This window comes from Ruegeria sp. C8 (assembly GCF_056537565.1).
Window position 1 is genome coordinate 1 of the sequence record NZ_JBQFRV010000008.1, and the last position, 114,882, is coordinate 114,882.

Sequence of the window (114,882 nt, forward strand, 5' to 3'; positions counted from 1 at the left end):
TCACCTCGTTAGGCTCATAACCTGAAGGTCGCAGGTTCAAATCCTGCTCCCGCAAACATCACAGTCGAACAAAGTACCGAACAAGCCGCCCTGAACCGTTTTTTGTGTCCGGTCCATGCCCGGTTCGTGATCCATCTTGACAACACCTTTCATTCGGTGATCTGAGGATAGTCAGAACCCACACCACCCTTTTCGACGGTGTTAGCCGAATACTGCGACCGCCGCGTGATCTAAAGTCTTTAAACTAGTGCAACATGCAACGGCCACTCGCGCAAGCTTCGATCCCTTTTTGTTTGATCATGATTGTGAACAGTAATGCGCAGCTTGAACAGGTGAATGCCCCCAGTCAAAAATCGCTATTTCGCGCTATTTCAACAGCTTCGCGCGGGTCTGTAAAAAAATCCAATCCCTGAAGAAATGCCCTTGTACTTCCGCTGCTTGCACGGATATACCCGTCCGTGGAGACGTGGCCGAGTGGTCGAAGGCGCTCCCCTGCTAAGGGAGTAGGCGGGAAACCGTCTCGAGGGTTCGAATCCCTTCGTCTCCGCCATAAACCTATTTCGGATAACTGGCGCGTCCTTTCTAACTTGCCGTTTAGCTATAAATTATCAGCGTTTACTATCTCATCGTATCATCTTGAGCGTTACTAAGTTAACCTTAGTACATCTCATTGAGTGGTATATTTTGTGGTATTTTAATGGCTGCGCTCTGCGGGAAGCTGGTAGATAATCTTGGCCTGGGTCGGCATGGCGACGGTTCTGGACTGTATCTTTTTGTTGATCCCTCTTATGCGCTGCGCTGGATCGTGCGCGTAACGGTCAAAAGACACGAGAACCACAAGGGTGTTCCGCTGCGCACGGATTTCGGCTTATCCGCATCGGACGGAGGATCGCTTGTTACAACGCGGATCTGAACGCCTGGCTGGCGGCGCGGCGCACCGATCCCGACAACCAGGCTACATAGTGAAAAACCCCAACTCCAAGCGCGGACATGGGGCTTTTCCAGTGACATCAACTGCCAACCTAGCAAGTCCAGTTGATGCCACAGGATGCCCCGCGCCGACAAGACAAAACAAGCGCCGGTACTACTGGTCGCCGCTGAGCCACCCGGTCGAACGGGTGATCGTAGGGAAAGGAAGGATCGAGCATGGCTGATATCTCCCTTTCCAAGTCGATCAATACCTCACACGACAGGGGGCTAGACACATGCTCGCTTCCCCGAACTGATCATCGAGAAACCGCTGAGAACTACAGCGGCGAGCTCTTGCGCCATGGTGTCTACCGCATCGCCGTATGTCGGGACGGCGTCCAATGGCTGTTTCAGCGCCAGAGCCCCCAATTTCCCGCTGGGGGAGCAGCATGGGACACGCTAGGGTACTGTGTGTCCAAATCCGGTCTGACCCGGCTCGTCCGGGCGCATATCGGCTGCGACGTTCCGAAGTCAGATGCCATTCCCGAGCATTTCCAGAGGAGGTGCCGCGATGAGTAGGCGTCGATCTCCGAAGGGCAAACGGTCAGATGAGGGCCAATAAGTCCCTCTGCCCTACGCCATGATCAAATCTCCGGCATGGCGGGCTCAGTCCGGACCTGCAGTGAAGCTCTGGCTGGAGCTTCACTCCCGCTCTAACGGCAGCAACAACGGCAAGGTGTTTCTGTCGATGAACGAGGCGGCAGAAATCTTGGGGTTGGCGATGCATTAGCTTGGCACAGCAGACTACCCGTTCTTCGAAGGCGTTATGGATCAAGTCGCGACTCCCGGACAGCAGGACAGTTCTGTCTCGGAGACAACATCGAACTTCGTGATGTCGGTTGTTGCCGGGGTTAAACCGCAAGACGAGATCGAAGAAATGCTGGCGATCCAGATGGGAGCGATCCGATTTGTTCCATTCTTCTGCCTTCATACGTTTAGAATGAATGACCGGATAGCGCGCAGAGCAGACTTAAAGTTGAATTCGAGGAACGACTGTTTCGAGCACAATGCAGACACTTGGTTCAAGCGCAGCATCTGTCGAAAAGGACTAGAAACGTTCATTCGCTGCGTCCTGCGCCTTGGTTCACGAAGCAAAGTTAAGCCACCATTGCTTTTTCATTCTGTACTAGTCCACACTGACTCTCCGTGAATGGTAAAGGGAGACCTCGATGAGCGAAGAAACGATAGGATTTGTTGGTGTTGGCTTGATGGGTCAGGGTATGGCCGCAAATCTGCTAAAAGCCGGCTTCAAAGTTAATGTGGTTGCTCATCGAAACCGTGGCCCTGTCGGTGACTTGGTCGCTCAGGGTGCGATGGAGGCGGAAAACCTCGCGGAGCTCGCTGCAGGTTCCTCAGTTATCCATATTTGTGCACCCGGTTCACCTCAGGTCGAGGCAATTGTCGCGGCGATGATGCCAGCCATGCAGGCCGGTAGCGTCGTTGTGGATTGTTCCACGTCAGACCCGAATTCCACTATGGCACTCGCGAATAAGTTAGCGCAGGCCGGTCACCATATGGCGGACGCGCCGTTGGGCGGGACACCCGTGCAGGCACAAAACGGAGAGCTGGCGACCATGGTCGGCGCTGACCCTGTTGTTTTTGAGCGGTTGAAGCCGGTTATCGCAGCTTGGGCAAAAACCATCGTTCACATTGGCCCATGTGCTGCAGGGCACAAAATGAAGCTTCTGAATAACTTTCTTTCACTAGGATATGCGGCGCTCTATTCGGAAGCGTTGGCACTGTCCGAAAAAGTCGGAATTTCCACCAAGGAATTCGACTCGGTCATTCGTGGCAGCAGGATGGATTGCGGGTTTTATCAAACCTTCATGGGGTACGCCGTTGAAGGCAATCGAGAGTCCCACAAATTCACTCTGTCCAATGCTCTAAAAGATTTGCGTTACCTCGAAGCCATGGCAGATGAAGTGGGGCTGTCCAATCCAATCGGAAACGCCGCAAAAAACAGTTTTGCAATGGCGCTGGCCGCTGGAGGTGATGGGCCGAACGACTATGTTCCCCACCTTGTCGATTTCGTGGCTGCGAGAAACGGCGTATCCAAGGCGTAGTTCTGGTCGCGTTGTGCGCGCAGGTAAGAGCGAAATCTTTAAGATGCAGGAACTTTGATTTCAGGTAGTCCCGACAATCATGCTGAGGATCAAAACCGAGAAGTTTCTTTGCCTTGGCGTTTGAATGGAAGGTTTGATCCTGCGTCATTTCCTTCTTAACATCAAAGCCTTCGTAAAACCGCGCTACTAACTCTGACGTCGTTAAATTTACAGAGTGGTTGTCTTTTGTTGCTTTGAAATCCGGATACCTCAAATCACGGATGCTCACGAACTGTTGGCGCTCGGAGCAAAAACCTATCAATTGACCTCCTCCGAACCGCTTCCAAATGCGGCCTGCTGCCGGTTAGTTGAGCTCAACTGACGGGCTGAATGAAAAGGCGCGGGACTTCTTTGCCAAGTCACTCACGCAACAATAAAAAAGAATAATGAAATACTTACTCCAAACCCCAAGTGCCAGAGCAATCCTGATGGCACTCTTCATAACCATTGTTGTGAGGGTATGCAGCCATGAAGGAGCTGGATATCAAGAGCCTGATAAAGCGTTTTTGGACAGTAGAGGCAGGCCCTAACTCGCACTGCCACACCCTTGTGTGTCTTCTTTCCGTTCATAAGCTGTCATCTGAGAAAAATGTTCAGATGGCCAAGTTGATCCCAAACCTGACCTTCGGCATACTTAAAAATCTTAGTTCAATGGTCGGTTTAAACGTGCCCGTTCTTTGGTCAAGGAGTTACGCTTGATGATCGGAGGCGCTAAGACTGCATTTGAGGAAACAGGCAGGTTAACGTTATGCGAAGTGCAATCTTCTTGCCCTTAGTGGCTTATTTCTTAGGCACCAATGTTATAGCTCAATCCGCAACGGCAGCTTCACTTGGGCAATACGAGGTTTTTGGCGTTGAAGACGGAGGCATGCTGAAATTGCGTGCAGGACCCGGAATAGGGTTCAATGTTATAGTGGGCCTTCCAAATGGAACCGCTTTAAGAGTTCACAGTTGCGAGCAGACCGGCAGCACCCGTTGGTGCCGTGTGTCCTTGCAACGTGCGCGTGGTCTAAAGGGATATGTCTCTTGGGCATATTTGCGAAAGTTGTAAGTATAACTTTGTAAGTATAACTTTGTTGCGGTGCCATCTTAGATGCCCAGATTTTGTCAGAAGAACCAAAATTGAGTCGGTTAAGGTGTTGTCCTAAATTCGGCCAATATTGCAATCATAGTAGCTATTCAACCGAATGGCAGCGAGCGACTGCTCCGAACCCTTAGTGAACGTTGCGGCGCGCTCAACCGACGAAAGCTATGCGAAGGAAGCGGACTTTGCAAAGCGCGGTGATCGAAATATTCCAGCGGTTCACTTACAGAGCTAGTGTCAAAGAGCGGCCTACCATTGCAAACATAACTTACAACTGCGCAATCTGGATGTTTTTGAGCCAACACGTTGATCCCACAAAGCCGATCCTGTTGAAGGGGCGAATTCCCTTAATTCGAGTTCTCAGGTAATACGTAGTAATGGATATTGTCGTCATTACGACCATCATCACTTCATTTTTTGTTGTAATCGGCGTGGCAGAACCGTTGGCTGCACGTATGCGCCTGCCTTACAGCGTTATCCTAGCGGTCCTGGGGATAGTGATCGGACTTGGCGCAACGTTCTTTCTCAACACTGACTTGACGGATGCACTGAACCCGGGAGCGCAGGCGATTATTGATTTGCCGATCCGGTCAGACGTCTTCCTCTATGTTTTCCTGCCAACGTTGCTCTTCCAAGCGACACTTGGCATGAACCTGCGCAGGATGCTGGATGACTGGATGCCCATCCTGATGATGGCCGTTGTCGCGGTGATTGTGGCTACCCTCTCTATTGGCTATGCGCTCAGTTGGGTAAGTGCTTTACCGCTGGTCGCCTGCCTGTTGATTGGTGCTATCGTATCGACAACTGATCCCTCGGCGGTTGTAAGCATTTTTAGGTCAATCTCCGCACCACGCAGGTTGTCGCGAATAATCGAGGGCGAAAGCCTCCTGAACGATGCTGCCGCGATTGCTCTTTTCGGGCTATTCATGAGCTTTGTGATGCTCGGGAGACCTGATCCATCATTAAATGAAGCCGTGGGGCAGTTTCCGCTGTTGATCGCCGGCGGAGCACTCACCGGTTGGCTTATGGCGCGTATAGCGGTTTGGATGATGGCCTTCGTAGACCGTTGGGACAAGGCACAAATTTCAATTTCTGTCGCGCTGCCGTACCTCGCCTATATCGTTGCGGAACAAAGCGCCGGGGCTTCGGGTGTTATCGCAGTGGTGATCACAGGACTAACGCTCAACCTCACCGGCCCCGGTCGTTTGTCACCGATCGCATGGACAAATCTGCAAGAAGTATGGGATCTTCTTGCACACTGGGCCGGAGCGCTAATTTTTATTCTTGCAGCATTGTTGATACCTCGGCTTTTGGAAGGGGTGCAGCCGTCTGACTTTGGCCTGCTGGCAGTGGTGGTTCTTGCTGCAACACTGGCGCGGGCGGCGGTTCTGTTCGGCTTGTTGCCCTTGCTCACGACAATCGGTCTGTCGCCAGTTGTGGAACGCCCCTATCGCACCGCAATGCTTTGGGGTGGGCTGCGGGGCGCTGTGACTTTGGCATTGGCACTAGCAGTCACCGAAAGCACTCAAGTACCGCTCGAAACAAAGCGTCTGGTCGGCATTTTGGCCACTGGCTTTACGCTGTTTACACTGATTATCCAAGGGACAACCTTGCGAACGGTGATCACAAAGCTAGGGCTCGACGAACTCACTCCGCTTGATACGGCATTGTCGCGCCAGGTGGTCGCGGTCGCCTTGCAATCGGTCCGCGAGGATGTATCCCGCACCGCAGAAAACTACGACCTGACCCACCAAATTGTAAGAAACGAAGCCAAACAGTTTAGCGAACGCCTCGACGAGGCTGTAAAGGCCGCCGAGGACAGCGCGGAGATCCTTGATCGCGACCGGGTCACGCTTGGCCTTATTGCGTTGGCCGGTGCGGAGCGTGATTCAGTTTTGGCCCGAATGCGAGAGCGCACCATGTCATCCGTTCTCAGCGAAAAAATTCTGTCAGACGCGGATCGGCTCATTGAAGGCGCAAGGACCGGTGGGCGGATCGGCTATCAGCGCGCGTCCAATCGATCCGTCGTCTATGGCAAGTCTTTTCGGATCGCCGTGTTCCTGCACAACCGCCTACGAATCTCGTTTCCGCTCACTCGTATAACAGCGGACAGGTTCGAAAGACTGCTTATGCAACGTCTGATCCTTCAGGATCTCGATGGGTTTGTCCGTGGTCGCATACGCCGGATCCACGGTCGCCGGGTTGCGGAGTTGCTAGACGACCTTTTGGAGCGCCGATCCGAGGCGGTTGAAACAGCGCTTGAAGGATTGCGGCTCCAATATCCAGGCTATGCGGAAAAGCTGGAGCGGCGGTTCATCCGAAGGACGGCATTGCGACTGGAGGAGCGAGAATACTTGGTCATGCGCGAGGATGGCCTGGTAGGCGAAGAGCTCTATTCAGTGTTGATGCAGGAAGTGGCGGCACGACGTGCTTTGTCCGAAGGGCGTCCTGTACTTGACATCGCCCTGAAGGGGCGGGATCTGGTCAGGCAGTTTCCACTATTCTCTGATCTCGACAAAGCTTCATTGCGAAAACTCAGTAGAGCGCTTCGTACCCGTTACGCCAACGCGGGTGACACGATCCTTTCCAAAGATGAATTGACCCGGAGTGTGTTTTTTATCGCTTCTGGGGCAGTCGAAGTGGAGTTCGGCAGACACATCACGCGGTTAGGCCGTGGCGAAATGTTTGGGCAATTGGCCATGCTAATGAAACGACCCCGTCGCGTGAACGTGCGGGTGTTGGCACCTTCGACATTGCTTGTGCTCGACGAAGCGCGTTTTCGGAGATTGCTCCGGCGGAGTAAAGCCATGCGGAACTCAGTCAGGATGAGCGCGAGCAAACGCATGATCGACCCTGCGGTTTTGGACCTGGACGAGCATGAAGATTCTCCTGATTAAGGATAGCTGTAAAGAAAGCTCATCAATTAGAATGGAACCGCTACAACTGTTTTTTCATTTCGCGATAGCGCGATGTCCATTTTTTGGTCGAAGCGAATGCTTTAACTGAGGTGATGCACTTCTTGAAGGCCGTAGACCGGCGTCGGGATACCCTCCATTCGGGCCTTTATCTGCAGCGACAGGAATTGTGAATAATGCCGAGACTGATGCAGGTTTCCACCATGCATCCAAAGGTTTGAAACCTGTGTCGGCTTCCACATATTGCGTTGCTCGCCTTCCCAAGGCCCTGGGTCCTTGGTTGTGTCAGAGCCCAGACCCCAGCATTTCCCAAGCCGATCTGCCGTATCCTGACCCATCAGGTCCGCGACCCAGCCGTTCATCGAGTTATACCCGGTCGCGTAGACCACCAGATCGGCATCCAGATGCGTGCCGTCATCAAGGATAACTCCGGTTTCATCAAGCGCGGTGACCTGACCGCGTTTCAGCTTGATCTCACCATCAATGATCAACTGACTGGCCCCGATATCGATGTAGTAGCCTGATCCGCGACGCAGGTATTTCATGAACAACCCGCTATCGTCATCGCCCCAATCCAGCCAGAACCCGGCCTTTTCCAGCCCGTCATAGAACTCTTTGTCCTGCTCTTTCATCGCGGCATAGGCCGGAATCTGGAATTCGTGCAGAATGCGATAGGGCAGCGATGCAAAGATCAGATCGGCCTTTTCGGTCGTCATGCCAGACCGCACCGCACGTTCAGAATAAAGATCGCCCAGACCGATTTCCATGAGGGTGTCAGAGCGGACAATATGGGTTGAGGACCGCTGCACCATTGTCACATCGGCATCGTTTTCCCAAAGCGCCGCGCAGATGTCATGGGCCGAGTTATTGGACCCCACCACGACAACTTCCTTGCCCGCCCATTTGTCGGGACCTTCATGTTCCGACGAATGCACCTGTTCGCCCTTGAAAACATCCATACCCGGAAAATCGGGCATGCGTTTCTTGCCGGACATCCCCGTCGCCATGATCAGTTGCTTGGGCCGCAGTACAACCTCTTCGCCGTCCCGGTCCACCGTGATGGTCCATTCGCCCTTACTTTCATCGAACGTTGCGGATTTGGCCGCCGTGCGGGTCCAATAGTTCAGCTCCATCACCTTGGTGTACATCTCAAGCCAGTCACCGATCTTGTCCTTGGGCGAGAAGACGGGCCAGTTTTCCGGGAACTTGATATAGGGCAGATGGTCGTACCAGACCGGGTCGTGCAGGCAGAGGGATTTGTAGCGATTGCGCCAACTGTCGCCGGGCCGATCATTCCGTTCGACGATGATCGTCGGTACACCCAGCTGACGCAGCCGCGCGCCCATAGCGATCCCGCCCTGACCACCGCCGATGATGACGCAGTAGGGCTGTGTTTCGAAACCCAGTTCAGCCTCTTCCTTCGCCCGTTCTTCTGCCCATGTGGTCCTGTGTTTGCCCGCACCGTGCTTGGCCCCAAGTGGACGGTTGAACCCTTTGGGCTCTTCATGACCTTTCAGCTCGAGCATCGTGGTCAGCAATGTCCAAATCTTGCCATCCTTGAGGCGGATCAACCCGTAGCCGCGTGCCACTTCGGTTTCGAACTCGATCCAAGCGGTGGTTATTCCGCCGTCTTCAGTTGGAACTTCACCTTCGGCTATTTTCCAACCACTCGGCTTGGTTGTGGCCAACTGATGCGCGAGCATATCTGCTACCTGCGCCTTGCCCTCGACCGTCTTAATATTCCAGGTAAAGCTTACCAGATCGCGCCAATAGCAATCGTCCTGGAACATATCACAGGCGGCATCGATATCGCCTTGGGACAAAGCCGCGCCGAAGTCATCCAGAAACCCCTGCACCTGATCCGAGAGTGTTGTGTCGAGCATATCATCCTCCCTATCTCCACAGAGCAGAAGGCTGGCAAATCCGCGACCCTTCGGGCAAGCGGATTTGGCGCATAAACACTTGGTGCGGTCCAAAAACGCCATTGCTTGTTGCGCGCGCAACAAGGGCGCAACACGGGTACATATTCGTTTAAGCGGGCGGTCTAAGCCCGGCTTTTCGCATACGGCGCAGGATCGTCGATCGGTTCACACCAAGGCGCCTTGCCAGTTGGGACATGTTCCAATCGCAAGCACGCAGAAGTGCTTCCAGATCATCTGAGTCCTGCTTTTGCGTAGGGGCTAGTGCCGTGGCGGGCAAATCCGTTAAGTCGATGATGTTGTCCTGACACAGGGCGACCGAACTTTGTAGCAGGTGTTCCAGTTCACGAATATTGCCGCGCCACAATCGCGATTTCAGGTCGGCGCGGGCAGCGGTCGAGAGGCGAATATCATGGCTGGCAAACCGTCGGAGCAGACGATCAATCAGCCAATCCAGATCCGCACGGTGGCGCAAAGGCGGCAGAGACACTGTGGCCCCCGCAATCCGGTGCAGCAGATCTTCGCGCAGACTGCCCTGCAATCCCGCCGGGGGCTGCCCGCATGACGCGATGATCCTCAGATCAGCCCGCCGCTCAAGCACTGCTAAAAGAGAGGCCTGAGCAGGCTCACTCAGGTCTTCAACGCCACGCAGGAACAGTGTGCCGGGTTCGATACCATGGCAGAAATTGAATGTTGGCGTATCGCAACAGATCACGGTGTGGAAATCCTGTGTCGCAGGATCAGCCATATGGATCGCGCGCGCCAGCTTGGTCTTGCCCGTCCCGCTTTCACCGGTCAGCAAAAGCGGCAGATTGGTCGGCGCAAGACGGGCCGCTTTGTTCAAAAGTTGCTGAAGGCCCGGATCCGGCCCTGCAAAACTACCAAGGGCACCAGGCAGAACCTGTTCCCGTTTGCGCAGAGCTGCCGTCATCTGCGGCGTCTGTGGAGCAACGGCATGACCATAGAGCGCGCGCCCGTCCTTTAGGTGTAGAACGCGGTCTTCGGACGGTCTGCCACGCATGAACTCGGGCATGTCATCAACACTGATTTCAAGCCAGTCCTGCAATTGCGACCCGATCAGGTGGCCCGAACCGTCCGGGTCCAGCGCACGTCGGGCCCCCGAGGTCATACCGATGATCTTGCCACCTCCGTCCACTGCAACCGCCGCTTCGGGATCGACCTCAAGAAACTCGGGGCTGGCTGAAAAGCGCAGGACCCAATCTCGCCGGGTCGATGCCATCAGGTTTGCCATTTCGACGCGACGGGCGGAGTTCGTCACCAATGTCATGGCCAGATTCTGCGACGCCTTTGGTGAGGGTCCACGCAACAATGACACATCCAGAACAGCCGCAAGAGCTCCTTTGGTGTCAAAAATAGGCGCTGCCGTGCAAGACAGCGGCGTATGCGTGATCGAAAAATGATCGCCCTGATGGATAGTCACTGGCTGACCTGTAACAATGCACGACCCCACTCCGTTCGTTCCTGCCAACTCTTCCGTCCACTTGAAACCCAGATGAAGACCCGCAGTTCTGAGCTCGTCCTCGAAGTTCCGGTCGCCAAAGAAATCGACGCAGACGCCATCTGCATCCGCAAGCAGCAGGACGTAGTTCTGCCCTGCCACCTGCGCAAACAGCGATTGCAGCCCCGAACGCGCGGTCGCGATCAGACGTTCGGATTGCTCCAGATGTTCTCGGAATTTGGTGTCAGGCAGGATGTGCGCAGGTTCTTGTCGTGAGGGATCCATACCGTAGGTTTCAACACAGCGCTGCCAGCTATCCGCGACAAGTCGGTCTCGCCCTGTATCGAAACCGCTTAAGACGCGGTCAATCTCTTTTGAATGCTGGCGATCCAACAGCTTCCCGCCCTACAAACCCATCTTAAAAATAGCATGAGTATGGCTTCGCGCCTATGTTCAAATTTCGTCTGGCAGACGTTTGGCGCTTTGCCTTGTCAAGCTGACCTGCGTCGAACGCGCAGCGTTGGGCCCTTTAGGCTCAGAGTTGTCATTCTCTGAAATTTGTATGAGTGGCAGCGATGTGTTTCGAAACGAGAATTCTAGCATTCTAACCTTGGGCTTTGCTCCGCTAGACACCAAGTTCAGTTCAGTACTTTAATAGTTTAACCCACTGTTTTTCAAATTCAATATATACCTTTCAGTAACTTGCAGGCATAGTTCCGCACTTCCACTCCGCCGCAACCTTAAATATTGGCAAATTTCGGATAAACTTCTAGGCCAACTCGGCCAGAGCCGTGTCGATCCGGGACAGCATCGGGGATTGGCCCGCGGTTTCAACGATGACGCGGGCTTTGCTCAGGTGTTGCACGGCCAATTGCTTCTTCTTGCGCGCTTTGTAGAGCAACCCAAGGATCATGTCGCAGCGGGCGATATAATGCCCTTTGTCGTCGAATTGGGGGTTGCTGCGCACCTCGTCCAGCATCGCAACCAGTTTCTTTTCGCCAAAGAACAGCACCCAAAGGATTGAGCGGAAGTTCCGAAGAAAGACACCAGCCGACGCTCCGCCCTCACCCGTCAGGATGGCAAGATACATTTCGCACAGGAATAAACGCGCCCAATCGGCCGAGACTTTGGTGCCTTCGTCCGTGCGCTTTTGAACGGCTCGCTCGATCTGCCGTAGCCCGTCGGCGATGCGTCCCTTCAGAGCGTAGGCTACCCCGAGCATCGTTGCCGGGCCCATGGTGAACAGGGTCCAGCCGTGTTCATTGCAATTGTCTATATGGGCCTCAATGATCTCGATCGCGCCGGGTGTTTCCGTGGGCACCATGGCTGATACGCGGGCGGCCTCGGCGATGGCGCGTTCGAACTCGACTTTTGAAGCCTTGTGCGCCTCTTCCGCGATGGCCAGCGCCTTTTCGTGGTCATCGGCGACCATGGCGATCAGGGCTTTCATCGCTGTGCCATAGCCCAAAGCCCTTGGGTCGTTGGTCTTTTTGCCCAGTGCTATCATCTTGTCTGCGGTGGCGTGTGCGCGGGCGACCCGTCCGCGCGTCAGTTCGTTCCAACCGATGGTGGCGAGGTAGAAGTTCTGGATATAGGCGTCGTCGATCTTTTCCAGTTCGGCCTCGATCATGCGCGCCTTTGCTTCGAACTCGGCGTTAGAAATCGGGGAGAAATAGATCGACACCGAAAGCTCATTCACCATGGCATAGGCCCGTGAGGCCGGATCGCCAAGGCGCTCAGCCATGGCGGTCAGATCCTGTTGCACCCAGTGCGCCTCACGGTATTTGCCATTACAGACAAGACAGGACACGTAGTGGTGCAGGAACAGCGCGTGATGAGAGCTGTCGCCCACCTGTTCAAGGATGGGGCGCACGGACCCGGCAAGGTCAATGATCGTTTTGACCCTGAGCGAGATGTTCGAACACAGCGCAAAGCTGGCCAGAAACGCGGCGAACTCGGACTTTGAGGCGCAGTCTGGGTCGCTTTCATAGAGGGCATAGGCTGCCGTGTAGTAGTTGTTGGCCTCATCCAGCGAATAGACACCCAGAGACTTGTCCCCGGCCATCGCCGTATACCGGAACGCTTTGTCGGTCTGGTCCGTCTGGCTGTAGTGATAAGCCAACATTTCGGCCACTTCCTGCAGGCGGTTTGCGTTGCGCAGAACCAGACACTCGGCCACTTCAAGATGCAGGCCCGCGCGGCGGGTGGCCACAAGGCTTTGATACACGGCATCGCGCAGTAGGACATGCTTGAACACGTAGTCCGAGGAGTTTTCGTCGCGATACAGCACGTCCTGAGCCTGAAGTCGCTGCAGGGCGTCACCGGTTTCGCCGGGGTCTTTGGCCAGTTGCGAGAGCAGACCGGGATCAAACCGTCGCCCAATTACGGCGGCGGCTTGCAGCAGGTCTCGATCTTCGGTCGACAGACGATCAACGCGGGTGGTCAGCAGGTTAAGCATGCTGGCCGGCAGATCGGCCTGCGCCATGTCGATATCCAGATGCGCTTCGGCAGCGTCGACCCGCAGACTGCCTTGTTCCAGCAGATAGGTTAGGATTTCTTCGCCAAACAGCGGATTGCCACCGGCACGTTCGGCCAGTTGCCGGTCCAGTCCAGCGGGCAAAGTGGTCACGCCCAGCCGATTGCGCGCCAGGTTGGCGAAATCTTCGGTCACCAGCGGTTTCAGCGCGATGGTCCGAACCTTGTCGTCATCGCGCCAAGCAGGCGTGTATTCCGGGCGGTGCGTCTGGATCAGCAACAAGTTGGTCAGGTCCGACCGGTTGACGATGCCCTGCAACAGCTCTTCCGAGGCGCTGTCGATCCAGTGGCTGTCTTCGATGAACAGGATCACGGGCTGCTTGGCGCATCGCGCTTTCAGCAGCTCGGGCAGCAATTCACGGGTGCGCAGGCCAATGAGAACGCCGTCAAGCCCGTCCAATGCGTCCGGCGGTGGTGTCAGGCCAAGCAGGTTCATCAGCAGGCCCAAATTCTGTTGAGAAAAGCACTCCCAAGCTTTCAGGCCGGTTTCGATCTTGTAGGCGATGCGGGTTGGGTTGTCCTGATCCTTGATGCGGAACCCGGTTCGGACAATCTCGATGATCGGGAGGAAGGGAACCTGCTGCCGATCCGCAAAACAATAGCCAGTCAGGACGTCAATCTGATCGCGGGGCAGGCGGTTGAGGAACTCGAACACAAGCCGGGTTTTGCCCAAGCCTGGTTCCGCCACCAGATCCACCACCGAAACGCCGTTGCGCGCCCGAGCCAATGAATCAGCCAATTGAGTCAGTTCGCTTTCGCGCCCCACATAGGTGCTGAGACCACGCGCGACCGAGGCATCAAATCGCGAGGCATCGGCCCGTACGGATTGCAGTTGCCACAATTTCTGAGGGGCAGCGAGACCTTTGAGTTGATGTTCCCCATCAAAGCGCAGCTCAGTCACCCATTCGACAAGGCTGCGGGTCTTGTCGCAGATCAGCGTACCCCCCGATGGGGCCAGGTTTTCGATGCGCGACGCCATGTTGACCGTGCTGCCCACCGCTGTTGCCGGGCCGTCTGCGCCCTGTACGGCAGCCATCAGAACGGTGCCGGAACTGATGCCGACCCGCATCTGAGGGCGCACACCAAAGCGGGCCTCGATCTTTTGGGCGGATGCGCGGAAAGCGTGATGAATGGCGTCGGCGGCGCGGCAGGCCCGTTCGGCCGGGTCCTCTAGCGCGTCAGGGATGCCGAACAGCGCCATGATGCTGTCCCCGGCAAAATCGCGGACCGTGCCGCCATGCTGTGATACCGCACCCGAGAGGGTGTCGTAGACCAGACGCACAAACTCCAACGCTTGTTCTTCGTCCAGTTTCGAGACGATCGATGTATAGCCAACCATATCCGCAAACAGGACCGAGACCTAGCGCCGCTGCCCCAGATCGCCCTGTTGTTGTGAAGATATGACCCCGCCGTCCTGCATTACCACCGGAGTGATACAGCAGCAAAGCACGCGCCGCCAGCCGTTGCGGACATGTTGGTGTTATTGGCCTGTGAAATGTACGCGAAAATGTCACGCAGAGACGCGCAGATGCCCGCAGCCCTGTGATCGGGCTGCGGGGCGTGGACTTACTTGAACACGTCCACCAGATCTGAGACGCTGACACCTTCCTTGATCTCCTTCAGGCGAGCAAAGATCAGCGCGATGGTGATGCTGAGCCAACCGTAGGCAATCGCGTTGAGCGCGGCCTCAAAAAAGACCCAGGGACCCAAAGATGCCGTTGGATCAGCAATTCCGGAAAACCCGAACGCAGCTGCGAAAACAAATGTGACTACCATGACGACCAGCACAATACATAGACCCATCAGGATCAGCGCGCCGATGATGGGCCATCGGTAGTTCTTGGTCAGAGTCGCGCTGCGTCCCATCGCGCCGAACCCGGCCTTGTCGATCACGATGGCCGGTACGATGACGGAGAATACGGCGTAGATCCAGATACCCGGCACGACCAGAAAAACAAGTCCGATAAAATACAAGATCGTGGTTACGATCGACAGAACTGCAATGGCAGGCAGGTTGACGACAGCCGCCGAGAAATAACTGCCAATACGCGCCGCGCGCCCCAGTTTTGCGTCATAGGCGAACTGTATTATCACGGCCGTGGTGACGGCATATGCGAGCAATGTGATCAGAGCCGACACGATCACACCAGAATAGAAGGCGGTATTGTCGAAACTGGCGGTGCCAATATCGTCGAAAGACTGCGCCACCGTGTAATTGTTCACAATGACTTCGATCAGGGCCGGAATGAACCCCAACAGAAGCACAAGGTGGAGCTTTTTGAAAAAGATCGAAAACGTCTCGCCGACAATGGCTCCGACGCCTAGGGGCATGTGAGCCTCGGGGTATTCGGGATTGGCTGTATCTGTCATTTTTTGTTCCAAACCATTCTAATGTTCTGTCTCTGATAGAGCCTTTAGAACGGGTTCATCCTCAAGACGAGTTTCGTTTTTCTGCTTCTCGCTTGGGTAAATCTGCAACAGGCGTGGTTAGCCTTGTTTGTCTGCCTCGCCGTGGAATTTATCGGCGCGTTTGTCGCCGAACAACTGGCGCTGTTCCAAGAAGGCGCGTTGTGCTTTGTAGAAGGCCTCGAGAAAGGCAAGCTGGTCTTCGGGGCGGACCGCATCGGCGTAGTCGATCTTGCGCCGGACCTGTTCGAAAATTGCGGCCATGGTTTCCTTTTTCCGTTTGTGTGCCTCGGGCCCGGTCGAGCGTGCCGCGCCGCGCAAAAACCCTTCGAGGGTCTGCAACTCGAACGCGCCGTAATGTTCAAGCTGATGGGTCAGAAATTGGAATCGGGGCTGGGTGGCGGTGGCGGGCTTGATTGCTTTGGACATATCGGGCAGCAGGATCGGCTTGGGCAGGTGGATCACATAGGTGCCTGCGATAATGTCCCCCAGCCGTTGGCTGCGCTTGTTGAACACCGGCACCGCAACCACGCCCAGTATCCAGGCCAGCGAGATCAGCGAAGGGATCAGGGCCTCGGCATTCAGGGTCAGAACCAGCGTGCCAGGCAGAAAAATCTCGGCCTCTTTCATCAGGTTGCGAACGACGAGGGATTGCGTTGTCAGCGCCTGACCATCGGCCGAGACCACCTTGATCTTCATCATGCGCTTACCGATGGTCTGGCCATTCCACACCAACTCGGACGCGGCGTAGTAGGGGATGCGGATGATGAAGAACAGCATCGCGGCAACGGCCACAAGCGCCTCGGGCGGGACAACGTCGATGGCCAGCAAAAGCAGGAAGAAGGCGACGGCGCCGACCCCAGTAATCAGGATGTCGGCGAATTGGGCGGCCATGCGCACGCCCACACCCGCAACCCGGAAGTACAGCGGCACACCTTCGGGGGGCAGTAGACGGTCGAGTTTGGGTTGGGTCATGACCGTTTCCTTCCGCCCATGCAGAACCACAGCAGCCACAGCGCACCGATCCCCCAGCCGATGGCGATGCGCGTGGTGCGGTCCTGTACCAACTGCCTACCGAAACCTTCCAGCAGGGCGGCGGCGACCAGCATCATGGCGGCAATCAGCGCCAGTTTCACCGCATCATGCCCGGCGGCCCGCAATGCCGCGCGGCGTGTGAGCTGGCCGGGGAACAATACGGCGAGGCCCAGTTTCAACCCGCCCGCGCCCGCGATGCAGATCGCCGAAAGCTCGGTCACGCCGTGGATCGACAACCAGCCGAAAAGGTCCCAGCCCAAGCCCCGATCAATGTGCAGCGCATAAAACACGCCCAAAATCAGCCCGTTATAGAATAGCAAGAGAACCGTTGGCGCGCAGAGGAATGCCCCAAGCCCAAACACAAAGATCGCGATACGTGTGTTGTGCGAGAACAGGTAAGTAGCAAAAGCCCCCAGCCCGGATCCGTCCTCCTCGCCATAGATGGCCGAGCGCAGATAGTCCGTACTGGCATCTGGCCCGCGCCCCCCGGCCAGTTCGGTGGGCATGAAGACGAAGAACCATTCGGGATTGTCGAAGTAGAAGAAATACCCGGCGATAGCGCCAGCCGCCATGCACAGAAACCCCAAAAGGGTGACGCGCCAGGAGGACCGCATCGCTTGTGGCCCACCGCTGGTCAGGAACTTGCGGATGATCCCGCCCAGCCGTTGTTGCGGGGCGTAGACACTCAGATAGGCGCGGCTTGTCAGCGCCTCGAGATACTCCAGCAACCCGCGATCCAATGAGATTTCGCGCGCGATGGATAGTGATGTTGTGGCCTGCCGGTAGAGGTCGGCCAGATCGCGCGCCTCTTGAAAGCTCATGCGGTGCAGGCCCTGACCTTCGGCCTTGTCGACCAGATCGGACAAGCGTCGCCAGTCGCCTTCGCGTTCCTGCCGGAACCGGGCCGAGCGGATCAGGTCAGCGTTGGACATCAGATCATCTCTCGCGCTTTGATTTCCAGATAGGTGGAGATCAGCCGCGCCGAGATCTCGCTCGGTTCGGCGTCAATCACGGTCACGCCGATCTGTTGCAGCCGTTCCAGCACAAGGCGGCGTTCGCGCAGAAGCTGCCCGGTCGAAACGGTCTCGGCCACGTCGTTCATGTCCTGCGGAGCCGTGTTGACCTGCGCATCGAGGACTGGATCACGCAGGGTGACGAAAACGATCAGGTGCCGCTTGGCCAGCGCGTTGATGTTCTCGACCATCAGCTCTGCCGAGGTGGTATCGACGAAATCCGAAAACACGATGATCAGGCTGCGTTTCGGGGTGCGCCCGTTCAGCTCGGTCATGGCGAGGGTGTGGTTGGTCTCGACGCTTTCATATTGCAGCTCGGCTGTGCGGCTGCGCAGTCGGGTGAACGCTGCGCGCCCCGGTTCGGGGGGCAGGAACATGCGCGGCTTGGCGTCATAGGCGTAAAGTCCGACCAGATCCCCCCCGATGGCTGCGGCCCAGGCGGTGGCAAGTGCCGCGGTGATGGCATGGTCGATCTTGGGCAGGCCCGCAATCTCCTCGCGCATCTGATAGCCGTTGTCCAAGGCGATGATGACATGGTGGTTGCGCTCGGCCCGAACCTCTTTGGCGACCAAAGACCGATGCCGCGCTGACCGCTTCCAGTCGATCGAGTTCGCATCCATGCCGGGTACGAAATCCCTCAACTGGTGAAACTCGGTGCCCTCACCGATGGCGCTGTTTTCCTTTACGCCGAACAGACGGGATTGGACCGTTGTCGAAATTTCACCCGATTGTACACGGCGGATGTTGGGCACGATCGCCAGTTCAAGCCCAAAGGCGATTTTCGGGACGAATTCGAACAGTTTGAACCGGGAAGACCAGCTGAGCCATAGATGCGAGAGGCGCCATTTTCCCCGGCGAATGGCGCGAAATGGAATGCGCATCTGACCGCTGGACAGATCGAACCGGGCCGGTCCTTCTATGCCTTCGGGCCAGTGTACCTGTCCGGTCATGCCTGAGGTCGCTGGGGTGACGATCAAGGCGATCTCGTCCTGTTCGCCCACGAATATATCGCCCAGCGGCTCGACCGAGACAGAACGGCGGCGTGGCCAGGACAGTAGCAGGTCACCTACGGCCAGCACGCACAGAACCACCCACGGCACCCCGGCTACGGTGCGGGTTGCTTCGCCCATGACAACGGCGACCAGTGACAGGCCAAGCGCCACGCAGGCCGCCACCAGCAATATGCGCGAGGGACGGATCAGCGGGGGGCCTCGATCTGGTTGAGGATGTTCTCCAATACCTGCTGAGGCCCGCGGCCTTCGATTTCGGCGGCGGGGGACAGAACGATGCGGTGTTGCAGCGCGTGGATGATCAGTGTTTTGACGTCATCAGGAATGGCAAAATCGCGCCCGTTCAGCGCAGCCGTTGCACGGGTCGCCCCGGCAATGGCATCCGCCGCGCGGGTCGAGGCGCCAAAGGCGATATCCGCGCTTTCACGTGTCGCGCGCACGAGACGCAGGATATAGGCCAGAATGTCGTCATCCAGCACGATCTCATCAATCAACTGCCGGGCCGCTGCCATTGTCTGGGCATCCAGCAGAGGGCGCACTGTTTGCGTCGCACTCAAGGGGTCCAGAGGTGCATTGGCGTGTTTGCGCAGGATCGATAGTTCGACGTCTTCGGGCGGGAAGCTGAGGTTCACTTTGAACAGGAAACGGTCCAACTGTGCCTCGGGCAGCGGGTAGGTGCCTTGTTGTTCGATCGGGTTTTGGGTGGCAACAACGATGAACTCGGACCCCAGCGAATGGTCGGTGCCGTCGATGGTCACCATGCGTTCGTTCATCGCCTGCAGCAAGGCGGCTTGGGTCTTGGGCGGCGCGCGGTTGATCTCATCCGCCAGCAGAATCTGGCTGAAGACGGGGCCCTTGGTAAGAACAAACTCACTGGTCTGGAAATTGTAGATCGAGGTACCCAGAACGTCGCCCGGCATCAAGTCAGGTGTGAACTGAATACGCCCGAACTCAAGGTTCAACGCCCCAGCAAAGCTGCGCGCCAGAAGCGTCTTGGCGGTGCCCGGAGGCCCCTCAAGCAGCACGTGACCTCGCGCAAACAACGCCGTTAGCAGCAGGTCAACCGCCTCTTGCTGGCCTTGCACAACTTTACCGATTTCAGCCCTGAGGCTTTCGGCATGGGAAAACAATTCATCAAGCGTCATCGGCAAGTTGCTCCAGTATCAACTCAAATTGGTCCACATAGGGAATGGCATGTTCCGGTCCAAGATGCGGGGGCAGGGCGCGGATGGATGCGACCAGATCTTCCAATTTTGCAGTCAGGTCCGGCTTTCGGGCGCGAATGTAGGTGAGGTACGCCTCCTCAGGCGCGCCGCGCAGGGCGTGCGAGGTACCGAACACCGATGCCGCGCGGGCGCGCAGGCGGGTGTCGACGAAGTCCGACAGCAGCGCACCGTCCTGATCCGTCATGCGCATCAATCGGGCCCGGACCCGGTTGGCGGTGCGTTTGCCCGAACCGAGGCCAAGCGATAGATCAGCGACCGGCCCGCTGCGCACCCCACCGCGCCAGACCGCAAGGGCCAGCAGAAGCCCCGCACCGATCCAAAGGGTCAGGAAGGGTGGTTCGAACAGGCGCTTCAGGTCGTCCCAGGTGCGTTCGCGCGCGACATGCTGTTGCGGGTCGGTCAGCCAGTTGCGGTCGCTATAGTCGATGATGATCCGCTTCTCGCCCGCGATCCCGGCCAACACTTGCGCCGCGATCCGGGCGTTGTCCCCCAAAACCAGCCCATGGTTGTTCATCAGATCCGGGTCGGACAGAACATAGATCTTCTGTTGTTCACGGTCGCGCGGCAGTGGGCAAAGGCCTAAAACCATAGCGCCCCGACGCCCCACCAGCGGCTCGCAGCCTTGCCCGTCAAAGACCTGCGCCGCATAAAGGCGGGCGGTCAGCGCATCGTCAGAGGCCACGTCAAAGTCGGTGAATGGAACGCGGGCCGAGCGGATTGTGCCGACATCCGAACCAACAATCCCATGTAGAACGCCCTCGATCCCTTCTTCGGGGGACAACAGAATAGGGTGCCCCAACCCGGTCAGCCTCAGGCCCGAGCGCCATTTGGGCAAGATCACAAGGCTGGGGGTGGACTGCGCCTTGTCGCGGATCACGTCCAGAGTCTGATCGAACTCATCCGGTTGCAGTAGCAGTTCGTCTTTGGTCTGCGCGCGCGCGCGATCTTTGCCCGGCTGAGTGTCATAGATGGGCTGGATCAACAGGCCAATAGTGCTGCGGTCCAGCGGCCAGCCGCCGGTAAAGGTTTGTGCGATGTGGCCTTGATCACGCAGCCATAGCTCTAGCCCGTCGAACCCGGTCGAGGAGTCGCGCAGCGCATATTGCCGGCCGGCCATCACATAGAGGAAAATGCCGATGCACAGCGCGCCGATGATGCCAAAGATGATCCAGTCGACCCGGACCCGCTCGGGTGCTGCAATATTGGCCGTATCGCTCATGCGCGGACCTCGCGCAGAATTGGGCGGATGCGCGCCAGCAGCGCGTTGAAGTCGGGATCGCTGATGGAGCGGTGGCCGAAATGCACCCGTTCACTTTCCAGCACCAGCGCGCGCAAGTCGGAGATGTACCAGAGGCTCTGCGGCAGTCTGCGCAGCGCCTCGCGGTGGGTCCAGCTGCGCTTGAAAAGAACCTCATTGGCGCTGAGGCAACGGGTCAGGACCAGTTGCGCCAGCCCGACGACGGCCTGGTTGCGATCCTCCTGCCTCAGAATGGCGTCCAGATCGGGCAATTCCTCGTCTGTCTCGGGCGCGTCCACTGACGGCTTTCCGGCGCGCTTTGCGTTGCTTGCCCCCGACCCGAAAGAAACCGACGTTCGACCCACGCTGAGGTACAGGATCCATGCCAACACGGCCAGAACCAGTGCCGCGATGATCCCCACCGTCCAGTTGGTATCAAGAGAGACGGTCTGAGATTCCGCCTCGGGTTTGGGTGAGAATTTGGTGTCCAGCGGAGGGGCCGGTTGGGTGGGGTCGAAATACACCACATCCGTGTCGATCCCGCGATAGCGAACGGTCTTTAGATAGTCCTGTCCCGAAGGGCTAAGTTCAGTCGGCGAAAGCGCTTTGTCTTGCGCTGTCGCCAGTGTGGGAGCGCAGAAAAGAAACGATAGAAATAGGGCCGTCAAAAAACGCATTGGGCTATCGTTAGTTCACTCTCGTCATGCATGCAATCGGCAGAATGCGCCTCGCGCATGGATTGACCACGGCGGGTACTCGACCGGTGTTTGTCGCGCCCATGTGGCGATTTCATGACAGGTTTGCAGAGCGAGGTCGGGTGTGACTATTCGGGCTCTTCCGCGTAGAGGCCAAGCTCATGCCTGCGCTGGTGGAACCGCGCGACGCGATCAACGATTTCATCACTGGAAACGGCGATCACGAAGGACAAAAGCGTCTCAAGCAAAGCAATGGTCGAGACCGACGAGGGGAAGAACTGCGGCGTGTCCGCAGACAGAACAAACCCGTGCTGTGCGTTCAGGATCACAGGGCTGGCCGGGCTGTCCGAGATGCCAACGACCGTCATACCTTGCTGGCGCGCCAGCTTGATCGCCTCGATCACTTCGGTCCGATAGGGGTGGCAGGTAATCGCAATGAGCACGTCCTGTTCATCCGCCCAAGCCAGATCGTCCACCGGGGTCGAGCCGGAACGGGGGATGGCGTGAAACTGCTTCATGCCGGTCGAGGCGAGATAGGTGAAGTTGCGGGCGTTCGAGTTGTTCACCCCAACGCCTAGCGTAAAGATCTGGCGGCAATTCCAGATATCCTCGGCAGCGGCCTGCAGTTGTTTGGCGTCGATCCTGGCAAAGGTCTCTTCGATATTGCGGATCGCCGCGCCGATCATATCGGCATAGAGCCCGCCCAGCTCACCGGACTTACCGATATCCTGAAGCCACCGGGCGCGGTCAGGAAATGAGACCGATCCCTGCCGGATCGCCTGTCGGAACGGGGCGCGAAAATCCTCATAGCCTTCAAAGCCGACTTGTCGGGCCATGCGGACAAAGGTGTTGGGTTTGACATTGGCGGCTTCGGCAATTTCACGCACGGTTGAGACACCGACATCGGTGGGGTTCTCCAACACATAGCGCGCGGCCTTTTGGGCCTCGGGTGTCAGGGCCTCCCACTCCTCGGCCAGACGGTCGAGAACGATTGATGATACATTTGTGTCATTCATTGTTGACCGTGGTACACTTGTGAAATTAGCCTGTCGAGCAGATTCGCACACCGGGCGCACCAAGATGGTCGAAAACGCCGGTATGTGGCCCCCGAAACACCTCTGCCGACCTGCGGCGCATTTGAGGAGACTACTGGATGAGTTTGCCTGACACAATGAAGGCGATGGTGACCATGGGTCATGGCGGGTTGGAGCAGATGGTGCTGCACGAAAACTGGCCCCGCCCCGAGCCCGCTGCTGGTGAGGTGTTGATCAAGGTTGCCGCTTGCGGGCTGAACAACACGGATGTGAACACACGCTCGGGCTGGTACTCCAAGACCGTCACAGATGCGACCACGGGCGGTGCGTTTGAAGAGGTGGGCGAGGATGACCCAACCTGGGGCGGCGCTCCAATTACCTTTCCTCGCATTCAGGGTGCCGATATCTGCGGTGAAATCGTTGCCGTCGGTGCAGGCGTGGATGCAGCGCGGATTGGCCAAAGGGTGATCACCGATGGCTGGCTGCGCGATCCGGATGATCCCGAAAACATGGACAAAACGGGCTACTATGGGTCCGAACGGGATGGCGGTTTTGCTGAATACGCAACGACGCTGGCCGTCAACGCGGTGCCGATCACATCAAACCTGTCGGATGCCGAGCTTGCGACCTTCTCCTGTTCCTATTCCACGGCCGAGGGCATGCTGACCCGGGCAAATGTCACGGAAAAAGACACGGTTCTGGTTCCGGGGGCCTCAGGTGGCGTCGGAGGGGCGCTTGTGCAACTGGCCAAGCGGCGTGGCGCTCGGGTGATCGCGTTGGCGTCTGAAGCCAAACATGCCGATGTCGCAGCTCTGGGGCCAGACATGATCCTGCCGCGCGCGCCGGAAAACCTGCGTGCTGCGCTGGGCGATGAGAAGATCACTGTGGTGGCCGACGTGGTCGGTGGTCCCTACTGGGCGAAGCTGATCGACATTCTGGAACGGGGCGGGCGTTATACCTGTTCAGGTGCCATCGCTGGCCCCATGGTCGAGTTTGACCTGCGAACCTTCTACCTGCGCGATCTGACCTTCACAGGCTCGACTGTGATTGACCCGCAGGTCATGCAGAACCTCGTGAAGTACATTGAAGCGGGTGAGATCAAACCTGCACTTGCAGCCACCTATCCGCTTGAGGAACTTCGGGACGCGCAAGCCGCGTTCATTGCCAAGCAACACACTGGCAATATCGTGGTGATCCCATGACCTTGGATGATGTGCTGCAGGCCGCGCAGTTGGTGCATCAAACGCACCCCAATCTGTCCGCCTTTGGAGAATGGCCATCGGACCTTTCGGCGGTAGAACTTGAACCGAACCATATCCCTGCTGCGGATCAGGTTCGCGAGCTGACCCTCTCGGGCAGTGCTGAGACGCAGGCTTTGGTTGAGGCGATAAAGGCGACCACCCATTTGGCCCAGTGGAAACACACCTACACGGTGGAGGAGGTCGGTGCCGAGTTTCTCAGCCGCTATGGCTACTACGAATTGTTCGGCCCGACCGGTCATTTTCATTCAACCCAGCTGCGCGGCTATGTCGGCTATTGGGGGCCGGGTCTGGCCTATGGCTGGCACAGCCATCAGGCGGAGGAGCTTTACTTGACGCTGGCCGGGGGTGCTCTGTTCAAGGTCGATGGGGAAGAGGTGTTTGTCGGCCAGGGTCAGACCCGCAGTCATGAAAGCTGGCAAAGCCACGCGATGATTACAACGGATCAGCCGATCCTGACCTTCGTGCTTTGGCGTGGCGAAGGGATGGGGGATTTGCCCAGAATGGACGCAGCATGAAGATCACCCGAATCCGCGTGTTTCAAACCGGGCTGCCCTATGTCGGCGGCGCGTATGTCTGGGGTGCGGGGAACGCCATTGAGACGGCCACGGCCTCGGTCGTGGTCATCGACACGGATGCAGGTGTGCAGGGTTGTGGCGAGTTCACGCCCTGCGGCGAGAACTACATGGTCGCGCATTCCGAAGGCGTTGTGGCGCTGGCGCGGCTGGTCGCGCCGCACTTGCTGGGAGAAGATCCGCGTCAGGTTGGCCGGATCGAGCAGTTGATGGACCATCTGGTGCAGGGGCATGGCTACGCGAAGGCTCCGTTCGATGCGGCGTGCTGGGATATCCTCGGGCAGGCCTGTGATCAGCCAGTCTGGATGCTACTGGGTGGGAAGCTGACGGATGGCGCGCCTATGTACCGGGTCGCGCCGCAAAAGGCGGTAGATGAGACGGTGGCCGAGATGAATGCCTATCGCGATCAAGGCTACCGGCAATTCCAGATCAAGGTCGGGGGTGACTGGGCCGCCGATATTGACCGTATCCGGAGCACGGTTCCTTTGTTGCAACCGGGTGAAAAGGCGATGGCGGATGCCAATCAGGGCTGGCGGGTCGACAATGCCATCCGGGTGGCGCGCGCGACTCGGGATCTGGACTTCATTCTCGAACAGCCCTGCCGCACCTATGAAGAATGTCAACAGGTCCGCCGTGTCGCCGAACAACCGTTGAAGCTGGACGAATGCGTGACCGGTATCCACATGGCGCAACGCATTGTCGCAGATCGTGGGGCCGAGATCTGCTGTCTGAAAATCTCGAACCTCGGTGGGCTCAGCAAGGCGCGGCGCGTGCGGGACTATCTGGTCGAAAACCGCATTCCTGTGGTCAGTGAAGACACCTGGGGAGGTGAAATCACAAGCGCGGTCGTGGCGCATTTTGCGGCCTCGACTCCACCCGAGTATCTTCAGAACACGACTGACCTGATGAACTACAACACCCGGTCGACCGGAATTGGCGGCCCGGTGTCGCGGAATGGCAAGCTTTATGCCTCGGATACGCCTGGCTTGGGGGTCGTGCCGGATTTCGAAAGCCTCGGCGCGCCGGTAGAGGAGTTCCGCCTGTGAGAGACCAAGCCAAAGCAACCCAGATGATTGACGACGCGCGCGTACGGGTCACGCGGTTTGACTTTGCCCCCGGCGCCGAAACCGGCTGGCACCGCCACGCGATGGACTATGTGATCACCGCCGTCACCGATTGCCACATGCGTTTGGAATTGCCCGATGGAACAGTCAATGAGGTGACAGTGCCTGCCGGAACATCCTACCGCCGGGACCAAGGGGTCGAACACAATGTGATCAACGCGGGGGACCACCGCATGTCCTTTGTGGAAGTGGAACTGAAATGAAGATCACTCGACTAACGGTTTTTCAGGTCGATCTGCCGCTGGAGCATCCCTATTGGCTGTCTGGTGGGCGGCTGAAGTTCGAAAACCTCGACGCAACGATTGTGAAGGTTGAAACGGATGCGGGTCTGACGGGATGGGGTGAAGGCACGCCCTGGGGCCACACCTATGTGCCGGCACATGGGCCGGGTATCCGGGCCGGGATCGAAACCATGGCTTCTTTCATTCTGGGTCTTGATCCTCGTAAGGTGCTGGAGGTCGAGCGCGCGATGGACCTCGCACTGCCCGGTCACCTCTATGCCAAAAGCCCGATTGATATGGCCTGCTGGGACATCGCTGGTCAGGCCGCGGGTCTGCCGATTGCCGATCTGATGGGCGGAGGCTCGCGCACGCCGCGCCCGATTGCCTCGTCCGTCGGGGCGAAGACCGTTGTGGAAACCCGCGAAGTCATCGAACGCTATCGTAGCCGGGGTTACATCGCGCATTCGGTCAAGATCGGTGGTGATGTGGAGAGAGACATCGCCCGCGTTCGGGATGTGGAAAGCCTCCGCCGACCGGGTGAAATTGTCCTCTACGACGTCAATCGAGGCTGGACTCGGCAACAGGCTCTGCGCGTGATGAGCGCCTGTGAGGACCTGAACGTGATGTTCGAACAGCCGGGCGAGACGCTGGACGACATCGCAGCGATATCGGCGAAACATGCCTCGCCCGTCTCGGTGGATGAGTCGCTTGTCACCTTGCAGGACGCCGCCCGGATCGCGCGGGATGGTCTGGCCGAGATATTCGGGATCAAGCTGAACCGGGTTGGTGGGCTGACCAAGGCTGCGCGGATGCGGGACATTGCGTTGGCTCATGGGATCGACATGTTCGTCATGGCCACTGGAGGCTCCGTGCTGGCCGATACTGAAGCGCTGCATCTGGCCGCCACCATCCCCGATGACAATTGCCACGCCGTCTGGGCCTGTCAGGACATGATCACCGTCGACATCGCAGGTGGGCGCGGCCCGCGCAACGTGGACGGCCATCTGCATCTGCCCGACACGCCCGGCCTTGGTGTGCATCCCGACGAAGACGCTCTGGGCGCCCCGGCGGCCGTTTATAGCCTCTGATTTTCTTGACGATGGAGATCGCGTGATATGCTCAAGATAAACACTCAATCCGAATGGATCGACCGCGCCAAGGCGGCTCTGCCGGCGGGTGGGTTCGGCAATTTCGACCCTGGCATCATGGTCTCACGCGGCGAAGGCAGCCGCGTCTGGGATGAGGATGGGAACGAATACATCGACTACCTGATTGGCTCGGGCCCGATGCTTTTGGGTCATGGCCACCCCGAAGTGCTTGAGGCCGTTCTGGAGCAACTGCCCAAGGGCATGACCTTCTTTGCAAATAACAGCAAAGGTGTCGAACTGGCCGAGGCGATCATTGACGCCGTGCCTTGCTGTGAACAGGTGCGCTTTGTCGCCTCGGGCGGTGAGGCGGATATGTACGCGATCCGTCTGGCGCGCGCCTATACCGGTCGGGACAAGATCCTGAAATTCGAAGGCGGCTATCACGGCATGAGCGCCGAAGCGCAGATGAGTCTCGCCCCCAGCCGCGAGGTGAATTTCCCGCAAGCCGTGCCTGACAGTGCTGGTATTCCTTCAGGCGTCGCCGAACAGATGCTGATCGCGCCCTTCAACGACCTTGAGGCGGTCGAGACCTTACTAAACGAACATGACGATATCGCCGCGATCATGGCAGAGCCTTTGCAGCGCATCATTCCCCCACTGCCGGGATATCTGCAGGGCCTGCGCGCGCTGTGTGACAAATACAATGTGCTGCTGATCTTTGATGAGATCGTCACCGGTTTCCGTCTGGCCTATGGCGGGGCGCAGGAACGGTACGGTGTGACACCCGATATCTGCACGCTGGGTAAAATCACCGGCGGTGGCTTCCCTCTGGCCGCGCTGGGCGCAAGCGCTGAGATCATGAAGCATTTCGACAAATCGCAGGTGGGTGAGGCCGGATGGCTGATGCAGTTGGGCACTCTGTCAGGTAACCCTGTGGCCTCGGTCGCCGGGTTGAAAACGATGGAGATTTTGCGGCGCGAGGGGACATATGAGCAGCTGCGCGCAACAGGCGCGGCCTTGCAGCAGATGCAGGTGGATGAGCTAACGAAAGCGGGTATTCCCCATCAGATCTGCGGCGACGAAACGCTGTTTGACGTCTATTTCACCGAAACCCCCTGCCGCGACTACCGCAGCGCTAGACACGACGACCCCAAACGGAACGCGCTCTACAATGATGTTCTACGGGAGAACGGGATTTTCAAATCTCCGGGCAAACTCTACCCGTCTCTGGCGGTGACCGAGGCCGATCTGGAGCAAACGCGCGAAGCGGTGAAACAAGCGGTCGCGGCACTGGGCTGATCAAAAGAAAACGGGCCGCTGTCGAAATTGACAGCGACCCGTTCACCTATTGCAGTCTGGGCGTAGCCTCGCCCCCTCGAATACTTGTTAAAACACCAACAATCTGAAAACTTTCGATACTTTCGAGGCTATCCAGTCTTGCAACCGGTATGGCCTATTAATGCCTGTCTTTTCGGAATGCCACAGTGAACAAGTTCACTTTGGTTAAAATTATTTAGGATTTTTTCCAATCGAAGAAACCGGGGCCTGCCTGACGCAGCAGAGTGCCGGCCATTTCCCAGCCCATCTCGGTGGCGTCTTCAATTGCGCCCGTTGTGTTTTCCGCAATGGCCTCGGATCCGTCGGGGCGCAGAACCTCGCCCCGCAGCCGCATTTGACCGTTCTCGATTTCGCAAAGCCCGGCGATGGGGGTCTCGCAAGATCCGTCCAGCCCGGCCAGTAGCGCACGCTCCGCTGTCAGACGTTGACCGGTTTCAGCGTGATGAATCGCTTCAAGCAGTTCGGCGGCCCGGCTGTCTGTTTCGCGGCGTTCAATGCCGATCGCGCCTTGCGCGATGGCGGGCAGTATATCGTCCGTCGAAATCGCGGTGGCAGGGACGTCCTCCATCCCCAGTCTACGGATGCCGGCCATGGCCAGAAAGGTGCAATCAGCCACGCCGTCCGCCAGTTTCTTCAGGCGGGTCTGCACGTTGCCACGAAATTCAACCACATTCAGGTCAGGGCGGCGGTTCAGCAATTGAGCCCTACGCCGCAGGGATGAGGTGCCGACAACGGCGCCCTCGGGCAGGTCGTGGATCGAGGTGAATTGCGGGGAAATGAACGCATCGCGCACATCCTCTCGAGGCAAAAACGTATCCAACACCAGCCCAGCGGGCTGTTCGACGGGCATATCCTTGGTCGAATGAACGGCGATATCGATATCGCCGCGCAGCATCGCCTCTTCGATTTCCTTCGTGAAAAGGCCTTTGTTGCCGATCTCTTTCAACGGGCGATCTGCGTCGATCATGGCGCGGTTGTCGCCGGTGGTTTTGATCACCACGATCTCAAACGCCTCATCGCTCAACCCAAATGCATTGCGCAGCCTCTGGCGGGTCTCACAAGCTTGCGCCAATGCCAGCGGAGAGCCTCGGGTGCCAATTTTGAGCGGCGATGCGGGGGTGGGCAGAGTCAGTGTCATGGACACCAGCTTTAGTCGCGTCACATTGCCCTGACAATGGGGGCAGTGCTTGACAAATTGCCACTGAGCGCCGACCCGTGGACGAAACGCAAGATTGAGGGCGATGATGGCTGAGACGAAGAAATTGCTGCGGGCACTGGCCGGAGAGGTTCAGGACATTCCGCCGATCTGGATGATGCGTCAGGCCGGGCGGTATCTGCCGGAATATCGCGCGACACGCGCGCAAGCAGGAGATTTCCTGTCGCTCTGCTACAATCCCGAACTGGCGGCCGAGGTCACCTTGCAGCCCATTCGCCGCTATGGGTTTGACGCCGCAATCCTGTTTGCTGACATCCTACTGGTTCCCCAAGCGCTGGGTGCGGACTTGTGGTTTGTCACAGGCGAAGGCCCGCGCTTGTCTACGATCACGCAGCAATCCGACTTTGACGTGTTGAAGCCGGTTGAGGACATTCATGAGACCCTGTCCCCGGTCTATGAAACTGTGCGTATCCTGTCGAAGGAACTGCCGTCCGAGACGACCTTGATCGGATTCGCAGGCGCGCCTTGGACTGTCGCAACCTATATGATCGCAGGGCGCGGCACGCCTGATCAGGGTCCTGCGCATGCGCTGCGCGAGGAGAATAACGCCCTGTTTGAGGCTCTGTTGGAGCGGATTACACTGGCGACGATCGAGTATCTGTCGGCTCAGATCGACGCCGGGGCCGAGGTGGTCAAGATCTTTGACAGCTGGGCCGGGTCGTTGAAAGGCGACGCCTTCCAGAAATACGCGGTTGAGCCCTGCCGCGTGATCACGCAGGCCATTAAGGCACGCCATCCCGGTATTCCAGTCATTGGCTTCCCGCGTGAAGCGGGCGAGGGCTATGTCGGGTTTGCCAAGGCAACTGGTGTGGATTGTGTGGCGCTGGACAACTCGGTCGCGCCTGACTGGGCGGCGGCGCATGTGCAGGTGGACGGTTGTGTGCAGGGGAACTTGGCGTCGTCCCATATGGTGACGGGCGGTCAGGCGCTGGTGGATGAGACGCGGCGGATTGTTGAGGCGTTCCGCAAGGGGCCGCATATCTTCAACCTTGGCCACGGGATTACGCCGGATGCGGATCCTGAGAACGTGCAGTTGATGATCGACACGGTGCGCGGGCGATAGAGGGAAGGGGGCCAGCCCCCTTCTTGGCCTTCGGCCAATTCATCCCCCGGGATGTTTTTGGCCAGATGAAGAGGCGGATCGGTCTTGGCCGGAGAGTTCGTCCAGAATGTCTTGCGTGTGTTCGCCTCGGGCCGGGCTGGGTTTGGCACTCCATTGCGTGTTCAAAAAACGGGGCGCTGCGGCGGCTTGCAAGGTGCCATCCACAGATTGCCAGGTTTGGCGGGTGGTGTTCATGGGGTGGTTTTTCGCCTCAATCGGGTCAAGGACCGGGGCGACGCAGGCATTGGTTTCGTGAAACAGCGCGGCCCAGTGATCTCGGGGCTTGGTCAGGAATAGGTCCGTCAGTTTCTTCGTTTGGTCCGGCCAGAGTTTTGGGTTGAATTGCTCCTGCAACTCGGCGTTTTGTGACAGGCCCAGAACGTTCAGGAATTCGGCGTAGAATTTTGGCTCAAGGCATTGGACCGTGACGAAGCCATCATCGGCGCAGCGGTAGGTGCGGCTCCAATGTGGACCGTCAAGCAGGCTTTGGCCGCGCGTCTCGGACAGGTTTCCGGTTTGGCGCATGCTCATCAGCAGGTTCATCATATGCGCCGAACCATCGTAGATGGCCGCGTCGACGACGGTGCCCTGACCGGTGTGCCGGGCGTTGAGCAAACCGGCGAGGAGGCCGGTGACCAGATACATCGCGCCGCCGCCAATGTCTCCGACGAGAGTAGCTGGGGTTTGCGGCGGTGTTTCAGGTTGCGCCGCGTACCAAAGCGCGCCCGAAAGGGCGATGTAGTTGAGGTCATGCCCGGCGGTGTGTGACAAGGGGCTGTCCTGTCCCCAACCGGTCATGCGTCCGTAGACCAGTTTGGGGTTCAGCGCATGGCAGATGTCGGTCCCCAGTCCCAATTTCTCCATCACGCCGGGGCGGAAGCCTTCGATCAGTGCGTCGGCGGTGGTGATGAGTTCCTTGGCGGTGTTCAGGTCGGTTGCATCCTTTAGATCAAGCGCAATGGACCGTTTGCCCCGGTCCAGCACCGAGCGTTCCGGCATGCCGGGTGTCACACTGCCGCCCTTGCGATGGATGGTGATCACATCTGCACCGAGATCAGCCAGCAGCATGGCCGCGAAGGGGCCGGGGCCCAGGCCTTCGATCTCGATAATGCGTATTCCGTTCAGCATGGATCTCTCCGGTATATGCAGCGTTCCCCGGACCCTACAGCAATTCTGCGCAGAGCTCTGTGCGAAATTGGCCTGTTCCACCGGGAGGCGAAACGATAGGGTCTCTGCCAGAACGGGGAAACAGGCATGACTACCATTTTGTCGATCAAGGATTTGCGCAAATCCTATGCGGACGGGTTTGAGGCGCTGAAAGGCGTGTCGCTGGACATCGAGGAAGGTGAAATCCTTGCTCTGCTCGGGCCGAACGGGGCGGGGAAGACAACGCTGATCTCGACCATTTGCGGGATCACCACACCGACCTCGGGCAGTGTCTCGGTTGGCGGGCACGATATCCAGGCCGAGTTCCGCGCCGCCCGCAAAATGATCGGTCTGGTGCCGCAGGAAATCGCGTTGGAGCCGTTCGAGAAGGTCTATAATACGGTGCGGTTTTCCCGAGGGCTGTTTGGCTATGGCAATGACAGCGCGCGGATCGAAGAGATCCTGCGCAAACTGTCGTTGTGGGATAAACGCAAGAACGCGATCAAGGAACTTTCCGGGGGCATGAAGCGCCGGGTTCTGATCGCCAAGGCCTTAGCCCATGAACCGCGCATTCTGTTTCTGGATGAGCCCACCGCCGGTGTCGATGTCGAGCTGCGCAAGGATATGTGGGAGATCGTCGCTGAGCTGAAGCAGGCGGGCGTAACCATCATTTTGACAACGCATTACATCGAAGAGGCCGAAGCCATCGCTGACCGTGTGGGTGTCATCGACAAAGGTGAGCTGCTGCTGGTTCAGGATAAAGACACTCTGATGGCGCAGATGGGTAAGAAACAGATCGAGGTCATGCTGACCGAGCCCATCTCGGCCATCCCGGACGGTTTGGCCGCGCATAATCTGGTTTTGAACGGAAATCGCGACGCGCTGATCTATACCTATGACACCAATGCGGATCGAACCGGGATTACGACGCTGCTGAATGACGTGGCCCAATCGGGGCTGGTCCTGCGGGATGTGCAGACAAGGCAATCCAGTCTGGAAGAGATCTTCGTCAATCTGGTATCGGGAGAGGCCGCATGAACTGGACCGCCATTGCCGCCATCTACCGGTTTGAGATGGCCCGCTTTTTCCGCACTCTGGCTCAGAGCTTTCTGTCGCCGGTCCTGTCGACCTCGCTGTATTTTGTGGTCTTTGGCACGGCCATCGGTAGCCGGATTCAAGAGGTTGAGGGCGTCTCATACGGGGCATTTATCGTGCCCGGGCTGATCATGTTGTCGGTGGTCATGCTGGCGATCTCGAACGCATCGTTCGGGATCTATTTTCCCAAGTTTCTGGGCACGATCTATGAGTTGCTCTCCGCCCCAGTCAATTTCATCGAGATTGTCATAGGTTACGTAGGCGCGGCCGCCACCAAGGCGCTGTTCGTCGGTCTGGTGATCCTTGCGACTGCGACATTCTTCGTCGACATCCGGATCGAGCATCCGCTGGCGATGGCCGCGTTTCTGGTGCTGTCCTGCCTAAGCTTCTCGCTGTTGGGGTTCATAATCGGGATATGGGCCAGTAACTTTGAGCAGATGTCGTTGGTGCCGCAGTTGGTTGTCACACCGCTGATCTTTCTAGGGGGCACGTTCTATTCGATCTCGATGCTGCCGCCGCTATGGCAGACGATCACCTTGTTCAACCCGGTGGTTTACCTGATTTCGGGCTTCCGCTGGTCGTTTTATGGGCTGGCAGATGTACCGATCGTGTTCAGCCTTTTGGCCATCGTGGCCTTCACCGGACTGTGCCTTGCGATCATCTGGTGGATCTTCAAAACAGGCTGGCGCATCCGCAGCTAGTGCGTTGCATTTTTGCCCATCGGTGTGAGGAAATTGTCTAACGCCGCGTTTTGCATTCGGCGAGTCCCTTGTTTAGCCGATGGGGGCACTCTACATCGGCACCCATGAAACTCAGCCTGCCTTTTATCAAAAAACCGCCCGTTGTGGCCGTCGTTCGCCTGTCCGGTGCCATCGGTATGGCCGGGCGTGGCGCGTTGAATGATACCTCGCTGGCACCTGTGCTGGAAAAGGCCTTTCGCAAAGGCAAGCCTGCGGCCGTCGCGCTCGAGGTCAACTCGCCCGGCGGGTCGCCTGTGCAAAGCTCTCTGATCGGCGCGCGTATCCGACGGCTGTCGGATGAGCTTGAGATACCGGTCGTGGCCTTTGTCGAAGACGTGGCGGCGTCGGGCGGGTATTGGCTGGCGGCGGCAGCAGATGAAATCTGGGCTGACGACAGCTCGGTCCTTGGGTCGATCGGTGTGATCTCGGCCGGGTTCGGAGCACATGAGTTTCTGGTGAAACAGGGTTTTGAGCGGCGTGTTCACACGGCCGGGAAGTCGAAATCCATGCTCGACCCGTTCCGCCCGGAAAAGGAAGAGGATGTCGCGCGGCTGGAACGCCTTTTGGAAGACATCCACGGGAATTTCATCACCCATGTCAAAACCCGTCGTGGGGACAAGCTGGACGCAGATGCTGATCTGTTCACAGGCGAAATCTGGCTGGCGCGACGCGCGCAGGAGCTGGGCTTGATCGAAGGCATCGCCCATCTGAAACCCAAGATGCAGGAGCGTTTCGGCGACAAGGTGAAGTTCCGCCGCTACGGCGTGCGTAAACCACTTTGGTCACGTTTCGGGGCCGCGCTGGCGCAGGACGCCGTAGCGGGGCTAGAGGAGCGGGCGGCCTTCGCGCGTTTCGGTCTGTAGCGTGATCATCAAGATCGTCACTCTGTTTCTGGTCGCCATGGGTGTATTGGCGATGTTCGGAAAGCTGCGCTTTCCGGGCCAAAACCGGTTGAGTTCTGCCAAATGTCCGCGTTGCGGTCGGTTCAAGATCGGCAAAGGCCCCTGTGCCTGTGAAAAAGGAGGCCGGACATGACGGCATGGCTGCTCTCCGGCCTCGGATTGGTGATCTTGCTGCTGGCAGGTGATGCGCTGGTGCGCGGTGCGGTCAACCTAAGCCTGCGGTTGGGCGTGCCCGCCCTGATCGTCAGCCTGACGATCGTTGCCTTTGGGACGTCTGCACCCGAGCTTTTGATTGCGATCAGCGCGGTGAAGGAGAACGCACCGGGCATCGCATTGGGTAACGTCGTCGGCTCCAACACCGCGAATATCCTTTTGGTTCTGGGCTTGCCTGCCTTGTTGGCAACGCTGCACACCAGCGAATGCGATAGCCGCAAGAACTATGTCTTCATGCTGTTGGCGAGCGTCCTCTTCATCGGCCTGGCCTTCTGCGGGGTATTCAATCTGATCAGCGGCGCCATTCTGCTGGCTGCCCTTGGGCTTGTGTTGTGGAACGCGTTTCGCGAAGCCAAGGCTCATCGCAAAGCCTGCGCCGATGCAGCCGGGGCATGTGGCGACGACGAAGAGCTGGACGGTTTGGAAGAGGCCGATCCGAACATGCCCTATTGGAAGATATCGATCTACGTGGTCCTTGGCCTGATCGGTCTGCCCATGGGCGCGCATCTATTGGTCGAAAACGCCACCGAAATCGCCCTGATGTACGGGATCACCGAAACGGTGATCGGTTTGACACTTGTGGCTGTCGGAACGTCTCTGCCTGAACTGGCAACGACCGTTATGGCGGCGCTACGGCGCCAGGCGGACGTTGCGCTCGGCAACGTGATCGGCTCGAACATGTTCAACCTGCTGGCAATCGTCGGTATTGCCACGTGGTTCGGAAACATCCCAGTCGACCCGGAATTCCTTGAATTCGACCTGTGGGTCATGCTGGGCGCCTCGCTGTTGCTGATCCCGTTTGTGTTCTTCAAACAGGATATTTCGCGGATCTGGGGTCTGGTGTTGACTTTCCTTTATGCGCTTTATGTCACCACATTGCTGATGTGATCTGACGGAAAGAGGTATCCATGTCCCGAGCGCTAGTAACCGGAGCCGGCATCCGCTTGGGCCGAGCCATGGCCCTTTATCTGGCAGGGCGCGGGTATGATGTCGCCGTACACTATGCGACCTCGGAACAGCCCGCGGCTGAGACGGTTGCAGAAGTTCAGGCGCTGGGCCGCAAAGCTGTGGCGCTACAGGCCGATCTTCTGGATGAGGCGCAGGTGACCGCCCTGCTGCCTCGCGCGGCTGAGGCTCTGGGCGGGCCGATCACTTGTCTGGTCAACAACGCGTCGGTCTTTGAGTATGACAATATCCACACGGCCACGCGCAAAAGCTGGGACCGGCACCTCGACAGCAACCTGCGCGCGCCCTTTGTTCTGACTCAGGCCATGGCCGAACAGGGCTTGCAACCTGAGACGGATGCGCAGGGAGAGCCGCAGGCCTCTGGCTTGATCGTCAACATGGTCGATATGCGGGTGCGGAAACTGACGCCCGAATTCATGAGCTACACCATCGCCAAGATGGGCCTGTGGGCGCTGACGCGCACGGCTGCCCAAGCGCTGACACCCGCAATCCGCGTCAACGCCATTGGTCCCGGACCGACCATGCAGGGACATCGTCAGAGCGAACAGCACTTCAAAACCCAGCGCGCCAACACAGTGCTGGAGCGGGGCTCGAACCCGTCAGATATCACCGCAGCACTGGGCTATTTTCTGGACGCGCATGCTGTCACTGGGCAGCTTTTGTGCGTGGATGGTGGGCAGCATTTGGGATGGCAAACGCCGGATGTGCTGGGCGTAGAATAAGTAAATCCGCTGCAAGTTTTGCACCGCTCTCATTGGCGTTACTTAGCCGTTACAAAAACGTCTTATTTTTCATACACTTGCTAAGCGTGTAAAAAAATATCGATAAAAAACAATCACTTAAGTATGTGCCTGTTTTTTGTGCAAATTGACGAACAAGCAAGGAAACAAGGAAGATTCTACGCTCACGGAAACTTATCTTCATACTTATCCACAGAAACCGTGGATTTGTTTTCTCTTGAAATGAAGCGCCCAAGATTGCAGCCATAGACAGAGAATCATATCTCAGGCCCATGACAACCCAGGACGAATCGACACCCGAGCTTCAGCCCACCGGTTATGCCTGCATCCAGCGCTATGTGAAAACGCTGGACAGCTCGCCCGGTGTGTATCGGATGTTGGATGCGGACAGTCGGGTTTTGTATGTAGGCAAGGCGCGGAACCTTAAAGCGCGGGTGTCGAACTACACGCGCCCGGGGCATTCGGGACGGATCGAGAAAATGATCGCGTCGACCGCCTCGATGATGTTCCTGACCACAAGGACCGAGACCGAGGCGCTGCTGCTGGAGCAGAACCTGATCAAGCAGCTCAAGCCCAAGTACAACGTGCTGCTGCGCGACGATAAGAGTTTCCCGAACATTCTGGTCGCCAAGGATCATGCTTATCCTCAGATCAAAAAGCATCGCGGTGCCAAGAAAGAGAAGGGCGCGTATTTCGGCCCATTTGCCAGCGCAGGTGCAGTGAACCGGACGCTGAACCAGCTGCAAAAAGCATTCCTTCTGCGCAATTGCTCGGATTCCATGTTCGACAGCCGCACGCGCCCCTGTCTTCTCTATCAGATCAAGCGGTGTTCGGGACCATGTGTCGGTTTGATTTCCGAGGGTGACTACCGCGAAAGCGTCAAGGATGCCGAACGCTTCCTCTCGGGCCGGTCCACCAAGGTGCAGGAGGAGTTGGCCGAACAGATGATGGCCGCCTCGGAGGCGATGGAGTTCGAACGTGCCGCCGGCCTGCGGGATCGTATTCGTGCGCTGACGCAGGTTCAAACCAGTCAAGGCATTAACCCGCGCGGCGTGACCGAGGCGGATGTGATTGGCCTTTATATGGATAGCGGGCAGGCCTGTGTGCAGGTGTTCTTCATCCGCGCGAACCAGAACTGGGGGAATAAGGATTTCTACCCTCGGGTCGGTGCGGATGTGTCCCCGGCTGAGGTGATGGAGGCGTTCCTCGGCCAGTTCTACGACAACAAGGAACCACCGCGTCAACTGATCCTGTCGGACGGGATCGAAAACGCGGATCTGATGGAGCAGGCGCTGACTGAGAAAGCCGGGCGCAAGGTTGAAATCCTCGTGCCCCAGCGCGGTGAGAAACAGGAACTGGTCGCCGGGGCCCTGCGCAACGCGCGTGAATCTCTGGCCCGTCGCATGTCTGAAAGCGCCACGCAGGCCAAACTACTGCGCGGTGTGGCTGAGGCGTTTGAGCTCGACGCGCCTCCGGCCCGGATCGAGGTCTACGACAACTCGCATATTCAGGGGACCAATGCGGTCGGCGGTATGATCGTCGCTGGCCCCGAGGGGTTCATGAAAAACGCCTATCGCAAGTTCAACATTCGCGGTGACGATCTGACACCCGGCGATGACTTTGGGATGATGAAAGAGGTTCTGACCCGCCGCTTCACCCGCCTGCAAAAGGAAGACCCGGATCGTGAAAAAGGCATGTGGCCCGATCTCCTGCTGATCGATGGCGGGGCCGGGCAGGTGAGTGCCGTGCATGAGATCATGGTCGAGCATGGCGTTGAAGACATCCCGATGGTTGGTGTCGCCAAAGGCGTTGATCGGGATCACGGCAAAGAGGAATTCCACCGCATCGGTCAGCGTGCTTTTGCCCTGAAGCGCAACGACCCCGTGCTGTATTTCATCCAGCGCCTGCGGGATGAAGCGCACCGTTTCGCCATCGGCACCCATCGCGCGAAACGGGCCAAGGCTGTGGGCGCGACACCATTGGATGAAATCCCCGGTGTAGGGGCCGCTCGCAAACGTGCACTGCTCACTCATTTCGGCAGTGCCAAGGCGGTCAGCCGGGCCAATCTTGCGGATCTGAAAGCGGTCGAAGGGATCTCGGCCGGGTTGGCGCAGAAGGTCTATGATTTCTTTCACGACAAGGGCTAGGCCTTTCGGCCGCGCCATAGAATATACAATCCCGAGGCCACGATCAGCGCGCTGCCGATCCACATGGTCTGATCCAGCGTCTCGCCAAACATTATAACGCCCAGCCCGACGCCAAACAGCAGGCGGGAATAGCGGAACGGCGTAACGGCCGAGACCTCGCCGGTTCGCATGGCTTTCATGAGCGAGGCATAGGCGGCAGTGCCCATCAGGATCGCTCCGCCCATGTGCAGGCTCGTATTCAGGTCCAGCGGAGCCATCGGCACCCCTTCCCAGAACTGATAGGCCAGACCGGCGACGATGATGCAGAGGAAGCCGTAGAAGCCCAGAACCTCGGTCCCCAGTGTCGCGGGTGCGGCGCGGCTGGCCAGATCGCGCCCGGCAAAGCCCAGCATGCCCAGGACGGCCAGGATCGACAGAGCCGAGAAGCTGTCTCCGGTCGGTTGAATGATGACCACGACGCCAATCAGACCAACCAGAATCGCGCTCCACCGTCGCCATCCGACGGTTTCGCCGAAAAACAGCGCGGCACCTGCCACTACCACCAGAGGGGTCGCCTGCAGGATCACGGTCGCCGCTGACAGAGGCGTCAGCGTGATTGCCAGCACGTAGAACATCCGCCCCAGGATCTCGAACAGAACGCGCACCTTCATGGGCCGTGACAGCACATCCCGATGCAACAGACTGGCGCCACGCAGCAGGGCGACGGCGGCGAAGATAATCGCGCCACCGGCACCGAACAGGATCAGGATCTGCCAGATCGGCAAATGCGCCGAGGCGCCTTTCAACAGCGCATCCTCGAGCGCGAAAAGTGCCATGCCCGCGATCATCCATGCGCTTCCGATCAGGTTTGATCGGGGGTCGGTTCGAATATGTGCAGTCATGGTCTTCCGTCGCTGCTGAGCCGTGCGCCAATCTGACCGCAAAGGCGCCCCGGGCCAAGCTGTATCTGGCCGAGAGTTCCCGGTTGCGACCCTTTGACTTTTTGCCCCACAACCCTCTGTGAACGGGTCAGTTTTTCATTTGTCTGTCTTTTCTGTCCGTAGGTGGCGATGTAGTGTCGGTTCATGAAGTGGAACTTGCCCAATATCCTGACCCTGCTCCGCCTACTGGCCGCGCCCGGTTTGGCCGTGATGTTTTTGTATTTCACCCGCCCTTATGCCGACTGGTTCGCCCTGATCCTGTTTATGTCCGCCGCGATCACCGACTGGTTTGATGGCTATCTGGCGCGGGCTTGGAAGCAGGAAACCAAGATGGGCGCGATGCTGGATCCGATTGCCGACAAGGCCATGGTCGTCATCGCGCTGATGATCCTTGTTGGCTATTCGACCGAGCATTGGACCCCGTGGCTGGTGCTGCCGGCCACCGTGATCCTGTTTCGCGAAGTGTTCGTCTCGGGCCTGCGCGAATATCTGGGTGATGTCGCCGGAACGCTCAAGGTGACGAAGCTGGCCAAGTGGAAAACCACGGCCCAGATGTTTGCCATCGCCATTCTGTTCTCGCAGGGGATATTCGAGCACAACTTCGTTATGGCCACGTTTGGTATGGATCCCACGATCATAGATCAGGTCTTGACCGGAGAGGCTGAGGACATCAACAACATCCGCTGGCACCTTGAGGGGATGTTCTGGTCAGGACGCATTGGCCTGTGGTTGCTGTGGATTGCCGCCACGCTGACATTGATCAGCGGCTATGATTACCTACGTAAAGCCATGCCGCATCTGAAGGAGAGCTAACCGATGGACGTGCTGTATTTCGCTTGGGTTCGCGAACGTATCGGCCTGCCGAAAGAAAAGGTCGAAACGCAAGCTGCGACCGTGTCTGATCTGGTAGCTGAACTCAGCGCACGCGAGGATCGCTATGCCGCGGCCTTTGCCGATCTCTCTGCGCTTCGGGTGGCATTGGATCAGGAACTGTCGGATTTTGATGCCCCTCTGGCCGGTGTGCGTGAGGTTGCGTTCTTCCCGCCAATGACGGGCGGCTGAGATGCGGATCGCGGTTCAGGAAGAGGCGTTTGATCTGGGGGCCGAGGCCAATGCCTTTGCCGCTGGTGATGACGCCAACGGGGCGATCGTGACTTTTACGGGTGTCGTGCGCGATCTGGCCTCGGGCGATCTGGATGTGATGGAGATCGAACATTATCCCGGCATGACCGAACGCGCTCTGACAAAGATCGCGGAAGAGGCCAAGGAGCGTTGGTCTTTGGGTGATGTTCTGGTGATCCACCGCCACGGCAGGCTGGCTCCGGGCGACCGGATCATGATGGTCGCGACAGCCGCACCGCATCGCAAGGATGCGTTTGAAGCGGCAGAATATCTGATGGACTACCTGAAATCCCGCGCACCGTTCTGGAAGAAAGAGATCACCAATTCAGGTGCCGAATGGGTGGCCGCGAAGGACGAAGACGAAGACGCCCTGACGCGGTGGTAGAGGTCGGCTCCGGCACCCGTTTCCAAGTGCCGGGCCAAATGGAATAGCTTAGCTATTCTGCTCCGTATTGCAGGTCCGCGCCGCCTCGATCGCTTTCAAGGTGCCATCAAGACTTACGGTAAATCCGCTCTCTTTTTCCGGGAAGACTGTCATATCGTACTTTTTCATGACGTCCTCAACGAATTGCGGGTTGTTGGCCAGAATGTAGCCTCCTGTATACCCTTCCGCGAGATGCTTGGTCTTCTTGTAGGCTTTGGCTTCGTAGACATTGCCGTCCAGCGACAGGATAATGTCTTCCTTTTTGCCTTTTAGGCCAATGTCATTCTGAGTGAAGACACCAAGGTATCCCATTTCCTGATCCTTGGTCAGGCCCATCTGTACGACGTTGTTATTTTCGTCAACACGCTCAATGAGGCATGAGCCGCGGGTATCATCGACATAGATAGTCCAGCCGGATTCCTCACCCCATTTCGAAAACGTGTCATTCTCGGACGGGATAACATCACTTGAGGCGAAGGCGGCAGTTGCGCCAAATGCGGCAAGGGTAGCGGCGGTCTTCAAAGTAACTTGGAAATTCATGATAGACTCCAGTTTTACAGAAAAAGGACAGTTCTGTGTGCAGGCAAAAACACACTCATTCATTATGTTGAATTTGTTGAAAAACTAAAGAAACCGGAGTCAGACCGGCTAAAATCCGCCGACCCAAGCCGCGCAGGCGCTTCGGGTTTAACCGGGATACGAAGACTCTGCCGCGCTTTCAGCAGACTTGGGACGTTCGTGTTGCCGGATGACTCAGGTAAAATCCGAACCGCCATCACTAACTTCGACGGCGGCGCATGCTCCCGTGTCGTCGTCTGAACGGAGCGCGAGACAAAAGACCCGGCGGGTCTTACTAGTCCGCGTTGTTGATGCGTCCGCGCATTTCTTCGGCCTCTTGCCGGGCGGCGCGGAGGCCGTCCATGGCAGCGGCCAGTTCTGCCTCGGTTTGGGTCAGCTGGTTGGTCAGCTCGGCCTCGCGCTGCTGCAGATAGGTGATGGCCTGATCGCGGGTTTCCTCGGCCTGGTGCAGTTCCTGGCTCATACGGTCCAGATCGGCGACGTCACTTTGGCGCACGCGGGACAGGCGATGGGCCAGCCAGTTTGCAAACCATCCCATGCAGAAAGCCGCGAACAGGATGACGGCGGTGGCGATGATGAATTCTACTCTGTTCAACTTACTGGTCCTCTGCTTCCGCATCCGGCGCGGTCGTCTCGGTCTGATTTTCTGATGCGGACGTCTCGGTCTGGTCTTCCGCCCCGGTCTCAAGCGCCTCGAGGCCGGTTTCCGAGGCCTCGGTGGGTTCCGGCCGGATAAGGCGGAACTCAATCCGGCGGTTTTCTTCGCGGCCCTCTTCGGTGTCATTGTCGGCGATTGGCTGTGTTTCGCCATAGCCGACGGCTGTATAGCTTGAGGTCGGTATGCGCCGTCCGCGTAGCTCGTTCAGGATCGACTGCGCGCGCGCCTGGCTGAGCTGTTGGTTCATTTCTTCGCGGCCCTGACTGTCGGTATGGCCCTGAATCTCCATCCGGATCGGACCGCAATCACGCAAGATATCGGCGATCTGATTGACCGTATCGCGCGACTCTGCAGCTATGGTGGCCGAGCCCGGCTCGAACGCGATTTTGCTGGTGGCCTGAATTTCAGCGATACCTTCTTCACAGAGTTCAGGATCGGGCAGTGCGTCTTCGGGTTCGGGCGGGGCGACATAGGTGATCGACAGGTTGAAGTTCTGCGCATCGCCCAGCTTGTCCGACAGCAGACCCGCGATCCGAGCCTTGGATTCTTCATCATGGCTGATGCCGTTCAGGTCGACCAACTCGGGCGTTACAGTCAATGCGCCGTTATGCAGTTGGGACAGGGCCTCAAGCCCGGCCAGAACGCGTACGGGCCAGTCCATCGGCAAATCCGAGGTGATGCGGGTCGCGGTATAGACATTGTCGGACCCAAACGCCGCACGGGCATAGCTGTCGACCATGTCGCGCAGAACGTCGTCACCGACGCGGCCGCGCAATTGGATCAGGCCCTCAGGGCTGCGGGTGGCAGAGAACTCGACGGGCCCGGTCTCATCCGCAACCTCGGGTTCAGGCAGCACGGCATGCAGGGCGAACACCTCGGGCAATGCGTTTTCCAGCTCACCCACGACGCGGTCGAACAGCGCTGAGTTCGTGCCTTGAGCTGCGACCAGAGTGATATCCGCATCCGACATCGTCACCGATCCTTGCCCGATTTCAGCAAGCGCGTTGATGCTCTTTTCTGCGGCTTCTGCCCAGCGGGGGGAGGGTACACCCAGACCAATGGTGCAGAATGAGGGTCCGGCAAGACCGGCCTCCTCCGCTACTGCGATGATCTGATCACGGGCGTCTTCATCCTGGGCGGAACAGGCGTCGAACTGCCCTCCGGCCTCGTCAATCAGGTAGCGCAGGGTAAAGGGCGTGATCACCGGACGCGGGGCTGATATGGACAAACCGATGCGGACACTTGGCGGCGCGGCGCGGGTCAGATCTTGCTCCAACCTGTCTTTTTCCTGCTGGCTGTTGGCAATGGCAGTGATCCGGACAAGGCCGGGGCTGGCCGAGATCTTGGCGCGGGGCAGGTCGGACAGGGCCAGCACGGCATAGGCCAGCGCATCGTCCCAGCCATCGGGTTTTGGGTAGTCGGCTGTCTCAACTAGGTCCGAGACGGTATGGTCGCCGTCCAGCGCCTGTAACCCGTCCATAAGGGACTCACGGTCCTCGCTGGCCGGGATCAGGCCGATCACCGAGACACCGCTATCATTGCGCAAGATTTCCACGGAAAACCTGGGGGCGGCCAGCTCCGAGGTGGCGGCCACGTCCATCTCGTCAATGACGCGAGAGGTATCGACCTCGGTCCCAGCAGCGGTCAGGGCATTGAAGCGGATCGCCTCATCCGGCGCGGTGCCTGTGAGGATGACGCGCAGACCGTCGGATTCGACCTCGGCCCAGTTGTGACCTTTCAGGTCCAGCGCGCGCCGGACGGCGAATTCCGAGGCGTCTTCGACCTTTGTCACGGCAAAGCCCGCAGCCAAAAGGGACAGGCCGGCAGAGACGAGAAAGATCAGGCAAACAGCTACAAAATAGGGCAGACGCATATGCGGGCTTCAGACTCCTCGGGCGTTTGGGCGGGGTTGTACAGGCCCCGGCGCGCAGGTGCAATCAGAGCAGCAGCGCGACGCAGAGGAAGATCAGCGGAATTAGGCCGGTATCCCGGTTCGACCGGAAAAGCATCAGCAATTTGGCATTGTCCTCGATGTTCAGATTGCGCAGCTGCCATAGCATATGCCAGCCCATGGCCCATGGTCCGCCCAACGCAATCGTGACAATCCAGAACGGTGAATCCGGCACGCCAGCATCAATGATTGCCAATCCCATCAGCGAGATTGTGGCGATTAGAAAATACTTCAGCCATCTAGCCGTATCCGCCCCGAACAAACGCGCGGTGGATTTGATACCGATCAGCGCGTCGTCCTCGGTATCCTGATGCGCATAGATCGTGTCGTAGAACAGCGTCCACGCGATACCCGCCAGATACAGCATCACCGCAGGCCAGCCCAGCGACCCGGTATGGGCGACCCAGGCCAGCAGCGCGCCCCAGTTGAAGGCAAGTCCCAGAAACACCTGCGGCCACCATGTGAAGCGTTTGGCAAAGGGATAGAGGGCAACTGGCACCAGCGACAGAACGCCCATGAGGACAGCTGCAGTATTGAAGCTGAGCAGAATGCCCAGCGATATCAGTGCCTGCAGACCCATCCAGATCACGGCTTGCCGCACGCTGACCTGACCCGAAGGGAGCGGACGGGATTTTGTGCGTTCGACTTGCGCGTCGAAATGACGGTCGGTGATGTCGTTCCACGTGCATCCCGCACCGCGCATCAAAAAGGCCCCAATGGCACAGCCGACCACAATCCATGCATCCTCCAGCCGCGGCGTGCCATCGCTGAGGATCGCCAGCGCCAGCCCCCACCAGCAGGGGATCAGCAACAGCCACGTTCCGATCGGCCGGTCCGCCCGGCTCAACCGCAGGTAGGGGCGGGTGAAGGCGGGCGCGCGGGTGTCCACCCAATTGCCGGTGACAGCATCAGCGACCTGACCGTCTGGTGTTGGAGCATTGCCTTGCATATGTAGGGTCTCATGAGTGCGAAGATCAGACTGTATGTAGAGCAGCCCTTGGGTCAGGGGCAATCGGTTCCTTTGACGCGTGAGCAGGCGCATTACCTGTTCGGCGTGATGCGGCAATCCATCGGCGCGCAGATTGCGCTGTTCAATGGCCGGGATGGCGAATGGCTGGCCGAAGTCTCTGAGGCGGGCAAGCGCGGTGGCGTTCTGTCCTGCCGGCAGCAGACCAAGCCTTTGCAATTGCCCCCGGATTTGTGGTTCCTGTTTGCGCCGATCAAGAAGGCGCGCACGGATTTCATTGTCGAGAAAGCCGCAGAAATGGGGGCCGCGCGCATTATGCCTGTGCAGACGGAGTATACAAACTCCGAGCGTATCCGACAGGACCGGCTTCAGGCGCATGCGGTTGAGGCCGCCGAACAATGCGGCGGTACTTTTGTGCCCGAGGTCGTGGATCTGCAAAAACTGGACCGTGTGCTGGAGGATTGGCCTCAGGATCGGCAATTGATGTTCTGCAATGAGGCCGAGGTCGGTTCAGCCCTACGATTGGCCGCGCAGGAAAAAGGCCAGCCCTGGGCCATTCTGATTGGCCCCGAGGGCGGGTTTTCGGACCAAGAGCGCATGCGTTTGACTGCGCTGCCCTTTTCGCACGTGGTTAGCCTCGGCCCGCGAATCCTGCGCGCGGATACGGCGGCGGTAGCCGCGCTGACCATGTGGCAGCAGGCCTTGGGGGATTGGTTTTAGTGTGAGTTCAATTTGGGCAGGCCCTGGCTGCTCGCGGACAGTGGCGGCAATTTGACGAGTTTGTATCGCAGGAAAATACAGTCTGAAAAAAGTATCGACCACGTGATCAAAATTATTTGTCGTGGCAGATTTCGAGAAATTGGTAGCTTCTCTCAAAACGATACAAATTATATGAATGTTTGCAGGCCTGCATTTCTGGTCAAGCCTTTGAAAGTAAACTGCCTCTTCAGGGTCCGAAAAGCATCAAAATGTTGACTAAATTTTAATTTCTCTATTTCTTGATTTAATGTGAACTTAACAAGTGAAGTGGACGCCGCTGGTCGTCATGAAAAACGCGCTGATTGATTTCGTTGATGCTTTGGCCGGACTCACCTCTGCAGAAGACCGATGGAATGAAGCTGTCGCGCAGTCTCAGAAACAGGGTATTGAGGCGATCCTGGTCGGTGAGGCCGACGGGATAAAAAAGCAGATCTTCTGGATGAACACCAACATGCCAGAAGACTGGATCACCGAGTATCTCGAAGAAGACTACATGTCGGTGGACGCCATGCTCGAGACATTGGCCTGGCAGAACGAATACCACATTGTTGAATCCGGCCAGATGAAACGCGTTGATGCGCGATCTGACAAGGAATACGCCCTGGATCACGGGTTGAAGTCTGCCGGCCTGGCCTCATTGATCGGGTCTCGCTTTGGCGAGCCTGGGCGTCGCGGGGTCTATGTGACGCTTTGTTCTAGCGACAGTATGAAAGCTGCGCATAACAACAGTGCTGTCGATTTGACGATGCTGGCGGCTTTGCTGGCCACTTCCATTACCGAACCCATTCACTCACCAGCCAATCTAAAGTTGAAAGCAATGACTCAGGTCCTTTCGCAACGTCAGCAAGAAGTATTGGAGTTGCTGGCCAGTGGGTGTCAGACGGCCCGCATCGCCGAACGTCTCAACATCAGCGAAGCGGCGGTGAACAAGCATTTCTCACTGGCGCGCAAGGCGTTGGGGGCGTCGACCCGTGAACAGGCGCTCGCCATAGCTTTGAAAGAAAACCTAATTAACCTGTGAAGGTATATATATCTCTACCTTGGGCGAACGCCGCCTGTTTCCTAGAGTGAGGTAGCAAATTTTCGCCGACGAATAGTCGGGGTCCGTTTTTGGCCTCGCTTTACCAGTATTTTCGATGGAGCCACCTCTCACATGAATATGCAGTCGCAACTGACAGGCCGCCTGGCCCGCACGCCTTCGTTCTCCCTATCTACTGTTGAGCTGCGCGGTGTCTCAGCCGAATTCGATCAGTCTATCAATGCGCTGCCAGAGACATTGGCGCAACCTGTGCGGGTTCCCACCGACACCAAAGAGCGAGGCGACTTTCTTAAGCAACTGGCGGCCAAATCCGCTGCCAAGCTGGCCGCTGGTAGTACCGCGCTAGTCCTTGTTTTGTTGAGTGCTGAGTCTGCCCAAGCGCAGTCTTCGGAGGTGTCTCTGCGCACATTGGACGGGGTGAAGTCCATTGAGGTTCTGCCCGATGGCACCGCCGAGGTCACATTGGAAAACGGAGCCGTCATGCGCCTGCCTGCGGGTAGCTTCACCGTGTCTGGCAGCGATGTTCTGGTCTCTGAGGCAGTTGCGCTGCAGATGACAGAAGCCGCAGCCGCGGGCGGAGGTGTGTCCGGGGGAACGCTGGCCGCAGTCGGCGGAGGGCTTGCCTTGGCCGGAGCCGCCGGTGGTGGCGGAGGTGGCGGTGGCAGCAGCGATGGAGGTGGCTCGGGATCGACGACTGCCCCCACCACGGGTACGGTCGTAGACGGCTATTTGGTCAACGCCACCGTTTTTCAGGATTTGAACGGCAACACGATTTTTGACGCCGGTGAGCCGAATACAACCACTGATGCACAGGGCAACTATTCCATTACCCTGGATCCGTCCAACCCGACTGCCAAGATTGTGTCGATTGGTGGTACGGATTCCTCGACGGGCCAGGCGTTCACGGGCACTCTGACGGCACCGGCGGGTTCAACCGTCATCACCCCGCTGACCACACTTGTACAGAGCCTTGTCGAAGCCAGCGCCGATAGCGACACGCCGCTGACCGCAGCCGAAGCAAATGAGCAACTGGCCGCCGCGCTGGGTTTGGGCAGCGACACCAACCTGTTGGAGCTTGACCCAGTTCAAGAGATCGAAAGCGCCAGCGACCCTTCGGATGCCGCAGCGTTTGCGGCGGCCGCTCAGGTTGCCGCAATCATCTCGGCAGCGGCGGCAACGCAATCCGATGCTCAGGGCAGTTCAAACGCCTCCGAGGCCGTGGCCGCATCGCTCGCTCAACAATTGCTGGACGCGGCGGCTGGCCCCGGTGATCCCGATCCGTCTTCGGTTCTGAGTGACGCCGATGCGATTGCAGAAGCGTTGGAAGAGGCTGAGGTTGAAGCGGGCGAGGCCAGCGCGATCGCAAATGGTGTTCAGGCCCTGAACGAGAATATTGATGAAGCCGTAGAGAATGCGGATCCCGGTGATCTTGATGCCCTGCAAAACGAGATCGTCGCCAACCAGGAAGTTGCACAGGGTACATTGGTCGATTTGGTTGAGTCGGGTGATATCGCCACGACTGATCCTGCAGATCTTGCCGATGAGGCGGACAATATCGTTCCGCTGGAACCGGTTGTCCTGTCTGAGGACTTCTTGAGTACCTACGGCCCGTCAAACTTGGATAGCGCTCCGGTCATGTCCGGCACTGGCCGCCCTGGCAGCATCGTTCGTGTGACCTTCAGCGATGGCGATGATGCGACACCTGACGCCAGCCGGACCACGACGGTTGATGGCGCTGGCAATTGGTTGTTCACGTTCGACGCCTCTGATTTCCCCGCTGCAAGTGGGGCTTACACGGTTGAGGTTGCGGCTGCGCCCTCTGGGGCATCTGTGTTCACCGTTCCGGCCGTCTCGGGTGGCAGCTTTGATGTTGATCTGACACCACCGGATGCACCTGTCCTGGGCACGTTGTCCAGCGATGACGCTCTGGCATTGGAGGAACGCGAGTCGGATCTGACGGTTTCAGGCACGGCCGAGGTGGGCGCCACTGTGGCCGTGACGATCGGCGGGGTCACTCTGACGGATAACGCCGCCGCCGATGGTTCGTTCAGCGTCACGTTCGATGCAAGCGACATCCCGAATAGCGACTTTACCATCACAGCCGAGGCTGCTGATAGCCTAGGTAACACTAGTGACGCTTCTGATCGTGACATCATGGTTGAGCCTGAGGTGAATCTGGACCCGACCATTGATCCAGTCTCTGGTACGCTGGGGTCTGCGGAACTGGCATCGGGCCTGACGGTCACCGGCACAGGCCGCGCAGGCAGCACGATCACCGTGTCCATCGACGGCGAGGATCAGAGCGCAACCGTTGGCGGTGACGGTACGTGGAGTGTTACATTTGCCGAGACAGATCTGCCAGGTGCAAGTGGCGACTATACGGTTTCTGCCGTGGCAACCTTGCCGCCGACCTCGTTCACCAGCGGGCCGGTTGACGGCGGAGGGTTCTCGGTCGATCTGACAGCCCCCGATGCGCCGTCGCTCGACACCATCGCGGGCAACAACGCGCTGGAGCTTGAGGAGCAGGGCGCGGACCTGACTATCACCGGTACCGCCGAGGCCGGCGCAACGGTTGAGGTTACCCTAAACGGCGCGGTTGAAACAGCGATTGCGGATGCGGGTGGCGCGTTCTCGGTCACCTTCGGCGCGGCCGATGTTCCTGGTACGGATTTCTCGGTAAGCGCCACGGCGACGGACCCGCTGGGCAATGAAAGCAGCGCGGCGACGCAACCCGTAACGGTCGAGCCGGTCTCGGCCCTGACCCCGACAATCACGCCGGTCTCGGGCACGTTTGGTCCGACCGAACTGGCCGCAGGGCTGGTGGTGTCCGGCACGGGCCGCGTGGGTAGCACCGTGACCGTCGATATCGACGGCGTCACGCAGGACGCAACCGTTGATGGCGACGGCAACTGGACAGCCACCTTTGCTGAGGCCGATTTGCCGGACGCGACGGGGGACTACACGGTCTCTGCTACGGCGGCCTTGGCGGGTACTTCTTTCTCCAGCGGTTCGGTCTCGGGCGGTGGGTTCTCGGTCGATCTGGACGCCGCCGCCGCGCCTGTTCTCGATGTGGTCGCAGGCAACAATGCCATCGAGTTGGAAGAAAGTGGCTTGGACCTGACCGTAACCGGTACCACGGATGAAGGTGCGACGGTTGAGGTCACAATCGGCAGCGTCACCCTGACAGACGTGGCCGGTGTGGGGGGCGTGTTCAGCGTCACATTCGATGCCGCTGACGTTCCGACCTCGGACTTCTCCATCAGCGCTGTGGCGTCGGATGATCTGGGCAATACCAGCGCTTCGGCAACGCAGGCGATCTCGGTCGAGCCGGTCTCAGCCTTGACCCCGACCGTTGATCCAGTCTCGGGTGTCCTGGGTGCGGATGATCTGGCAGCCGGCCTGACGGTCACCGGGACAGGCCGCGCCGGCAGCACGGTCACCGTGACGATTAATGCTGAGGATCAGGAGGCCGTCGTGGACGGCGACGGCAACTGGAGCGTGACCTTCGCTGAGGCAGACCTGCCTGCGACGACGGGCGACTACGCGGTGTCTGCCGTGGCGACCTTGCCTCCAACCGCGTTCACCAGCGGATCGGTTGATGGCGGCGGGTTCTCGGTCGATGTGACCGCGCCCGATGCGCCGGTGATTGACAGCGTCGCAGGCGACAACGCTCTGGACCTGGAAGAGCAGGGCGGAGACCTGACCATCATCGGCACCGCCGAGGCCTTCGCCTCGGTAGAGGTAGAGATCAACGGGGTCGTGGAAACCACCGTCGCCGACGATGGTGGCGTGTTCTCGGTAACCTTTGCAGCGGCGGATGTACCGGACGCGGATTTCTCGGTCAGCGCAACGGCCACGGACGCGGCAGGCAATACCGGTGACGAGGCCACTCAGGCCGTGACGGTTGAGCCGATTTCGACCCTGACGCCCACAATCACCCCGGTCTCGGGCACGTTTGGCCCGACCGAACTGGCCGCCGGGCTGGTGGTATCTGGCATGGGCCGTTTGGGCAGCACCGTCACCGTAACGATCGATGGTCAGGATCAGCAGGCCGTCGTTGACCCCGATGGCAGCTGGAGTGTGACCTTCGCTGAGGCAGATCTGCCGGACTCCAGCGGCGACTATTCGGTGTCTGCCGTGGCAACTCTGCCGCCGACCTCTCTGTCCAGCGGGTCGGTTGATGGCGGCGGTTTCTCGGTTGACGTAACCGCACCTGACGCGCCGCTTCTGGACGCGGTCGCTGGTGACAATTTCATCGACCCGTCCGAGCAAGCCGATGATCTGGTCATCTCGGGCACGGCCGAGGCGTTCAGCACCGTCACCGTCACAATCGGTGCGGAATCCCAGCAAGCAACTGCTGACGTGAATGGTGATTTCTCGGTCATCTTCGCTGCGGCGGATGTGCCGACCTCGAATTTCCAGGTGACTGCGGTCGCCGAAGATGCGCTTGGCAATACCAGCGCGGCAACCGATCGGTCGGTTCTGGTGGGTGCGGTTGGTCAGACGATCACCGGCACCAACGGCGATGATGAGCTGTCGGGCACACCCGGTGACGACACGATCAACCCGGAAGGCAACGACGGTGAGGCCGGTGGTCTCGATATCATCAATGGCTCTCTGGGAGATGATGAGATCGACCTGAGCACATCCGGCGGCACCAGCTTTGTTGAACTGAACTACGCCGTGCTGGACGGCCCGATCAACGTTACACTGGACTATGCCAACAACACGGGTTCGGTGGATAAAGGTGCCGATGGTACCGACACGCTGATCAGCCCGGAAACTCCGGGCGAGGCGTTCGGGATCGGCCTTGTTGGGACGCAGGGCGACGACACATTTACTGTCGTTCAGGACGGTGTCGAGACATGGGCGGGCATCTTCTACGAAGGCGGAGATGACACCGTCAACGTAACGTTGGACACCGGCATCGTGCGTGTGAATGCGGTGACCACCGGCCCGGTGGAAGAAGATGTCACGGCGGATCTGACCACGGGCGATATCACTTTCGCCAGCGGCTCGATTGATCTGAACGTGACCGGCTCCGGCGGCCAGATTGAATTGGAAACCGGCGATGGTGATGATGACGTAACCGGCTCTGATGCGGATGAGCGTTTCATTCTGGGCGCAGGCACTGACACGCTGGATGCGGGCGGTGGGTTCGACCTTGTGCGCTATGACCGTGCTGTCGTGACCGATGGTGTGACAGTCAACCTGCAAACCGGGGTCGCAACCGGTATTTGGGACGGTCAGGCCTTTACCCATAGTCTGTCTAACGTTGAGCGCGTGCGCGGTTCACGCACGGGCGACGACATGCTGACGGCGGCTGATACCGGTTCGCGGCTTGAGGGGCGTGGCGGCGACGATACGCTCGTCGGCGGTGCTGGCGATGATCTGCTGATCGGTGGTGATGGTGCGGATACGTTCTTTGTCGGACGTGGCAACGACACCATTCAGGACTATCAGGGCGACGCCATCGACACAATCGAGCTGGACCCTGCCTATACCGAGGCCGAAATCGACGCAGCCGTTGCGGCGGCGGTGCAGGATGGCGACGCTGTGGTGGTCACTTTCGTCTCGACCGGTGCAACGCTCCGGCTGGAAGGCTGGACGGTTGCCGAGCTACAGGCCGAAAATGCAGGTGGTGGTTCCGACGTCATCGGCACTCCGGGTGATGACGTTCTGGATGGCACACCCGGTGACGACACGATCAACCCGGAAGGCAACGACGGTGAGGCCGGTGGTCTCGATATCATCAATGGCTCTCTGGGAGATGATGAGATCGACCTGAGCACATCCGGCGGCACCAGCTTTGTTGAACTGAACTACGCCGTGCTGGACGGCCCGATCAACGTTACACTGGACTATGCCAACAACACGGGTTCGGTGGATAAAGGTGCCGATGGTACCGACACGCTGATCAGCCCGGAAACTCCGGGCGAGGCGTTCGGGATCGGCCTTGTTGGGACGCAGGGCGACGACACATTTACTGTCGTTCAGGACGGTGTCGAGACATGGGCGGGCATCTTCTACGAAGGCGGAGATGACACCGTCAACGTAACGTTGGACACCGGCATCGTGCGTGTGAATGCGGTGACCACCGGCCCGGTGGAAGAAGATGTCACGGCGGATCTGACCACGGGCGATATCACTTTCGCCAGCGGCTCGATTGATCTGAACGTGACCGGCTCCGGCGGCCAGATTGAATTGGAAACCGGCGATGGTGATGATGACGTAACCGGCTCTGATGCGGATGAGCGTTTCATTCTGGGCGCAGGCACTGACACGCTGGATGCGGGCGGTGGGTTCGACCTTGTGCGCTATGACCGTGCTGTCGTGACCGATGGTGTGACAGTCAACCTGCAAACCGGGGTCGCAACCGGTATTTGGGACGGTCAGGCCTTTACCCATAGTCTGTCTAACGTTGAGCGCGTGCGCGGTTCACGCACGGGCGACGACATGCTGACGGCGGCTGATACCGGTTCGCGGCTTGAGGGGCGTGGCGGCGACGATACGCTCGTCGGCGGTGCTGGCGATGATCTGCTGATCGGTGGTGATGGTGCGGATACGTTCTTTGTCGGACGTGGCAACGACACCATTCAGGACTATCAGGGCGACGCCATCGACACAATCGAGCTGGACCCTGCCTATACCGAGGCCGAAATCGATCAAGCCATTGCAGACGCAGTGCAAGATGGCGACGCAGTAGTTGTCACCTTTGTCTCAACCGGTGCGACTGTGCGGTTCGAGGGTTGGACTGTAGCGGATCTACAAGATGAAATCGGGGGTAGTGGTTCCGACATTATCGGCACGTTTGGTGATGATGTTCTGGACGGTACCGCTGGTGATGACTTCATCGACCCGCAGGGCAATGATGATGGGTTTGACCTCATCAACGCCTCGACTGGAGATGATGAGATCGACTTCTCGAACTCGGGTGGTGAAAGCTTTGTCGAGCTGAATTATTCAGTGCTAGACGGCCCGATCACGGCCTCGATCGACTATGCCAACAATACGGGCTTTGTCGACAAGGGCGCGGACGGGTTCGACTCGCTGACCAACCCCAACACAACCGGGGAATCTCTTGGTATCGGTCTTGTCGGAACCGCTGGCAATGACACCTACAATATCACGCAGGGTACTGGCTTTTCGTGGGCTGGGATTGTTTATGCCGGTGGCAATGACGTGATCAATGCCAGCCTGAACGAAGGTATCGTCCGTGTCGATACAAGTGGTGAGGCGACCACGGCCGATCTTTCGACTGGCCTGATCAGCTTTGCTAGCGGAAGCATCCAATTGAATGCGACAGGCTCTGGCGGTCGGATAGAGCTGCGGACATTTGACGAAGACGATTTCATCACCGGTTCGGACGCGGATGAGCGGTTCATTTTGGGTGCAGGGACCGACACGCTTGACGGTGGCGCAGGTTTTGACACCGTGCGCTATGACCGTGGTGATGTGACGACGGGTGTGACCGTGAACCTTGCCACCGGGATCGCGACCGGCTTGTGGGATGGTCAGGCTTTTGAACACAGCTTGTCCAATGTCGAAGCAGTGCGCGGTTCTCGGACGGGAGATGATACCCTGACTGCGGCGGATACGGACGCGTTCCTGGATGGTCGCGGTGGCAATGACACCATCACTGGCGGCGCGGGTGAGGATATCCTCATCGGCGGCGAAGGTGATGATACGTTGCAGGGCAACGCTGGCGAAGACTTGTTCATCGTTGGACGTGGTAATGACATCATTCGCGACTTTGAGGCCGGGATCGACGACATCGAACTGGACAACAATGCCACAGATGAAGAGGTCGCTCTGGCCGTGCAAAACGCCGAGCAGATCGGCGATGATGTCAGGATTACCCTGCCGGATGGCGCGACGATCCTGTTCGAAGACTGGACGGTTGCGAACTTCCAGCAGGAATACGCGGATCGCTTTGCGGTCAATCCGATCATCGGAACGGACGGTCCGGATGTTATCGATGGAACCGATGGCAATGACTTCATCAACCCGCTGTCTAGCGGTGATGGAGATGACGTCATCAACGGCTCGCTCGGGGATGATGAGTTTTTTCTGTCAAACGTGGACAGTGAGAGCTTTGTCGAGTTGCGCTATGACGGGCTGACCGGACCGATAGAGGCCTTCGTTGATTTTGCCAACAACAATGGTGTGGTCAACAAGGGCGGGGATGGCGTGGATACCATTACCGATCCGCTTGCAGCTGGCGAAGCCTTTGGTCTGGGAATCTCGAGCACCTCTGGGGATGACACGATCAACATCACTCAGGGCAGCGGTTTCTCGTGGTTCGGAGCATTTTATGCGGGCGGCAATGACACCATTAACGCCAATCTGAACTCGGGCATCATCCGCATTGATACGGGCGGTGGCGCGACGACTGCAAACCTTGATACCGGCGACATCACCTTTGCAGGTGGTTCCATTGACCTGAACGTGACCGGCTCGGGTGGTCGGATCGAGCTGAGGACCTTTGACGAGGATGACAACGTGACCGGCTCGGACCGGGATGAACGCTTCATTCTGGGCGCAGGTACGGATGTTCTGAATGCGGCTGGTGGGTATGACGTCGTGCGTTATGACCGCGGCGATGTCACCACCGGCGTGACGGTGAACCTGGAAACAGGTATCGCAACCGGTATTTGGGACGGCCAAGCCTTTACCCATACGTTGTCGAATGTCGAAGAGGTTCGTGGCTCGCGTACCGGCGATGACACACTGACGGCGGCGGATACCGGCTCGGTCCTTGAAGGGCGCGGCGGTGTAGACACCTATACGGGTGGTGCGTCCGAGGACATCTTCATTGTGGGTGAGGGTCATGATGTCGTCTACAATTTCGATATCGACGTCGATCAACTACAAGCTCGGAATGGTGCCTTTGAATTCGGGCTGCCGGACTATGAGGATGTCATCTTCGACGGTCAGCCGTCCCTGCGCTTCAACCTCAGCCCTGACGACTCTGTCACACTGGTCGGATGGCGCGCACAGGACCTTGAAAACTCGATCGCGGAGGAGCTTCTGTCGCTGACACCCGGGCGGATGAACAATCCGGCCACGCTGACAGTCGCTGGTGCGGGGAACCTTGCTCTTATCGCGTCGGACATCACCGAGTTCCTGCAGACGCAATCGACGACCGAGTTCACATTCTTCGAAGTTGGTGCAGCGGAAAACTACGCCTTGTCGGTCACCGGCAGTGGGTTGTCTCTGTCCGGCCTACCCGGCAGCGAAGTTCTCTCGGGCACGGTCGACGCAGCCAACCTTACCTTGGATGGCAGCCCGGTCTGGTCGCTGACTGATCTGGGAATTCCGTTTGCTGACCTTGCTGCAATGCTCGACAGCGCCACGAATGAAGGTGCGATCGACTACTCGCTCGGCCTTGGCGCGCGCGATCTGATCGTTGTCGCCGATGATGCGGCGCAGGATATCCGTATCGAAGGCGTCGATCACTGGATCGAGGCGGGCGGTAGCGACGATGCTGTCACCTTCAACGGCGGCGGCAATGCGGCCATCATCGTCGGGGATGGAGCCGATACGGTTGATATCGCAGGAAGCACCCCGGCAGAGGATCGTGCGTTCATCTATATCGACCCAGCCGACTCGGGCACCAATGTGATCAACGGCTTCCGCTTCACCGATAGCGAAGACTCCGGCGATCGCATCGTAGTCGAGTATGATCCGGCCGAGTTCTCGATCGCGTGGGAGGTCGATGACGCGACTGATCAGGCGGACCTGAATTCCATCGCGGCAACGTTTGATCCGATTGGACCGGGCGAATACGCTCTGTTCTTCGATCAAGGCGGCAACGCCGTGCTGCAGGATCTGATCGAAAGTGGCGCACCGGGGGTCAACTATACCCTTGGCGACACAATCGCGAGCTTCACCAATGCGGATGTCAGCGGGCTTTCGGGCAGCAATCTCGGTGGTTACAATATTGAAGGTTTCCTGCAATATTCCGAGATCGATCTGCCACCCGCGTCCGAGCTGGTTTAACACCCCGGAGGGTGCCCATGACTTCACCCGTCGCGATCACGCCGCGACCTCTGACACACAAGGACTGCGCCGGTTTACACTGGCGCAGTCCTTCCGATTTCGGTTTTGTTGATCATGTGCCCTCGGTTCTGGTCGGGGCGTCGGAACTGTCCTCGGTAACGCTTGAGATGCCCTGGTATTTTGCGCAGGCCAACGGCAAGTGGCACGCGCTTGCGCCCTTGCGTTCGGACGCCAGGCTGAAATTCAACCATGTGCCGTTCTTGCTACGCATGTATCCGTTCACCCTTCTGTCGGACGCGGACAGTTTCGTGCTTGGCATCTGGCAAGACCCTGACTGTATCGGCGAAACCGGGCACCCGATTTACGACGGTGCGCAATTGCACCCGAGGTTAGAGCCGGTTGCCAACGCGTTCTCTCGTTTTGTCAAAGGCTTGGATGCGCTGCGTAAAATCGGTGCTGCGTTGCATGAGGCGGGTATTCTGCAACCGACCCCGCAGCAAGCCAGTGACACGGGCCAGCTGTTCCAAACGGATGAGGACGCCCTGCGCGCTCTGCCAGCAGATACCCTGTCTGAACTTGCGAAATCCGGTGCGCTGGGGGCGGCATATGCGCAGTTATTGTCACGCACGCATTTAAAAAGAACGGCAAGGCCCGAGGTTGCTTCCCAACCGCAAAATACTCCTGTAACGCGAGAAGAAGACCGCGCCTTTCTGGATGCATTGACCGATGATCTTCTGGAGGGCGCTGAACTAAAACCAGGAGCGTTGGCACCATGAAGACTTGGTTGTCGGTTGTGATGACCACACTTGTTTTGGCGGGGTGCAGTGAGGATTTGCAGGGCACGCAGTCGTTCGACCCTGCAGCCGAACCCGCCGCGCAGCCTGCGGCGGCGCAAAGCAACCTGAAGGGTAGCGTCGCGCGCACGGACTTTGCCGAACTGGTGCGCAGATCTGTCGCCACGTCGCCGACGACTGCGGCTGGAACCGCCAATGTTCTGGCCTCGCAATCCCGGATCGAGGCCGAAAGGGGTGCGTTCCGACCCCAGCTAAACGCCGAAACCTCTCTGACCTCTGACGGGGATACGGTTCCGATCCTGAGGCTGAGCCAGATCATCTATGACGGCGGCAAGGTTTCAGGCCGTGTCGGGCTGCGCCAGATCGAGGCGCGTCAGACCTGGTTGAGCGAGCTGTCAGAGCTGAGCGCTCAGAGCTTTGAGGCGATTGAGGCCATCATTGACCTTGACCGCAACCGTCGTCTTGAAGATCAGGCCCGACAAAACCTTGAACGCACCAAGGCGTTGGTCAGCGATTTGCAATCCCGGTTCGATGCCGGTGCCGGATCGGTGGCGGATCTGCTGGCGGGTCAGGGCCGCCAGTCCAATGCAGAAACCGAGCTGGCGCAGGCCGAAACAGATGTCGAACTGGCAACCGCCACCTGGATCGAAGTGTTCGGCAGCCGCCCGAGTGCCATTCCAACCATCCCTCCGGCACCGGTTCTGGCGGGCACAACCTCGCAGGCTATGGTCGAACGCAGCCCGCGACTACGAACACAGGTCGCCGTCAGTGAGGTACGCCAGCAAGAGGTTGTCGTGGCCGAGCGCGCGACGCGCCCGACCCTGTCCGCGATCCTTGAGACCGACTTCAACGAAGGCAGTATCGACAATGGGGCGCAGGCCCGTCTGGGCGTGAATGTCCCGATCTATCAGGGTGGCTCGGCCCGCGCCAATGTGGAAACGGCAAGGGCCAATCTGCAGCAAAGTGAGGCCGATGCAGAAGAGCTGCGCCGCGAATTGCAGCGCAATCTGTCTCAGGCTCTAGAAGAGACGAACTCGATCCAGCGACGACTTGCGACGGCCCGCCGTGCGGTCGAGATCAACGAACAGGCACTTGATGCAGCGCGGGGGCAGTTCAACATCGGACGGTCGACCATCGTGCAGATTCTGGATGCTCTGCGCGAGCTGAACCTGGCTCAGGTCCGGGTCATCCAGCTTGAGGCACAGGCGCGCCGGGCTGAATATGCGGTGCTTGCGGTGACAGGCGATATTCTGGATGCGCTGGGCGTCGCACAACCGACTGATCCAACCTTGTGATATTCCCATGACCCCAACCGCCACAGACCCGCTGATCACCCATCTTCAGCTTTTGACAGAGCGGTTGGGCCACGGGCTGTCCGAAGCGGATCTGTTTCGCGTTTTCAAAAGCAGCAGTGAGGCTTACGCGGTCAAAGACGCGGTTAGCGCGCTTGAAGCGGCGGGCTACAAGGCTGATTTTGGTAAGGCACGCTTGCTCAAGCTCGACCCGATCCTGTTCCCGGTCCTGGCTTTCGATGCGGATGGGGTGCCGTTTGTGGTGCTCGACCGCGAAGACAAGGACCGCTTTCTTGTCATAGATGCCAGTAGCGGATCGTCGGAGCCTCAGATCTGGCGTCGCAAGGACCAGCGTATTGCCAAAGCGCGCTGGATCCTGCGCGCCTCACGCGCCCGGCGCTCGGAGGAGGATCGCACGACGCCGCAAGGCCATTGGTTCTGGTCGGCGTTCAGCGATCTGCGTGGCGTGTATGTTCAGATCATCCTCGCCGCGATGGTGACCAGTATTCTGGGGCTGGCGACCTCATTGTTCACGATGGTTGTCTATGACCGCATCCTGCCGAATGAGGCCGTGGACAGCCTGTTGGCGCTGGTCGCCGGGGTCGGGTTCGCGCTGCTGTTCGACTTTTTGATCAAGAACCTGCGGTCGCGCTTTATCGATACCGCCGGAAAGCGCGCGGATATGAAGATTGCAGAGCGTCTCTTCAACCAACTCATGGCGCTGAAGATGAAGGCGCGGGGCGGGCAGAACGGGCGCATGGCCTCAATCCTGCGGGATTTTGAGGTGGTGCGGGATTTCTTCACCTCGGCCTCTCTGGTCGCGCTGGTCGATCTGCCGTTCCTGCTGGTGTTTATCGGGGTGATTTGGGCCATCGGCGGCCCGCTGGCGCTGGTCCCGGCGATTGCGGTGCCGATTACTCTGCTGTCCGGCCTGCTGGCGCAGCCGTTCCTCAGCCGCTATGCGCGCGAATCCAGTGTTGATGGGCAGACCAAACAATCGGTTCTGATGGAAACCCTGACGGGGATGGAGACGCTCAAGACCACCGGTGCGGAACCGGTCATGCGCGCTCGCTGGGACGATACGGTGCGGGCGCAAGCGGACAGTTCCGGCAAGACGCGGTTGGTGTCTCAGGGCACGGTGAACCTGACGCTTCTGGTGCAGCAGATCGCGCAGGTCGCCATCGTGTTCTATGGCGTTTTCCTGATACGGGACGGGGTGATCTCGATGGGCGCGCTGATCGCCTGTGTGATCCTGACGGGCAAGACGCTGGCCCCGCTGTCGCAATTGGCGCAGGTGCTAACGCGGCTGAATCAGGCGCGGGTCGCCTATGGCCAGATCGACGCGCTGATGCAGCAGGAAGTCGAGCGTGAGGCCGGTCGCCGCTACCTGTCGCGCCGCACGATCGCGGGGCAGATCGAATTCAAAGGCGTCAGCTTTGCCTATGATGAGGCCTTGGGCTCGATCCTCAAGGATATCGACCTGTCGATCAAACCCGGTGAGAAGGTGGCCATTCTCGGCCCTGTCGGGTCGGGCAAAAGCACGCTGGCGCGCCTCATTCTGGGCCTCTACGAACCCGATGACGGTGCGGTGCTGCTGGACGGTCTGGATGCGCGCGCCGTGGATCCCGCAGACAAGACGCGCAACATTGGCGCCGTCTTGCAGGATTGCTGGCTGTTCTCGGGAACGCTGCGCGAAAACATCATCGCCGGGCGCTTTGGCGTGACGGATGATGAGGTTCATAGCAAGGCCGCCATCTCTTTGGCCGACCGCATCGCGGCGGCGCATCCGCATGGCTACGATATGCAGGTGCATGAGGGCGGCGCAGGTGTGTCTGGCGGGCAGCGTCAAGCGGTGGCCATCGCGCGGGCGCTGATTGGTGATCCGCCGACGCTTGTGATGGACGAGCCGACCTCGGGCATGGATGTGCAGACGGAATCGCAGGTGATCGAGAACCTGAAAGGCTGGCTATCGGAGGACCGGACGCTGGTGCTGGTGACCCACAGAACCAGCCTGTTGCAATTGGTCGACCGGGTTATTGTTCTGAATGGCGGCAAGGTCACTTATGACGGCAGCAAGGACGATATGTTGGTCCGCAACCGCCCGGCAGCGCGCGCCGTGAAGGAGGCGTAAGGATGGCCGGGGCAGATTTCACCGCAACAGCGCGCGAGCTGCGCGGCAGGCGTGGTGCCGCCGGTGGCCTGATCCTGCTGTCGGTCGTGACTTTGCTGGCCGTTGTGCTGACCTGGGCCTATTTCACCGAGATCGACGATGTAACGCGGGCCGAGGCGCGCGTGGTGCCCTCGCAGCTTGTGCAGGTGGTTCAGGCGGCGGAAACCGGCACCATCACTGAGATCAACATCCGCGTCGGCGATACGGTTGAGGCCGGGGACGTTCTGATGCGCTTCGACCCCGCGCTTCTGCGGGCCGAGCTGGACACCGCCGTATCCGAGGCCACCGCCCTGCGCCTGCGCCGCGCCCGGCTTGAGGCGCAGATTGACGGAGAGCCATTCGACATGCCTGATCGCGAGGGCGTTGAGGGGAAACTGCTAAACGCGGAACGGGATCTGTTCTCGGCCATGGCAGCACATCTGACCGCCGATCTTGAGGTTCTGGACGCCCGCCGCGAGATCAAGCTGGCCGAGATCGAGGCCGCCCGGATCAGCAAGGATGTGAACAATGAGACCATCGGCCTGCTGGAGGAAGAGATCAGCGTGATCCAGCCTCTGGTCGAGCGTCGGATCGAAAGCCCCATCGCTATGATCGACCTGCGCCGGGAACTCAGCCGTCAGAACGGGCAGTTGAGTGACGCCGGTAACCGTATTCTGATGGCGCAGGCTGCACTGACCGAGATCGACAGCCAGATCGTGGCCCGCAAGCGGGAGTTTCGCTCGATCGCCAACCGCGAATTGACCGAAACGCAGGCCGGGCTGGCCGCGCTTGAAACCCGCATTCCTGCGCTTCAGGCCCGATTGGCGCGGGCGGAAATCCGTGCCCCGGCGCGGGGTGTGGTCAATCAGGTGTTGATCTCGACGCTGGGCGGAGTGGCGCAGCAAGGCCAGACCGTGGCCGAGATCGTGCCCTTTGGCGACACCGTCACGGTCGAGGCCTATGTAGCCCCCGATGACATCGCCTTCATCCGGCCCGATCAGGATGTGAAGGTGCGTATCACCGCCTATGACGCCTCGCGCTATGGCGCGCTGGATGGGCGGGTGACGCGGATCGGCGCGGATACGATTCTGGCCCCGGATGGGGAAACCTCGGTCTATGTGGTCGAGATCCAGCTGGACGGCTCGCTGACCGATGCCGATGGGCAGAAACTGGATGTGATCCCCGGCATGGTCGCGCAGGTCGATATGCTGTCCGAGCCGAAGACGGTGCTGGAATATCTGACCAAACCGGTGATCCGCGTCAAAGACCGCGCCTTCCGGGATTAGGTCAGGAAACCAAGCCCCCTCTTGAACTCTGTACCGCTCGGCCCGATTTTGAGGGGGCTGGGGATCGCCCACCATGTCCAAGCGCTGAAACAGGAAAACCGACATGAGTTTCATTCGACCCGAAGCCAAATTGGCCCTCTGGCGCTGGCGCGAAGTTGTCGCTGCCGGTTTCGTTCTGGTTTTGGGCCTCAGCTGGGTCAGTGGACCCGGCGGTCTGCTGGGCGTTCTGGGCTGGGTACTGGTGGCTGTCGCAGTCGCTCTGACCGTGATCGGCGTGCAGCGTGCCCGGTTCCGTACCGGCGCAGGCGGGCAGGGCGTAGTCAGCGTCGATGAGGGGCAGATCACCTATCTCGGCCCGCTGGATGGCGGCATGGTGGCAACGCGCGAGATCGAGCGACTCGCGCTTGATCCAACCTCAAGCCCGGCGCATTGGGTGTTGGACCAACCGGGTCAACCGACGCTTCACATTCCTGTGAATGCAGAAGGGGCCGAGGCGCTATTCGACGTGTTCTCGGCGCTGCCGGGGTTGAAAACGCAACAGATGCTGGCCGAACTCCACGGCGGGTCGCGCCATCCGGTAGTGATCTGGGAAAAAACCTCCTCGCGCCCGGCCCACCTTAGGCTGCATTGACACTGGCGCGGTTTGCGCTCAGGACTGACCGATAAGACAGACACATCAGGATCGGAGATCGGTTCATGTCCATCCCTCAGTCCGGCGGCGGTCCGATCGAGCGCCACGAGCAATTGGCCGAATATCTGGAATCGGGCTGCAAGCCCAAGGCCGATTGGCGTATCGGGACCGAGCATGAGAAGTTCGGCTATTGCAAAGACACCCTCAAACCGCTGCCATTCGAGGGCAAGCGTTCCATCGTTGCGGTGCTTGAGGGGCTGCGCGACCGCCATGGCTGGGCCGAGGTGCGTGAAGCGGGCCATCTGATCGGGCTAGAAAAAGACGGCGCAAATGTCAGCCTTGAACCCGGCGGCGCGTTGGAATTGTCAGGCGCTCCGCTCGAGACGATCCACGAGACATGCGATGAGGTTAACACCCACCTACGCGAGGTGAAGGATATCGCCGATGAGATCGGCGTGGGGTTCATCGGTCTGGGCGCGGCTCCGATCTGGACCCATGAAGAGATGCCGCTGATGCCCAAGGGGCGCTATCGGCTGATGAACGACTACATGGAAGAAGTTGGCACCATGGGCCGCGCCATGATGCGCCGGACCTGCACGGTTCAGGTCAATATCGACTTCGGATCCGAGGCCGACATGGTGCAGAAACTGCGCGTTGCGCTGGCGCTGCAACCGGTGGCGACGGCGCTGTTCGCGAACTCCCCGTTCTTTGAGGGCAAGGTGAACGGCCAGAAAAGTTGGCGCAGCCACATCTGGCGGCATCTGGACGATGCGCGCACCGGCATGCTGCCTTTCGTGTTCGAAGAGGGCTTCGGGTTCGAGCGCTACGTGCAGTACGCGCTCGATGTGCCGATGTATTTCGTCTATCGCGACGGCCAGTATATCAACGCGCTGGGCATGTCCTTCCGCGACTTCCTGAAGGGCGAGCTGCCCGCACTGCCGGGTGAGACACCGACTCTGTCCGACTGGGCCGATCATCTGACCACGGCTTTCCCCGAAGCGCGGATCAAGAAATTCATGGAAATGCGCGGTGCCGATGGTGGCCCGTGGCGTCGTCTGTGCGCGCTGCCGGCTTTCTGGGTCGGCCTGACCTATGACCAAACCGCGTTGGATGCGGCGTGGGATCTGGTCAAAACCTGGGATGCTGAAACCCGCGAGGAACTGCGTGTTCAGGCGGCGGTCAAAGGCCTGCAGGCCCAGGTCGGAGACATCAACATGCACGATCTGGCGCGTGAGGTCGTGGCGATCTCTGAGGCTGGTCTGAAAGCCCGTGCTTTCCCCGGTGCTGGGGGTCTGGTCCCGGATGAAACGCATTTCCTGAACGCGTTGAAGGAAAGCATTGACACCGGCAAGGTGCCTGCCGATGAGTTGCTGGAACACTACAATGGCGACTGGAACGGCGACCTGACCCGGATTTTCCCCGAATACAGCTATTGATCCGCCCGGTCCCGCTTGCATTCGCGGGGCTGGCCCGATAGCAGGTTGGCGACCAAATTCAGAGGGCGTCATGGACGATCTTAAGGCAAAATATCTGGGCCAAATCGCCGAGGCCGGCGACGAGAACGCGCTTGAGGCGATCCGCGTCGCTGCCGTGGGCAAAAAAGGCGAGGTCGCGCTGAAGATGCGCGAGCTGGGCAAGATGACCCCCGAGGAACGTCAGGTCGCAGGCCCGGCGCTTAATGCCCTGAAGGATGAGATCAACTCGGCGCTGGTCGCTAAAAAGGCTGCTCTAGCCGATGCTGCGCTGGATGAGCGTCTGCGCACCGAATGGCTGGACGTCACCCTGCCGACCCGCGCGCGCCGTGAGGGCTCGATCCACCCGATCAGCCAGGCGACCGAGGAACTGACCGCGATTTTTGCCGAGCTGGGCTTTGCCGTGGCTGAAGGTCCTCGGATCGAGGACGACTGGTATAATTTTGACGCTTTGAACATCCCCGGTCACCACCCCGCGCGGGCCGAAATGGACACGTTCTACATGCATCGTGGCGATGGCGATGACCGCCCGCCGCATGTGCTGCGGACGCATACGTCTCCGGTGCAAATCCGCTCGATGGAGAAACAGGGCGCGCCGATCCGCGTGATCTGTCCGGGCGGTGTATACCGCGCCGACTATGACCAAACCCATACGCCGATGTTCCATCAGGTCGAGGGGCTGGCGATTGATAAAGACATCTCGATGGCGAACCTGAAATGGGTTCTGGAAGAGTTCGTGAAGGCCTTCTTCGAGGTCGATGATGTCGAACTGCGCTTCCGCGCCTCGCACTTCCCCTTCACCGAACCTTCGGCCGAGGTCGATATTCGCTGTTCCTGGGATAACGGCCAGCTGAAGATCGGCGAGGGTGACGACTGGATGGAGATCCTCGGCTCCGGCATGGTCCACCCCAAGGTGATCGCCGCTGGTGGGATTGATCCAGAGATCTACCAAGGCTTTGCGTTCGGGATTGGGATCGACCGTCTGGCGATGCTGAAATATGGCATTCCGGATTTGCGGGCGTTCTTTGATTCTGACCTGCGCTGGTTGCGGCACTATGGCTTTGCGGCGCTGGATATGCCGAACCTGCATGGTGGTTTGTCGCGGTAAGTGTATCCGCTGGGCGTTTATCTGGCTCGCTACTTCGATTGGTGGAGTGAGCGAATAACGAGCGCTCCGGTGCGGTGGGTCTTAGCTTTATTTATTGGTCCTGTCGTGTTGTCTTTGGCCCCCACCATGCCAGCGTTTGAGATCACCTTAGCGCTACTAGGCTTTGCGCTTATTGTTTTTGTCTATCCTGGTCTGTTGGTCGGTTACGTCCGGTATGGAATCCAGTTTCGGCAAGAGCGCGAAGAACTAGAGCAGATTAAAAAAGTGCAGGTAGCGATTAAGCAGACTAAAGCCCAAAGCGCGGCTTGTTACAGCTTCCCACAGTGTTGTGACGTGACAGTTGGCATCAGGCGGCTAGGCTCCGGCCTATGATCTATCGACTGCTTCTTCTGCTGCTTACCGCAACCCCGGCACTCGCCATGGGGCCTTGGAAATCCGATTGCCATGGCGATACGGCCTGTGAGGTCGGCGACCGCTCTTACCATGTGCTGGAGCCTGAGGGGTGGGACGGCGAAACGCCTCTGCCAGTGTTGTTGCATTTCCACGGCTGGGCGCGGCAGGGGACCGTGGTGGTGAACCATCAGCGGATTGCGGGCGCGACCAAGCTGCGGGGCGTGCTGCTGGTGGCCCCGAACGGGTTGGGTAAAAGCTGGGATTTCTGGACCTCGGACACCGGCGACGTGCCCTTCGCCGACCGGGTTTTGGAGGATGTGGCCAAGCGCTATCCGATTGATCCCGAACGCATCTATGTCTCGGGCTATTCTTTCGGCGGCGCGATGGCGTGGCGCTATGTCTGCCAGTCAGGCAATGACGTCGCCGCCCTGCTGGCCGTTGCGGGCAGCATTCGCCAGACCGAGGACTGCCCGGAAGGCCCGCGGGAGGCGCGCCATGTGCATGGTCTCAGCGATACGGTGATGGATTTTCCCTATGGCGAGAATGGCGATACGACCTATCCGGTGGCCCTTTGGCGCTCGAAATACGACTGCCACGACGCGACCCCGCGCGGGGATTGGAGCGTGGTGCCGATCCTGACCCTCAGCCGCGTGGAATGGACCGATTGCGCGCAGGGGCAGGTGGTGCTGGATACCCATCCCGGCGGGCATTTCATCCCCCACGGCTGGATCGGGCGGCAATTGGACGAGCTTTTGGGCCGCACCCCTACCTATCCGTGACCCGCAGCGCTTGCACCTTGGCGCATTCTTTGTCATTGCCTGTGCCGACTGGATATCTGCCAAAAAAGGCCCCGAGCAATGAAATTCACTCTGTCCTGGCTGAAAGACCACCTCGACACCGATGCGTCGGTTGATGAGATCACTGAGGCGCTGACCGATCTTGGCCTTGAGGTCGAAGAGGTCGTGAACCCGGCGGACCGTCTGGCGGGCTTTACCTTGGGCCATGTGAAACATGCCGAGAAACACCCCGACGCCGACAAGCTGCGCGTCTGCACGGTGGCGACGGATGAGGGCGATCTGCAGATCATCTGCGGCGCGCCCAATGCGCGCGAAGGCATCACCGTCGTGGTCTGCAAACCGGGCATGTATATCCCGGGTCTGGATATCACCATCAGCGTCGGCAAGATCCGAGGCGTTGAGAGCTTTGGCATGATGGCCTCGGAGCGCGAGCTGGAGCTGTCGGATGAGCATGACGGTATCATTGAACTGCCGTCAGGCGAGGTCGGCGACACATTTGTCGATTGGCTGGCCGAGAATGACCCCTCCAAGATCGACCCGATGATCGAGATTGCGATCACCCCCAACCGCCCGGACGCGTTGGGCGTAGCAGGTATCGCGCGCGATCTGGCTGCGCGCGGCGTTGGCACGCTGAAAGAGCGCGCCTATGCGCCGGTGCCCGGCGATTTCGACAGCCCCATCAAGGTGACGATCGACGAGGATACGCTGGACGGCGCGCCTCATTTCACCGGCCGTCTGATCCGTGGCGTCAAGAATGGCCCCAGCCCGCAGTGGTTGCAGGATCAGTTGAAGGCAATCGGTCTGCGTCCGATCTCGGCCTTGGTCGATATCACCAACTACATGACCTACGACCAGAACCGCCCGCTTCACGTGTTTGACGCGGACAAGGTGCAGGGCAACCTGCGCGTTCACCGTGCCAAGGGCGGCGAGAAGCTGGTGGCGCTGGACGAAAAAGAATACACGCTGCAGCCCGGCATGATGGTGATCTCGGACGACAAAGGACCTGAGTCCATTGCCGGTATCATGGGCGGTGAGGAAACCGGCTGCACCGAAGAGACTGTGAATGTCTTCCTCGAAAGCGCGTTCTGGGATCACGTGCAGATCGCACTGACCGGTCGTGCGCTCAAGATCAACTCGGATGCACGCTATCGGTTCGAACGCGGTATCGACCCGGAATACACGCTGGAAGGGTTGGAGCAGGCGACGCAGATGATCCTGGATATCTGCGGCGGTGAGGTATCCAAAGTGGTTGAGGCCGGCAAGGCTCCGAACCATGCACGGGCCTACAAGTTGGATGCGGCGCGAGTGCAGTCTTTGGTCGGGATGGATATTCCCGAAAGCGAGCAGCGCCAGACTCTGACCCGTCTGGGCTTCCGTCTGGAAGGCGAGATGGCGCATGTGCCCAGCTGGCGTCCAGATGTCATGGGCGAGGCCGATCTGGTGGAAGAGGTCGCGCGGATTGCATCGCTGACCAAGCTGCAGGGCAAGCCCTTGCCGCGCGTGAGTGATGGCATCCCGAAACCCGTAATAACCCCGACACAACGTCGTCAGTCGATGGCGCGACGTACCTGTGCCGCGTTGGGGTATAACGAATGCGTCTCATATACCTTCATCGATCAGGCCTCGGCCGCGCTGTTTGGCGGCGGTGATGATGCGACGCGTCTGGAAAACCCAATCTCATCCGAGATGAGCCATATGCGCCCCGATTTGCTTCCCAGCCTGCTGCAAGCGGCGGCGCGCAATCAGGCACGCGGTTATGCTGACGTGGCCTTGTTCGAGGTCGGTCCTGTCTTCCATGACGGCGAACCGGGTGATCAGAAGACACAGATCTCCGGCCTGCTGGTTGGCCGCAACGGTCCCAAAGACGTCCACGGCGCGTCCCGCCCGGTTGACCTCTTTGATGCCAAAGCGGATGCCGAGGCAGTTCTGGCCGCAATCGGCGCACCGGCAAAGGTTCAGATACTGCGCGACGGAGACGCCTGGTGGCATCCGGGTCGTCACGGCAAGATCTGCCTCGGCCCGAAAAAGGTTCTGGGCGTGTTTGGTGAGTTGCACCCGCGCATCCTGCAGGCGATGGATATCAAAGGCCCGGCGATGGCATTCACCATCTGGCCGGATGAGGTGCCGCTGCCTCGTAAATCCGGCGCAACCCGCGCCGCGCTGGAACTGCGCGATCTGCAAGCCGTCGAGCGTGACTTTGCCTTTGTGGTCGATGATACTGTCGAAGCTCTGACTTTGGTGAACGCTGCGGCGGGGGCCGATAAGGCCCTGATCGAAGACGTTCGCGTTTTTGATGAGTTCATCGGCGGGAGCCTCGGTGAGGGCAAGAAATCTCTGGCCATCACCGTGCGGTTGCAGCCGAAAGACGAGACGCTGAAAGAAAAGGATATCGAGGCAGTGGCTGAGAAGATCATTGCCAAGGTGTCAAAAGCCACAGGCGGCGTTCTGCGCGGCTAAGGGTGATCCACCCTCGGTCACAAGATTTTTAGAAAGATGAAGGGGCGAATGCGCCCCTTTTTCATGGGAGGAAACGCAAGATGTTGAAAGTTTATCTTTCTGGTGAGATTCACACCGATTGGCGTGAGCAGATCATTTCGGGTGCGGAGGGGCTGGATGTCACGTTCAGCAGCCCAGTGACCGATCACGCGGCCAGTGATGATTGTGGTGTCGCCGTCTTGGGCGCAGAGCCGAACAAGTATTGGCACGACCACAAGGGCGCGATGGTGAATGCGATCCGTACGCGCAAGGGGATCTCGGATGCGGATGTAGTGGTTGTCCGGTTCGGTGACAAATACAAGCAGTGGAACGCCGCCTTTGATGCGGGCTACGCCGCCGCTTTGGGCAAATCGATCATTGTGCTGCACGGCCCCGATCATCAGCACGCGTTGAAAGAGGTCGATGCCGCCGCGCTGGCAGTTGCGGAGGAACCGCGCCAGGTGGTGGAGATCCTGCGCTATGTTCTGACCGGCGCACTGCCGGGCTAGGTTGCGAAAAGGGCTTGCGCGCCGGGATGGTCGCAAGCCCTTTTGGTGTCAATCGCGGGCGGGTGTCACCAAGCCTTTTTGCACGGCGGGGCGGTCAAGGAACCGATCTAGATAGGCGGTGAGATTGGCGTGGTCATCCCACCCAACGACCTCTTTAGCGCCATAGAAATCCAGCCCGCGCAGCCAGGGTGCGATGGCCATATCGGCGATCGAGTAGTCTCCGGCGATCCAGTCCTGACCCTCGAGTTCCTGGTTCAGGACGTTGAGCAGGCGTTTGACCTCATTGATATAGCGCTCGCGCGGGCGGGGGTCTTCGATCTCGCTGCCGGCGAATTTGTAGAAAAAGCCCAATTGTCCGAGCATCGGCCCTAGGCCACCCATCTGGAACATCAGCCATTGCGTGACGCGATGCTTGTCGGTGGCGGATTGGCCAATGAACTGCCCGGTTTTTTCGGCCAGATAGAGCAGGATCGCGCCACTCTCGAACACGCCAATGGGGGTGCCATCCGGGCCATTGGGGTCAATGATCGCGGGGATCTTGTTGTTGGGGTTCAGCGACAGAAACTCGGGGCTTTTGACATCGGCATCGGCCAGGGTAACCTTGTGCGCCTCATAAGGCAGGCCGGTTTCTTCCAACATGATCGAGGCCTTGACACCGTTGGGTGTCGGGAAGGAATAAAGTTGTAGGCGATCAGGGTGTTGCGGCGGCCATTTGGCCATGATCGGGAAAGAGGCGGTGTCCAGCATGCGAAAGCTCCTGTTCGGGCGATTCCGTTCGAGTAAGGCACGGAGCCGTGTATTTGTCAGCCCCCCAAGCTGTGCAGTGTAGGTCACCCTTTGTTTGCTGGCGAACAATGGGGAAAACTGACGTAACTCGCACCTAGACCGATTTGCGTTTTTCACTCACAATTCAGCGAGTCCCGCGCGAAAGCCGCGGGATTGATGTTTGAGAAAGGAAATGCGCGTGGATGAAGTTGCAACACAGGTGGGTGCATTTGCGCCTCTGATCATGAGCGCGGTCAAGGCGCTGATCGTACTGATTTTGGGCTGGATCGTTGCTGGAGCAATCGCTGGCATGGTGCGGCGGCGCATCAACGCAACGCCGCAGATCGACCCGACACTAGGGAACTTCATGGCCAGCCTTGTCAAATGGGCGATCCTGGCGATGGTTCTGGTCGCTGTTCTCGGGATTTTCGGGATCCAGGCGACAAGCATCGTGGCCATTCTGGGTGCCGCGTCTCTGGCGATTGGTCTGGCGCTGCAAGGGACACTCAGCGACTTGGCAGCAGGTGTGATGCTTGTGGTGTTCCGGCCGTATAAACTGGGCCAGTTTGTCGACATCGGCGGGACAGCGGGGACGGTGAAAGACCTCAACCTGTTCACGACCGAATTGGTGACGCCGGACAATGTGCAGATCATTGTGCCAAACGGACAATCCTGGGGGTCGATTATCACCAACTACTCGGCACATGACACGCGCCGTGTGGATTTGGTGTTCGGGATCGACTATGGCGACAGTGCGGATGAGGCGATGAAGATCATTCTGGATGTTGCGAACGCGGATGCGCGTATTCACAAAGATCCGGAGCCCTGGGTGCGTGTGACCAACCTCGGCGATAGCTCGGTCGATCTGACCGCACGTCTGTGGTGCGCAGCGGCGGACTATTGGGATGTGAAATTCGAGCTGACCAAAGCTGTGAAAGAAGCCTTCGATGCGAAAGGCGTCTCAATCCCCTACCCACATTCGGTGGAGATCCACAAAGAGGGCTGAACGCTCCCGCCCGTCGCGCGGGCATTGGGAATGCCCTCCTCCCGTTGGGCCAAGCGCCGCACATTCGTGCGGCGCTTTCGTTTTTTGCGCATGAGGTGTCAATCAAGACCAACCGCGCCGCGCCAATAGGCGTGGCGCCATGCCCAACGCTGTAAATCGCCTTTTGGTAAAAAGGCGATTTCAGGGGCGGGAGTTGTTACGACTTGATCACCACGTTGGGGGAGACAACGTCGATGCCAAGGGCTTTGCCCACCGCATAGTAGGTCAGTTGCCCGGCGTGAACGTTCAGACCCGCCAGCAAGTGCGGGTCGTCCTGACACGCCTGTTTCCAGCCTTTGTCCGCCAGTGCCAGCATGAACGGCATCGTCGCGTTGCCCAAAGCGATGGTCGAGGTCCTGGCCACCGCGCCCGGCATGTTGGCCACGCAATAGTGCATCACTCCATCGACTTCGTAGATCGGATCGGCATGAGTCGTTGCGCGCGAGGTTTCAAAGCAGCCGCCCTGGTCGATAGCCACGTCCACCAGCACCGCACCTGGCTTCATCGTCGACAGCTGCTCTCGACTGATCAGCTTCGGAGCGGCAGCGCCAGGGATCAGAACGGCTCCGATCACCATATCGGCGTCCCGGATCAGTTCAGCCGTAGCGCCAGCCGTCGAGTATTGGTTTTTGAATTGCCCGCCGAATACGTCATCCAGATAGCGCAGCCGAGGCAGTGAGCGGTCAAGAACCGTCACATCTGCGCCCATACCTGCTGCGATCTTAGCCGCGTGAGTGCCGACGACACCTCCACCAATCACGACGACCTTGGCCGGACCAACGCCGGGAACGCCACCCATCAGCACGCCTCGGCCACCATTGGCCTTCTGCAGGGTCCACGACCCGACCTGAGGCGCCAGACGGCCCGCAACCTCGGACATGGGCGCGAGCAGAGGAAGACCGCCGCTTGCGTCTGTGACGGTCTCATAGGCGATTGCGGTACAGCCCGAGGCCAGCAGGTCGTGGGTCTGATCCGGGTCCGGAGCGAGGTGCAGGTAGGTGAACAGCAACTGGCCTTCGCGTAGCATCTTGCGCTCACCGGCCTGAGGCTCCTTTACCTTGACGATCATGTCGGCCGTGGCAAAGACCTCTTCTGCTGTGTCCACGATGCCCGCGCCAGCAGCGACATAGGCGGCATCGTCGAATCCAGCGCCAATGCCGGCACCGGATTCAATCAGCACGTCATGTCCGCGCGCAACCGCTTCCTGCGCGGCGTTGGGCGTCATGCCGACGCGAAATTCCTGGGGTTTGATTTCCTTGGGGCAACCGATTTTCATCTGCACCGTCTCCGTTCATAAACTGCCTAAATTATGTGCAATTCAAGGCGCAATTTTTGTGAAACAAGACGGGGCTTTGTGTTTTTTGTCGGAAGATTTTCGCGTAAACTGCTAAAATCTCGCAAAGGATTTGCAGCAATGAGCCTAGACACGACTGATCGGAAGATACTTTCTGCACTGCAGCGCAATGGTCGAATGTCAAATGCCGAGCTGTCGGAGCAGGCGAACCTGTCCCCCTCGGCCTGCCATCGCCGGGTACAAAGGCTTGAGGCTGACGGCTATATCCGCAATTACGTGGCTTTGCTGGATGCGCGCAAGATGAATGTGCCGACGACCGTCTTTGTCGAGATCACATTGCAGGGCCAGGCCGAAGAAGTTCTGGACGCGTTCGAAAAGGCGGTTTCGCGCATCCCGGACGTTCTGGAATGCCATCTGATGGCCGGAACTGCTGACTACATCCTGAAAGTGGTGGCCGAAGATACCGAGGATTTCGCCCGGATCCACCGTCAATACCTGTCACGGCTGCCCAAAGTGGCGCAGATGCAAAGCTCTTTTGCTTTGCGCACGGTGTTCAAGACAACCGCCCTACCGGTTTGAAAGGCGCCTATTTTCTGCGCGTAGAAAGGCAAAGGACTGCCTTGCGTCAATTCTACGGCTTGTATCCCCGGGGCGGGGCGTCCAAAATTGAGACGACGAGACCCTCGCGCTGCGCCTCCCCCTGATCCCGGCAGCGCGATGTCATCAATTGATCTGATGACATCAGGCGGTTACACAAACCTGCCAGGGTGGGAACCCGAAGAATAATAAGGAGTTGACCTTGGCCTACGAAAACGATGGCGCCCCCAAAGACTGGTTGGAGGCTGAGCTGGAAGATACGCTGGATGAGGACTTCGAGATCGAATTCAGCGAGCCGATGCTGTCGATGGAAGTTCGCAAGATCTATCGGGAACAGCATCCGGACATGCTGGACCGAAAGGTCTATTTCCGAAACCTGCTGCGCCTTCAGGCTGAGTTGATCAAGGTGCAGGACTGGGTTCAGCACACCGGTGCCAAGGTCTGTATACTGTTTGAAGGCCGTGACAGTGCGGGCAAGGGGGGCGTGATCAAGCGGATCACCCAGCGCCTCAATCCGCGCGTGGCGCGGGTGGTTGCCCTGCCAGCCCCCAGCCGCCGGGAACAAAGCCAGTGGTATTTCCAGCGCTACGTGCCGCACCTGCCGGCGGCCGGTGAGATCGTTCTGTTCGATCGCTCCTGGTACAACCGTGCAGGCGTGGAACGCGTAATGGGTTTTGCGACCGAGGATCAGGTCGAACAGTTCTTTCAGGACGTTCCGGAATTTGAGCGTATGTTGGTGCGCTCTGGGATCATCTTGCTGAAATACTGGTTCTCGATCACGGATGAAGAACAACAGCTGCGCTTCCTTATGCGTATCCATGACCCGATGAAACAGTGGAAGCTTTCGCCGATGGACCTGGAATCCCGCATCCGGTGGGAATCCTACACCAAGGCGAAAGAGGATATGTTCTTCCGCACCAATATCCCCGAGGCGCCATGGTACATTGTGGAAGGTAATGACAAGAAACGCGAGCGCCTGAATTGTATCGAGCATCTTCTGACCATGATCCCCTATACGGACGTTCCGCATGAGAGGGTCAATCTGCCCGATCGCCGCTACAATCCGGACTACGAACGCCGCGTTCTGCCCGACGAGCTGCACGTGCCCAAGATCTACTGATCGTGTTGTGAGGATGCGAGGCAGCGGACTGCCTCGCATCAAGATAAGCCGTCAGGCGACGTCCATCATGCAATCGAAATTGAAGAAGTTGACGAAGAAGACGTCTCCGGAATCGTCCGATGCCATCTCCGGGCACGACTTGTCATCCGAGGATGGGTCCATATCGTCGACCATCACCAGATCCAAGTCATCCTCGGGTTCTTCCGGAGTCATGACGTCATCATTCCAGGCGAATTGATCCAACTGCGTCTGCAGCTGTTGAATGAACGCCTCAATTTCGGCGAGGAAAGCTGCGACGTCGAAACAACCGCTATCAGGGTCCTCGGTCTCGGTGACATCGGTCTCGGGCTGCTCAGGTTCCGGATCTTCGGTCTCTGTGACGTCAGTTTCGGGCTGCTCGGGTTCCGGGTCTTCAGTCTCAGTAACGTCAGTTTCGGGCTGTTCGGGTTCCGGGTCCTCGGTCTCGGTGACATCGGTTTCGGGCTGTTCCGGTTCCGGGTCTTCGGTCTCTGTGACGTCAGTCTCCGGCTGTTCAGGTTCCGGATCATCCGTCTCTGTGACATCGGTTTCGGGCTGCTCGGGTTCCGGGTCCTCTGTCTCTGTGACATCAGTCTCAGGCTGTTCCGGTTCCGGATCTTCCGTCTCGGTGACATCGGTTACCGGTTGTTCCTGAGTTGCGTCTTCGGTTTCCGTCACATCTGTTTCCGGCTCCTCGGGCACTGGATCTTCAGCCGGGGGCGGCGTCATAGCGGTGTCGTCGCTGTCCAACACGACCTCTGCGTCAGTGGTGGCAAAGTTCTGCGTCACCATGACCGCGTCAAAGCCCTGCATGTCGCCCGTCTCAACCCCGATCCCGATATATTTGAAATCGGGGTTCAGAATGTTGGCCCTGTGGCCGGGGCTGTTCATCAGGTTCTGATGCAGTTGCGCGACATCATCGCTGATGCCTGGGGCGCCGCGCTCGGATTGCCAGGCGATATTCTCGCCCGTGCGCCAGCTGCCTTCCAGATCGAAACCGGCCGACTGCATGCGCTGGGTTGCGCTGGATCCGCCCGATCCGGTGTGGCTGAACCGGTCCGTATTCAGCATCCATGCGCTGTGGTCTTCTGATGACTCGTTAAGCTGTCTTTCAAGTTGCAGGGGGTCCAGACCGCGGGATGTGCGCTCTTGGTTGATGAGCGCCAGCATCTCTCGTTCTACTTCACTTGCTGTAGACATTTTTGCCTCCGTTTTATGTTTTGTCTGAGTGGACGAGCCCAGTTATCGGGGCCACCAAAGACATGAACAGAGAGGCGATGAAAATCGGCGCTTTTCGGCGGGTCGGTGCAGTCGGACGCAGATTCGCTGCGCTGGAAAACGCCGAGAAAGAGGCGAGACTAAGGCTCGGCGAGTTATCGCACTGGTTGTGCAGGGGCGCGGGCAAAAACGCACTTAGAAACGACAAACCCCCGGGCGATGCCTCGGGGGTCGTCAAATAGTGTCATCCAAAGCTGGACGAGCGTCAGGTACTTAGAGCAAACCTTCGCGCTGTGCTTTCTTACGTGCCAGTTTACGGGCACGACGGATCGCTTCAGCCTTCTCGCGCGCTTTTTTCTCGGACGGTTTCTCGAAATGTTGCTTCAGCTTCATTTCACGGAACACGCCTTCGCGCTGCAGCTTTTTCTTCAGGGCACGAAGCGCCTGATCGACGTTATTGTCGCGAACACTAACCTGCATGTGGTTGTCACCACCTTTCTAGATAGAGTTGCAAGGAAATTGCAGGAGTTGGCCGTATAGCAAAGCCGCTCTATCTTGTCTAGTACTGTGCCCAAGCACCGGAGAACCGCCATGACCGTCACTTACGAAGACACCAAACAACAGCTGCTGGACGCGATCCTGATGCATGTTCCGTTCGATGGCTGGTCCGAGGCCAGTTTCCGCGCGGCCGTTGTCGATTGCGATCTGGATGACGGTCTGGCCCGTGCGATCTGCCCGCGCGGCGCGGTCGATCTGGCGCTGGCCTACCACGCGCGGGGCGATCAAGTCATGCTGGACAGAATCAAGTCCACCGACATGAGCGAGCTGAAGTTTCGCGAAAAGGTTGCCGCCGCCGTTCGGTTCCGACTTGAGGCGGTCGAGGACAAGGAGCTGGTGCGCCGGGGCATGACCCTGTTTTCACTGCCCAACCACGCCGCGGACGGGGCCAAGGCCGTTTGGGGCACCTGTGATCTGATCTGGGATGCGCTGGGTGATACGTCGGATGATGTAAATTGGTACACCAAGCGCGCAACCCTTTCGGGGGTCTATTCGTCGACGTTGCTGTTTTGGCTGGGGGATGATTCGCCGGATCACCAGAACAGTTGGGCGTTTCTGGATCGTCGCATCGAAAACGTGATGCAGTTCGAAAAGCTCAAGGCGCAGGTGAACGGCAACCCGCTGCTCAAGCCCTTGCTGGCCGTTCCGAATTGGTTTGCAGCTCAGGTGAAACCTCCGATGAAGATGCGGGCTGATTTGCCGGGGATGTTGAACCCGCGCAAGTAAGCATCTGGGCCTTTGCTTTTTGGCCTGCTAGGCATTGGGCAAAGGAGATTTGCCCATGACCTCGCCCGAAACCCAGACAATGCGTGCCGTCGAAATCACCGAGCCCGGCGGCCCTGATGTCCTGCAACTAACCGAACGACCGATTCCTGAGCCGGCGGCCGGTCAAGTCGTGTTGAAGGTGGCCTATGCCGGTGTCAACCGACCGGACGCGTTGCAGCGCGCGGGGGCCTATGATCCGCCTCCTGGTGCAAGCGATCTGCCGGGGCTTGAAGCCTCGGGCGAAGTGGTTGCCCTTGGCGCGGGTGTTGAGGAGCTCTCGATCGGTGACAAAGTCTGCGCGCTGCTTCCGGGCGGCGGATATGCCGAATATGTCGCCACGCCCGCCGCGCATTGCTTGCCTGTCCCCGATGGCATGGACCTAAAGCAAGCCGCCTGCCTGCCCGAGACCTTTTTCACTGTCTGGTCGAATGTCTTCACACGCGGCGGCCTAAAAGCGGGTGAGCGGTTCCTTGTCCATGGTGGCTCAAGCGGTATTGGGACGACGGCGATCCAACTGGCGAACGCGTTTGGCGCGCGTGTCTTTGCGACGGCGGGCTCGGCTGAGAAATGTGAGGCCTGTTTGAACTTGGGGGCCGAAAAAGCGATTAATTACCGGGATGAGGATTTTGTCGGGGTCATGCGGGCCGAAGGGGGCGCGAACCTGATCCTCGATATGGTTGGCGGTGACTATATCCCGCGCAACGTGAAAGCGCTGGCCGAGGATGGACGTCTGGTTCAGATCGCCTTTTTGCAAGGACCCGTGGCCGAGTTGAACTTTGCCCTGATGATGGTGAAACGCCTAACGCTAACCGGCAGCACGCTGCGTCCGCAAAGCGATCTGGCCAAGGCAAAGATCGCTCAGGACCTGCACGAGGCCGTCTGGCCGCTTCTCTCTGCAGGCAAGGTCGCGCCGGTGATGCACAGCGAATTCCCTCTGGCCGAGGCTGCCGCGGCGCACGCGCTCATGGAAAGCTCGCGGCATATTGGCAAGATCGTTCTGAACGTCTCAGGCTGACGCCTTTTGGGTCACGCCACGGCGCGCCGATAGAGGTGCCATGTTGCGTGACCCAGAACGGGCATTACTATGATCAGCCCCAGCAGCATCGGGATCGCGCCCAGCACCAGCAGGGTCGCGACGATGAAACCCCAGCCCATGACGACGCCGGGATTGTGGCGCAGCACGCGAACGGATGTCACAACGGCCACGGGCAGCCCTACTTTACGGTCCAGCAGAAGCGGGAAGCTGACTACGCTGACCGCCAGCGCAATCAAAGCGAAAAAGAACCCCGCAGCGGTGCCAAAGATGACCATTGTCCACCCCGCGCCGGTGGTCAGAACCTCGGTCGCAAACGCGCCCAGCGAGGCAGGCGGTTCGGGGCCGAGCGTCTGCGCATAGACGCTCTGGGCGACCATCAGCCAGACAAGCAGCAGAAGGACCAAGTAGAACCCGAGCGCCAGAATGGCCCCGAAGGAGGGCGATCGGAACACACCGAACGCGTCCAGCCAATGGACCTCTCCGCCTTGTTCGCGCTTGCGGCTGATTTCATAAAGACCAACGGCTGCGATCGGGCCGATCAGGGCAAAGCCTGCGATCAGTGGGGCCAGCAAGGGCACCAAGTCCATGTTCATCGCAAACCCCACCATCAACAGCCCGGCAATCGGGTAGATCAGCACAATAAAGATCGCATCCGCGCGGGTTTCCAGAAAGTCCGCGTATCCGGCCCTCAGGCAGTATTTCAGGTCGTCGAATGTGAGTGGCTGCACCATGGGCAGGTGGCGCACGTCCGAACTGCCCAGGTGCGAGACGCTTTCCGAGACGTGATCGCTGGTTGCGCCAAGGCTTTGGGCCGCCCAGCTGATCGGGTTACCGATAGTTTTTGCCATTTTGTTCCCTTCCTTGGCGAGTGGTGCGCCGCAGAATGGATCCGGCTGAGGGTTGCTCGTGGCCGGACCAGCCGGCAACGCCTGTATGCAGTATAGCACAGTTTTGGAAATTCCCGAATTGCCGCCGCCGCATCGCCCGGATTGTCTTGCCGCGCAGGCGTGTTAGCTTGAGCTTAGGCAAGAGGAGGTCAGAATGCAGCAAACTGCGCGTACAGTTGTCATTGAGGAATTCGGCGGACCTGAGATCCTACAGATCAAGGACCAACCTTTGGGCGATCCCGGCCCCGGCGAGATTCGCATTCGCCACGAGGCGTGCGGGTTGAACTTCATTGATGTCTATCAACGAACGGGCCTCTATCCCCTTGAATTGCCGCATGCGTTGGGCATGGAGGCTGCAGGCGTGATCGAGGCAGTCGGCGAAGGCGTGACGCATTTGCAGCCGGGCCAACGCGCGGCCTATGCCAGCGCCCCGTCCGGCGCCTATTGCGAGGCGCGGGTGATGCCCGCGGCGCAGGTATGCCCACTGCCGGACATCATCCCTTCGGAAATTGCCGCAGGGATGATGTTGAAAGGTCTTACAGTCGAATATCTGTTCCATCGTACCACCCCCTTGAAACGCGGCGACACGGTTCTGTTTCACGCGGCTGCAGGCGGTGTCGGCCTGATCGCCTGCCAATGGGCGAAATCCGAGGGCATTAAGCTGATCGGAACCGCAGGGACAGATGAAAAATGCAGTCTGGCGCAATTTAACGGTGCGGCCCATTGCATCAACTACCGCACCGAGAACTTCGCCGAACGCGTCGCCGAACTGACCGGTGGCAAAGGTGTCGATGTGGTGATGGATTCCGTCGGGGCCGATACGTTTGACGGCTCATTGGACTGTCTGAAGCCTTTGGGCATGATGATATCCTTCGGCAATGCATCCGGGCCGGTGCCGCCGGTGAATATCGGCATTCTTGGGCAGAAAGGCTCGCTCAAGATCACCCGCCCGACCCTGTTTACACATATTGCCGATCACGCGGTCTGTCAGGCGATGGCGCGGCGGTTGTTTGGCAAGGTTCAGGGCGGAGAGGTCAAGATCCACATCGACCAACGCTTCCCTCTGGATCAGATTGCCGAAGCGCACCGCGCGCTAGAGGCGCGGCAAACCACCGGCAGCACAATTCTGGATTTGTAAACGCAAAGACCCGGCGCAAGACGCCGGGCCTGGTCCAGTTCGAAAACCGGAAAATTCAGAAGCGGTAGGCCGCTCGGATCTGAAGCGTTGTGGCGTCGACATCCACACCGGACGAGTTGAAGTTGTCGAACTCGTGATACAGCAACTCGCCTGCGATGCTGACATTCGGGGCTACAATCTGTTCATAGCCTGCACCAATGAACCAGCCATTGTCGCTGCCCAGATTGTCGGTGCCTGCATCCGCATAGCCGCCAACACCGTAAAGAAGACCCTGAGGGTTCACTTGGTAGCCTGCGCGCACTTTGATGCGCCATACATCCTCGACCGTTGCTGGGCCGAGGTCGACATTGGTCCAGTCGTAGTCAAAGCCGCCGCCTACGACCCAGTCGCCCAGATCATAGTCATATCCGAGGATGATACCACCAATCGCAGCATCGCCATCAATACCAGAAACGTTGGTATCGACGTCGATATAACCCAGCTGCAGACCGCCGTAGAACCCTGTCCAGTTGCCCGAGGATTGGGCCATCGCGGCCCCTGCCGCCAGGGTGGACGCCGCTGTCACAAGTGCCAATCTGCCTATCATGTCTTGATCCTTTCATTCCAAATAACCGCGCGCCAATTTGTCGGTCTGGCTACGCATATACATACTCAAATACGGCCCTGCCTCAGGACCGGATCATCGTTTGTGGCATATTCCGTACTAGGTCTTGGATCGTTCAGGCCGTCTGGCCCGATGTCCGCCCGTTAGATCCGGGTCTGTCTCAATAAGATAGTTAGTGTTTTCAAAGCTTCAAATAAAATGCGGCGGCAGATCACTCTGCCGCCGACGCGTGCTGTCAATTTCAGCGGATTATTGCTGCAGTTCAGCCGGGCTTTTGTCTGCGATGGTTTCCCAGTTGGTGCTGGCTTGCTCGATGAAGCCCGGGATGTCGCCTTCCCAACGTTCTTGGATGTCTTGCGACAGGTTCAGGTACAGTTTGTTGTCGACGATTTTCCAGTGGTTCGGGTCGCCATCGAATTTGAAGCCCATGGCCGCGCCGAAGGCGCAATAGCCGCCATATGCGGGCAGGTAGGCCTCGGGGTTGGCTTCAAATGCCACTTTGTTTTCTTCCGACGAGAAGCGGTACAGAGCGTCGTTGTGCAGGGTGGTGATGCGGTAGTCGCCTTTGGTTGCTTCGCCAGCGGTGAAATAGGCAACCGGGTCATAGCCTTGCATCGCCAGACCAGTCGAGCTTGCGTTGAGTTCAACACCAGCGGCCAAAGTCGAAGTGGCCAGAGCAACAGACAGGGCAACGCCGCCGATCAGAGATTTAAACGTGTTCATAGCTTCACCTTTCGTGAAAGGGCCGCGCGACCTCGCCTGAATTGCGATTTGCGGACCCGGGGATTTTATCTTGTGAGACCGGTAATTGGCCGCCACGGAATGCAGATGGGAGGCGGCTTGATCACGTTCAAAACAATGAATTGTGATTGTGCCACGACACAGAGGTGCTGTGCAAAAATGCGGAATATCAATCAGATATCCGGGGTCAGCGCCAATACGAAATCCACCACTTTGGGGGCGGGCATTTCACAGGGGCGCAGTAGCGCGCCGCTGTTTCGCGTCTGGTAGAGGTTCAGGCTGATATAGTCTGTCCCGCCCAGCTCATGCGCGACAAGCTTGTGGGATTTGCCCCCGGCCAGAACCTGCCGCGAGACCACATAACGCTTGGCGTCTGCTCGGCCAGTGAACGTACCGGTGGGCAGGGCGAAAAATGCCGTCAGAAAGTCTTCTGGCGGGGTCACGATTTCCCGATTTTCGGCTCGGTCCGGGATTTGATGCGGGCGACGTTGTCCTTGTGACGCCAGTAGATCAGGAAGGTCAGGGCAATTCCGAGGATGAATGTCGTGCCGTCTGTCAGAGTGATGATCCAGGTGGTCGACAACGCCGCTGCGGCCAGCGCTCCGGCCGAGGACATGCGCCAGATCGCGACGGAGACTAGCCAGGTCAGACAGCAAGCAACGCCGACGCGCCAGTCCAGCGCCAGCCAAAGGCCGATGAAGGTTGCAACGCCCTTACCGCCTTTGAAGGCCAGCCAAACAGGCAGGCAGTGGCCGAGAAAGGCCATCAGGGCGGCAATCTGCGCCGCGTCCTCTCCCGCGTAGGCGCGTGCCAAAAGGACCGCCAGCGCCCCTTTGCCGCCATCCAACAGCAGCGTCAGCGCGGCGGCCGGTTTGCTGCCGGTGCGCAGAACATTTGTTGCGCCAATATTGCCCGATCCAATCTGCCGCAGATTGCCCAGCCCCATGACGCGCGCGATGATCAGGCCGAAAGGGATTGATCCGATCAGGTATCCCAAGGCCGCCCACAGGGCGAGTACGGTCATTGAGTTGTCGATTTCGGGCATCAGGTTCTCCGGTACACGTCTTTGCCGGCCACATAGGTTGCAAGGACCTTACCCTGCATGCGCTGACCGTCAAACGGTGTGTTCTGCGATTTCGATTTCAGGGCAAACCTGTCCAGCACAAACGGCACATCCGGGTCGAAAAGAACCAGATCGGCAGGCGCACCCTGCGCCAGACGCCCGCTTTCCAGCCCCAACCGTTTCGCGGGATTCAGCGCCATGGCCCTGAACAGAGTAGGCAGGTCCAGTTGCCCTGCATGAAACAGCCGCAGGGCCGCGGGCAGGAAGGTCTCCAACGCAACCGCGCCCGAGGCAGCCTCTTCAAACGGCAGGCGTTTGCTTTCTTCGTCCTGCGGCGTGTGCATCGAACTGATGATGTCGATCAGGCCGGTGCGCACCGCTTCGATCACCGCTTGCCGGTCATCCTCGGACCGTAGGGGCGGCTTGACCTTGAAGAAGGTGCGATAGTCGGCCACGTCCAGCTCATTCAGCGTCAGATGATGGATTGAGGTTCCGACGGTGATGTCCAGCCCGTTGCGCTTGGCACGTTCCAGTGCGGGCAGGGCGCGGGCGGTCGTTATCTGGTCGGCGTGATAGGCGGCCCCGGTCATCTCGAGCAACGCGATGTCGCGGTCCAGCCCCATCCGTTCCGCCATGGGCGAGACGGCGGGCAACCCGCGCAAGGCGGCAAACTTGCCGCTGGTGGCGGCGGCCCCTTTGCTCAGCCCCGGTTCCTGAGGGTGCGCGATGACCAACGCGCCGCAGGATTTAGCATAGGTGAGCGCGCGGGAGAAAACCTTGGTGTTGGTGATGACATGATCGCAATCGGTGAAGGCAACGGCCCCTGCATCCTGCAGAAAGCCGATCTCGGTCATCTCACGCCCTTCGCGCCCCTTGGTAAGGGCGGCCATCGGCAGGACGTTGACAGGCGCATCCGCTTGCGCCCGCCGAGTGGCAAATTCCAGCGTTTCCGGCGTGTCAACCGCAGGCAAAGTGTCCGGACGAGTGACGATGGTGGTCACACCGCCCGCAGCGGCGGCCAGACCGGCGGATTTGTAGCTTTCCTTGTGCCGCTCACCGGGTTCGCACACCTTGACGCCGATATCTACGATGCCGGGGGCCAGGCATTTACCGTTGCAGTCGAAGACATCTCCCTTGATGGCCGGGGCGCCCCCATCGCCCAGCGCCACAATGCGCCCGTTTTCGGCGTGTAGCCAGCCCAGACTGTCCGTGCCGGTTTCCGGATTGATCAGGCGGGCATTGGTGAAAACGACAGAAGTCATGCTGAGGCCTCTCGGGCTTGGTTCAATGCCGCCAAAGCGGCATCAGGGTCGGACAGGTATTCGAATACAAGAAACAGGCGGCGCGAAAACACCACGTTCTGACCGCTGCGATGGTAGTTCAACGTGTGGTCGATAGGGACGTGTTTGGGTTTGAAGATCTTGCTGATCCACCATGCGTTCCGGGTGGTCACCACGTAGATACGACAGGTGCGCAGCAGTCGGTCGTACCACATGAGGAACGCAACGAACCCCGTGGACCCGATCAGTTTCCAATAGTCCCGCAGGGTGTCGGCGAACCACGGGTTCGCCAGCCAAGCCAGACCGAGGCTCAGGATCAGAAGCCGGTAAGCCCATCCCACATGGGGCGGAAAATACCCCTGATGCGGTTGCCCGGTCCAGAGGACTTCTTCGCCCTTAGGGATATGGGGTCGCCACCACCCGTCGCTCATCCCGCGGCCCTTTCGATGGCGGCCTTGGTGGCGGCAGGGTTCGCCTGGTATTTGATGAGGTGCTTGTCGCCGCCCCGTGTCACAACCTGAACAAAGCTGCCCATTGTATTGACGGCTTCGATCTGGTTCAGCGCGACAACCCGAGGGCCAGGGCCGGTGAGGGTGGTGTCAGACAATTCCCACGTATTGTTCAGCTCTTCCGAGGCCAGATACCAGGCGCGAAAACCGATAGCCGCCAACCCGGCGGGCGCGCCGGTCCAGACATAGGGGTTGCCGATCAGCCACAGCACCAGCATCGCGCCCGCCATCGCAATGGCGGCGAGGGTCAGGTTGGTCTGGACATAGGCGCGTTTGTCCGGGGTGAAGGTCACAGGATCAGCCATAGGGCACCTCCGATAACAAGCAGAGCGATCACCGCCATCAGGGCCGATCCAACACGGCGGGGGGCATCATTGTCCATGGGCGGTTGCGGGGCCGAGAACGGCTTGGCACTTTCGGTTTCAATTGCACCGCCGGTCCAGTTCGTCGACTCTTCGGTGAACAGTCCCAGCAAATGCAGACGAGGATCAGGGTTCAGCTGCGCCGCGCGTCCACCAAAGGCCGCGCTGCGGACGACCATGACCCAGCCTTCGATGGCGTCAAGCATGCTGCGATCCAATTGATCCTCGAACACACCGCCGCCCTCGTGCAAATAGCCAAAAAGCCCAAGGTCTTCGAGGTCGGAGACCGGGAAAATGTCAATTTGATCGGCGTCCAAACCATCGACACCCAGAACCTGATCGGCCGCGCCGGGTTCGCGTAGGAACTTGGCCTCTTCCGGGCGCATGTCCAGCGCGAACAGGCGGATCACGCCGTGTTCATGGGGGGCGACGGTCAGATCGCTCATGCGACCTCACGCAGGTTGCGGGCCAGAAGCTCCATCGCGGCCATGCGGACGGCGACGCCCATTTCGACCTGTTCCTGAATGACGGATCGGTTGATGTCGTCGGCCAGCGTGCCGTCGATCTCAACCCCGCGGTTCATCGGTCCAGGGTGCATAACAATGGCATCGGGTTTGGCCTGCGCCAGTTTGGCGGCATCCAAACCGTAGCGGTGATAATACTCGCGCTCTGAGGGGATGAAGCCGCCATCCATCCGCTCTTTCTGAAGGCGCAGCATCATGACCACGTCGACGTCTTTTAGGCCCTCGTTCATGTCGTCATAGATCTCGGCGCCGAACTCGGCGAATTGCGAGGGGACCAGCGTCGGCGGGCCGATCAGGCGGATGCGGTTCTCCATCTTGCCAAGCAGGATCAGGTTCGATCGCGCCACGCGGGAATGTGCGACGTCGCCGCAGATCGCGATATTCAGGCGATGCAACCGGCCCTTGGCCCGGCGGATCGTCAGAGCGTCCAGCAAGGCCTGTGTCGGGTGTTCGTGCCGCCCGTCGCCCGCGTTCAGAACCGCGCAATTCACCTTCTGTGCCAGTAGGTCCACGGCGCCTGAATGAGGATGCCGCACCACCAGCAGGTCGGGATGCATCGCATTCAGTGTCATGGCGGTGTCGATCAGCGTCTCGCCCTTTTTGATCGAGCTGGCCTGCATCGCCATGTTCATCACATCCGCGCCCAATCGCTTGCCTGCTAGCTCGAAACTGGCCTGCGTGCGGGTCGAGTTTTCGAAGAACATGTTGATCTGAGTTAGCCCCGACAGAACGTCCGAATGCTTGGTCGACTGGCGGTTCAGGTCGACGTATTTTTCGGCCAAATCCAGAATGGCGGTGATATCGGATTGCGACAGATGCTCGATGCCAAGAAGGTGACGATGGGCAAAACGCATGGCGGGCTCCTGTCTGACAATCGGACCGCTTATAGAAAGCCACGCGGGCAGAGGCAACCTAAAGCGTTTCGGGTTTTATCTGAATCACTCTACGACACGAATGTGCCCCCGAACGCCGCAGGCGTGGCAGGGTATTCGTGTCTTAAGTTAAACCCGAAACGCTCTATGGTTCCGACCCTTCGGGCAGATTCTCGCACCCGCCTTCGGGCAGGCATTGCTCGCCGGGTTTGCACCACTTTCCATAACCACAGTCGATGGCCTTGATCGGAACGCATCCCTGATGGTCCGAGCATTTGAAACCGGGGCGGCATTGCGATCCGGTTTCCTCGCACAAGAACCATCCGGGACGCGTGCATCCGCCTCCCGGCAGGCACGACGACCCGCGCGCGCAGGTCAGGCCATCATCGCATATTTGCGGCGGGTCAAGGGCCTCAGGCAAACTGGGGTTCAAGTCGGGTATGGTTTTTTCACATTGCCCGCGCGCACTGCAAAAGCTGCCTGAGGGACAATCAAGACTTGAGGTGCAAGCGTTTGCCGCGGCAGGCGCGCAGCGTGTGCCACCCGCGACGCAGCGCTCGAACGCGCCACAGCTGCGACCGCCGCCGCAATAGGTTCCGCCCAAGGGAATGCAGTGACCATCAAAGCTGCACCTCTGCCCGCCCGAGCAGCAGCGGCTGCCGCAGGCAAACTGACCCGCCCGGCATTGATCCGCCCCGCCAAGCAACTGGGCCGAGGCGGGTTCGCCGCCGAGGGCAAGCGCCAAAGCTACCAGAAGGAATCGCAGAAAAGACAGCATGACGCCCGCATGGTCGGTCTGTCCCGGTGCCGAGGCAAGGTCTATTCGCTTTCCCTCAGGCAAAAGCTGGTTAGATTGAGGGCATGGAATCGGGCTTGGACTATCACACTGCAAAGGCGCTGCTGGAATGGCAGATCGAACTGGGCGCGACCGAGGCGATCGGGGACGCGCCGATTGATCGCTATGCCTTGCCGGATACGACGCCCAAGGCGAAGAAGCCTGCAACCCCGCAAACCGCGCCGGAAAAGCCCAAACAGGTTGATCCAGTTGCGAATGCCAAAGCGGCCGCTCAAGGTACCGCGTCCCTCGACCAGCTGCGCGCGGTGATGGAGGCGTTCGATCATTGTGAGCTGAAGCGCGGCGCGCGACAGTTGGTCTTTGCCGATGGCACTCCGGGTGCGCGGGTGATGATCATTGGCGAGGCTCCGGGCCGGGATGAGGATCGCGAAGGTAAACCCTTTGTTGGTCGGGCCGGGCAGCTGTTGGACCGTATGCTAGCGGCGATTGATCTGGACCGCGCGCAGGATGTCTACATCACCAATGTGCTGCCCTGGCGCCCACCGCAGAACCGCGACCCAAAACCCGAAGAGATCGGCATGATGAAGCCGTTCTTGGAACGTCACGTGGCGCTTGCCAAACCCGAAGTGCTGGTGGTGATGGGCAATATCAGCTGTCAGGCGGTTTTGGGCAAACGCGGCATCACACGCTTGCGCGGGAGTTGGGATCAGGCGCTGGACCTGCCTGTCATCCCGATGTTCCACCCCGCGTACCTGCTGCGACAGCCGCAGATGAAACGACAGGCTTGGGCTGATTTGCTCGAGCTGAAAGCGCGACTAGGGGCTGGATGATGCGTATCCTGGCGTTCTCGGACCTTCACATGGCACGTAACCGGGCGGCTGATTTGGTGGCGGCCAGCGCCGATGCGGATTTGGTAATCGGGGCCGGGGACTATTGCAACATGCGGCAGGGGCTGGATGAAGCGATGCAGATGCTTTCTGGCATAGCGGCACCGCTGGTTCTAATCCCGGGCAATGCCGAAAGCGCGGCCGAGTTAATGGATGTCGCCCCCGATGGCGTCCATGTGCTGCATGGCACGGGCATGGCCGTCGACGGGTTGCGCTTGTTTGGCTTGGGCTACGGCGTGCCGGTCACGCCGTTTGGCGACTGGTCCTGTGACCTGAGCGAGGCCGAAGCCGCAGAGATGCTGGACCGTTGCGATGGGACGGATGTGCTGGTTGTTCACTCTCCGCCCAAAGGGTTTGGCGATACTACGTCGCAAGGGATGTCCGTCGGATCGGTCGCCGTGCGCGATGCGGTGGAACGCCTGCAACCGGAACTGGTCTTTTGTGGGCATATCCACGATAGCTGGGGCTATCGCGGGTCATTGGGTCGTTCAGAAATCGCCAATCTTGGCCCCAGAACAAATTGGTTTGAGGTTGCGATATGATCGAAACCGTTACTCTGCTGGCCTTTGTCCCTGCCGCGATGTTGCTGAATCTCACACCCGGCGCGGATATGATGTTCTGCTTCGGGCAGGGCCTGAAATCCGGACCCCGTCCGGCGCTGGTGGCAAGCGCCGGGATATCGCTGGGTTTGATGGTGCATGTCCTGCTGGCAGGGCTGGGCCTTGGAGCCTTGGTCAATTCGATGCCATGGCTGTTTGATGTCATCCGCTGGATGGGTGTTGCTTATCTGCTGTATCTGGCCTGGGGCGCAATCCGCAACGGAGCGGTCTCGACCGCAGGGCCAGCAAGGCCGACGCGCATGGCGTTTCGGGATGGGATGGTGGTGAACCTGACCAACCCCAAGATCGTTCTGTTCGTTCTGGCCTTTATCCCTCAATTTGTTGATCCTGCGGCAGGGCCAATCCTAGGGCAGTTTCTGATCTTTGGCGTGATCATCGCGCTGGGCGGGTTTGTCGTAAACGGGTTGGTGGGCGTGTTCGCCGGAGGTGCTGGACGTTTGCTGATCGGAAACCCGCGCGCCTCACGCATTATGGGGTGGGTGACGGGCGGGATTTTCACCGCGCTCGCGCTGCGGCTTGCAATCATGGAAAGGGCCTGACGCCTGATGTCACGTATCGACGAAACGATCGACTTTATCCCCATCCGCATCGCGGTTCTGACCGTCTCGGATACGCGCTCGGTTGATGAGGATCGTTCGGGCCAGACATTGGTGGACCGCATCGAAAAGGCGGGGCACGTGGTGGCGGATCGCAAGATCATCCGGGACGAGCGCGCCCAGATCGCCGATCAACTGCGCGCCTGGGTTGCGGATACCGGAATCGACGTGGTGATCTCGACGGGTGGCACCGGGCTGACCGGGCGGGACGTTACGGTCGAGGCGCATCGCGACGTCTATGAAAAAGAGATCGACGCTTTCGGGACTGTATTCACCATCATCTCAATGGAGAAAATCGGAACTTCGGCGGTTCAGTCGCGCGCTACGGGTGGCGTGGCGGGCGGCACCTACCTGTTTGCGCTTCCGGGCAGCCCCGGTGCCTGCAAGGACGCTTGGGACGGTATCCTCGAGAAACAGCTCGATTATCGCCACCGCCCCTGCAATTTCGTGGAAATAATGCCCAGATTGGACGAACATCTGCGACGGAAGTAGACTGGTCGCACGTTCAACACCTTATAACCGCTTTGTGGCTTGGCATATTTCCTGCCTCCGCTACATTTTCCGCAGGGCAGCCCATTTGCAACCGGGATGAATAGAAGATGCGATTCTTAAGGCAGAGTCTGGTCGGTGTGTTTCTTGCGTCGCTGACGCTGGCCTTGCTGTTTGTTGCCGTTCAGATCGTCACTGGTGCCGTGCAAGAGGTCCTGACCCGCGAGAATGAACAACCCCAAGCGCGCGAGCGGGTCTTTGCGGTGACTGTTCGCCCGGCTGTTTTTGAGACCGTCACGCCCAATCTCGAAGCCTTCGGCGAAGTGCAAAGCCGCCGGCGTCTGGAGTTACGCGCAGCGCTGGGTGGTCGCGTAATCTCATTGGCGGATGATTTCGAAGATGGCGGCACCGTTACCACAGGTGAGGTCTTGGTTGAACTTGACCCGGCGGATGCGCAATCGGCGCTGGATCGTGCCAAGTCGGACGTTCTGGATGCCCAGTTCGAAGAACGCGACGCCGAACGGTCTTTGCTGTTGGCGCAGGATGAATTGAAATCGGCCGAGGCGCAGGCCGAGCTACGTGAGAGGGCACTGCAGCGTCAGCGCGATCTCGAATCTCGTGGCGTGGGAGCAACCGCCAGCGTCGAAGAGGCCGAATTGACCGCCGCCGCCGCTCAGCAATCCGTACTGGCACGTCGCATAGCGCTGGCGCAGGCGGAATCGCGGGTGGATCAGGCCACGACCCTGCTGGCCCGCGCGCGGATCGCGCAGGAAGCGGCCGAGCGGGATCTGGAGGACATGACCATCCGCGCCCGGTTCGGAGGCACACTGACAGATGTCACGCTGGTCGAAGGGCGCCTGGTTTCAGCAAATGAGAAGCTAGCCGAATTGGTGGATCCCAACGCGTTGGAGGTGGCCTTCCGCGTTTCAACCGCGCAATTCGTGCGTTTGTTGGACGAAGACGGAGAGTTGATCAGCGCACCAGTCACCATTTCGCTTGAGGTCACGGGAACCGACCTGACCGCTACGGGCCGGATCAGCCGCGACAGCGGCTCGGCGGGTGAGGGGCAGACCGGGCGGTTGATCTATGCGCGGCTCGAGGATGCCTCCGGGTTCAAACCCGGCGATTTCGTGACCGTGACGGTGCAGGAGCAGCCCCTTGAGCAGGTCGTGCGCCTGCCTTCCTCGGTTCTGGATGCCGCCGGAACCGTTCTGGTGCTGGGTGCGGATGATCGCCTAGAAGCCCTGCCTGTACAACTGATCCGCCGTCAGGGCGATGAGGTTCTGCTGCGCGGCGAAGGGCTGGAAGGGCGCGAGGTCGTCGTAGGCCGCACCCCTCTGCTGGGGTCCGGGGTTCGCGTGCGCCCCCTGCGCGCCGAGGCCAGTGCCGATCCCGATCTGGTGGAATTGACCGATGCGAAACGGGCCGAACTGATCACCCATGTCGAGGCCAGCGAGGATATGCCCGAGGCCGAGAAAACACGCATGCTCGGTCAGTTGGAAGAGGCGAAAGTTCCGGCCTCGCTGGTGCGCCGTATTGAAAACCGGGCCGGGGGCTAAACGCCATGATGCGCGAAATTCCCAGCGCTGCCGGAGGTATCCTGAGCTATTTCACCCGCCACAAAACTGTGGCCAACCTTCTGTTGCTGGTGATGCTGGTTCTGGGGGCGGCGGCCATTCCGAATATGCGTGCACAGTTCTTTCCGGATGTGGTTCTGGAACGAGTCGACGTGAATGTCGAATGGGAAGGGGCCGGTCCCGAAGATGTCGACAATGGCATCGTCCAACTGCTCGAACCTGAATTGCTGGCGGTCGAAGGCGTGGCAAGCACCACGGCGACCTCTCGTGAAGGCTCTGCCAGTATCCGGCTGGAGTTCGAGCCGAACTGGGACATGTCCCGCGCCGTTGAGGAGGTGCGCACCGCCGTCGACAGCGTCACCAATCTGCCCGAAGATGCCGAAGAGCCCACGATCCGACGGGGGGCCTGGCGCGATCGGGTGACAGATGTTGTCGTCACCGGCCCGGTTGATCCGGACCAACTGGCCAAGTTCACCGATGAGCTGATCAACCGCCTGTTTGCCGCTGGCGTGACCCGGACAACGATCCGCGGTCTGGCCGCCCCGCGTGTGGTGGTTGAGGTGCCCACAGCGCAGCTGATTGCCAATGATGTGGCTTTGGCCGACATCGCCTCGGCTATTTCGGCTGAGGTCAATGCCAGCCCAGCGGGGGACGTGACGGGCGCCAACGCGCGCATCCGGACCGGCGCAGAAAAGCGTACGCCGGAAGAGATCGAGACCATCGCTCTGAGGACCTTTGCGGACGGATCGAAACTGTTTGTCGGCGACGTGGCGCAGATCCGGGTGGAAGGGGTCAATCGCAACCGCAGTTACTTTGTCGGCGACAACCCGGCCATGTCGGTACGGGTGGACCGGTCCAATCTGGGGGATGCCATCGCGATCCAGCACACGGTCGAGGATGTGGTGAGCGAGATGCAGGCCAGCCTGCCCGAAGGTGTCTCGGTCGAGATGATCCGTACCCGCGCGCAGGCCATTACCGACCGTCTGGATATTCTGATCGACAACGGTCTGGTCGGCCTTGGCCTTGTCGTGTGTCTGCTGTTCCTGTTCCTGAACGCACGCATTGCTTTCTGGGTTGCGGCGGGTATTCCGGTTGCGATGTCGGCAGCGATTGCGCTGATGTATATCGGTGGTTTGTCGCTGAACATGGTGTCTCTGTTCGGTCTGATCATCACGCTTGGGATCGTGGTGGATGACGCAATCGTTGTGGGCGAACACGCCGATTTCCGAGCCCGCCGATTGGGGGAGCCGCCTATCGTGGCCGCCGAACGCGCCGCCCGCCGGATGGCCATGCCGGTTTTTGCCGCCACGATCACCACCGTGATCGCCTTTTTCGGCCTGACCCTTGTGGGTGGCCGGTTCGGAGAGTTGATCCGTGATATCCCCTTTACGGTGATCGCGGTGCTAGCGGCCTCACTCATCGAATGCTTCCTGATCCTGCCGAACCACATGTCCCACGCCATTGCACATTCGGCCAAGGAACACTGGTATGACCTGCCCAACCGGGTGGTGAACCGGGGCTTCCGTTGGGTGCGGGACACTCTGTTTCGCCCCTTTATCGGCTGGGTCATCTGGGCGCGCTATGTCGTGGTTGCACTGATGCTGGTGATCCTGGCGACGCAGGCTGCCCTGTTCATTCGCGGCGATGTGAACTGGCGGTTTTTCAACGCGCCCGAGCGTGGCTCGGTCACCGGCAATTTCATCATGGCCGAAGGGGCAACCCGCGCCGACACGATTGCCATGATGCGCGAATTGCAGCGCGCCACCGAAGAGTTGGGTCAGATCTACGAGGACCGCCACGGGCGCAATCCTCTGGAATATGTTCTGGCCGAGGTTGGCGGCAGTGCGGGGTTCGGTCTGTCCGCGGCCGAGGGCAAGGATGACGATCTGCTGGGCGGTATCTCGATCGAGCTGATCGACGCCGACCTGCGCCCCTATTCCAGCTTCGAATTTGTGGGCGAGTTACAGGATTTCGTCCCTCGCCATCCCAAGGTTGAGCTGCTGAGCTTCAGGGGTTGGCGTTCGGGTCCCGGAGGGGACGCGATTGATGTGCAGTTCTACGGCGCGGATGTAGACACGCTGAAAGCCGCCTCTGAGGACTTGCAGACCGAATTGTCAAAATACCCCGAGGTCTCGGCGCTTGAGGACAATCTGGCCTATGACAAAGAGGAATACATCCTCGACCTGACGGCACAGGGTCAGGCGCTGGGCTTCCGCATCGAAACGCTGGGCCGCGTGCTGCGCAACCGGTTGAACGGGATCGAGGCCGCGACCTTCCCCGACGGCCCCCGCAGCGCTGAAATCCGCGTGGAACTGCCCGAGGGCGAGCTGACCGCCGATTTCCTGGAACGCACCCTCATGCGCACGCCAGACGGGGTCTATGTCCCGCTGGCCGACATCGTCTCGGTTGAGCGTAAATCAGGCTTTTCGACCGTCCGGCGCGAGAACGGGCTGCGGGTGATTTCGGTGAATGGCGACATCTCCGAGGATGACCCCGCCCGCGCTGCCGAAATCGGGCGCGCAATGAACGAAGAGATACTGCCGCGCATTGCGGGCGAATATCAGGTCGACTGGCGCATGGCGGGCTTGAGCGAACAAGAGGACGAGTTCCTGTCCGAGGCGCGCACCGGTCTGATTCTGTGCCTGACCGGCATCTATCTTGTTCTGGCTTGGGTGTTTGCCAGCTGGTCGCGGCCTCTGGTGGTGATGTCGATCATTCCGTTTGGCTTGGTGGGCGCGATCTGGGGGCACTACATTTGGGACGTGCCGCTAAGCATGTTCACCGTTGTCGGGCTGTTGGGTATGACGGGCATTATCGTCAACGACTCGATTGTCCTTGTGACCACGATTGACGGCTATCAGCAGGAGAGGGGGTTGGTGCCCTCGATCATCGAAGGCACAGCCGACCGGTTGCGTCCTGTGATGCTGACCACGCTGACGACGGTGCTGGGGCTAACGCCACTGCTTTATGAGGGCTCGCAACAGGCGCAGTTCCTCAAGCCGACTGTGATCACGCTGGTTTATGGGCTGGGCTTCGGAATGGTCTTGGTGCTGGTACTGGTGCCCGCTCTGCTGGCGATCCTGAACGATTTCGCGCGTCCAATGACCGCGATGCGTCGGGCGATCTATGCGCGGGACCGTGTGGTGCAGGCCGCCCTTGGCGCGACCGCTTTGGCGCTGTTGCTCTGGTTCGGCGTGACGCTGGTCTGGCCAATGGTTTCAGGTGCGCCTTTAGACCCATTGGTTGGTCTGTACGGAGGCGCAGAGGCCCCCGAGATTCTGCGCATGGGGCTAGGGGCGTTTGTAGCCGGAGCGATCCCCATCGTGATCCTGAGCGTACTGCTGTCCGGGATGTTCTATGCCAGGTTCAAAAACCGGGCCGGGGCCTAGTGTGCCTTTAGCGCAAGCTGCAAAAGGCTGGCCACACGGTTGCTCATCGGCAGGTCGCCTTTGAGGATCTGCTCGATAGGAAACCATTGCGCGTCCAGCGCGTCATCCCCTGCCAAGGGCGTACCCGATTGATAACGGCAAGCCACCCCGACCAGCAAATAGTGCGACAAGACCTGCCCATCCGTATCCCTACGCAGCAGATCTAGATTGTCCAGATAATGCAGCGGTTCAGCCGCGACCGATGTTTCCTCAAGCAATTCCCGTTCTGCGGCCTGAAGGACGGTTTCACCCCATTCCACATGGCCGCCGGGAAACCCCCACAGGCCTCGATCCGGTTCCTTGCTGCGTTGCACTAGCAGAACGTTTTCCTGATGCAGGACAACGGCCAGCGCACCGATCTTGGGGGATTGCGTCATAGGGTCAGCCTGCAGAGCATCCCTGAATGTCCACAGCGTGGTTGGCGCCCAGAACCGTGATCCGAATCTCGGACCGATCCAGCGCAAAAGGTGCGCCCGAGGCGCTGATCACCTCGGATCGGGCAATCAGTGTGGCACCCTGCCGCTGCGTTTCGGGTTGCGAGGCCCAAAGGACCGGGTTCCCCGGCTCGATCACCGCAACCTCTTGCCCGCCGGCCGAAGGCATGGTCACCCGCGCCTCGATCTGCATACCGTCCGAGGTTGGGGTCAGATGGCAGCTGGCCTTTGCCACACGCGCTTCGCGGGCCGAGTAGGGGCGTTGCGCCAAAGCGGCTGCGATTGCGGGGTTGCGACCTGCATCAGAGTCAACCTTGTGGTCGAAATCTAGACGCTGCGGGATGCAAACGTCCTTGCACACCCCCAGATCCATCTCACCCCGCAGGCGCACAGGTTTGGCGGGGTTCTTTGGGGTAATCTCGACCGGCAGTACCAGTTGATCCTCGTAGCCGATGGATTTCAGGCCGTTCTGGTCGAAAATCTCCGGCGCGGGCCAGGTGATACGCACATCGCCCACGTTTCCGGACCCGCTCCAATCGAATTGCGGCGGGATCCCGGCGTCGCCCGGCGCGCGCCAATAGGTCTTCCAACCCTCTTTCAGGGTCAGACGTAGCGCGCCCAGATAGGTCCCATTGGCCGTGCGTCCTCCGTCCAGAACATCCAGCGCTACAACCCCGTCCAAACCCTGCGCCGAGGCGGGTGCGGACAGGCCCAGACAGGCGATCAGAAGGGCAACCGAGGATTTCATACGAGTCATCATACCCTATTACATGCGCCGTGCGGACCTGAAATCCAAGTCACGTTCGGGTCACCTTTGTGAAATCTGCTGAAATCAGCTTTGCTCCCTTGCCAATACCAGTGCCACAGGGTCATTGTTGAGGGGTAACGAGCAAGAGAAACCTCGCATGGACCTGACCGGAAAACTGTTGATTGCGATGCCGGGGATGGGCGATCCGCGCTTTGATCACTCGGTCGTGTATATCTGCAGCTACGGCGACGATGGCGCGATGGGGTTGATCATCAACAAACCCTCTGATCTGCGGTTCAAAACCCTGCTGGGGCAGCTCAACATCCCGTGTCGCATTCCCATCATAGGTGAGCGTCTGGTGCATTTCGGAGGCCCGGTCGAGATGTCGCGGGGCTTTGTACTGCATAGCTCCGACTATGATGCCAACCTGCACTCGATGCAGATTTCGGAAGACTTCAGCATGACGGCCACGCTCGATGTGTTAGAGGATATGGCCGCGGGGCGTGGCCCGCTGAACGCGATGCTGACGCTGGGCTATTCCGGCTGGGGGCCCGGCCAGCTGGAGGATGAGATCGCTATGAATGGCTGGCTGACGGCGGATGCATCCTCGGAGTTGGTGTTCGATGTGCCCGATGACGACAAATGGGAAAAGGCCCTTGCCACGCTGGGTGTCGACCCGCTGACCCTATCGGCCAGCGCTGGCCGTGCCTAGCTAACTGTCGCGCGGCGCGGCGGCGCGGCGTAGACGGTCATTGATCGCAGCCCCCAGCCCATGATCGGGGATCGGTGAGACGGCGATCGGACGCCCGGTTTCATTCAGGCTGTGTAGCGCGGCGAACAGATTGGCCGCAGCCTCGGTCAGATTGCTTGTTTCGGACAGGTTCATGTCACAGGTGACCGGGCCGAAGCCTAACAAAACCTCATCCCCCTGCACAATCTCAGCATTCAGTCGGACAGGCGCATCTGGCGCGTAGTGCGATTGCAACTGCCCCGGAGCGGTCAGTATATCCCCCGCTTTGTGCAGGTGAAGGCGGGTGTTCAGGACGGTCTCGATCTGTTCCAGCGCGACGCCTCCGGGGCGCAGCAGACTGGGCTCTCCGACCAGTCCGACGATGGTGGATTCCAACCCGACACCGCAGGGGCCGTCATCCAGAACGGCGGCGATCCGACCACCCAAGCCCGCATGCACATGGGCCGCTGTTGTCGGGCTGATCTGACCCGAGGGATTGGCCGAGGGTGCCGCAACCGGTCCGTCAACAGCCGCCAACAAAGCGCGCGCCGTAGGATGCGCGGGAACGCGCACCGCCAGAGTATCCAACCCTGCAGTAACCAGCGTCGACACCCCGTGCCCCGGCTTCAGCGGCAAAACCAAGGTCAGCGGACCGGGCCAGAACGCATTCGCCAAACGCTCGGCCTGATCCGACCATTGTACAAACCGCTGTGCCGCCTCGACCGAGGCGACATGGGCGATCAGCGGGTTGAAACTGGGCCGTCCCTTGGCCTCGTAGATCCCGGCCACGGCCTCACCGTTTCGGGCATCACCTCCCAGGCCATAGACCGTCTCGGTCGGGAAGGCGACCAGCAGGCCCTGACGCAACAGATCAGCGGCCCGGGCAATACCTTTGGGGTCAGCTGTCAGCTCAAGAGTGGTGGGGATCATATCTGGTGACGCCGCGTTTTGGTTGCTTGCAACATGGGGAAGAGTAGGTAATCCCAATACGCAAAGATGCATACCGGCGCTGATCGCAGATTCCAAGTGCGGCCGTGCCGACAGACCGCAAGGGAAGCCATGCCATACCGCGCCCCAGTTTCTGACTATGAATTCCTGTTCCGCCATGTGGTGGGTCTCGATCAGATCACGGCTACCGAGAGATTCGCTGACGCAACCCCGGATGTGGTCAGCGCGATCCTTACCGAAGCGGGAAAGATGTGCGAAGAGGTTCTTGCCCCGCTGCAACGCCCCGGTGATCTGGAACCCGCGCGTTTGGAAAACGGCGTCGTGCGCACCTCACCCGGATACTCGGACGGTTGGAAAGCCATCGCCGAAGGCGGGTGGATCGGGATGAGCGGCAGCCCCGATTATGGCGGCATGGGTCTGCCCATGGCCGTCACGTCGGCGGTCAACGAGATGATGAGCGCGGCCTGCCTGTCGCTGCAGGTGGCCCCCTTGATGTCGCAGGGTCAGATCGAAGCGCTTGAGGCGCATGCCAGTGACGAGCTCAAGGCGCTGTACCTGCCCAAGCTGATGTCTGGCGCCTATTCAGGAACGATGAACCTGACCGAGCCGCAGGCTGGCTCGGATGTGGGTGCCCTGACGACGCGGGCAGAACCCAAAGGGGACGGCACCTATGCGGTCACCGGGCAGAAGATCTATATCTCCTGGGGCGACAATGATTTCTGCGAGAATATCTGCCACCTGGTTTTGGCCCGTCTGCCCGACGCGGTTCCGGGCACCAAGGGGATTTCGCTGTTTTTGGTTCCAAAATACCTGCCCGACGCGCAGGGCAACCCCGGCGCTGCCAACGACCTGAGCGTCGTGTCGCTGGAACACAAGTTGGGCCTCCATGGCTCTCCGACCTGTGTCATGCAGTATGACGGGGCCACGGGTTGGCTGGTCGGGCAAGAGCACGGCGGTATGGCGGCCATGTTCACTATGATGAACAACGCACGTCTGGGTGTCGGCGGTGAGGGCGTTGGTGTCGCCGAGGGCGCGTATCAACACGCGCTGGCCTACGCGATGGAGCGGAAACAGGGCAAGACGCCCTCGGGCACGATCATCGACCACGCGGATGTGCGCCGGATGCTGACCGAAATGCGGGCGGATGTATTTGCGGCGCGGGCGATCATGCTGGCGAATGCCGCAGCGATTGATATGGCGCACGCGACCGAGGATGCCGACTGGGCTGCACGGGCGGCGCTGCTGACCCCAATTGGCAAGGCCTTTGGCACCCAGACCGGGATGCGCGTCGCCGAGACCGGCGTACAGGTTCATGGCGGCATGGGCTTCGTCGAAGAAGCAGGGGCAGCCCAGTACTACCGCGATGTCCGCGTGACCGCGATTTATGAGGGAACCAACGGCATCCAAGCAATGGATTTGGTCGCCCGCAAGATGATGGACGGTGGAGACGCTGCTGCCAGTTTGCTCGATGAGATCGAAGATCACGCCGAACAGGCCCGCTCCAAGATGCCTGATCTTGCCGGTCCGGTGTGGGAGGCTACGGAATCCCTGCGCGAAGCGACCGAATGGATGGTGGCGCAGGACAATATGAACGCGCGCTTTGCGGGTGCCGCGGCCTACCTGCGCGCCTTTGCACGGGTTTTGGGCGGGCACTACCATCTGGCCGCAGCCCTTGCCGATCCGGATGGCCCGCGGGCGCGGCTGGCGCGCTACTACATCAACGCCTTGCTGCCCGAATATCTCGGTCTGCTCGCGCAGGCGCAGAACGGGGCGGATGACCTCTTCGCCCTCAGCGTCGAGGATCTGGGCGCGTGATGGACGGCGTGGAGCTATCGGGCATCCGATACCCTTGGCCCGAGCCGCCCGCCCCCGGTGAAGCCATCGAGATAGCCGAGGGCGTGTTGTGGATGCGCCTGCCCTTGCCGATGGCGCTGGACCATGTGAATATCTACGCGCTGGACGATGGCGACGGGTGGACGGTGATTGACACCGGGATGTCCTCGAACAAAACGCGTCGCATCTGGGCTGAGCTGATGTCGGGTCCTCTGGCCGGAAAGCTCATTCGGCGCGCTGTTGTCACCCATCACCACCCCGACCACGTGGGCAATGCAGGCTGGTTTCAGGCCGAACATGGGGTCGAGCTGGTGACAAGCCGCACCGCATGGCTGTTTTCGCGGATGCTGACACTGGACGTGCAGGAGAACTGGCCGCACGAGACGCTGGATTTCTATCAAAGCGCCGGGATGGACCCTGCGTTTTTGGAAAAGCGCAAGGCCGATCGTCCGTTCAACTTTGCCGATACGGTCTATCCCATGCCCCTCGGCTTCACGCGGGTCAAACAGGGTGACGTGATCCGCATCGGTGGGCGCAACTGGGACGTGCATATGGGCAATGGTCACGCGCCCGAACATGTAACACTCTGGAGCCGCGATGATCATTTGGTGCTGAGCGGCGATCAGATCCTCGGCTCGATCAGCCCAAATCTGGGCGTCTATGCAACTGAACCCATGGCCGATCCGGTCTCAGACTGGATCGAGGCCTGCGAGCGGCTGCAAAAACTGGCTCGCCCGGATCATCTGGTTCTGGGGGGCCACAAATTGCCCTTCACCGGTCTGCCGCTGCGCATGCGTCAGCTGATCGAGAACCACCACGGCGCGCTAGAGCGTCTGCTGGAATATCTGGACCAACCCAAAGCCGCAGCCGAGTGCTTTGCGCCGCTCTTCAAGCGTACCATTCGTGAAGGCGAATACGGGCTGGCTCTGGTCGAAGCGGTTGCACATATGAACCATCTTCATCACAGTGGAGCTGTAACCCGGACGCGACGCGCGGACGGGGCGTGGACGTTTCAGCGCAAAGGGTGATGCATGCAGGACAAGATCGAAACCTCGGCCGAGGCTGCTGAAGCGGATGCCCTGCCGCGGTGCTATGAGGTTCACGCGGATTCCGAGGCCGAGTCCGGCACCCAACCCCTGCCGGGGCAGTTGAAAAAACCTGTTGAAACCAAAAGTGCCGCGCAATGGGCATATGAGCGTCTAATCCTCTATATCCAGAACTTCGAGAAAACACTGGATGGCGATCACGAGGTCGCAATGGGTTTCACCGGAGGTGACGCGGGTTTGATGCGGATTCAGGGGATGGGCTATTTCGACCCAGATATCATCACGTTCTTCGGCTCGGACGGAACGGGCGCGCGAACGCAGCTGGTGCAGCATGTCAGCCAGTTGAACGTGATGCTGCGCGCCTTGCCCAAATCGGTCGAGGACAAGCCCGCCAACCGCATCGGGTTCCGTCTGGCTGCGGATCTCGAAGACAGCTGACTTGCAATTCATGCCTGCACACCCTTGAATGCATGCATCATTCAAGGGTGTTTACATGTCCATTTTTTCAACCGTTACAAATGCCTATTCCGGCGCCTGGGCAAGACGCAGGGTCTTTGTGCCCATCTATCTTGCGGTACGGCTGCTGCTGATCGCACTGGTCGCGCCCGGTGTCGCTCTGGCGGTCAATCTGGCGGTTTCGCTGTCCGATCAGACTGCGCTGACGGATCAGGATATCGCGGCCTTCATCCTTTCGCCCGCCGGTTTCATCGCGGCCATCGTGGTGCTGAGCCTTTTTCTATTGGCCGAGGTGTTTGTCTTTGCGGTCATGGCAGCCTCTCTGCGGATGGGAGAGGCTGATCCGTGGCGCGCAGGCAGTGCGGCGATCGGCTTGGTCCTGTCGCGCCTGCCGTCGCTTTTTGGCTTTGCGGCCCGGTTTATTCTGCGGGTTCTGCTGTTGGCGCTGCCGTTTCTGGCGGTCGCGGCGTTGATCGCATGGTGGACGCTGACCGAATACGACATCAACTACTACCTGACCTTCCACCCGCCCGCCTTTATGGTGGCTGTGGCCCTGATCGGCGCAGTGGCTCTGGCCATGGCTTGGGTGCTGATCCGCAAGCTGTCGGGCTGGGCTCTGTCACTTCATCTGGTGCTGTTTGAAAACGTCCACCCGGCGCATGTGTTCAATATCAGCACGTCCCGGATGGAGGGCAAACGCGGGCGCTTGAAACTGGCCTTGGTCGCATGGCTGGCGATGCGCCTTGCGATTGCAGCGGCGATTGCATGGGTGGCCGGGCTTTTGTTTGGACTGGTGCCGTTGCAAGGCAGCAGTAACCTAAAATTGGCGCTGACCTATAGCCTCGCGATTGCAGGGCTGTGGTCTCTGGCCGGGCTGGTGCTGGCCGCCTCTGCGCTGGGCGCATTGGCGGTTCTGCTGGACAAGTTCTTTGAACCTCAGACGGATGAGCCGCCCCATCCCGCGCCGCGCCGCATGCAGGCCTCGCTGTTCACAGCGGTCGGGCTGGCGGCAGCTGCTCTTCTGCTGGGTGGCTGGTTCGGCCACAATCTGCTGGAACGCGTTCAAGCCGAGGATCATGCCGATGTTATTGGCCACCGGGGGGCTGCGGCGCTGCGGCCCGAAAACACCATGGCCTCCGTTCTTAAAGCGATCGAAGATGGTGCGGATTGGGTTGAGATCGACGTTCAGGAGACAGCCGATGGTGTTGTTATCGTGGCCCATGACAGTGACTTCATGAAACTGGCCGGGGTCCCGACCAAGATCTGGGACGCCACGATGGAGGATGTGGAATCCACCGACATCGGCAGCTGGTTTGGCCCTGAATATGCCGACCAACGCACCCCAACCCTGCGTGAGGTGCTGGAGGCGACAAAAGGCAAATCCAAAGTCATTATCGAGCTGAAATATTACGGCCACGACGTTGACCTGGAAAACCGGGTCGCCGCGTTGGTCGAAGAGTTCGAAATGCAGGACGACATCGCCACCATGTCGCTCAAATATCCGGCCGTGCAAAAGATGAAGGCGCTGCGCCCGGATTGGCGCGCGGGTGTGCTGGCTGCGACGGCAGTGGGCAACCTGGCGGGGCTGGAAGGCGATTTTGTTGCTGTGAACGCGGCAACCGTGTCTCCGGGACTGATCCGCTCGGTACACGCGGCGGGCAAGGAGATCTATGTCTGGACGGTGAACGACCCGCTGCAGATGTCGGCAATGGCCTCGATGGGGGTGGATGGGTTGATCACGGACCGCCCGGCCATGGCGCGCGAGGTTCTGCGCGTCCGCGCTGAGATGGGCCCGGCGGAACGCGTGCTACTTTGGCTGGCCACAACTTTCGGCATGACCGTCGATACCGAGGCGATGCGCGATGACAGCCCGTAATCTGGCGCTGGGTCTGTTTCTGCTGGCCAGCCCGGCCACGTCTCAAGACCTGATGCGCGCGGTCGAGATGCCCTCTCACCGCGCCATGATTGCACAACGCGGCCACGCCGAGCTGATCCCGTTCGAAACTGATGGATGCTCGGGCGGCTTGTCGGCCAGCTGGCGCTGGGTGGCCGATACGTTCCCTCAGATCGGTGAGTTGTATCAGGAACACCCGCCTTGGGAGTATTGCTGCGTGACCCATGACCGCGCCTATCACAACGCCGGTGGCGCGCAGACGGCCGCTGAAAGCTATGATGCACGCCTTGCTGCCGATCAGGCTTTGCAGGTCTGTGTCGAAACCCATGGCGAGACCCACGCGCAGGCCTATGCGGAACGCTATGACATGACGCCCGAGCAGATCCGCTCGGTCCATTCGCTGACCTCGGACGCCCTCTACGGCGCGGTCCGATTCGGTGGCGGCCCCTGCAGCGGACTGCCGTGGCGCTGGGGATTTGGCTATCCGGGGTGTTTTGTGTTGGGTGACAGGACCCCTGCGCTGGAATGACGTGGTGACAGGCCCGAAAATTTCGATTATCCAGCGGATAAACACGCGAACTGGGAATCTGAGACTCATGGCTGAACACAAGCACGGCGAAATGGACATCACCGTTCAAACCAAAACCTTTGAGGGCTTCATCAAGGCTACCGTCTGGTGCTGTGTCGCCATCGCGATACTGGCGTTCCTGCTGGCGCTTTACGCTTCCTAAATCTTTCGGGGTCGACCGTGTTCAGGATTTTGATCGCCTGCCTTTTGGCGGCAACAGTGGCTGGCTGCGCGAATTCTAAACGCCCTCAGGCAGAACAGGCTGAGATCGTATCGAGGTCCTACCGTGATCCTGGGCCGTCGACCCTGACGCTCTATACGATGATCAACACGCGCTCCGGTTCGGGGGCGCATACCTCGTTGATGATCGGTGCCAGCGAGAGGGTGATTTTTGACCCAGCAGGCTCGTTCCGGGCGGATATCGTTCCGGTGCGGGATGATGTTCTATACGGCATCACCCCAGCGGTTGAGCGCGCCTATCGCAGCTCTCACGCGCGCGAGACGCATTTTGCCCGCATCCAGACCATTCAGGTGACGCCGCAACAGGCTGAGATCGCGCTGCAATTGGCCAAGCAGACCGGGCCTGTCGCAGGGTCTTTTTGCGCCAATTCAACCGCGCGGCTGTTGCAGCAGGTACCCGGATTCGAGCAGATCGAAGTGACTTTCTTTCCGATCAAGCTTTCGGAACAGTTCGCCGAAATTCCCGGTGTCATCACTGAAGAATATCGCGAGAATGACGATGCCGATCTGCAAAAAGGTCTGGCAGCCAATAACGCCGCTCTGAACCAGCTGGACGCGGCTTCAAGCCAGTAGATAAAGCAGACCGTACAGTGTGGCCGCGCCGGAAAAGATCGCTGCCAGCACGTTTTTGGTGAACACTCCAACAGACAGCGTCACAGCCGCAGCCGCCATTCGGGCTGCATCCGGTTGGCCCTCGGTCGCGGCGGGCCATACGACCAGCGGCGCGATCAGCGCAGGCAGGATCGCCACGGCGGTGTAGCGCAGGTGGCGCAGCAGCCAGGGTGGCATCGGGCGGTCTCCGACAAAGCCGATGAACACAAAGCGCAGGGCAAAGCTGCCGATGGCCAGGCCGATAATGACGGTCCACATGGTGGTGGGGTCGATCTGCGTCATGCGTGCGCCTTTCTACGATCCAATATCACCTCGGCCTGAGCACCTGCGATCATGCCTGCGGTTCCGGCGATCAGCAGGCCCAGATTGAACGGCACGCTCACGGCCAGCAACGACACGACCAGCGCCACAAGGGCTGCAATGACATGGGGCAGCGTCCGCATCATCGGCCCCAGCATGGCCAGAAAGGTAATCGGCAGGGCGAAATCCAAAGCCCAGCTTTCTGGAATCCGGGTGCCCAAAACCGCGCCCAGATAGGTCGCCAGAATCCAGCACGGCGTGATCGGCGTGACCGAGCCGATGAAATACGCCATGCGCTGCGGCACGGTCATCTTCGGCTCTTTTTCGAACTGCACGATCGAGCAGGCATAGGATTGGTCAACCGTCAGATAGGCGGCGCAGGCCCTTTGCCACATGGGGGCAGCCCCCAGAAACGGCGTCAGTGAGGCTGAATACATCGCCACCCTCAAATTCACCGCAAGGGCCGAGGCCAGTACAATGGCTGTCGGTGCGTTCTCCTGCAGCAATTGTAGGGCGGTGAATTGCGCTGCTCCGGCGAAAACCGTGGCCGAGAAGGCGACGACCTGCACGATATCCAGCCCGGCCTCGGCGGCGAAAACCCCGAACAGGGTTCCAAAGGGAATCGCGACAAAAATGAAGGGTGTCCCGTCGCGAAACCCTTTCCAGAAGTATGACTTGGATGTGGCGTCTGCCATGGCTAAATCCTATGGTATTCGCAGCAGCAGTAGCGGTCTTGGGAAGGGGTTGCAATTGGTGACAGAACTGGACGTCTCGGACTACATCATCGCCCCCGATCCCGGCGCGGCCCGTTTGACGCGCGCCGTCGAAGGTGTGGACCAGAATGGCGAAGTCAGCCAGATTTCGGTGGTCGAAGAGCGCCCGCTGACGATCTTCCTCAATTCCCAGGAAATCGTGACCGCAATGACCATTGGCGACTATCCCGAGTATCTGGCGTTGGGCTTTCTGCGCAATCAGGGGATGCTGCTGGTTGATGATGAAATCACACGGGTCGACTATGACGATGACCTTGAAACCGTAGTGGTGCGGACGGCCCGTGAAACCTCGTATGAGGACAAACTGAAGAAAAAGACACGCACCAGTGGCTGCGCCGTTGGCACGGTCTTTGGGGACATGATGGAGGGGTTGGAGGACGTGCGCCTGCCGCAAGTGTCGGTCCGGACCTCGTGGCTTTACGATCTGGCCGCCAAGATCAATCGCACGCCGTCTTTGTACCTCGAGGCCGGTGCGATCCATGGCACGGTTCTCTGCCGTGAAAACCGACCGCTTGTGTATATGGAAGATGTAGGCCGCCACAACGCCGTCGACAAAATCGCAGGCTGGATGCTGTCCGAGAACGAGACGGCGGAGGACAAGATCCTCTACACCACCGGGCGTTTGACCTCGGAAATGGTGATCAAAACGGCGATGATGGGCATTCCGGTTCTGGCATCCCGGTCCGGTTTCACCGCGTGGGGCGTCGAGATCGCCCGCGAGGTCGGCCTGACCCTGATCGGCCGCATGCGTGGGCAGCGCTTTGTGTGCCTGTCAGGCGAGGACCGCCTGCTGCGCGACGTGGACCCGGCAAGCGTGGCCGCCGAGGACAAGAAACATCGCCGGAAAAGTGCCAATGGCTGATGGTATGACCAAACCCCTCGGAGTGATCCTCGCAGGTGGCCTTGCGACCCGGATGGGCGGTGGCGACAAAGGGCTTTTGCAGATCGGGGGACAGAGCTTGTTGTCTCATGTCATCGACCGGCTCGGCCAGCAGGTGGATGGCCTTGCGTTGAACGCCAACGGAGACGCAGTGCGGTTTGCGGAATGGAACCTGCCCGTTCTGCCGGACTCGATTGAAGGGTTTGCAGGCCCCTTGGCGGGGGTTCTGGCCGGGCTGGATTGGGCGGCAGAGCAGGGGGCTGACAGTATTGTCACCGCTGCTGCAGACACGCCGTTCTTCCCGCGTGATCTGGTGGTGCGGCTGACCGAGGTGGCTCAGGGTCAAACGGATCCTTTGGTCCTTGCCACGACGCCCCGTACCGGAGACGAGGCCTTGAAGTCAGGCGGCAAGAAGGTCAATCGGCACCCGACATTCGGCCTCTGGCCTGTGGCGCTGCGTGACGATCTGCGCGCCGCTTTGAACGACGGGCTGCGTAAGGTCGTACTGTGGACCGACAAGCATGACGGGCGCGAGGCGCTTTTTCCCGCAGACCCGTTCGATCCGTTCTTCAATGTCAACACACCGGACGACCTTGCACGCGCTGAAAAACTGTTGGAGCAGGCATGAGGATTTACGGCGTCACCGGCTGGAAGAACGCAGGCAAAACCGGGCTGATGGAGCGGCTGGTGGCCGAGATCACCGCACGCGGCTACACCGTCTCAACCGTCAAACACGCGCACCATTCCTTTGACGTCGATCAGCCGGGTCGCGACAGCCATCGCCACAGAATGGCAGGCGCGAGCGAGGTTCTTCTGGCCTCGGGTCAACGCGTCGCCCTGATGCAGGAGCTGCGCGGCGCGGATGAGCCTACGCTGGTCTCTCTGCTGGCCCGCCTCTCGCCGGTCGATCTGGTGTTGATCGAGGGCTATAAACGCGAACGCCACCCCAAGGTCGAGGCCTTCCGCGCAGAACCGGGCAATGACCTGATCGCCCCGTCGGATGACACGATCCGCGCTGTGGCCAGTGATACTCCGCTGGAGTTGGACCGACCCGTGTTCGATCTGAACGACACGGCGGCCATTGCGGATTTCATCCTCTCCGAGGTCGGTTTGTGAGCCTTTTCGATAGCTTTGCGATGGTTGATTGGTCCGGTGGCAACGACACTGGGCCGCGCCCTCGCAAAGATGCCATCTGGGGCTGTGTAGTGCGCGACGGCGCGGTGCAGGTATTGGACTACCTGCGCAACCGGGTGGTCGCCGAGGAGTGGCTGCACAGTCTGATCGACACTGAACTGTCTGCAGGTCGCCGCCTGATGCTGGGCTTTGATTTCCCCTTCGGCTATCCCGCAGGCTTTGCCAAGGCGATCACCGGAACACATGATCCGCTTGTCCTGTGGGACTGGTTTGAAGATCGGATTGAGGACTCTCCGAGCTCCAACAACCGCTTTGACCTCGCGGGGGAGATCAATTCGGGCTTTTGCGGCAAAGGCCCGTTCTGGATGAATGGCCTGCGGCGCGACATCGCTGGCCTGCCGCGCACGAAACAGGACTATCACAACCCGTTTCCGGATCGACGCGCGGTGGAGCATTTGGCCAAGGGCAGTTTTACCTGCTGGCAAATGGCAGGCGCAGGCACCGTCGGCGGACAGGTGATGATGGGTCTGCCCGTGTTGAACCGGCTCCGCCACACTTTCGCGGGCAAGATCGCCGTTTGGCCCTTTCAGCCACTGGATAAACCGGTGGCGTTTGTCGAGATCTGGCCCTCGCTCAACCTTGGTGCAGCGCCGCCAGATCGGATCAAGGATGCGTGGCAAGTCGAACAGGTTGCCTTGACTCTGTCGCTGATGACGGATCAGGAATTGGACAGACAGTTGAACGTTTCAGCCTCAGAGGAGGGGTGGATCTTGGGTGTAGCGCAGGACAAACCGAACATATCGCCTCCGCCATTGCGAAACGATTGTTTTGCTTTGCCCGCCGGGGTGAACTGGACGCCGGTGGATGATGCGCTCGCGTTGCTGCGGGATCGTTTGCGCCCCGTCACAGGGGCCGAGGTTGCGCCGCTTGCGCAGGCGATGGGTCGCGTTCTGGCCGAGGACGTCGTGGCGCAACGTTCGAACCCGCCGCAGCCCAACACGGCAGTGGATGGCTATGGGTTCGCAGGCCCCGCTGCCGAAGGCGCGCAGGTGATGCCGCTGACCGAAGGGCGTGCAGCGGCGGGTATTCGGTTCGATGGCACGGTGCCTGCTGGCCGCGCGTTGCGAATCCTGACTGGCGCGGCCCTGCCCGAAGGCGTGGACACGGTCATCTTGGAAGAGGACGTGACGGTTCAGGACGGCCATATTGCCTTCCACGGCCCGTTGAAGCAGGGAGCAAACACGCGTCGCGCGGGGGAAGATATAGCGGCGGGTGAGGTCGCCCTGACAGCCGGTCGCAAGCTGACACCGGCCGACATGGCGCTTTTGTCAGCGGTCGGTATTTCCAAGGTGGCCGTGCGCAAACCTCTGCGCGTGGCCGTTCTGTCCACCGGGGATGAGCTTGTCGAGCCGGGCGAGACAGCAGGTGTCGGGCAGATATATGACGCGAACCGGCCAATGCTGCTGTCTTTGATCGACCGCATGGGATTTGTGCCGGTCGATCTGGGACGTGTCGCCGACGACCGCGAAACCCTAAGGGTAAGGTTGGATGAGGCCGCAACGCAAGCCGATGTGATCCTGACCAGCGGCGGCGCTTCGGCAGGGGATGAGGACCATGTCTCGGCCCTGCTGCGCGAGGCGGGCGCAATGCAGGAATGGCGTATTGCCCTCAAACCCGGTCGCCCTCTGGCTCTGGGCATGTGGTCGGGTACACCGGTTTTTGGCCTGCCCGGCAACCCGGTGGCCGCCAAGGTCTGTACCTTGATCTTCGCTCGCCCGGCCCTGTGCCAGATGTCGGGGCAGGGGTGGGAGGAACCACAGGGCTTCGAAGTGCCCGCCGGTTTTGAGAAACGCAAGAAACCCGGTCGCCGCGAATATCTGCGCGCGCGTATTCGCGAGGGGCGGGTCGAGGTTTTCCACTCGGAAGGCTCTGGCCGGATCAGCGGGCTAAGCTGGGCCGAGGGGCTGGTCGAGATCGAAGACGGCGCGCGCCACATTCAACCGGGCGATCTGGTGCGCTTTATCCCTTACGGCAGTTTTGGACTGTGACGGTCACGGTTTCCAAAGGGTTCAGTGAGGCTGAAAGGCCCCAAGCCGCAGCCCTGTTCTGGCAGGCCTTTGCGGCCAAGCTGCACAAGGTGATGGGGCCGGATGAAAAAGGTTTGGCCTTCTTTGAAACGGCCCTCGACCCGGAATTCGCGCTGGTTGCGCGTGACGCTGATGGCCGGATGCTTGGCCTTGCGGGGTTCAAGACCAACAAAGGCGGCTTGGCGGGCGGCAGCCTGTCGGACCTCGCCCGCGCCTATGGCTGGTTCGGGGCGCTCTGGCGTGGTGTGGTTCTGAGCGTGTTGGAGCGTGATCTGCAGCCCGGTGTGTTCCAGATGGACGGCATCTTTGTCGCGGCTGGGGCCCGCGGGAGGGGCATTGGCACAACGCTGCTCTGTGCCATCAAGGCTGAGGCGCAGCGACGTGGTATGGCCGAAGTGCAGTTGGATGTGATCGATACCAATCCACGCGCGCAGGCCTTGTACGAGCGCGAAGGGTTCAAACCTGTGGGTGTTGAGAAGACGGGTCCATTTCGGCACCTGTTCGGCTTCAGCCGCGCCACCAAGATGAGCTGGCCTGTGCCTGCCGCCTAGTCGAAGGTTCCGGCCACACGCCCCAGCAGCATGAAGGCCCTTGCGGTTCTTGTATCACCAAGGGCGGTCAGTTCCGCGTCGCTGGCATTGGCTTCGAATTCGACGATCATGTTGTCGAACCGGCGCAGGAAATGGTGCGCCGCATCCCGGAAGATCGGATCCTGTTTCATCCGCGCTGCCGTCAGCGCCAGCGACGAACGATCCCGAATCCCGCCCAAAGCCGCGACCGAGCGTCCACGTGCGCCCTGCGCAAACTGACGCCAGACCTCGGGGCGTGCCATATCGGGTCGGAGGTCATCCATATAGATGCCCTCCTGGCTGAGCAGGGTCAGAACATCCTGCGAGGCCTGCACCAGTTTGGAGGCTTTTCGATCCTTCAAGGCCATCCGAAGCGCGGTGAAGCCTTCGGTGTCTTTCTCGGTCTCGGGGAAGTTCAGCGCGCGGATGAAGGTATCGGTGGTCAGCGGCGGTGTGATCTCTTCAGCGGTGGTGCCCAGCGCCAGCGAGGTCTGTCCTCCTTGCGCAGGTGGGTCGACCTGCAAGGGTTCACGCCGCTTGCTGGAGAAGGTGGCAAGCGCGTCCTCGGCCTTTTTCGTCACAGCGGCGATTTCGTCCAGCTTCTTGGACACCGTCGGCTCATACGAGCTGGCGGCGCGCTGTTGCTGAACGACATAGGCCTGACGGATCGCATCAATCGCGGTTTGCAACCGTGCGCTTTCCTCGCGCATGACGCGGCTGGCACGCATCGCCGTTGCGGCAACCCAAATCATCGCTACCGGCAAGAAAACCGCCAATAGGGTCACAATGAACCCGCCACCCTGTGTCTGGTCGGGCAGAACAAGGAATACGACCGAGACCACCAGCCAGATGACACTCAGCACCCCGGCGGCAATCTCGATCGAGGTCACAGACGGGCGCTGAGGGCGATCATAGATGCCCAGCGAGGTTGGCCGTTCGCTTTCCTGGTCAGGTTGTGGCCCCGACATGACAGACCCTCCGGGTCAGGCGAATTCGATGTTGAGAACTTCGTAAGAGCGGACACCGCCGGGGGTGCGCACCTCGACACTGTCACCTTCGTCCTTGCCGATCAGGGCACGGGCCATGGGCGACTTGATGTTCAGTAGGCCTTTTTCGATATTGGCCTCGTATTCACCTACGATCTGCCAGGTCTTTTCCTCATCGGTGTCTTCATCGACCAGCGTCACCTTGGCGCCGAACTTGATTGCGCCTGACAGTTTGGCCGGATCAATCACGTCGGCCAGCGACAGGATGCCCTCAAGCTCCTTGATGCGGCCTTCGATGAAGCCCTGCTTTTCACGGGCCGAGTGGTATTCGGCGTTTTCCTTCAAATCGCCCAGTTCGCGGGCCGAAGCGATGGCTTCGATGATCGCCGGGCGCTCGACGGATTTGAGGTTTTTCAGCTCCGCCTCGAGCGCGGCATTGCCCGCAGGCGTCATTGGAATTTTTTCCATAATCTTGTTGTCCACGCATAAATTGAGCCGCCCCGCCGCGGGGAAAGCGTCGGGGCGAATGATGGGTCGTTCAGTACCTGACCTAAATGGAGCGTGAAATGCAAGAGGCCAAGAGGGCGTCACACGTCGATTTGCGACTTAGCGCCGTTCCGCTGAGGCGGTTCGCGCCTGTGGCGGTGATCCGGGGGCTTGTTCCTGCGCCACCGCTGTGACGGGGTGCAGAGCCACAACATCTCAATCATATTGCACCACCTCGAACTCGATCCCGTTGTCATCGTTGAAATAGAACCGCTTGCCCGGCTCATAATCGGCGTGGTTATGCGGTGTAAAACCTGCCGCGCGCACCTTGGCCTCGGTCGCATCGATATCCTCGACCAGAACGCCCACATGGTTCAGGCCGCCGACCACGTCGTAGCTGCTTTCGTTTGATGGCTCGGGGTGTTCGGGGCGGTAGAGGGCAAGATAGGTGTGTTTTGTGCCCACATGCACCGTATAGCCGCCCGCCATCGCGGCGCCTTCCCAACGGATGTCCCATCCAAACACTTTGTGCATCCAGGCGGCCGAGGCTTTGGGATCGTTGACGGTAAAGTTGGTGTGTTCAAGCGAGGCCATCATGGCAGGTCCTTTCATTTTTCAGGCTTGTCACGACTCAGCGTAATTCCTAAACCTAACTTTAGGTCAAGGTATTTTTGCGAGGGTGAAATGGCGGCTTCCGAAGGTCTGGCAATTGGCGCTTTGGCGCGGCGTACCGGGTTGGCGGTGTCGGCTATCCGGTACTATGAGGCGCAAGGGTTGATCTCGCCCTGGCGCAATGCAGGCGGGCAGCGGCGGTATCAGCGGGCCGATATCAGGCGGTTGAGCTTTGTGATGATCGCCCAGCAATTCGGCCTGACCCTGCCCGAGATCCGTGAGGTTCTATCGGGCCTGCCTGGTAACCGAACCCCTACGCCGCAGGACTGGAAAGACATCAGCGTCACGCTGCGCGCCCATCTGGATCAGCGAATCAACACCCTGACGCGATTGCGCGATAATCTGGACGGCTGCATCGGCTGCGGGTGCCTCAGCCTGCCGAAATGCGCCCTTTACAACCCCGATGACCGTGCCAAATCACATGGTAGCGGTCCCAGATACCTTATGGGCGACTCGCCAAACACGTGAAGTGTCGAATAGCGGCATTGTTACGCCGTGTTTCGATTGACCTGAGTCTTTCACACCATGTAATCAGCCGAGAAACAAAATTGCGCCGACCGCATGAGAAAAGCGCCAATTCGGAAAGTTAGCTAAGGAGCCCGCGATGGCCGAGATTGAACGCGAAGCGATGGAATACGATGTGGTGATCGTGGGCGCTGGCCCCGCGGGCCTGTCGGCGGCCATCCGTCTGAAACAGCTGGATGCCGACCTGAATGTCGTGGTTCTGGAAAAGGGCTCGGAAGTGGGCGCGCATATCCTGTCGGGCGCGGTGCTGGATCCCTGCGGGCTGGACGCTCTGATCCCGGATTGGAAGGAAAAAGGCGCGCCGCTGAACACACCGGTGAACGAAGACAACTTCTACATGCTGGGTGAGGCCGGAAAGCTGCGCATCCCCAACGCGCCGATGCCGCCTCTGATGAACAACCACGGCAACTACATCGTGTCGATGGGTAATGTCTGCCGCTGGATGGCCGAGCAAGCCGAGGAGCTGGGCGTGGAAATCTTCCCCGGCATGGCCTGTTCCGAGCTGGTCTACGGCGAAAATGGCGAAGTCAAAGGCGTGGTCGCCGGTGTCTTCGGTCTGGAGGCAGATGGCTCCTACGGTCCCGGCACCGAACCGGGCATGGAGCTGCACGGCAAGTATGTCTTCCTGTCCGAAGGCGTGCGCGGCTCGCTATCCAAGGAAGTCATCGCCAAATACGACCTGTCTGCCGGCAAAGAGCCGCAGAAATACGGCGTTGGCATGAAAGAGATTTGGGAGATCGACCCGGCCAAGCACAAGGAAGGCTCAGTCACGCACACCATGGGCTGGCCTCTGGGCAGCAACGCAGGTGGCGGTTCCTTCATCTATCACTTGGAAAACAACCAGGTCTATGTCGGTTTCGTGGTTCACCTGAATTACAAAAACCCGCACCTGTATCCGTACATGGAATTCCAGCGCTTCAAGCATCACCCGATGGTCGCTGAGCTGCTGAAAGGCGGCAAGCGCGTGGCTTATGGCGCTCGCGCAATCACCGAAGGCGGCTATCAGTCGATGCCGAAGCTGGTCGCTCCGGGCGTGGCGCTGCTTGGCTGCTCGGCGGGTATGGTCAACGTGCCGCGCATTAAGGGCAACCACAACGCGATGCTGTCGGGCAAAGCCGCAGCCGAGGCGGCCTTTGACGCCATCAAGGCTGACCGTTCCGGTGATGAGCTGACGGCCTATGAAACCGACGTGCGCGAAGGGGCCATTGGTCAGGACCTCAAGAAAGTGCGCAACGTCAAGCCGATGTGGTCGAAATGGGGCCTCATGCCCTCGCTGGCGCTGGGGGGTCTGGACATGTGGACCAACACGCTGGGCTTTTCGCTGTTCGGCACGATGGGTCACGGCAAGAACGACGCCGAAGCGACCGAAGAGGCCAGCAAGCACAAGCCGATCGACTATCCCAAGCCCGATGGCACTCTGTCCTTTGACCGACTGACCAACGTGTCCTTCGCGATGACCAACCACGAGGAAAGCCAGCCCTGCCATCTGAAGCTGGGCGACCCGTCGATCCCGGTCGCCGTCAACTTGCCCAAATTCGCCGAGCCCGCGCAGCGGTATTGCCCGGCTGGCGTCTATGAGATGGTCGAGGATGACGACGGCCCGCGGTTCGTGATCAACTTCCAGAACTGCGTCCACTGCAAGACCTGCGATATCAAGGACCCGAGCCAGAACATCACCTGGACCACTCCGCAGGGTGGCGACGGCCCGAACTATCCCAACATGTAACTGAAAACTCCGGCACTGGCGGCGCGACCCTGCCGCCATCCCGCCCTTGTTTCATGCCACCGGTCTTGCCGGTGGCATTTTTTGTCGTTGGAAAGAAAGTCTGTGTCGCAAACGGTGATGTGCAGGTAGAGTGATCGCTCTACCACCGAGACATGACTGAGACACAGCAGAAAATCGCGGAAAATCTTGACCGGCAGTTTTCAGAGATGGGATTTGCCACCCAAGGCGTCGAAGCCTTGCGAGAGGGCGCGAATGTTTCCCTGCGCACGCTCTACAAGTATTTTCCCAGCCGCGAAGCGATGGTCATAGGCGCGTTGGATCATCGAGACGCCGCCTATTCCGATTGGATCGGCACGGATCAACTCCGGGACGCGGATCACGTATTGCACGTTCTGACCCGCCTGGCGGACTGGCTGCGCGAGGTCTCAAACACCGGATGCCTGTTCCGCAACGCGCTGGCGGCCTACCCCGAAAGTGACGCGATCCGTGATGCCGTCACGACGCATAAACAGCATGTCCGCGACATGTTCCGCGCGCGGTTGATCCACGTGGCCCCCGATTGCGATGTCGAGGCTTTGGCCGAGGCTCTGTTCATCCTGCACGAAGGT

At 59.5% G+C, this 114,882-nt stretch carries 103 protein-coding genes and 1 tRNA gene (1 of these 104 only partly in view); 62 read left to right on the plus strand and 42 right to left on the minus strand.

Features of this window, described 5'->3' with window-relative positions:
- Positions 1–460 precede the first annotated feature (460 nt).
- A tRNA-Ser gene (locus ACR0KL_RS11865) sits at positions 461–550 on the plus strand.
- A gap of 236 nt (positions 551–786) precedes the next feature.
- Here the strand turns inward: ACR0KL_RS11865 and ACR0KL_RS11870 are convergent.
- Positions 787–1,011: a hypothetical protein gene (locus tag ACR0KL_RS11870; protein WP_170681544.1), complete on the minus strand. Its 225-nt coding sequence runs from the start codon at positions 1,009–1,011 to the stop codon at positions 787–789.
- A 1,127-nt stretch (positions 1,012–2,138) separates the two neighbouring features.
- Here ACR0KL_RS11870 and ACR0KL_RS11875 point away from each other — a divergent pair.
- From ACR0KL_RS11875 to ACR0KL_RS11885, 3 genes are all read left to right on the plus strand, one after another.
- Positions 2,139–3,032: an NAD(P)-dependent oxidoreductase gene (locus ACR0KL_RS11875; protein WP_480777068.1), complete on the plus strand. Its 894-nt coding sequence runs from the start codon at positions 2,139–2,141 to the stop codon at positions 3,030–3,032.
- Positions 3,033–3,819: 787 nt separating this feature from the next.
- Positions 3,820–4,122 (plus strand): SH3 domain-containing protein, encoded by a 303-nt coding sequence (locus tag ACR0KL_RS11880; RefSeq protein WP_170681548.1) that lies wholly within the window; start codon positions 3,820–3,822, stop codon positions 4,120–4,122.
- A 410-nt stretch (positions 4,123–4,532) separates the two neighbouring features.
- A complete protein-coding gene (locus ACR0KL_RS11885; protein WP_170681550.1) occupies positions 4,533–7,052 on the plus strand; it encodes a cation:proton antiporter in 2,520 nt (839 codons plus the stop codon).
- 101 nt (positions 7,053–7,153) lie between these two features.
- On the opposite strand, the gene ACR0KL_RS11890 is transcribed toward ACR0KL_RS11885, so the two are convergent.
- From ACR0KL_RS11890 to ACR0KL_RS11940, 11 genes are all read right to left on the minus strand, one after another.
- Positions 7,154–8,953, minus strand: coding sequence for an NAD(P)/FAD-dependent oxidoreductase (locus ACR0KL_RS11890; RefSeq protein WP_170681552.1), 1,800 nt, complete (start codon positions 8,951–8,953; stop codon positions 7,154–7,156).
- 148 nt (positions 8,954–9,101) lie between these two features.
- On the minus strand, positions 9,102–10,844 hold the full coding sequence (locus tag ACR0KL_RS11895; RefSeq protein ID WP_170681603.1) for a sigma-54-dependent Fis family transcriptional regulator: 1,743 nt from the start codon (positions 10,842–10,844) through the stop codon (positions 9,102–9,104).
- Between the two features lie 373 nt (positions 10,845–11,217).
- The gene (locus ACR0KL_RS11900) at positions 11,218–14,334 is read right to left on the minus strand and encodes an ATP-binding protein (protein ID WP_480777117.1); all 3,117 of its coding nucleotides are present in this window, start codon (positions 14,332–14,334) and stop codon (positions 11,218–11,220) included.
- Between the two features lie 215 nt (positions 14,335–14,549).
- The gene (locus tag ACR0KL_RS11905; protein ID WP_480777069.1) at positions 14,550–15,353 is read right to left on the minus strand and encodes a hypothetical protein; all 804 of its coding nucleotides are present in this window, start codon (positions 15,351–15,353) and stop codon (positions 14,550–14,552) included.
- A 117-nt stretch (positions 15,354–15,470) separates the two neighbouring features.
- Positions 15,471–16,364 carry an RDD family protein gene (locus ACR0KL_RS11910; RefSeq protein ID WP_170681559.1) on the minus strand — a complete coding sequence of 298 codons (894 nt, stop codon included), beginning with the start codon at positions 16,362–16,364 and terminating at the stop codon, positions 15,471–15,473.
- A complete protein-coding gene (locus ACR0KL_RS11915; RefSeq protein WP_170681561.1) occupies positions 16,361–17,356 on the minus strand; it encodes a stage II sporulation protein M in 996 nt (331 codons plus the stop codon). The genes ACR0KL_RS11910 and ACR0KL_RS11915 overlap by 4 nt, the downstream gene beginning before the upstream one ends.
- A complete protein-coding gene (locus tag ACR0KL_RS11920) occupies positions 17,356–18,600 on the minus strand; it encodes a DUF58 domain-containing protein (protein ID WP_480777070.1) in 1,245 nt (414 codons plus the stop codon). Before ACR0KL_RS11920 ends, ACR0KL_RS11915 begins: the two co-directional genes overlap by 1 nt.
- 35 nt (positions 18,601–18,635) lie before the next feature.
- Complete coding sequence (locus ACR0KL_RS11925) at positions 18,636–19,592, minus strand: AAA family ATPase (protein ID WP_170681562.1); 957 nt, start codon at positions 19,590–19,592, stop codon at positions 18,636–18,638.
- Positions 19,582–20,892: a hypothetical protein gene (locus tag ACR0KL_RS11930; RefSeq protein ID WP_170681564.1), complete on the minus strand. Its 1,311-nt coding sequence runs from the start codon at positions 20,890–20,892 to the stop codon at positions 19,582–19,584. Before ACR0KL_RS11930 ends, ACR0KL_RS11925 begins: the two co-directional genes overlap by 11 nt.
- Complete coding sequence (locus ACR0KL_RS11935) at positions 20,889–21,587, minus strand: DUF4129 domain-containing protein (protein ID WP_170681566.1); 699 nt, start codon at positions 21,585–21,587, stop codon at positions 20,889–20,891. The genes ACR0KL_RS11930 and ACR0KL_RS11935 overlap by 4 nt, the downstream gene beginning before the upstream one ends.
- 146 nt (positions 21,588–21,733) lie before the next feature.
- Positions 21,734–22,621 (minus strand): MurR/RpiR family transcriptional regulator, encoded by an 888-nt coding sequence (locus tag ACR0KL_RS11940; protein WP_170379200.1) that lies wholly within the window; start codon positions 22,619–22,621, stop codon positions 21,734–21,736.
- A gap of 137 nt (positions 22,622–22,758) precedes the next feature.
- On the opposite strand from ACR0KL_RS11940, the gene ACR0KL_RS11945 reads away from it, so the two are divergent.
- From ACR0KL_RS11945 to ACR0KL_RS11970, 6 genes are read left to right on the plus strand one after another with little or no spacing between them, the layout of a single operon-like run.
- Positions 22,759–23,841: an alcohol dehydrogenase family protein gene (locus ACR0KL_RS11945; RefSeq protein WP_480555089.1), complete on the plus strand. Its 1,083-nt coding sequence runs from the start codon at positions 22,759–22,761 to the stop codon at positions 23,839–23,841.
- Entirely contained in the window at positions 23,838–24,416 is a 579-nt protein-coding gene (locus ACR0KL_RS11950; RefSeq protein WP_170681569.1) for a dimethylsulfonioproprionate lyase family protein, read from the plus strand. The genes ACR0KL_RS11945 and ACR0KL_RS11950 overlap by 4 nt, the downstream gene beginning before the upstream one ends.
- Positions 24,413–25,519: an enolase C-terminal domain-like protein gene (locus tag ACR0KL_RS11955; RefSeq protein WP_170681571.1), complete on the plus strand. Its 1,107-nt coding sequence runs from the start codon at positions 24,413–24,415 to the stop codon at positions 25,517–25,519. Before ACR0KL_RS11950 ends, ACR0KL_RS11955 begins: the two co-directional genes overlap by 4 nt.
- A 23-nt stretch (positions 25,520–25,542) precedes the next feature.
- A complete protein-coding gene (locus ACR0KL_RS11960) occupies positions 25,543–25,800 on the plus strand; it encodes a cupin domain-containing protein (RefSeq protein WP_170681606.1) in 258 nt (85 codons plus the stop codon).
- Complete coding sequence (locus ACR0KL_RS11965) at positions 25,797–26,906, plus strand: mandelate racemase/muconate lactonizing enzyme family protein (protein ID WP_170681573.1); 1,110 nt, start codon at positions 25,797–25,799, stop codon at positions 26,904–26,906. The genes ACR0KL_RS11960 and ACR0KL_RS11965 overlap by 4 nt, the downstream gene beginning before the upstream one ends.
- Before the next feature lie 27 nt (positions 26,907–26,933).
- Positions 26,934–28,205, plus strand: coding sequence for an aminotransferase class III-fold pyridoxal phosphate-dependent enzyme (locus ACR0KL_RS11970; protein ID WP_170681575.1), 1,272 nt, complete (start codon positions 26,934–26,936; stop codon positions 28,203–28,205).
- A gap of 214 nt (positions 28,206–28,419) precedes the next feature.
- On the opposite strand, the gene hemC is transcribed toward ACR0KL_RS11970, so the two are convergent.
- The gene (hemC, locus tag ACR0KL_RS11975; RefSeq protein WP_480777071.1) at positions 28,420–29,382 is read right to left on the minus strand and encodes a hydroxymethylbilane synthase; all 963 of its coding nucleotides are present in this window, start codon (positions 29,380–29,382) and stop codon (positions 28,420–28,422) included.
- A 106-nt stretch (positions 29,383–29,488) separates the two neighbouring features.
- Between hemC and hemE the strand changes: the two genes are divergently transcribed.
- The gene (hemE, locus tag ACR0KL_RS11980) at positions 29,489–30,523 is read left to right on the plus strand and encodes a uroporphyrinogen decarboxylase (RefSeq protein ID WP_170681579.1); all 1,035 of its coding nucleotides are present in this window, start codon (positions 29,489–29,491) and stop codon (positions 30,521–30,523) included.
- A gap of 39 nt (positions 30,524–30,562) precedes the next feature.
- Here hemE and ACR0KL_RS11985 read toward each other — a convergent pair whose 3' ends face one another.
- On the minus strand, positions 30,563–31,690 hold the full coding sequence (locus ACR0KL_RS11985; protein WP_480777072.1) for a CaiB/BaiF CoA transferase family protein: 1,128 nt from the start codon (positions 31,688–31,690) through the stop codon (positions 30,563–30,565).
- A 126-nt stretch (positions 31,691–31,816) separates the two neighbouring features.
- Here ACR0KL_RS11985 and ACR0KL_RS11990 point away from each other — a divergent pair, with 126 nt between their 5' ends.
- The 7 genes from ACR0KL_RS11990 to uvrC all read left to right on the plus strand — a co-directional run bounded on the left by ACR0KL_RS11990 (position 31,817) and on the right by uvrC (position 38,511).
- Entirely contained in the window at positions 31,817–32,746 is a 930-nt protein-coding gene (locus ACR0KL_RS11990; protein ID WP_170681583.1) for an ABC transporter ATP-binding protein, read from the plus strand.
- A complete protein-coding gene (locus ACR0KL_RS11995; protein WP_170379180.1) occupies positions 32,743–33,504 on the plus strand; it encodes an ABC transporter permease in 762 nt (253 codons plus the stop codon). Before ACR0KL_RS11990 ends, ACR0KL_RS11995 begins: the two co-directional genes overlap by 4 nt.
- Before the next feature lie 104 nt (positions 33,505–33,608).
- Positions 33,609–34,406, plus strand: coding sequence for a S49 family peptidase (locus ACR0KL_RS12000; protein ID WP_170681585.1), 798 nt, complete (start codon positions 33,609–33,611; stop codon positions 34,404–34,406).
- 1 nt (position 34,407) lies between these two features.
- A complete protein-coding gene (locus tag ACR0KL_RS12005; protein ID WP_170553847.1) occupies positions 34,408–34,578 on the plus strand; it encodes a hypothetical protein in 171 nt (56 codons plus the stop codon).
- Positions 34,575–35,546: a calcium/sodium antiporter gene (locus ACR0KL_RS12010; RefSeq protein ID WP_170681587.1), complete on the plus strand. Its 972-nt coding sequence runs from the start codon at positions 34,575–34,577 to the stop codon at positions 35,544–35,546. The genes ACR0KL_RS12005 and ACR0KL_RS12010 overlap by 4 nt, the downstream gene beginning before the upstream one ends.
- Positions 35,547–35,566: 20 nt before the next feature.
- On the plus strand, positions 35,567–36,346 hold the full coding sequence (locus tag ACR0KL_RS12015; protein WP_170681589.1) for an SDR family oxidoreductase: 780 nt from the start codon (positions 35,567–35,569) through the stop codon (positions 36,344–36,346).
- A 290-nt stretch (positions 36,347–36,636) separates the two neighbouring features.
- Positions 36,637–38,511 carry an excinuclease ABC subunit UvrC gene (gene uvrC, locus ACR0KL_RS12020; protein ID WP_170681591.1) on the plus strand — a complete coding sequence of 625 codons (1,875 nt, stop codon included), beginning with the start codon at positions 36,637–36,639 and terminating at the stop codon, positions 38,509–38,511.
- Here uvrC and ACR0KL_RS12025 read toward each other — a convergent pair.
- Complete coding sequence (locus tag ACR0KL_RS12025) at positions 38,508–39,392, minus strand: DMT family transporter (protein ID WP_170681593.1); 885 nt, start codon at positions 39,390–39,392, stop codon at positions 38,508–38,510. The two genes, uvrC and ACR0KL_RS12025, sit on opposite strands and share 4 nt — an antisense overlap.
- Before the next feature lie 183 nt (positions 39,393–39,575).
- On the opposite strand from ACR0KL_RS12025, the gene pgsA reads away from it, so the two are divergent.
- From pgsA to ACR0KL_RS12040, 3 genes are read left to right on the plus strand one after another with little or no spacing between them, the layout of a single operon-like run.
- Positions 39,576–40,244 carry a CDP-diacylglycerol--glycerol-3-phosphate 3-phosphatidyltransferase gene (gene pgsA / locus ACR0KL_RS12030; RefSeq protein ID WP_170379168.1) on the plus strand — a complete coding sequence of 223 codons (669 nt, stop codon included), beginning with the start codon at positions 39,576–39,578 and terminating at the stop codon, positions 40,242–40,244.
- Positions 40,245–40,247: 3 nt separating this feature from the next.
- Positions 40,248–40,493 (plus strand): molybdopterin converting factor subunit 1, encoded by a 246-nt coding sequence (moaD, locus tag ACR0KL_RS12035; protein ID WP_170379166.1) that lies wholly within the window; start codon positions 40,248–40,250, stop codon positions 40,491–40,493.
- A 1-nt stretch (position 40,494) separates the two neighbouring features.
- Positions 40,495–40,938: a molybdenum cofactor biosynthesis protein MoaE gene (locus ACR0KL_RS12040; protein ID WP_170469251.1), complete on the plus strand. Its 444-nt coding sequence runs from the start codon at positions 40,495–40,497 to the stop codon at positions 40,936–40,938.
- 48 nt (positions 40,939–40,986) lie between these two features.
- Here the strand turns inward: ACR0KL_RS12040 and ACR0KL_RS12045 are convergent, their stop codons facing one another.
- The 4 genes from ACR0KL_RS12045 to ubiA form a co-directional block, all read right to left on the minus strand.
- Entirely contained in the window at positions 40,987–41,517 is a 531-nt protein-coding gene (locus tag ACR0KL_RS12045) for a hypothetical protein (protein WP_170462571.1), read from the minus strand.
- A gap of 313 nt (positions 41,518–41,830) precedes the next feature.
- On the minus strand, positions 41,831–42,151 hold the full coding sequence (locus ACR0KL_RS12050; RefSeq protein WP_480777073.1) for a hypothetical protein: 321 nt from the start codon (positions 42,149–42,151) through the stop codon (positions 41,831–41,833).
- A gap of 1 nt (position 42,152) precedes the next feature.
- Positions 42,153–44,087, minus strand: a complete 1,935-nt coding sequence (locus ACR0KL_RS12055) for an OmpA family protein (RefSeq protein WP_170681597.1) — start codon at positions 44,085–44,087, stop codon at positions 42,153–42,155.
- Positions 44,088–44,151: 64 nt separating this feature from the next.
- A complete protein-coding gene (gene ubiA, locus ACR0KL_RS12060; RefSeq protein WP_170681599.1) occupies positions 44,152–45,114 on the minus strand; it encodes a 4-hydroxybenzoate octaprenyltransferase in 963 nt (320 codons plus the stop codon).
- Between the two features lie 12 nt (positions 45,115–45,126).
- Here ubiA and ACR0KL_RS12065 point away from each other — a divergent pair, with 12 nt between their 5' ends.
- The 13 genes from ACR0KL_RS12065 (at position 45,127) to ACR0KL_RS12125 (ending at position 69,838) form a co-directional block, all read left to right on the plus strand.
- Positions 45,127–45,852 carry a 16S rRNA (uracil(1498)-N(3))-methyltransferase gene (locus ACR0KL_RS12065; RefSeq protein WP_170681600.1) on the plus strand — a complete coding sequence of 242 codons (726 nt, stop codon included), beginning with the start codon at positions 45,127–45,129 and terminating at the stop codon, positions 45,850–45,852.
- 301 nt (positions 45,853–46,153) lie between these two features.
- The gene (locus ACR0KL_RS12070; RefSeq protein ID WP_170681601.1) at positions 46,154–46,912 is read left to right on the plus strand and encodes a helix-turn-helix transcriptional regulator; all 759 of its coding nucleotides are present in this window, start codon (positions 46,154–46,156) and stop codon (positions 46,910–46,912) included.
- Between the two features lie 132 nt (positions 46,913–47,044).
- On the plus strand, positions 47,045–56,932 hold the full coding sequence (locus ACR0KL_RS12075; protein ID WP_480777074.1) for an Ig-like domain-containing protein: 9,888 nt from the start codon (positions 47,045–47,047) through the stop codon (positions 56,930–56,932).
- A 17-nt stretch (positions 56,933–56,949) separates the two neighbouring features.
- On the plus strand, positions 56,950–57,708 hold the full coding sequence (locus tag ACR0KL_RS12080) for a SapC family protein (RefSeq protein ID WP_170639838.1): 759 nt from the start codon (positions 56,950–56,952) through the stop codon (positions 57,706–57,708).
- Positions 57,705–59,021 (plus strand): TolC family protein, encoded by a 1,317-nt coding sequence (locus tag ACR0KL_RS12085; RefSeq protein WP_170678617.1) that lies wholly within the window; start codon positions 57,705–57,707, stop codon positions 59,019–59,021. The genes ACR0KL_RS12080 and ACR0KL_RS12085 overlap by 4 nt, the downstream gene beginning before the upstream one ends.
- A gap of 7 nt (positions 59,022–59,028) precedes the next feature.
- Entirely contained in the window at positions 59,029–61,149 is a 2,121-nt protein-coding gene (locus ACR0KL_RS12090) for a type I secretion system permease/ATPase (protein WP_170678619.1), read from the plus strand.
- A gap of 2 nt (positions 61,150–61,151) precedes the next feature.
- Positions 61,152–62,453: an HlyD family type I secretion periplasmic adaptor subunit gene (locus ACR0KL_RS12095; protein ID WP_170678621.1), complete on the plus strand. Its 1,302-nt coding sequence runs from the start codon at positions 61,152–61,154 to the stop codon at positions 62,451–62,453.
- Between the two features lie 103 nt (positions 62,454–62,556).
- On the plus strand, positions 62,557–63,084 hold the full coding sequence (locus tag ACR0KL_RS12100; RefSeq protein WP_170481003.1) for a hypothetical protein: 528 nt from the start codon (positions 62,557–62,559) through the stop codon (positions 63,082–63,084).
- A gap of 65 nt (positions 63,085–63,149) precedes the next feature.
- Complete coding sequence (locus ACR0KL_RS12105; RefSeq protein ID WP_170553793.1) at positions 63,150–64,520, plus strand: glutamate--cysteine ligase; 1,371 nt, start codon at positions 63,150–63,152, stop codon at positions 64,518–64,520.
- A gap of 70 nt (positions 64,521–64,590) precedes the next feature.
- Positions 64,591–65,664: a phenylalanine--tRNA ligase subunit alpha gene (pheS, locus tag ACR0KL_RS12110; RefSeq protein ID WP_480777075.1), complete on the plus strand. Its 1,074-nt coding sequence runs from the start codon at positions 64,591–64,593 to the stop codon at positions 65,662–65,664.
- Between the two features lie 368 nt (positions 65,665–66,032).
- Positions 66,033–66,836, plus strand: coding sequence for a prolyl oligopeptidase family serine peptidase (locus ACR0KL_RS12115; protein ID WP_170678625.1), 804 nt, complete (start codon positions 66,033–66,035; stop codon positions 66,834–66,836).
- Between the two features lie 78 nt (positions 66,837–66,914).
- Positions 66,915–69,311 (plus strand): phenylalanine--tRNA ligase subunit beta, encoded by a 2,397-nt coding sequence (pheT, locus tag ACR0KL_RS12120; protein WP_170678627.1) that lies wholly within the window; start codon positions 66,915–66,917, stop codon positions 69,309–69,311.
- A gap of 80 nt (positions 69,312–69,391) precedes the next feature.
- A complete protein-coding gene (locus ACR0KL_RS12125; protein WP_170379140.1) occupies positions 69,392–69,838 on the plus strand; it encodes a YtoQ family protein in 447 nt (148 codons plus the stop codon).
- Positions 69,839–69,886: 48 nt separating this feature from the next.
- Here ACR0KL_RS12125 and ACR0KL_RS12130 read toward each other — a convergent pair whose 3' ends face one another.
- Complete coding sequence (locus ACR0KL_RS12130) at positions 69,887–70,585, minus strand: glutathione S-transferase N-terminal domain-containing protein (protein WP_170678629.1); 699 nt, start codon at positions 70,583–70,585, stop codon at positions 69,887–69,889.
- Positions 70,586–70,796: 211 nt separating this feature from the next.
- On the opposite strand from ACR0KL_RS12130, the gene ACR0KL_RS12135 reads away from it, so the two are divergent.
- Positions 70,797–71,609 (plus strand): mechanosensitive ion channel family protein, encoded by an 813-nt coding sequence (locus ACR0KL_RS12135; protein WP_247748119.1) that lies wholly within the window; start codon positions 70,797–70,799, stop codon positions 71,607–71,609.
- 196 nt (positions 71,610–71,805) lie between these two features.
- Here the strand turns inward: ACR0KL_RS12135 and ald are convergent, their stop codons facing one another.
- A complete protein-coding gene (gene ald / locus ACR0KL_RS12140) occupies positions 71,806–72,924 on the minus strand; it encodes an alanine dehydrogenase (RefSeq protein ID WP_170678631.1) in 1,119 nt (372 codons plus the stop codon).
- A 138-nt stretch (positions 72,925–73,062) separates the two neighbouring features.
- On the opposite strand from ald, the gene ACR0KL_RS12145 reads away from it, so the two are divergent.
- Positions 73,063–73,521: an Lrp/AsnC family transcriptional regulator gene (locus tag ACR0KL_RS12145; protein ID WP_170462590.1), complete on the plus strand. Its 459-nt coding sequence runs from the start codon at positions 73,063–73,065 to the stop codon at positions 73,519–73,521.
- A 220-nt stretch (positions 73,522–73,741) separates the two neighbouring features.
- Positions 73,742–74,659 (plus strand): polyphosphate kinase 2, encoded by a 918-nt coding sequence (gene ppk2 / locus ACR0KL_RS12150; protein ID WP_170379135.1) that lies wholly within the window; start codon positions 73,742–73,744, stop codon positions 74,657–74,659.
- A 51-nt stretch (positions 74,660–74,710) separates the two neighbouring features.
- Here the strand turns inward: ppk2 and ACR0KL_RS12155 are convergent, their stop codons facing one another.
- Positions 74,711–75,877, minus strand: a complete 1,167-nt coding sequence (locus ACR0KL_RS12155) for a CAP domain-containing protein (protein ID WP_170678633.1) — start codon at positions 75,875–75,877, stop codon at positions 74,711–74,713.
- 291 nt (positions 75,878–76,168) lie between these two features.
- On the minus strand, positions 76,169–76,375 hold the full coding sequence (gene rpsU, locus ACR0KL_RS12160; RefSeq protein WP_005614280.1) for a 30S ribosomal protein S21: 207 nt from the start codon (positions 76,373–76,375) through the stop codon (positions 76,169–76,171).
- Between the two features lie 111 nt (positions 76,376–76,486).
- Between rpsU and ACR0KL_RS12165 the strand changes: the two genes are divergently transcribed.
- Both ACR0KL_RS12165 and ACR0KL_RS12170 read left to right on the plus strand, forming a co-directional pair.
- The gene (locus ACR0KL_RS12165; protein WP_170379132.1) at positions 76,487–77,179 is read left to right on the plus strand and encodes a COQ9 family protein; all 693 of its coding nucleotides are present in this window, start codon (positions 76,487–76,489) and stop codon (positions 77,177–77,179) included.
- Between the two features lie 55 nt (positions 77,180–77,234).
- On the plus strand, positions 77,235–78,233 hold the full coding sequence (locus tag ACR0KL_RS12170; protein WP_480777076.1) for an NAD(P)H-quinone oxidoreductase: 999 nt from the start codon (positions 77,235–77,237) through the stop codon (positions 78,231–78,233).
- An 11-nt stretch (positions 78,234–78,244) separates the two neighbouring features.
- Here the strand turns inward: ACR0KL_RS12170 and ACR0KL_RS12175 are convergent, their stop codons facing one another.
- The gene (locus tag ACR0KL_RS12175) at positions 78,245–79,102 is read right to left on the minus strand and encodes a DUF2189 domain-containing protein (protein ID WP_480777077.1); all 858 of its coding nucleotides are present in this window, start codon (positions 79,100–79,102) and stop codon (positions 78,245–78,247) included.
- Positions 79,103–79,295: 193 nt separating this feature from the next.
- Here ACR0KL_RS12175 and ACR0KL_RS12180 point away from each other — a divergent pair, with 193 nt between their 5' ends.
- Positions 79,296–80,279: a quinone oxidoreductase family protein gene (locus tag ACR0KL_RS12180; protein WP_480777078.1), complete on the plus strand. Its 984-nt coding sequence runs from the start codon at positions 79,296–79,298 to the stop codon at positions 80,277–80,279.
- A 55-nt stretch (positions 80,280–80,334) separates the two neighbouring features.
- Here ACR0KL_RS12180 and ACR0KL_RS12185 read toward each other — a convergent pair whose 3' ends face one another.
- The 10 genes from ACR0KL_RS12185 to ACR0KL_RS12230 form a co-directional block, all read right to left on the minus strand.
- Positions 80,335–80,865, minus strand: coding sequence for a porin family protein (locus tag ACR0KL_RS12185; protein WP_170666769.1), 531 nt, complete (start codon positions 80,863–80,865; stop codon positions 80,335–80,337).
- A gap of 267 nt (positions 80,866–81,132) precedes the next feature.
- Positions 81,133–81,606, minus strand: a complete 474-nt coding sequence (locus ACR0KL_RS12190; RefSeq protein WP_170553758.1) for a YHS domain-containing (seleno)protein — start codon at positions 81,604–81,606, stop codon at positions 81,133–81,135.
- Positions 81,607–81,797: 191 nt separating this feature from the next.
- Positions 81,798–82,067, minus strand: coding sequence for a hypothetical protein (locus tag ACR0KL_RS12195; RefSeq protein ID WP_480777079.1), 270 nt, complete (start codon positions 82,065–82,067; stop codon positions 81,798–81,800).
- Complete coding sequence (gene plsY, locus ACR0KL_RS12200; RefSeq protein ID WP_480777080.1) at positions 82,064–82,669, minus strand: glycerol-3-phosphate 1-O-acyltransferase PlsY; 606 nt, start codon at positions 82,667–82,669, stop codon at positions 82,064–82,066. The genes ACR0KL_RS12195 and plsY overlap by 4 nt, the downstream gene beginning before the upstream one ends.
- Positions 82,669–83,949, minus strand: a complete 1,281-nt coding sequence (gene pyrC, locus ACR0KL_RS12205; RefSeq protein WP_480777081.1) for a dihydroorotase — start codon at positions 83,947–83,949, stop codon at positions 82,669–82,671. The genes plsY and pyrC overlap by 1 nt, the downstream gene beginning before the upstream one ends.
- Entirely contained in the window at positions 83,946–84,398 is a 453-nt protein-coding gene (locus ACR0KL_RS12210) for a hypothetical protein (RefSeq protein ID WP_480777082.1), read from the minus strand. Before ACR0KL_RS12210 ends, pyrC begins: the two co-directional genes overlap by 4 nt.
- Entirely contained in the window at positions 84,395–84,781 is a 387-nt protein-coding gene (locus ACR0KL_RS12215; RefSeq protein WP_170469158.1) for a hypothetical protein, read from the minus strand. The genes ACR0KL_RS12210 and ACR0KL_RS12215 overlap by 4 nt, the downstream gene beginning before the upstream one ends.
- A complete protein-coding gene (locus ACR0KL_RS12220; protein WP_480777083.1) occupies positions 84,766–85,284 on the minus strand; it encodes a hypothetical protein in 519 nt (172 codons plus the stop codon). The genes ACR0KL_RS12215 and ACR0KL_RS12220 overlap by 16 nt, the downstream gene beginning before the upstream one ends.
- On the minus strand, positions 85,281–86,216 hold the full coding sequence (locus ACR0KL_RS12225; RefSeq protein WP_170491099.1) for an aspartate carbamoyltransferase catalytic subunit: 936 nt from the start codon (positions 86,214–86,216) through the stop codon (positions 85,281–85,283). Before ACR0KL_RS12225 ends, ACR0KL_RS12220 begins: the two co-directional genes overlap by 4 nt.
- 163 nt (positions 86,217–86,379) lie before the next feature.
- On the minus strand, positions 86,380–87,012 hold the full coding sequence (locus ACR0KL_RS12230; RefSeq protein ID WP_170678653.1) for a scavenger receptor class F, member 2: 633 nt from the start codon (positions 87,010–87,012) through the stop codon (positions 86,380–86,382).
- A gap of 83 nt (positions 87,013–87,095) precedes the next feature.
- On the opposite strand from ACR0KL_RS12230, the gene ACR0KL_RS12235 reads away from it, so the two are divergent.
- From ACR0KL_RS12235 to ACR0KL_RS12260, 6 genes are all read left to right on the plus strand, one after another.
- Positions 87,096–87,860 (plus strand): uracil-DNA glycosylase, encoded by a 765-nt coding sequence (locus ACR0KL_RS12235; protein ID WP_170678655.1) that lies wholly within the window; start codon positions 87,096–87,098, stop codon positions 87,858–87,860.
- A complete protein-coding gene (locus ACR0KL_RS12240; RefSeq protein ID WP_480777084.1) occupies positions 87,860–88,459 on the plus strand; it encodes a metallophosphoesterase family protein in 600 nt (199 codons plus the stop codon). The genes ACR0KL_RS12235 and ACR0KL_RS12240 overlap by 1 nt, the downstream gene beginning before the upstream one ends.
- Positions 88,456–89,076, plus strand: a complete 621-nt coding sequence (locus ACR0KL_RS12245; RefSeq protein ID WP_170639861.1) for a LysE family translocator — start codon at positions 88,456–88,458, stop codon at positions 89,074–89,076. The genes ACR0KL_RS12240 and ACR0KL_RS12245 overlap by 4 nt, the downstream gene beginning before the upstream one ends.
- A gap of 6 nt (positions 89,077–89,082) precedes the next feature.
- Positions 89,083–89,625, plus strand: a complete 543-nt coding sequence (gene moaB / locus ACR0KL_RS12250; protein ID WP_170678659.1) for a molybdenum cofactor biosynthesis protein B — start codon at positions 89,083–89,085, stop codon at positions 89,623–89,625.
- 107 nt (positions 89,626–89,732) lie between these two features.
- Positions 89,733–91,181, plus strand: coding sequence for an RND family efflux transporter (locus ACR0KL_RS12255; protein ID WP_170678661.1), 1,449 nt, complete (start codon positions 89,733–89,735; stop codon positions 91,179–91,181).
- A gap of 5 nt (positions 91,182–91,186) precedes the next feature.
- Positions 91,187–94,588 (plus strand): efflux RND transporter permease subunit, encoded by a 3,402-nt coding sequence (locus ACR0KL_RS12260; RefSeq protein WP_170678662.1) that lies wholly within the window; start codon positions 91,187–91,189, stop codon positions 94,586–94,588.
- Here ACR0KL_RS12260 and ACR0KL_RS12265 read toward each other — a convergent pair.
- Both ACR0KL_RS12265 and ACR0KL_RS12270 read right to left on the minus strand, forming a co-directional pair.
- Positions 94,585–95,004: an NUDIX hydrolase gene (locus ACR0KL_RS12265; protein ID WP_170639865.1), complete on the minus strand. Its 420-nt coding sequence runs from the start codon at positions 95,002–95,004 to the stop codon at positions 94,585–94,587. The genes ACR0KL_RS12260 and ACR0KL_RS12265 overlap by 4 nt on opposite strands.
- A gap of 4 nt (positions 95,005–95,008) precedes the next feature.
- Positions 95,009–95,821 (minus strand): protein-disulfide reductase DsbD domain-containing protein, encoded by an 813-nt coding sequence (locus tag ACR0KL_RS12270; RefSeq protein ID WP_170678664.1) that lies wholly within the window; start codon positions 95,819–95,821, stop codon positions 95,009–95,011.
- Positions 95,822–95,966: 145 nt separating this feature from the next.
- Between ACR0KL_RS12270 and ACR0KL_RS12275 the strand changes: the two genes are divergently transcribed.
- Entirely contained in the window at positions 95,967–96,521 is a 555-nt protein-coding gene (locus tag ACR0KL_RS12275) for a YqgE/AlgH family protein (protein WP_170666785.1), read from the plus strand.
- On the opposite strand, the gene ACR0KL_RS12280 is transcribed toward ACR0KL_RS12275, so the two are convergent.
- Entirely contained in the window at positions 96,522–97,469 is a 948-nt protein-coding gene (locus tag ACR0KL_RS12280) for an L-threonylcarbamoyladenylate synthase (RefSeq protein WP_170678668.1), read from the minus strand.
- A gap of 129 nt (positions 97,470–97,598) precedes the next feature.
- Between ACR0KL_RS12280 and ACR0KL_RS12285 the strand changes: the two genes are divergently transcribed.
- The 7 genes from ACR0KL_RS12285 to ACR0KL_RS12315 all read left to right on the plus strand — a co-directional run bounded on the left by ACR0KL_RS12285 (position 97,599) and on the right by ACR0KL_RS12315 (position 104,097).
- Positions 97,599–99,302 carry an acyl-CoA dehydrogenase gene (locus tag ACR0KL_RS12285; RefSeq protein WP_480777085.1) on the plus strand — a complete coding sequence of 568 codons (1,704 nt, stop codon included), beginning with the start codon at positions 97,599–97,601 and terminating at the stop codon, positions 99,300–99,302.
- Positions 99,302–100,348 carry an MBL fold metallo-hydrolase gene (locus tag ACR0KL_RS12290; RefSeq protein WP_170642866.1) on the plus strand — a complete coding sequence of 349 codons (1,047 nt, stop codon included), beginning with the start codon at positions 99,302–99,304 and terminating at the stop codon, positions 100,346–100,348. The genes ACR0KL_RS12285 and ACR0KL_RS12290 overlap by 1 nt, the downstream gene beginning before the upstream one ends.
- Before the next feature lie 3 nt (positions 100,349–100,351).
- Positions 100,352–100,804, plus strand: a complete 453-nt coding sequence (locus ACR0KL_RS12295) for a DUF6173 family protein (protein ID WP_480777086.1) — start codon at positions 100,352–100,354, stop codon at positions 100,802–100,804.
- Between the two features lie 55 nt (positions 100,805–100,859).
- The gene (locus ACR0KL_RS12300) at positions 100,860–102,698 is read left to right on the plus strand and encodes a glycerophosphodiester phosphodiesterase (protein WP_170678672.1); all 1,839 of its coding nucleotides are present in this window, start codon (positions 100,860–100,862) and stop codon (positions 102,696–102,698) included.
- Positions 102,685–103,245, plus strand: a complete 561-nt coding sequence (locus ACR0KL_RS12305; protein ID WP_170678674.1) for a hypothetical protein — start codon at positions 102,685–102,687, stop codon at positions 103,243–103,245. Before ACR0KL_RS12300 ends, ACR0KL_RS12305 begins: the two co-directional genes overlap by 14 nt.
- Before the next feature lie 67 nt (positions 103,246–103,312).
- Positions 103,313–103,447 carry an aa3-type cytochrome c oxidase subunit IV gene (locus tag ACR0KL_RS12310; RefSeq protein WP_170379077.1) on the plus strand — a complete coding sequence of 45 codons (135 nt, stop codon included), beginning with the start codon at positions 103,313–103,315 and terminating at the stop codon, positions 103,445–103,447.
- A gap of 17 nt (positions 103,448–103,464) precedes the next feature.
- Positions 103,465–104,097 (plus strand): hypothetical protein, encoded by a 633-nt coding sequence (locus tag ACR0KL_RS12315; protein WP_170553704.1) that lies wholly within the window; start codon positions 103,465–103,467, stop codon positions 104,095–104,097.
- Here ACR0KL_RS12315 and ACR0KL_RS12320 read toward each other — a convergent pair.
- A complete protein-coding gene (locus ACR0KL_RS12320; RefSeq protein WP_170469111.1) occupies positions 104,086–104,418 on the minus strand; it encodes an AzlD domain-containing protein in 333 nt (110 codons plus the stop codon). The two genes, ACR0KL_RS12315 and ACR0KL_RS12320, sit on opposite strands and share 12 nt — an antisense overlap.
- Positions 104,415–105,131, minus strand: coding sequence for an AzlC family ABC transporter permease (locus ACR0KL_RS12325; RefSeq protein WP_170379071.1), 717 nt, complete (start codon positions 105,129–105,131; stop codon positions 104,415–104,417). The genes ACR0KL_RS12320 and ACR0KL_RS12325 overlap by 4 nt, the downstream gene beginning before the upstream one ends.
- Positions 105,132–105,180: 49 nt before the next feature.
- On the opposite strand from ACR0KL_RS12325, the gene ACR0KL_RS12330 reads away from it, so the two are divergent.
- Genes ACR0KL_RS12330 through ACR0KL_RS12350 form a run of 5 tightly spaced genes read left to right on the plus strand, consistent with a single transcriptional unit; the run spans position 105,181 to position 109,861 of the window.
- Positions 105,181–106,071 (plus strand): formate dehydrogenase accessory sulfurtransferase FdhD, encoded by an 891-nt coding sequence (locus tag ACR0KL_RS12330; RefSeq protein WP_170640026.1) that lies wholly within the window; start codon positions 105,181–105,183, stop codon positions 106,069–106,071.
- A gap of 4 nt (positions 106,072–106,075) precedes the next feature.
- Entirely contained in the window at positions 106,076–106,717 is a 642-nt protein-coding gene (gene mobA / locus ACR0KL_RS12335) for a molybdenum cofactor guanylyltransferase MobA (RefSeq protein ID WP_170678964.1), read from the plus strand.
- A complete protein-coding gene (mobB, locus tag ACR0KL_RS12340) occupies positions 106,714–107,205 on the plus strand; it encodes a molybdopterin-guanine dinucleotide biosynthesis protein B (protein WP_480777087.1) in 492 nt (163 codons plus the stop codon). Before mobA ends, mobB begins: the two co-directional genes overlap by 4 nt.
- 20 nt (positions 107,206–107,225) lie before the next feature.
- A complete protein-coding gene (locus ACR0KL_RS12345) occupies positions 107,226–109,271 on the plus strand; it encodes a molybdopterin-binding protein (RefSeq protein ID WP_170678968.1) in 2,046 nt (681 codons plus the stop codon).
- On the plus strand, positions 109,268–109,861 hold the full coding sequence (locus ACR0KL_RS12350) for a GNAT family N-acetyltransferase (protein ID WP_480555105.1): 594 nt from the start codon (positions 109,268–109,270) through the stop codon (positions 109,859–109,861). Before ACR0KL_RS12345 ends, ACR0KL_RS12350 begins: the two co-directional genes overlap by 4 nt.
- Here the strand turns inward: ACR0KL_RS12350 and ACR0KL_RS12355 are convergent.
- The 3 genes from ACR0KL_RS12355 to ACR0KL_RS12365 all read right to left on the minus strand — a co-directional run bounded on the left by ACR0KL_RS12355 (position 109,858) and on the right by ACR0KL_RS12365 (position 111,948).
- On the minus strand, positions 109,858–110,847 hold the full coding sequence (locus ACR0KL_RS12355) for a hypothetical protein (RefSeq protein WP_170678678.1): 990 nt from the start codon (positions 110,845–110,847) through the stop codon (positions 109,858–109,860). The two genes, ACR0KL_RS12350 and ACR0KL_RS12355, sit on opposite strands and share 4 nt — an antisense overlap.
- A 15-nt stretch (positions 110,848–110,862) precedes the next feature.
- Complete coding sequence (gene greA / locus ACR0KL_RS12360; RefSeq protein WP_170379061.1) at positions 110,863–111,333, minus strand: transcription elongation factor GreA; 471 nt, start codon at positions 111,331–111,333, stop codon at positions 110,863–110,865.
- Positions 111,334–111,567: 234 nt separating this feature from the next.
- Positions 111,568–111,948 (minus strand): VOC family protein, encoded by a 381-nt coding sequence (locus ACR0KL_RS12365; RefSeq protein ID WP_170678972.1) that lies wholly within the window; start codon positions 111,946–111,948, stop codon positions 111,568–111,570.
- 87 nt (positions 111,949–112,035) lie between these two features.
- Between ACR0KL_RS12365 and soxR the strand changes: the two genes are divergently transcribed.
- The 3 genes from soxR to ACR0KL_RS12380 all read left to right on the plus strand — a co-directional run.
- Positions 112,036–112,491 (plus strand): redox-sensitive transcriptional activator SoxR, encoded by a 456-nt coding sequence (gene soxR, locus ACR0KL_RS12370; protein ID WP_170379057.1) that lies wholly within the window; start codon positions 112,036–112,038, stop codon positions 112,489–112,491.
- Positions 112,492–112,627: 136 nt separating this feature from the next.
- A complete protein-coding gene (locus ACR0KL_RS12375) occupies positions 112,628–114,274 on the plus strand; it encodes an electron transfer flavoprotein-ubiquinone oxidoreductase (protein ID WP_480777088.1) in 1,647 nt (548 codons plus the stop codon).
- Between the two features lie 152 nt (positions 114,275–114,426).
- A protein-coding gene (locus ACR0KL_RS12380) for a TetR/AcrR family transcriptional regulator (RefSeq protein WP_480777089.1) crosses the window boundary here: on the plus strand, positions 114,427–114,882 show its 5' portion. The gene runs 96 nt beyond the window's last position; only the first 456 of its 552 coding nucleotides appear in the window; it begins with the start codon at positions 114,427–114,429; the stop codon falls past the right edge of the window.

Coding starts and splice junctions, on each gene's coding strand:
- ACR0KL_RS11870 (WP_170681544.1), bottom strand. CDS start 1,011: ATGTCACTGGAAAAGCCCCATGTCCGCGCTTGGAGTTGGGGTTTTTCA.
- ACR0KL_RS11875 (WP_480777068.1), top strand. CDS start 2,139: ATGAGCGAAGAAACGATAGGATTTGTTGGTGTTGGCTTGATGGGTCAG.
- ACR0KL_RS11880 (WP_170681548.1), top strand. CDS start 3,820: ATGCGAAGTGCAATCTTCTTGCCCTTAGTGGCTTATTTCTTAGGCACC.
- ACR0KL_RS11885 (WP_170681550.1), top strand. CDS start 4,533: ATGGATATTGTCGTCATTACGACCATCATCACTTCATTTTTTGTTGTA.
- ACR0KL_RS11890 (WP_170681552.1), bottom strand. CDS start 8,953: ATGCTCGACACAACACTCTCGGATCAGGTGCAGGGGTTTCTGGATGAC.
- ACR0KL_RS11905 (WP_480777069.1), bottom strand. CDS start 15,353: ATGACAGATACAGCCAATCCCGAATACCCCGAGGCTCACATGCCCCTA.
- ACR0KL_RS11910 (WP_170681559.1), bottom strand. CDS start 16,364: ATGACCCAACCCAAACTCGACCGTCTACTGCCCCCCGAAGGTGTGCCG.
- ACR0KL_RS11915 (WP_170681561.1), bottom strand. CDS start 17,356: ATGTCCAACGCTGACCTGATCCGCTCGGCCCGGTTCCGGCAGGAACGC.
- ACR0KL_RS11925 (WP_170681562.1), bottom strand. CDS start 19,592: ATGACGCTTGATGAATTGTTTTCCCATGCCGAAAGCCTCAGGGCTGAA.
- ACR0KL_RS11930 (WP_170681564.1), bottom strand. CDS start 20,892: ATGAGCGATACGGCCAATATTGCAGCACCCGAGCGGGTCCGGGTCGAC.
- ACR0KL_RS11935 (WP_170681566.1), bottom strand. CDS start 21,587: ATGCGTTTTTTGACGGCCCTATTTCTATCGTTTCTTTTCTGCGCTCCC.
- ACR0KL_RS11940 (WP_170379200.1), bottom strand. CDS start 22,621: ATGAATGACACAAATGTATCATCAATCGTTCTCGACCGTCTGGCCGAG.
- ACR0KL_RS11945 (WP_480555089.1), top strand. CDS start 22,759: ATGAGTTTGCCTGACACAATGAAGGCGATGGTGACCATGGGTCATGGC.
- ACR0KL_RS11950 (WP_170681569.1), top strand. CDS start 23,838: ATGACCTTGGATGATGTGCTGCAGGCCGCGCAGTTGGTGCATCAAACG.
- ACR0KL_RS11955 (WP_170681571.1), top strand. CDS start 24,413: ATGAAGATCACCCGAATCCGCGTGTTTCAAACCGGGCTGCCCTATGTC.
- ACR0KL_RS11960 (WP_170681606.1), top strand. CDS start 25,543: ATGATTGACGACGCGCGCGTACGGGTCACGCGGTTTGACTTTGCCCCC.
- ACR0KL_RS11965 (WP_170681573.1), top strand. CDS start 25,797: ATGAAGATCACTCGACTAACGGTTTTTCAGGTCGATCTGCCGCTGGAG.
- ACR0KL_RS11970 (WP_170681575.1), top strand. CDS start 26,934: ATGCTCAAGATAAACACTCAATCCGAATGGATCGACCGCGCCAAGGCG.
- hemC (WP_480777071.1), bottom strand. CDS start 29,382: ATGACACTGACTCTGCCCACCCCCGCATCGCCGCTCAAAATTGGCACC.
- hemE (WP_170681579.1), top strand. CDS start 29,489: ATGGCTGAGACGAAGAAATTGCTGCGGGCACTGGCCGGAGAGGTTCAG.
- ACR0KL_RS11985 (WP_480777072.1), bottom strand. CDS start 31,690: ATGCTGAACGGAATACGCATTATCGAGATCGAAGGCCTGGGCCCCGGC.
- ACR0KL_RS11990 (WP_170681583.1), top strand. CDS start 31,817: ATGACTACCATTTTGTCGATCAAGGATTTGCGCAAATCCTATGCGGAC.
- ACR0KL_RS11995 (WP_170379180.1), top strand. CDS start 32,743: ATGAACTGGACCGCCATTGCCGCCATCTACCGGTTTGAGATGGCCCGC.
- ACR0KL_RS12000 (WP_170681585.1), top strand. CDS start 33,609: ATGAAACTCAGCCTGCCTTTTATCAAAAAACCGCCCGTTGTGGCCGTC.
- ACR0KL_RS12010 (WP_170681587.1), top strand. CDS start 34,575: ATGACGGCATGGCTGCTCTCCGGCCTCGGATTGGTGATCTTGCTGCTG.
- ACR0KL_RS12015 (WP_170681589.1), top strand. CDS start 35,567: ATGTCCCGAGCGCTAGTAACCGGAGCCGGCATCCGCTTGGGCCGAGCC.
- uvrC (WP_170681591.1), top strand. CDS start 36,637: ATGACAACCCAGGACGAATCGACACCCGAGCTTCAGCCCACCGGTTAT.
- ACR0KL_RS12025 (WP_170681593.1), bottom strand. CDS start 39,392: ATGACTGCACATATTCGAACCGACCCCCGATCAAACCTGATCGGAAGC.
- pgsA (WP_170379168.1), top strand. CDS start 39,576: ATGAAGTGGAACTTGCCCAATATCCTGACCCTGCTCCGCCTACTGGCC.
- moaD (WP_170379166.1), top strand. CDS start 40,248: ATGGACGTGCTGTATTTCGCTTGGGTTCGCGAACGTATCGGCCTGCCG.
- ACR0KL_RS12040 (WP_170469251.1), top strand. CDS start 40,495: ATGCGGATCGCGGTTCAGGAAGAGGCGTTTGATCTGGGGGCCGAGGCC.
- ACR0KL_RS12045 (WP_170462571.1), bottom strand. CDS start 41,517: ATGAATTTCCAAGTTACTTTGAAGACCGCCGCTACCCTTGCCGCATTT.
- ACR0KL_RS12055 (WP_170681597.1), bottom strand. CDS start 44,087: ATGCGTCTGCCCTATTTTGTAGCTGTTTGCCTGATCTTTCTCGTCTCT.
- ubiA (WP_170681599.1), bottom strand. CDS start 45,114: ATGCAAGGCAATGCTCCAACACCAGACGGTCAGGTCGCTGATGCTGTC.
- ACR0KL_RS12065 (WP_170681600.1), top strand. CDS start 45,127: ATGAGTGCGAAGATCAGACTGTATGTAGAGCAGCCCTTGGGTCAGGGG.
- ACR0KL_RS12075 (WP_480777074.1), top strand. CDS start 47,045: ATGAATATGCAGTCGCAACTGACAGGCCGCCTGGCCCGCACGCCTTCG.
- ACR0KL_RS12080 (WP_170639838.1), top strand. CDS start 56,950: ATGACTTCACCCGTCGCGATCACGCCGCGACCTCTGACACACAAGGAC.
- ACR0KL_RS12085 (WP_170678617.1), top strand. CDS start 57,705: ATGAAGACTTGGTTGTCGGTTGTGATGACCACACTTGTTTTGGCGGGG.
- ACR0KL_RS12090 (WP_170678619.1), top strand. CDS start 59,029: ATGACCCCAACCGCCACAGACCCGCTGATCACCCATCTTCAGCTTTTG.
- ACR0KL_RS12095 (WP_170678621.1), top strand. CDS start 61,152: ATGGCCGGGGCAGATTTCACCGCAACAGCGCGCGAGCTGCGCGGCAGG.
- ACR0KL_RS12100 (WP_170481003.1), top strand. CDS start 62,557: ATGAGTTTCATTCGACCCGAAGCCAAATTGGCCCTCTGGCGCTGGCGC.
- ACR0KL_RS12105 (WP_170553793.1), top strand. CDS start 63,150: ATGTCCATCCCTCAGTCCGGCGGCGGTCCGATCGAGCGCCACGAGCAA.
- pheS (WP_480777075.1), top strand. CDS start 64,591: ATGGACGATCTTAAGGCAAAATATCTGGGCCAAATCGCCGAGGCCGGC.
- ACR0KL_RS12115 (WP_170678625.1), top strand. CDS start 66,033: ATGATCTATCGACTGCTTCTTCTGCTGCTTACCGCAACCCCGGCACTC.
- pheT (WP_170678627.1), top strand. CDS start 66,915: ATGAAATTCACTCTGTCCTGGCTGAAAGACCACCTCGACACCGATGCG.
- ACR0KL_RS12125 (WP_170379140.1), top strand. CDS start 69,392: ATGTTGAAAGTTTATCTTTCTGGTGAGATTCACACCGATTGGCGTGAG.
- ACR0KL_RS12130 (WP_170678629.1), bottom strand. CDS start 70,585: ATGCTGGACACCGCCTCTTTCCCGATCATGGCCAAATGGCCGCCGCAA.
- ACR0KL_RS12135 (WP_247748119.1), top strand. CDS start 70,797: ATGCGCGTGGATGAAGTTGCAACACAGGTGGGTGCATTTGCGCCTCTG.
- ald (WP_170678631.1), bottom strand. CDS start 72,924: ATGAAAATCGGTTGCCCCAAGGAAATCAAACCCCAGGAATTTCGCGTC.
- ACR0KL_RS12145 (WP_170462590.1), top strand. CDS start 73,063: ATGAGCCTAGACACGACTGATCGGAAGATACTTTCTGCACTGCAGCGC.
- ACR0KL_RS12155 (WP_170678633.1), bottom strand. CDS start 75,877: ATGTCTACAGCAAGTGAAGTAGAACGAGAGATGCTGGCGCTCATCAAC.
- rpsU (WP_005614280.1), bottom strand. CDS start 76,375: ATGCAGGTTAGTGTTCGCGACAATAACGTCGATCAGGCGCTTCGTGCC.
- ACR0KL_RS12165 (WP_170379132.1), top strand. CDS start 76,487: ATGACCGTCACTTACGAAGACACCAAACAACAGCTGCTGGACGCGATC.
- ACR0KL_RS12170 (WP_480777076.1), top strand. CDS start 77,235: ATGACCTCGCCCGAAACCCAGACAATGCGTGCCGTCGAAATCACCGAG.
- ACR0KL_RS12175 (WP_480777077.1), bottom strand. CDS start 79,102: ATGGCAAAAACTATCGGTAACCCGATCAGCTGGGCGGCCCAAAGCCTT.
- ACR0KL_RS12180 (WP_480777078.1), top strand. CDS start 79,296: ATGCAGCAAACTGCGCGTACAGTTGTCATTGAGGAATTCGGCGGACCT.
- ACR0KL_RS12185 (WP_170666769.1), bottom strand. CDS start 80,865: ATGATAGGCAGATTGGCACTTGTGACAGCGGCGTCCACCCTGGCGGCA.
- ACR0KL_RS12190 (WP_170553758.1), bottom strand. CDS start 81,606: ATGAACACGTTTAAATCTCTGATCGGCGGCGTTGCCCTGTCTGTTGCT.
- plsY (WP_480777080.1), bottom strand. CDS start 82,669: ATGCCCGAAATCGACAACTCAATGACCGTACTCGCCCTGTGGGCGGCC.
- pyrC (WP_480777081.1), bottom strand. CDS start 83,949: ATGACTTCTGTCGTTTTCACCAATGCCCGCCTGATCAATCCGGAAACC.
- ACR0KL_RS12210 (WP_480777082.1), bottom strand. CDS start 84,398: ATGAGCGACGGGTGGTGGCGACCCCATATCCCTAAGGGCGAAGAAGTC.
- ACR0KL_RS12215 (WP_170469158.1), bottom strand. CDS start 84,781: ATGGCTGATCCTGTGACCTTCACCCCGGACAAACGCGCCTATGTCCAG.
- ACR0KL_RS12220 (WP_480777083.1), bottom strand. CDS start 85,284: ATGAGCGATCTGACCGTCGCCCCCCATGAACACGGCGTGATCCGCCTG.
- ACR0KL_RS12225 (WP_170491099.1), bottom strand. CDS start 86,216: ATGCGTTTTGCCCATCGTCACCTTCTTGGCATCGAGCATCTGTCGCAA.
- ACR0KL_RS12230 (WP_170678653.1), bottom strand. CDS start 87,012: ATGCTGTCTTTTCTGCGATTCCTTCTGGTAGCTTTGGCGCTTGCCCTC.
- ACR0KL_RS12235 (WP_170678655.1), top strand. CDS start 87,096: ATGGAATCGGGCTTGGACTATCACACTGCAAAGGCGCTGCTGGAATGG.
- ACR0KL_RS12240 (WP_480777084.1), top strand. CDS start 87,860: ATGCGTATCCTGGCGTTCTCGGACCTTCACATGGCACGTAACCGGGCG.
- ACR0KL_RS12245 (WP_170639861.1), top strand. CDS start 88,456: ATGATCGAAACCGTTACTCTGCTGGCCTTTGTCCCTGCCGCGATGTTG.
- moaB (WP_170678659.1), top strand. CDS start 89,083: ATGTCACGTATCGACGAAACGATCGACTTTATCCCCATCCGCATCGCG.
- ACR0KL_RS12255 (WP_170678661.1), top strand. CDS start 89,733: ATGCGATTCTTAAGGCAGAGTCTGGTCGGTGTGTTTCTTGCGTCGCTG.
- ACR0KL_RS12260 (WP_170678662.1), top strand. CDS start 91,187: ATGATGCGCGAAATTCCCAGCGCTGCCGGAGGTATCCTGAGCTATTTC.
- ACR0KL_RS12265 (WP_170639865.1), bottom strand. CDS start 95,004: ATGACGCAATCCCCCAAGATCGGTGCGCTGGCCGTTGTCCTGCATCAG.
- ACR0KL_RS12270 (WP_170678664.1), bottom strand. CDS start 95,821: ATGATGACTCGTATGAAATCCTCGGTTGCCCTTCTGATCGCCTGTCTG.
- ACR0KL_RS12275 (WP_170666785.1), top strand. CDS start 95,967: ATGGACCTGACCGGAAAACTGTTGATTGCGATGCCGGGGATGGGCGAT.
- ACR0KL_RS12280 (WP_170678668.1), bottom strand. CDS start 97,469: ATGATCCCCACCACTCTTGAGCTGACAGCTGACCCCAAAGGTATTGCC.
- ACR0KL_RS12285 (WP_480777085.1), top strand. CDS start 97,599: ATGCCATACCGCGCCCCAGTTTCTGACTATGAATTCCTGTTCCGCCAT.
- ACR0KL_RS12290 (WP_170642866.1), top strand. CDS start 99,302: ATGGACGGCGTGGAGCTATCGGGCATCCGATACCCTTGGCCCGAGCCG.
- ACR0KL_RS12295 (WP_480777086.1), top strand. CDS start 100,352: ATGCAGGACAAGATCGAAACCTCGGCCGAGGCTGCTGAAGCGGATGCC.
- ACR0KL_RS12300 (WP_170678672.1), top strand. CDS start 100,860: ATGTCCATTTTTTCAACCGTTACAAATGCCTATTCCGGCGCCTGGGCA.
- ACR0KL_RS12305 (WP_170678674.1), top strand. CDS start 102,685: ATGACAGCCCGTAATCTGGCGCTGGGTCTGTTTCTGCTGGCCAGCCCG.
- ACR0KL_RS12310 (WP_170379077.1), top strand. CDS start 103,313: ATGGCTGAACACAAGCACGGCGAAATGGACATCACCGTTCAAACCAAA.
- ACR0KL_RS12320 (WP_170469111.1), bottom strand. CDS start 104,418: ATGACGCAGATCGACCCCACCACCATGTGGACCGTCATTATCGGCCTG.
- ACR0KL_RS12325 (WP_170379071.1), bottom strand. CDS start 105,131: ATGGCAGACGCCACATCCAAGTCATACTTCTGGAAAGGGTTTCGCGAC.
- mobA (WP_170678964.1), top strand. CDS start 106,076: ATGACCAAACCCCTCGGAGTGATCCTCGCAGGTGGCCTTGCGACCCGG.
- mobB (WP_480777087.1), top strand. CDS start 106,714: ATGAGGATTTACGGCGTCACCGGCTGGAAGAACGCAGGCAAAACCGGG.
- ACR0KL_RS12345 (WP_170678968.1), top strand. CDS start 107,226: ATGGTTGATTGGTCCGGTGGCAACGACACTGGGCCGCGCCCTCGCAAA.
- ACR0KL_RS12355 (WP_170678678.1), bottom strand. CDS start 110,847: ATGTCGGGGCCACAACCTGACCAGGAAAGCGAACGGCCAACCTCGCTG.
- greA (WP_170379061.1), bottom strand. CDS start 111,333: ATGGAAAAAATTCCAATGACGCCTGCGGGCAATGCCGCGCTCGAGGCG.
- ACR0KL_RS12365 (WP_170678972.1), bottom strand. CDS start 111,948: ATGATGGCCTCGCTTGAACACACCAACTTTACCGTCAACGATCCCAAA.
- soxR (WP_170379057.1), top strand. CDS start 112,036: ATGGCGGCTTCCGAAGGTCTGGCAATTGGCGCTTTGGCGCGGCGTACC.
- ACR0KL_RS12375 (WP_480777088.1), top strand. CDS start 112,628: ATGGCCGAGATTGAACGCGAAGCGATGGAATACGATGTGGTGATCGTG.